Annotated in this window: 98 protein-coding genes and 2 tRNA genes (2 of these 100 running past the window's edge); 47 read left to right on the top strand and 53 right to left on the bottom strand. The window is 69.4% G+C overall.

Annotation, left to right across the window (positions count from 1 at the left end):
* On the bottom strand, nt 1-744 hold the 5' portion of the coding sequence (locus tag ASF45_RS36290; RefSeq protein WP_056658671.1) for a tripartite tricarboxylate transporter substrate binding protein BugE. It extends 219 nt beyond the left edge of the window; the window shows 744 of its 963 coding nt (coding positions 1-744); it begins with the start codon at nt 742-744; its stop codon lies beyond the left edge, outside the window.
* A gap of 162 nt (nt 745-906) precedes the next feature.
* Between ASF45_RS36290 and ASF45_RS06090 the strand changes: the two genes are divergently transcribed.
* Nucleotides 907-1,824, top strand: coding sequence for an AEC family transporter (locus tag ASF45_RS06090; protein WP_056658665.1), 918 nt, complete (start codon nt 907-909; stop codon nt 1,822-1,824).
* A 3-nt stretch (nt 1,825-1,827) separates the two neighbouring features.
* Here the strand turns inward: ASF45_RS06090 and ASF45_RS06085 are convergent, their stop codons facing one another.
* Nucleotides 1,828-3,483: an AMP-binding protein gene (locus tag ASF45_RS06085; RefSeq protein ID WP_235580831.1), complete on the bottom strand. Its 1,656-nt coding sequence runs from the start codon at nt 3,481-3,483 to the stop codon at nt 1,828-1,830.
* Between the two features lie 2 nt (nt 3,484-3,485).
* Entirely contained in the window at nt 3,486-4,667 is a 1,182-nt protein-coding gene (locus tag ASF45_RS06080) for an isovaleryl-CoA dehydrogenase (RefSeq protein WP_056658798.1), read from the bottom strand.
* Nucleotides 4,668-4,778: 111 nt separating this feature from the next.
* On the opposite strand from ASF45_RS06080, the gene ASF45_RS06075 reads away from it, so the two are divergent.
* Entirely contained in the window at nt 4,779-5,813 is a 1,035-nt protein-coding gene (locus ASF45_RS06075) for an AraC family transcriptional regulator (protein WP_056658657.1), read from the top strand.
* On the opposite strand, the gene queG is transcribed toward ASF45_RS06075, so the two are convergent.
* Nucleotides 5,804-6,877, bottom strand: coding sequence for a tRNA epoxyqueuosine(34) reductase QueG (queG, locus tag ASF45_RS06070; protein WP_056658795.1), 1,074 nt, complete (start codon nt 6,875-6,877; stop codon nt 5,804-5,806). The genes ASF45_RS06075 and queG overlap by 10 nt on opposite strands.
* Between queG and tsaE the strand changes: the two genes are divergently transcribed.
* The 3 genes from tsaE (at nt 6,878) to ASF45_RS06055 (ending at nt 9,201) form a co-directional block, all read left to right on the top strand.
* The gene (tsaE, locus tag ASF45_RS06065; RefSeq protein WP_369802103.1) at nt 6,878-7,432 is read left to right on the top strand and encodes a tRNA (adenosine(37)-N6)-threonylcarbamoyltransferase complex ATPase subunit type 1 TsaE; all 555 of its coding nucleotides are present in this window, start codon (nt 6,878-6,880) and stop codon (nt 7,430-7,432) included.
* Complete coding sequence (locus tag ASF45_RS06060; protein WP_056658654.1) at nt 7,429-8,856, top strand: N-acetylmuramoyl-L-alanine amidase; 1,428 nt, start codon at nt 7,429-7,431, stop codon at nt 8,854-8,856. The genes tsaE and ASF45_RS06060 overlap by 4 nt, the downstream gene beginning before the upstream one ends.
* Before the next feature lie 126 nt (nt 8,857-8,982).
* Nucleotides 8,983-9,201, top strand: a complete 219-nt coding sequence (locus ASF45_RS06055; RefSeq protein WP_056658652.1) for a glycine zipper 2TM domain-containing protein — start codon at nt 8,983-8,985, stop codon at nt 9,199-9,201.
* A 46-nt stretch (nt 9,202-9,247) separates the two neighbouring features.
* On the opposite strand, the gene ASF45_RS06050 is transcribed toward ASF45_RS06055, so the two are convergent.
* Together ASF45_RS06050 and ASF45_RS06045 are read right to left on the bottom strand one after the other, a co-directional pair.
* Nucleotides 9,248-9,517, bottom strand: a complete 270-nt coding sequence (locus ASF45_RS06050; RefSeq protein ID WP_056658647.1) for a hypothetical protein — start codon at nt 9,515-9,517, stop codon at nt 9,248-9,250.
* 68 nt (nt 9,518-9,585) lie between these two features.
* Nucleotides 9,586-10,254, bottom strand: coding sequence for a DedA family protein (locus tag ASF45_RS06045; RefSeq protein ID WP_056658644.1), 669 nt, complete (start codon nt 10,252-10,254; stop codon nt 9,586-9,588).
* Nucleotides 10,255-10,417: 163 nt separating this feature from the next.
* On the opposite strand from ASF45_RS06045, the gene ASF45_RS06040 reads away from it, so the two are divergent.
* The 9 genes from ASF45_RS06040 (at nt 10,418) to ASF45_RS06000 (ending at nt 22,281) form a co-directional block, all read left to right on the top strand.
* Entirely contained in the window at nt 10,418-11,380 is a 963-nt protein-coding gene (locus tag ASF45_RS06040; RefSeq protein WP_082550826.1) for a zinc ribbon domain-containing protein, read from the top strand.
* A gap of 38 nt (nt 11,381-11,418) precedes the next feature.
* Nucleotides 11,419-12,504 (top strand): zinc ribbon domain-containing protein, encoded by a 1,086-nt coding sequence (locus ASF45_RS06035; RefSeq protein ID WP_056658637.1) that lies wholly within the window; start codon nt 11,419-11,421, stop codon nt 12,502-12,504.
* Nucleotides 12,501-14,417, top strand: coding sequence for a DNA mismatch repair endonuclease MutL (gene mutL / locus ASF45_RS06030; protein WP_156472866.1), 1,917 nt, complete (start codon nt 12,501-12,503; stop codon nt 14,415-14,417). The genes ASF45_RS06035 and mutL overlap by 4 nt, the downstream gene beginning before the upstream one ends.
* An 81-nt stretch (nt 14,418-14,498) precedes the next feature.
* Nucleotides 14,499-15,389: an alpha/beta hydrolase gene (locus tag ASF45_RS06025; RefSeq protein ID WP_056658623.1), complete on the top strand. Its 891-nt coding sequence runs from the start codon at nt 14,499-14,501 to the stop codon at nt 15,387-15,389.
* Between the two features lie 200 nt (nt 15,390-15,589).
* Nucleotides 15,590-17,416 (top strand): methyl-accepting chemotaxis protein, encoded by a 1,827-nt coding sequence (locus ASF45_RS06020; RefSeq protein WP_056658620.1) that lies wholly within the window; start codon nt 15,590-15,592, stop codon nt 17,414-17,416.
* A gap of 207 nt (nt 17,417-17,623) precedes the next feature.
* A complete protein-coding gene (gene miaA / locus ASF45_RS06015; protein ID WP_056658618.1) occupies nt 17,624-18,565 on the top strand; it encodes a tRNA (adenosine(37)-N6)-dimethylallyltransferase MiaA in 942 nt (313 codons plus the stop codon).
* On the top strand, nt 18,562-19,227 hold the full coding sequence (locus ASF45_RS06010) for an ABC transporter ATP-binding protein (protein WP_056658616.1): 666 nt from the start codon (nt 18,562-18,564) through the stop codon (nt 19,225-19,227). The genes miaA and ASF45_RS06010 overlap by 4 nt, the downstream gene beginning before the upstream one ends.
* Nucleotides 19,214-21,778: an ABC transporter permease gene (locus ASF45_RS06005; protein ID WP_056658614.1), complete on the top strand. Its 2,565-nt coding sequence runs from the start codon at nt 19,214-19,216 to the stop codon at nt 21,776-21,778. Before ASF45_RS06010 ends, ASF45_RS06005 begins: the two co-directional genes overlap by 14 nt.
* On the top strand, nt 21,775-22,281 hold the full coding sequence (locus ASF45_RS06000) for a TIGR02281 family clan AA aspartic protease (protein ID WP_235580830.1): 507 nt from the start codon (nt 21,775-21,777) through the stop codon (nt 22,279-22,281). Before ASF45_RS06005 ends, ASF45_RS06000 begins: the two co-directional genes overlap by 4 nt.
* 80 nt (nt 22,282-22,361) lie before the next feature.
* Here ASF45_RS06000 and ASF45_RS05995 read toward each other — a convergent pair.
* The 5 genes from ASF45_RS05995 to ASF45_RS05975 form a co-directional block, all read right to left on the bottom strand.
* Nucleotides 22,362-22,436 (bottom strand) — tRNA-Glu (locus tag ASF45_RS05995).
* A gap of 200 nt (nt 22,437-22,636) precedes the next feature.
* Nucleotides 22,637-22,713: transfer RNA gene (locus tag ASF45_RS05990), tRNA-Val, on the bottom strand.
* Nucleotides 22,714-22,772: 59 nt separating this feature from the next.
* Nucleotides 22,773-25,067: a bifunctional (p)ppGpp synthetase/guanosine-3',5'-bis(diphosphate) 3'-pyrophosphohydrolase gene (locus ASF45_RS05985; RefSeq protein ID WP_082550825.1), complete on the bottom strand. Its 2,295-nt coding sequence runs from the start codon at nt 25,065-25,067 to the stop codon at nt 22,773-22,775.
* Nucleotides 25,030-25,947, bottom strand: coding sequence for an alpha/beta fold hydrolase (locus tag ASF45_RS05980; protein ID WP_056658599.1), 918 nt, complete (start codon nt 25,945-25,947; stop codon nt 25,030-25,032). The genes ASF45_RS05985 and ASF45_RS05980 overlap by 38 nt, the downstream gene beginning before the upstream one ends.
* Nucleotides 25,948-26,065: 118 nt before the next feature.
* Nucleotides 26,066-26,782 carry an SIMPL domain-containing protein gene (locus ASF45_RS05975; protein WP_156472865.1) on the bottom strand — a complete coding sequence of 239 codons (717 nt, stop codon included), beginning with the start codon at nt 26,780-26,782 and terminating at the stop codon, nt 26,066-26,068.
* A 199-nt stretch (nt 26,783-26,981) separates the two neighbouring features.
* Between ASF45_RS05975 and ompR the strand changes: the two genes are divergently transcribed.
* Complete coding sequence (gene ompR, locus ASF45_RS05970; protein ID WP_056658593.1) at nt 26,982-27,713, top strand: two-component system response regulator OmpR; 732 nt, start codon at nt 26,982-26,984, stop codon at nt 27,711-27,713.
* 20 nt (nt 27,714-27,733) lie between these two features.
* Nucleotides 27,734-29,155 (top strand): sensor histidine kinase, encoded by a 1,422-nt coding sequence (locus ASF45_RS05965; protein ID WP_056658590.1) that lies wholly within the window; start codon nt 27,734-27,736, stop codon nt 29,153-29,155.
* Here ASF45_RS05965 and ispF read toward each other — a convergent pair whose 3' ends face one another.
* Entirely contained in the window at nt 29,156-29,638 is a 483-nt protein-coding gene (gene ispF / locus ASF45_RS05960; RefSeq protein WP_056658582.1) for a 2-C-methyl-D-erythritol 2,4-cyclodiphosphate synthase, read from the bottom strand.
* Nucleotides 29,635-30,363: a 2-C-methyl-D-erythritol 4-phosphate cytidylyltransferase gene (gene ispD, locus ASF45_RS05955; RefSeq protein ID WP_056658579.1), complete on the bottom strand. Its 729-nt coding sequence runs from the start codon at nt 30,361-30,363 to the stop codon at nt 29,635-29,637. The genes ispF and ispD overlap by 4 nt, the downstream gene beginning before the upstream one ends.
* A gap of 104 nt (nt 30,364-30,467) precedes the next feature.
* Here ispD and mfd point away from each other — a divergent pair, with 104 nt between their 5' ends.
* The 12 genes from mfd (at nt 30,468) to ASF45_RS05895 (ending at nt 44,979) form a co-directional block, all read left to right on the top strand.
* On the top strand, nt 30,468-33,944 hold the full coding sequence (gene mfd, locus ASF45_RS05950) for a transcription-repair coupling factor (RefSeq protein WP_056658576.1): 3,477 nt from the start codon (nt 30,468-30,470) through the stop codon (nt 33,942-33,944).
* 19 nt (nt 33,945-33,963) lie between these two features.
* The gene (gene serB / locus ASF45_RS05945) at nt 33,964-34,677 is read left to right on the top strand and encodes a phosphoserine phosphatase SerB (RefSeq protein WP_056658570.1); all 714 of its coding nucleotides are present in this window, start codon (nt 33,964-33,966) and stop codon (nt 34,675-34,677) included.
* Nucleotides 34,678-34,876: 199 nt separating this feature from the next.
* A complete protein-coding gene (locus ASF45_RS05940) occupies nt 34,877-36,799 on the top strand; it encodes a PrkA family serine protein kinase (RefSeq protein WP_056658567.1) in 1,923 nt (640 codons plus the stop codon).
* Nucleotides 36,800-36,811: 12 nt separating this feature from the next.
* Nucleotides 36,812-38,083 carry a YeaH/YhbH family protein gene (locus ASF45_RS05935; protein ID WP_056658562.1) on the top strand — a complete coding sequence of 424 codons (1,272 nt, stop codon included), beginning with the start codon at nt 36,812-36,814 and terminating at the stop codon, nt 38,081-38,083.
* A 15-nt stretch (nt 38,084-38,098) separates the two neighbouring features.
* Nucleotides 38,099-39,631: a SpoVR family protein gene (locus tag ASF45_RS05930; protein ID WP_056658556.1), complete on the top strand. Its 1,533-nt coding sequence runs from the start codon at nt 38,099-38,101 to the stop codon at nt 39,629-39,631.
* Between the two features lie 91 nt (nt 39,632-39,722).
* A complete protein-coding gene (locus ASF45_RS05925; RefSeq protein ID WP_056658553.1) occupies nt 39,723-40,223 on the top strand; it encodes a (2Fe-2S)-binding protein in 501 nt (166 codons plus the stop codon).
* Entirely contained in the window at nt 40,220-42,403 is a 2,184-nt protein-coding gene (locus ASF45_RS05920) for a molybdopterin cofactor-binding domain-containing protein (RefSeq protein WP_056658550.1), read from the top strand. Before ASF45_RS05925 ends, ASF45_RS05920 begins: the two co-directional genes overlap by 4 nt.
* Nucleotides 42,403-42,831, top strand: coding sequence for a sulfur oxidation c-type cytochrome SoxX (gene soxX / locus ASF45_RS05915; protein ID WP_056658546.1), 429 nt, complete (start codon nt 42,403-42,405; stop codon nt 42,829-42,831). Before ASF45_RS05920 ends, soxX begins: the two co-directional genes overlap by 1 nt.
* A 4-nt stretch (nt 42,832-42,835) precedes the next feature.
* A complete protein-coding gene (locus tag ASF45_RS05910) occupies nt 42,836-43,285 on the top strand; it encodes a thiosulfate oxidation carrier protein SoxY (RefSeq protein WP_056658538.1) in 450 nt (149 codons plus the stop codon).
* 10 nt (nt 43,286-43,295) lie between these two features.
* Nucleotides 43,296-43,616 carry a thiosulfate oxidation carrier complex protein SoxZ gene (gene soxZ, locus ASF45_RS05905; RefSeq protein ID WP_056658531.1) on the top strand — a complete coding sequence of 107 codons (321 nt, stop codon included), beginning with the start codon at nt 43,296-43,298 and terminating at the stop codon, nt 43,614-43,616.
* Nucleotides 43,613-44,362, top strand: coding sequence for a sulfur oxidation c-type cytochrome SoxA (gene soxA, locus ASF45_RS05900; RefSeq protein WP_056658527.1), 750 nt, complete (start codon nt 43,613-43,615; stop codon nt 44,360-44,362). The genes soxZ and soxA overlap by 4 nt, the downstream gene beginning before the upstream one ends.
* Nucleotides 44,363-44,427: 65 nt before the next feature.
* A complete protein-coding gene (locus tag ASF45_RS05895) occupies nt 44,428-44,979 on the top strand; it encodes a hypothetical protein (protein ID WP_056658524.1) in 552 nt (183 codons plus the stop codon).
* A gap of 52 nt (nt 44,980-45,031) precedes the next feature.
* Here the strand turns inward: ASF45_RS05895 and lpdA are convergent, their stop codons facing one another.
* Genes lpdA through aceE form a run of 4 tightly spaced genes read right to left on the bottom strand, consistent with a single transcriptional unit; the run spans nt 45,032 to nt 51,883 of the window.
* Nucleotides 45,032-46,837 (bottom strand): dihydrolipoyl dehydrogenase, encoded by a 1,806-nt coding sequence (lpdA, locus tag ASF45_RS05890; RefSeq protein WP_056658519.1) that lies wholly within the window; start codon nt 46,835-46,837, stop codon nt 45,032-45,034.
* A gap of 24 nt (nt 46,838-46,861) precedes the next feature.
* Nucleotides 46,862-47,458: a hypothetical protein gene (locus ASF45_RS05885; protein ID WP_056658511.1), complete on the bottom strand. Its 597-nt coding sequence runs from the start codon at nt 47,456-47,458 to the stop codon at nt 46,862-46,864.
* A 13-nt stretch (nt 47,459-47,471) separates the two neighbouring features.
* Nucleotides 47,472-49,133: a dihydrolipoyllysine-residue acetyltransferase gene (gene aceF, locus ASF45_RS05880; protein WP_056658504.1), complete on the bottom strand. Its 1,662-nt coding sequence runs from the start codon at nt 49,131-49,133 to the stop codon at nt 47,472-47,474.
* A 29-nt stretch (nt 49,134-49,162) separates the two neighbouring features.
* Nucleotides 49,163-51,883 carry a pyruvate dehydrogenase (acetyl-transferring), homodimeric type gene (gene aceE, locus ASF45_RS05875; RefSeq protein ID WP_056658498.1) on the bottom strand — a complete coding sequence of 907 codons (2,721 nt, stop codon included), beginning with the start codon at nt 51,881-51,883 and terminating at the stop codon, nt 49,163-49,165.
* Nucleotides 51,884-52,084: 201 nt separating this feature from the next.
* On the opposite strand from aceE, the gene ASF45_RS05870 reads away from it, so the two are divergent.
* The 5 genes from ASF45_RS05870 (at nt 52,085) to ASF45_RS05850 (ending at nt 58,933) form a co-directional block, all read left to right on the top strand.
* Nucleotides 52,085-54,646 carry a PAS domain S-box protein gene (locus tag ASF45_RS05870; RefSeq protein WP_056658493.1) on the top strand — a complete coding sequence of 854 codons (2,562 nt, stop codon included), beginning with the start codon at nt 52,085-52,087 and terminating at the stop codon, nt 54,644-54,646.
* Nucleotides 54,643-55,266 (top strand): response regulator transcription factor, encoded by a 624-nt coding sequence (locus tag ASF45_RS05865; protein ID WP_056658486.1) that lies wholly within the window; start codon nt 54,643-54,645, stop codon nt 55,264-55,266. The genes ASF45_RS05870 and ASF45_RS05865 overlap by 4 nt, the downstream gene beginning before the upstream one ends.
* Before the next feature lie 64 nt (nt 55,267-55,330).
* Nucleotides 55,331-56,182 carry a bifunctional methylenetetrahydrofolate dehydrogenase/methenyltetrahydrofolate cyclohydrolase FolD gene (gene folD, locus ASF45_RS05860; protein WP_056658481.1) on the top strand — a complete coding sequence of 284 codons (852 nt, stop codon included), beginning with the start codon at nt 55,331-55,333 and terminating at the stop codon, nt 56,180-56,182.
* Between the two features lie 58 nt (nt 56,183-56,240).
* The gene (locus tag ASF45_RS05855) at nt 56,241-58,304 is read left to right on the top strand and encodes a M3 family metallopeptidase (RefSeq protein ID WP_056658786.1); all 2,064 of its coding nucleotides are present in this window, start codon (nt 56,241-56,243) and stop codon (nt 58,302-58,304) included.
* On the top strand, nt 58,304-58,933 hold the full coding sequence (locus tag ASF45_RS05850; protein WP_056658472.1) for a glutaredoxin family protein: 630 nt from the start codon (nt 58,304-58,306) through the stop codon (nt 58,931-58,933). The genes ASF45_RS05855 and ASF45_RS05850 overlap by 1 nt, the downstream gene beginning before the upstream one ends.
* Here ASF45_RS05850 and rpiA read toward each other — a convergent pair.
* A complete protein-coding gene (gene rpiA, locus ASF45_RS05845) occupies nt 58,930-59,625 on the bottom strand; it encodes a ribose-5-phosphate isomerase RpiA (RefSeq protein WP_056658463.1) in 696 nt (231 codons plus the stop codon). The genes ASF45_RS05850 and rpiA overlap by 4 nt on opposite strands.
* Nucleotides 59,626-59,670: 45 nt before the next feature.
* Between rpiA and ASF45_RS05840 the strand changes: the two genes are divergently transcribed.
* From ASF45_RS05840 to ASF45_RS05830, 3 genes are all read left to right on the top strand, one after another.
* Nucleotides 59,671-60,792 (top strand): quinone-dependent dihydroorotate dehydrogenase, encoded by a 1,122-nt coding sequence (locus ASF45_RS05840; protein ID WP_056658454.1) that lies wholly within the window; start codon nt 59,671-59,673, stop codon nt 60,790-60,792.
* A complete protein-coding gene (locus ASF45_RS05835) occupies nt 60,792-62,183 on the top strand; it encodes an MFS transporter (RefSeq protein WP_056658444.1) in 1,392 nt (463 codons plus the stop codon). The genes ASF45_RS05840 and ASF45_RS05835 overlap by 1 nt, the downstream gene beginning before the upstream one ends.
* 108 nt (nt 62,184-62,291) lie before the next feature.
* Nucleotides 62,292-62,681 carry a hypothetical protein gene (locus tag ASF45_RS05830; protein WP_156472863.1) on the top strand — a complete coding sequence of 130 codons (390 nt, stop codon included), beginning with the start codon at nt 62,292-62,294 and terminating at the stop codon, nt 62,679-62,681.
* Between the two features lie 12 nt (nt 62,682-62,693).
* Here the strand turns inward: ASF45_RS05830 and ASF45_RS05825 are convergent, their stop codons facing one another.
* Both ASF45_RS05825 and ASF45_RS05820 read right to left on the bottom strand, forming a co-directional pair.
* On the bottom strand, nt 62,694-63,809 hold the full coding sequence (locus ASF45_RS05825; RefSeq protein ID WP_200932118.1) for an NAD(P)/FAD-dependent oxidoreductase: 1,116 nt from the start codon (nt 63,807-63,809) through the stop codon (nt 62,694-62,696).
* Nucleotides 63,809-64,657 carry an N-formylglutamate amidohydrolase gene (locus ASF45_RS05820; protein WP_056658421.1) on the bottom strand — a complete coding sequence of 283 codons (849 nt, stop codon included), beginning with the start codon at nt 64,655-64,657 and terminating at the stop codon, nt 63,809-63,811. Before ASF45_RS05820 ends, ASF45_RS05825 begins: the two co-directional genes overlap by 1 nt.
* Nucleotides 64,658-64,812: 155 nt before the next feature.
* On the opposite strand from ASF45_RS05820, the gene ASF45_RS05815 reads away from it, so the two are divergent.
* Nucleotides 64,813-65,538 (top strand): glutathione binding-like protein, encoded by a 726-nt coding sequence (locus tag ASF45_RS05815; RefSeq protein WP_056658414.1) that lies wholly within the window; start codon nt 64,813-64,815, stop codon nt 65,536-65,538.
* Here ASF45_RS05815 and lolD read toward each other — a convergent pair.
* Nucleotides 65,535-66,239: a lipoprotein-releasing ABC transporter ATP-binding protein LolD gene (gene lolD / locus ASF45_RS05810; RefSeq protein ID WP_056658405.1), complete on the bottom strand. Its 705-nt coding sequence runs from the start codon at nt 66,237-66,239 to the stop codon at nt 65,535-65,537. The two genes, ASF45_RS05815 and lolD, sit on opposite strands and share 4 nt — an antisense overlap.
* The gene (locus tag ASF45_RS05805) at nt 66,232-67,488 is read right to left on the bottom strand and encodes a lipoprotein-releasing ABC transporter permease subunit (RefSeq protein ID WP_056658399.1); all 1,257 of its coding nucleotides are present in this window, start codon (nt 67,486-67,488) and stop codon (nt 66,232-66,234) included. Before ASF45_RS05805 ends, lolD begins: the two co-directional genes overlap by 8 nt.
* 60 nt (nt 67,489-67,548) lie before the next feature.
* Here ASF45_RS05805 and ASF45_RS05800 point away from each other — a divergent pair, with 60 nt between their 5' ends.
* Nucleotides 67,549-68,505 (top strand): phosphoglycerate mutase, encoded by a 957-nt coding sequence (locus ASF45_RS05800; protein ID WP_162243963.1) that lies wholly within the window; start codon nt 67,549-67,551, stop codon nt 68,503-68,505.
* Nucleotides 68,502-70,220: a single-stranded-DNA-specific exonuclease RecJ gene (recJ, locus tag ASF45_RS05795; protein WP_056658383.1), complete on the top strand. Its 1,719-nt coding sequence runs from the start codon at nt 68,502-68,504 to the stop codon at nt 70,218-70,220. Before ASF45_RS05800 ends, recJ begins: the two co-directional genes overlap by 4 nt.
* Before the next feature lie 19 nt (nt 70,221-70,239).
* On the opposite strand, the gene ASF45_RS05790 is transcribed toward recJ, so the two are convergent.
* The 3 genes from ASF45_RS05790 to ASF45_RS05780 all read right to left on the bottom strand — a co-directional run bounded on the left by ASF45_RS05790 (nt 70,240) and on the right by ASF45_RS05780 (nt 73,967).
* On the bottom strand, nt 70,240-72,051 hold the full coding sequence (locus ASF45_RS05790) for a methyl-accepting chemotaxis protein (protein WP_056658372.1): 1,812 nt from the start codon (nt 72,049-72,051) through the stop codon (nt 70,240-70,242).
* A 103-nt stretch (nt 72,052-72,154) separates the two neighbouring features.
* Nucleotides 72,155-72,895, bottom strand: a complete 741-nt coding sequence (locus tag ASF45_RS05785; protein WP_200932117.1) for a LytTR family DNA-binding domain-containing protein — start codon at nt 72,893-72,895, stop codon at nt 72,155-72,157.
* A gap of 25 nt (nt 72,896-72,920) precedes the next feature.
* On the bottom strand, nt 72,921-73,967 hold the full coding sequence (locus ASF45_RS05780; protein ID WP_056658366.1) for a sensor histidine kinase: 1,047 nt from the start codon (nt 73,965-73,967) through the stop codon (nt 72,921-72,923).
* A gap of 96 nt (nt 73,968-74,063) precedes the next feature.
* Here ASF45_RS05780 and argH point away from each other — a divergent pair, with 96 nt between their 5' ends.
* On the top strand, nt 74,064-75,461 hold the full coding sequence (gene argH / locus ASF45_RS05775; RefSeq protein ID WP_056658780.1) for an argininosuccinate lyase: 1,398 nt from the start codon (nt 74,064-74,066) through the stop codon (nt 75,459-75,461).
* Nucleotides 75,462-75,504: 43 nt separating this feature from the next.
* Here the strand turns inward: argH and ASF45_RS05770 are convergent, their stop codons facing one another.
* From ASF45_RS05770 to ASF45_RS05750, 5 genes are all read right to left on the bottom strand, one after another.
* Nucleotides 75,505-77,310 (bottom strand): alpha/beta hydrolase domain-containing protein, encoded by a 1,806-nt coding sequence (locus ASF45_RS05770; protein ID WP_056658359.1) that lies wholly within the window; start codon nt 77,308-77,310, stop codon nt 75,505-75,507.
* A gap of 64 nt (nt 77,311-77,374) precedes the next feature.
* Complete coding sequence (locus ASF45_RS05765) at nt 77,375-78,394, bottom strand: TRAP transporter substrate-binding protein (protein ID WP_056658357.1); 1,020 nt, start codon at nt 78,392-78,394, stop codon at nt 77,375-77,377.
* A gap of 37 nt (nt 78,395-78,431) precedes the next feature.
* The gene (locus tag ASF45_RS05760) at nt 78,432-79,724 is read right to left on the bottom strand and encodes a TRAP transporter large permease (RefSeq protein WP_056658353.1); all 1,293 of its coding nucleotides are present in this window, start codon (nt 79,722-79,724) and stop codon (nt 78,432-78,434) included.
* Nucleotides 79,721-80,170 (bottom strand): TRAP transporter small permease subunit, encoded by a 450-nt coding sequence (locus ASF45_RS05755; protein ID WP_369802102.1) that lies wholly within the window; start codon nt 80,168-80,170, stop codon nt 79,721-79,723. Before ASF45_RS05755 ends, ASF45_RS05760 begins: the two co-directional genes overlap by 4 nt.
* 47 nt (nt 80,171-80,217) lie before the next feature.
* Entirely contained in the window at nt 80,218-80,727 is a 510-nt protein-coding gene (locus ASF45_RS05750) for a gluconokinase (protein ID WP_056658345.1), read from the bottom strand.
* 174 nt (nt 80,728-80,901) lie between these two features.
* Between ASF45_RS05750 and ASF45_RS05745 the strand changes: the two genes are divergently transcribed.
* From ASF45_RS05745 to ASF45_RS05725, 5 genes are all read left to right on the top strand, one after another.
* Entirely contained in the window at nt 80,902-81,927 is a 1,026-nt protein-coding gene (locus tag ASF45_RS05745; protein ID WP_056658342.1) for a LacI family DNA-binding transcriptional regulator, read from the top strand.
* A 107-nt stretch (nt 81,928-82,034) separates the two neighbouring features.
* Nucleotides 82,035-83,960 (top strand): Cache 3/Cache 2 fusion domain-containing protein, encoded by a 1,926-nt coding sequence (locus tag ASF45_RS05740; protein ID WP_063887587.1) that lies wholly within the window; start codon nt 82,035-82,037, stop codon nt 83,958-83,960.
* A gap of 52 nt (nt 83,961-84,012) precedes the next feature.
* Nucleotides 84,013-85,146, top strand: a complete 1,134-nt coding sequence (locus ASF45_RS05735) for a 3-deoxy-7-phosphoheptulonate synthase (protein ID WP_056658339.1) — start codon at nt 84,013-84,015, stop codon at nt 85,144-85,146.
* A 42-nt stretch (nt 85,147-85,188) separates the two neighbouring features.
* Complete coding sequence (locus ASF45_RS05730) at nt 85,189-85,641, top strand: SH3 domain-containing protein (protein ID WP_056658336.1); 453 nt, start codon at nt 85,189-85,191, stop codon at nt 85,639-85,641.
* A gap of 31 nt (nt 85,642-85,672) precedes the next feature.
* Entirely contained in the window at nt 85,673-86,746 is a 1,074-nt protein-coding gene (locus ASF45_RS05725) for a lipocalin-like domain-containing protein (RefSeq protein WP_056658331.1), read from the top strand.
* A 10-nt stretch (nt 86,747-86,756) separates the two neighbouring features.
* Here ASF45_RS05725 and ASF45_RS05720 read toward each other — a convergent pair whose 3' ends face one another.
* The 10 genes from ASF45_RS05720 to ASF45_RS05675 form a co-directional block, all read right to left on the bottom strand.
* Nucleotides 86,757-87,734 (bottom strand): branched-chain amino acid ABC transporter permease, encoded by a 978-nt coding sequence (locus tag ASF45_RS05720; protein WP_056658328.1) that lies wholly within the window; start codon nt 87,732-87,734, stop codon nt 86,757-86,759.
* Entirely contained in the window at nt 87,731-88,606 is an 876-nt protein-coding gene (locus ASF45_RS05715) for a branched-chain amino acid ABC transporter permease (RefSeq protein ID WP_056658325.1), read from the bottom strand. The genes ASF45_RS05720 and ASF45_RS05715 overlap by 4 nt, the downstream gene beginning before the upstream one ends.
* 18 nt (nt 88,607-88,624) lie before the next feature.
* Nucleotides 88,625-89,818 (bottom strand): ABC transporter substrate-binding protein, encoded by a 1,194-nt coding sequence (locus ASF45_RS05710; RefSeq protein WP_056658322.1) that lies wholly within the window; start codon nt 89,816-89,818, stop codon nt 88,625-88,627.
* Nucleotides 89,819-89,858: 40 nt separating this feature from the next.
* Nucleotides 89,859-91,046 carry an ABC transporter substrate-binding protein gene (locus ASF45_RS05705; RefSeq protein WP_056658319.1) on the bottom strand — a complete coding sequence of 396 codons (1,188 nt, stop codon included), beginning with the start codon at nt 91,044-91,046 and terminating at the stop codon, nt 89,859-89,861.
* Nucleotides 91,047-91,080: 34 nt separating this feature from the next.
* Nucleotides 91,081-91,791, bottom strand: coding sequence for an ABC transporter ATP-binding protein (locus tag ASF45_RS05700; protein WP_056658316.1), 711 nt, complete (start codon nt 91,789-91,791; stop codon nt 91,081-91,083).
* A complete protein-coding gene (locus tag ASF45_RS05695; protein ID WP_056658313.1) occupies nt 91,791-92,561 on the bottom strand; it encodes an ABC transporter ATP-binding protein in 771 nt (256 codons plus the stop codon). Before ASF45_RS05695 ends, ASF45_RS05700 begins: the two co-directional genes overlap by 1 nt.
* Before the next feature lie 207 nt (nt 92,562-92,768).
* Nucleotides 92,769-94,337, bottom strand: coding sequence for a DHA2 family efflux MFS transporter permease subunit (locus tag ASF45_RS05690; protein WP_056658310.1), 1,569 nt, complete (start codon nt 94,335-94,337; stop codon nt 92,769-92,771).
* A 22-nt stretch (nt 94,338-94,359) separates the two neighbouring features.
* The gene (locus tag ASF45_RS05685) at nt 94,360-95,694 is read right to left on the bottom strand and encodes an HlyD family efflux transporter periplasmic adaptor subunit (RefSeq protein WP_200932116.1); all 1,335 of its coding nucleotides are present in this window, start codon (nt 95,692-95,694) and stop codon (nt 94,360-94,362) included.
* A 29-nt stretch (nt 95,695-95,723) separates the two neighbouring features.
* Entirely contained in the window at nt 95,724-97,172 is a 1,449-nt protein-coding gene (locus tag ASF45_RS05680) for an efflux transporter outer membrane subunit (protein WP_056658308.1), read from the bottom strand.
* Nucleotides 97,169-97,699, bottom strand: coding sequence for a MarR family winged helix-turn-helix transcriptional regulator (locus tag ASF45_RS05675; protein ID WP_056658306.1), 531 nt, complete (start codon nt 97,697-97,699; stop codon nt 97,169-97,171). The genes ASF45_RS05680 and ASF45_RS05675 overlap by 4 nt, the downstream gene beginning before the upstream one ends.
* Nucleotides 97,700-97,789: 90 nt before the next feature.
* Here ASF45_RS05675 and ASF45_RS05670 point away from each other — a divergent pair, with 90 nt between their 5' ends.
* Together ASF45_RS05670 and ASF45_RS05665 are read left to right on the top strand one after the other, a co-directional pair.
* Complete coding sequence (locus tag ASF45_RS05670; RefSeq protein ID WP_056658302.1) at nt 97,790-99,595, top strand: ABC transporter transmembrane domain-containing protein; 1,806 nt, start codon at nt 97,790-97,792, stop codon at nt 99,593-99,595.
* A 125-nt stretch (nt 99,596-99,720) separates the two neighbouring features.
* Complete coding sequence (locus tag ASF45_RS05665) at nt 99,721-101,028, top strand: Glu/Leu/Phe/Val dehydrogenase (protein ID WP_056658299.1); 1,308 nt, start codon at nt 99,721-99,723, stop codon at nt 101,026-101,028.
* Nucleotides 101,029-101,096: 68 nt separating this feature from the next.
* On the opposite strand, the gene ASF45_RS05660 is transcribed toward ASF45_RS05665, so the two are convergent.
* The 13 genes in view from ASF45_RS05660 to nuoE are tightly spaced (at most 24 nt apart) and all read right to left on the bottom strand, a layout consistent with a single transcriptional unit that may run on beyond the window.
* Nucleotides 101,097-101,537, bottom strand: a complete 441-nt coding sequence (locus ASF45_RS05660; RefSeq protein ID WP_056658774.1) for a DUF1178 family protein — start codon at nt 101,535-101,537, stop codon at nt 101,097-101,099.
* 8 nt (nt 101,538-101,545) lie between these two features.
* Nucleotides 101,546-102,145, bottom strand: coding sequence for an NUDIX domain-containing protein (locus ASF45_RS05655; protein ID WP_056658296.1), 600 nt, complete (start codon nt 102,143-102,145; stop codon nt 101,546-101,548).
* Between the two features lies 1 nt (nt 102,146).
* Nucleotides 102,147-102,449 carry a DUF2818 family protein gene (locus tag ASF45_RS05650; RefSeq protein ID WP_056658291.1) on the bottom strand — a complete coding sequence of 101 codons (303 nt, stop codon included), beginning with the start codon at nt 102,447-102,449 and terminating at the stop codon, nt 102,147-102,149.
* A gap of 1 nt (nt 102,450) precedes the next feature.
* A complete protein-coding gene (nuoN, locus tag ASF45_RS05645; RefSeq protein ID WP_056658287.1) occupies nt 102,451-103,935 on the bottom strand; it encodes an NADH-quinone oxidoreductase subunit NuoN in 1,485 nt (494 codons plus the stop codon).
* A gap of 22 nt (nt 103,936-103,957) precedes the next feature.
* On the bottom strand, nt 103,958-105,433 hold the full coding sequence (locus ASF45_RS05640; RefSeq protein ID WP_056658284.1) for an NADH-quinone oxidoreductase subunit M: 1,476 nt from the start codon (nt 105,431-105,433) through the stop codon (nt 103,958-103,960).
* Nucleotides 105,434-105,454: 21 nt separating this feature from the next.
* Nucleotides 105,455-107,479 (bottom strand): NADH-quinone oxidoreductase subunit L, encoded by a 2,025-nt coding sequence (nuoL, locus tag ASF45_RS05635; RefSeq protein WP_056658281.1) that lies wholly within the window; start codon nt 107,477-107,479, stop codon nt 105,455-105,457.
* A 10-nt stretch (nt 107,480-107,489) separates the two neighbouring features.
* Entirely contained in the window at nt 107,490-107,798 is a 309-nt protein-coding gene (gene nuoK, locus ASF45_RS05630) for an NADH-quinone oxidoreductase subunit NuoK (RefSeq protein WP_056175349.1), read from the bottom strand.
* Nucleotides 107,795-108,454, bottom strand: coding sequence for an NADH-quinone oxidoreductase subunit J (locus tag ASF45_RS05625; protein ID WP_056658278.1), 660 nt, complete (start codon nt 108,452-108,454; stop codon nt 107,795-107,797). Before ASF45_RS05625 ends, nuoK begins: the two co-directional genes overlap by 4 nt.
* A gap of 24 nt (nt 108,455-108,478) precedes the next feature.
* Nucleotides 108,479-108,991 carry an NADH-quinone oxidoreductase subunit NuoI gene (gene nuoI, locus ASF45_RS05620; protein WP_056658275.1) on the bottom strand — a complete coding sequence of 171 codons (513 nt, stop codon included), beginning with the start codon at nt 108,989-108,991 and terminating at the stop codon, nt 108,479-108,481.
* A gap of 15 nt (nt 108,992-109,006) precedes the next feature.
* Nucleotides 109,007-110,083 carry an NADH-quinone oxidoreductase subunit NuoH gene (gene nuoH, locus ASF45_RS05615; RefSeq protein ID WP_056658272.1) on the bottom strand — a complete coding sequence of 359 codons (1,077 nt, stop codon included), beginning with the start codon at nt 110,081-110,083 and terminating at the stop codon, nt 109,007-109,009.
* Nucleotides 110,080-112,224 carry an NADH-quinone oxidoreductase subunit NuoG gene (nuoG, locus tag ASF45_RS05610; protein ID WP_056658269.1) on the bottom strand — a complete coding sequence of 715 codons (2,145 nt, stop codon included), beginning with the start codon at nt 112,222-112,224 and terminating at the stop codon, nt 110,080-110,082. Before nuoG ends, nuoH begins: the two co-directional genes overlap by 4 nt.
* Nucleotides 112,225-112,240: 16 nt before the next feature.
* Nucleotides 112,241-113,584, bottom strand: coding sequence for an NADH-quinone oxidoreductase subunit NuoF (gene nuoF / locus ASF45_RS05605; RefSeq protein ID WP_056658267.1), 1,344 nt, complete (start codon nt 113,582-113,584; stop codon nt 112,241-112,243).
* Nucleotides 113,581-113,781, bottom strand: partial view of an NAD(P)H-dependent oxidoreductase subunit E gene (gene nuoE, locus ASF45_RS05600; protein ID WP_056658263.1) — the final stretch only. 336 nt of this gene lie beyond the right edge of the window; the window shows 201 of its 537 coding nt (coding positions 337-537); its start codon lies beyond the right edge, outside the window; it ends in the stop codon at nt 113,581-113,583. The genes nuoF and nuoE overlap by 4 nt, the downstream gene beginning before the upstream one ends.

Here is a 113,781-nt window from a genome sequence, read left to right as displayed (position 1 = left end):
GTAGGCCATGCGGTTCACGGGCTCCAGGCCGACTTCCTTGAAGGTCGGTACGTCGGGCAGCGCAGCGACGCGCTGCGGCGCGGCCACGACGATGGGCACCAGCCGCTTGCTCTGCACGAAGGGCAGCGTGGACGGCAGGTTGTCGAAGATCATGGGCACCTGGCCGGCCACCGTGTCGTTCAGCGCCGGACCCGCACCGCGGTAGGGGATGTGGGTGACGAACACGCCCGCCATGTTCTTGTACAGCTCCATCTGCAGGTGGCCGATGCCGCCCGTGCCAGAAGACGAGTACGAGTACTTGCCCGGCGACTTCTTGAGTTCGGCGACGAAGCTCTTGTAGTCCTTGCCCGCGAACGTGGGGTTCACCGCGATGATGTTGGGCGTGGCCGCGATGTTGATGATGGGCGTGAAGTCGGTCAGCGGGTTGTACGGCGTCTTGGGATTGATGGCCGGATTGGCAGCCGTGGTCGAGACCGTGGCCACGCCCAGCGAGTAGCCGTCGGCCGCCGAGCGCGCCGTCTCGGAAGCGCCGATGATGCCGCCGCCGCCGCTCTTGTTGTCCACCACCACGGGCTGGCCCAGGACCCTGCCCAGCGGCTCGGCGATGACACGCGCGATGATGTCCGTCGTGCCGCCCGGCGCGAACGGCACGACCAGCTTGACCGGCTTGTTCGGATAGGACTGGGCAAAGGCCGAGCTGGCAGCGGCCAACAGGGCCAGGGTGAAAACGGAACGGCGTTGCATCGGGGGAGTTCTCCGCTGAGGGTGGATCGGTGGCAGGTGGCCGGCTTGTGGCCAGGCCCCGAAAAATTATAGGAGTGGCCCCGGCCCGGCCGTCCCCGGGCATGCCCTTGTGCACCGCTGGTATTCTCGGGCGCCGACCTGCGCCGCTGTGCGTCCAGCCCCGTGAACTACGCGCAACTGCTGCTTCCCGATTTCTCGCTGATCCTGATCGGCTTCCTGTTGTGCCGCTACACGCCCATGAACCGCGAGGTCTGGGCCCAGGTCGAGAAGCTCGTCTACTACGTGCTGTTCCCGGTGCTGCTGTTCCAGTCGGTGCTGCGCTCGCGCATCGACCTGGCCGCCACCTCGGACCTGATCCTGGCCGGCCTGCTGCTTGCGGCCTGCGGCATCGCACTGTCCTACAGCCTGCCGCACTGGCCGGGCCTGGCGAAGCATGTGGATCGGCGCGAGCATGCGGGCGCCGCGCAGATCGCGTTCCGCTTCAACTCCTTCATCGCGCTGCCGCTGGCAGAGCGGCTGGCCGGCGCGCCGGGCGCGCTGACCATGGCCGTGCTGATCGCGGTCTGCGTGCCGATCTTCAACATCGCAGCCGTCTGGCCCATGGCGCGCGGCGCCAGCGCGAACTTCGGGCGAGAGCTGCTGCGCAACCCGTTGATCGTGGCCACGGCCACCGGCCTGGCGGCCAACCTCGCGGGCCTGCGCATCCCGGAGTGGATCGAACCCACGGCCACGCGCATCGGCGCCTCCTCGGTGGCCATGGGCCTGATGGCGGCCGGCGCCGGCATGCAGTTCGGGCCGCTCGCGCGGGCCAAGGCGCTGGGCGTGGGCCTGCTGGCCATCCGCCACCTGCTGCTGCCGCTCGTGGCGCTGGGGGTGGTGCTGCTGCTCCGGCTGCCGCCGGTGCAGGCCACGGTGCTGCTGATCTTCTCGGCCCTGCCCACGGCGTCCAGCTGCTACGTGCTGGCCGCGCGCATGGGCTACAACGGGCCTTACGTGGCGGGGCTCGTCACGCTGTCCACGCTGGCCGGCATGATGAGCCTGCCGTATGCGCTGGGCATCCTGCGGCCGCTGCTCCCTTGAGGCTCAGGCCGTCCTGTCGGCGCGCAGCTGCAGCTCGTCGCTCATGACCTCGCGGATCCGGAACTTCTGGATCTTGCCGGTCACCGTCATCGGGAACTCGGCGACGAAACGGATGTAGCGCGGCACCTTGTAGTGCGCGATCTTGCCCTTGCAGAATTCGCGCACGGACTCCTCGCTCAAGGCCTGGCCAGGCTTGGCGATGATCCAGGCGCACAGCTCCTCGCCGTAGCGCGCATCGGGCAGGCCGACCACCTGCACGTCCTGCACCTGCGGATGGCGGTACAGGAACTCCTCGATCTCGCGCGGGTAGATGTTTTCGCCGCCGCGGATCACCATGTCCTTGATGCGGCCGACGATGTTGACGTAGCCCTCCTCGTCCATGGTCGCGAGGTCGCCGGTGTGCATCCAGCCCTCGGCGTCGATGGCCTCGCGCGTCTTCTCCACGTCGCCCCAGTAGCCGTGCATGACGGAGTAACCGCGCGTGCAGAGCTCGCCCGACAGGCCTCGCGGCACCAGGGCGCCGCTGGCCGGGTCGACGATCTTGACCTCCAGGTGCGGCTGCACCTGGCCGACCGTGGACACGCGCTTGGCCAGCGGCGTGTCGGTCGAGCTTTGGCAGCTGACCGGGCTGGTCTCGGTCATGCCGTAGGCGATCGTGATCTCCGACAGGTGCATCTGCTCGACCACACGCTTCATGACCTCGATCGGACACGGCGAGCCGGCCATGATGCCGGTGCGCAGCGAGGACAGGTCGAACTCCGCGAAGCGCGGGTGGTCCAGCTCGGCGATGAACATGGTGGGCACGCCGTGCAGGCCCGTGCAGCGTTCGGCCTGCACGGCCTCGAGCACGGTGAGCGGATCGAAGCCGTCGTTCGGGTAGACGATGGCGCTGCCATGCGTGAGGCAAGCCAGGTTTCCGAGCACCATGCCGAAGCAGTGGTACAGCGGCACCGGGATGCACAGGCGGTCAGAGGGCGTGAGCCGCATGCACTCGCCGATGAAGAAGCCGTTGTTCAGGATGTTGCGGTGGGTCAGCGTCGCGCCCTTGGGAAATCCCGTGGTGCCGCTCGTGAACTGGATGTTGATCGGGTCGGTGTTCTTGAGACCGCGCTGCACCTCGGACACGCGCGGGTCCGCGGCATCGCCCGAGGCCAGCAGGCTTGAAAAGCGCGTCATGCCGGGCTCGTCCGCGCCCTCGCCGACACGGTCGATCCAGTAGGTGCGCTCGAGCTGCGGCAGCTTGCCGTCCAGTTCGCGCAGCATGCCCAGGTAGTCGCTGGTCTTGAAGCGCGCCATGGCCACGATGGCGCGGCAGCCGACCTTGTTCAGCGCGTATTCGAGCTCGGCCGTGCGGTAGGCCGGGTTGATGTTGACGAGCACCAGGCCGGCCTTGGCCGTGGCCAGCTGCATGAGCAGCCAGGCCGCGTTGTTGTGCGACCAGATGCCGATCCGGTCGCCCGGCACCAGGCCCGAGCGCAGCAGCGCGCTGGCCAGGCGGTGGGCCTCGGCCTGCAGTTCGCCATAGGTCTTGCGCACGCCCTCGTGGCGGCTGACCAGGGCCAGCGCACCGGGCTGGCGTGCGGCCATGGCGTCGAAGCAGTCGCCAATCGTCTGCTCGATCAGCGCGGGCGTGGTGGCGCCTTTCGCGTAGCTGTCCACGTTCAGACGGTCTCGGAGAACAGCTCGCGGCCGATCAGCATGCGGCGGATCTCGCTCGTGCCCGCACCGATCTCGTAGAGCTTGGCGTCGCGCCACAGGCGCTCGACCGGGAAGTCCTTGGTGTAGCCCACGCCACCCAGCGTCTGGATCGCCTCGCCGGCCATCCAGGTGGCCTTCTCGGCCGAGTACAGGATGGCGCCGGCCGCATCCTTGCGGAAGCTGCGCGCGTGGTCGTTGCGGTCGCAGGCCTTGCCCACGGCATAGACATAGGCGCGCGTGGCCTGCCAGGTGCTGTACATGTCGGCGATCTTGCCCTGCATGAGCTGGAACTCGCCGATGGCCTGGCCGAACTGCTTGCGCTCGTGCACGTAGGGGATCACCGCGTCCATGCAGGCGGCCATGATGCCCAGCGGGCCGCCGGACAGCACGGCACGCTCGTAGTCCAGCCCGCTCATGAGCACCTTGGCGCCCATGCCCTCGCCGCCCAGCACGTTGGCCTCGGGCACCTCGCAGTTGTCGAAGAACAGCGGGAAGGTGTTGGAGCCGCGCATGCCCAGCTTGTCGAGCTTGTTGCCGGCGGAAAAACCCTTGAAGCCCTTCTCGACGATGAAGGCCGTCATGCCGCGCGCGCCCATCTCGGGTTCGGTCTTCGCGTAGATGACCAGCGTGTCGGCGTCGCCGCCGTTGGTGATCCACATCTTGCCGCCGTTGAGCACGTAGTAGCCGTCCTTCTTCTCGGCCTTGAGCTTCATGCTGACCACGTCCGAACCGGCATTGGGCTCGCTCATGGCCAGCGCGCCCACGTGCTCGCCGCTGACGAGCTTGGGCAGGTACTTGGCCTTTTGCGCGGCGCTGCCGTTGCGGTGGATCTGGTTCACGCACAGGTTGGAGTGCGCGCCGTAGGACAGGCCCACCGACGCGGATGCGCGCGAGACCTCCTCCATGGCCACGATGTGGGCCAGGTAACCGAGCTCGGTGCCGCCGTACTCCTCCTTGACCGTCATGCCGTGCAGGCCCAGGCTGCCGAGCTTGGCCCACAGGTCTTTGGGGAACTGGTTCTCGCTGTCGATGGCGGCCGCGCGCGGGGCGATTTCGGCGGCGCAGAAGTCGGCGACGGCGTCGCGCAGCGCGTCGATGGTTTCGCCGAGATCGAAGTCGAGGCCGGGCAGTTGTGTGGCGGGCATGGGTGCAGTCTCCTGAAGGGGGTTGGGTCGCAGCGCGACAGCTTACGCCGGCCCGGCGGCCATTTGACGCCACAATGGTTGCAGATTGCGCCACGCCCCTCGCCTGCTGCCATGCCTTCCCCGCTCGCCCCGCCGCCCGCCCGCGCCGCCACGCCGATGGCCTTCGTCCAAGCCATCGTGCAGGCCTATGCACAGCGCGGGCTGGATCCGGCCGCGGCCCTGCGCGCGGCACAGATCGCGCCGCGCGATCTGCAGCAGAGCGGCGCGCGCGTGACAGCCGCGCAGTTCGAGGCGCTCAACGCGCACGCCATGCAGGAGCTCGACGACGAAGCCCTGGGCTGGTTCGGCCGGCGCCTGCCCTGGGGCAGCTACGGCATGCTGTGCCGCGCCTCGTTGACCTCCCCCAACCTGGGCGTGGCACTGGCGCGCTGGTGCCGGCACCACCGGCTGCTGGTGGACGACGTGCTGCTGCACCTGCAGGTCGAGGGCGGCAGCGCACGGCTGTGGATCGAGGAGCAGCGCGACCTGGGCGCCATGCGCGAGTTCTGTCTGGTCTCCTGCCTGCGCTTCGTGCACGGCTATGCGAGCTGGGCCATCGACTCGCGCGTCTCGCTGCAGGAGGCCAGCTTCCCGTTCCCCACGCCCGCGCATGCCGATGCCTATCCGCTGATGTTCGGCGGCGCCATCCGCTTCGGCGCGCGCGAGGCCGGCTACCGCTTCGACGCGGCCTACCTCGGCCTGCCGCTGGTGCGCGACGAGCGCGCGTTGCGCACCATGCTGCGGCGCGCCTTGCCGCTCACGGTGCTGCAGTACCGGCGCGACCGGCTGCTGGGCCAGCGCGTGCGCGAGCTGCTGCGCGCGCGCAGCGAGGCCGGCACGGCCGATGCGCTGGCCGGCCTGCTGCACGTGTCCACGCGCACGCTGCACCGCCAACTGCAGGCCGAGGGCCTGTCGCTGCAGGGGCTCAAGGACCAGGTACGGCACGAGCAGGCCGTGGAGCAGTTGCGCCGCACCCAGCGCTCGGTCAAACAGATCGCGCTCAGCGTGGGCTTTCGCAACGAGAAGAGCTTCGCGCGCGCGTTCCGGCAGTGGACCGGCATGGCGCCGGGCGCGTACCGGCAGGCGCACGCGCCGGCTCAGCCCTGAGCCAGGGCCCAGGCCACGTGTTCGCGCACCAGCGCGCTGGCGTGTCCGGCGCGCGCCTGCAACGCGGCGCGCAGCGGCGCCCGTTCGTCGGCCGGCGCCTGACGCAGCGCATTGCCGAGCGCCACCGCGATGTTGCGCAGCCAGCGCTCGTGGCCGATGCGGCGGATCGCGCTGCCCTCGGTGCGGCGCAGGAACTCATCCTCGCTCCAGCCGAACAACGCGGCCAGTGCGCTGCCGGCCAGGCCGTCGCGCGCATCGAAGTCGGGCAAGGCCGCGCGGCCCGCGAACTTGTTCCAGGGGCAGGCCAGCTGGCAGTCGTCGCAACCGTAGATGCGGTTGGCCAGCAAGGGGCGCAACGGCAACGGAATCGGGCCGGCGTGTTCGATGGTCAGGTAAGAGATGCAACGCCGCGCGTCCAGGCGCTGCGGGCCGACGATGGCGCCCGTGGGACACACGTCGATGCAGGCCTGGCACTCGCCGCAATGGGCCGTCACCGGCGCGCTGACCGGCAGCGCGATGTCCAGGTAGATCTCGCCCAGGAAGAACATGGAGCCGCCCGTGCGGTTCAGCACCAGCGTGTGCTTGCCGCGCCAGCCCTGGCCGCTGCGCGCGGCGAGTTCGGCCTCCAGCACGGGCGCCGAATCGGTGAACACGCGCGAGCCCAGGGGACCGACCTCTTGGGCGATGCGCTCGGCCAGCTTCTGCAGCCGCGTGCGCAGCACCTTGTGGTAGTCGCGGCCCCGCGCGTAGACCGAGACGATGGCCTCGCCGGGCCGCGCCAGCCGCGCGAATTCCGCGGCCTGCCAGTCGGGCGGCGTGTCCTGCGGCAAATAGTCCATGCGTGCGGTCAGCACGCTCAGCGTGCCCACGACCAGTTCGGCCGGGCGGGCTCGCTTCATGCCGTGGCGGGCCATGTAGTCCATCTCGCCATGGAAGCCGGCCGCGAGCCAGGCCGCAAAACCCGGTTCGGCCGACGACAAATCCACAGGGGCAATGCCGATTTGGGAGAATCCGAGCGCGCTGGCCCAGTCCCTGATGCGGGACACCAGCCGGAGAGCATCGATCTGAACCACAGCAGCCGTCACCCGCCGATTGTAGAAACCGCACCATCCCCGGCGGCTGGTGCGCAGGATGCGGCCTCCTCCTCCCTGGTGTTGCACTGGCCCGACGAAGCCGCGACGGCGGCGTTCGCCGCGCGCCTGGCCGCGCAGCCAGCGACCCAGGACGCCTTCGTCACGCTGCACGGCGACCTGGGCGCGGGCAAGACCACGCTGGTGCGGCACCTGCTGCGCGCCCTCGGCGTGCAGGGCCGCGTCAAGAGCCCGACCTACGCCGTGGTGGAGCCGCATGCCGTGGAGACCCGCCAGCCGCCGCTGGCGATCTGGCACTTCGACTTCTACCGCTTCGACGATCCGCGCGAGTGGGAGGACGCGGGCTTTCGCGACATCTTCGCGAGCCCCGGCCTGAAGCTCGCCGAGTGGCCCGAGAAGGCCGGCGCGCTGCTGCCGCCGGCCGACCTGGCCATCACGATCACGGCGCAGGCCGACGACGGCCGCGACGTGCAGGTCGCGGCCCGCACGCCGCGCGGGCTCGGACTCCTGGAGAACCTCAAGACATGAAACGCCGCCGCCTGCTCGGCCACGGCGCGCTGGTGCTGCTGCTGGGCGTGACCCATGCGGCGCGCGGCGCCGGCATCGTCGCCGTGCGCGTCTGGCCCGCGCCCGACTATTCGCGCGTGACCATCGAGTCCGACGTGCCCCTGACCACCAAGCAGATCTTCGTGGCCGACCCGCCACGCCTGGCGGTGGACATCGAGGGCATCGACCTGGATGCCGCGCTGCGCGAACTGGTGGGCCGCGTGCGGCCCGACGACCCCAACATCGAACGCATCCGCGTGGGCCAGAACCAGCCCGGTGTGGTGCGGCTCGTGATCGACCTGAAGCGTCCGGCCGTGCCGCAGGTGTTCACGCTCAAGCCGGTGGCGGCCTACCAGAACCGCCTGGTGCTGGACCTGTACCCCGCCGAGAAGGAAGACCCACTGCAGGCCCTGATCAGCGAGCGGCTGCGCGACGTGGATGCCGGCAAGGCGCCCGCGGCCGACCCACTGGACGACCTCATCGCGCGCCACACCGGCCCCGGCGCCACCACGGGCCCGGAACTGCGCGAGTCGCCTCCCCCCGGGCGGGTCTTGCCCCTGCCCGGCCCGGACAGCACGGCGCGCCCGCCCTCGCCGGAGCTGCCGCACGGCACGCTGGCCGCCGCGCCCGAGAAGGCGCCGCCGCGTCCGGCCAAGGCACCGGCCCCGGCACCGAGCCGCACCGACCGCCTGATCATCGTCGCGCTGGACCCCGGCCATGGCGGCGAGGACCCGGGCGCCATCGGCCCCAAGGGCACGCGCGAAAAGGACATCGTGCTGCGCGTGGCGCACAAGCTGCGCGAGCGCATCAACGCCTCCAGCGTCAACGGCAACCCGATGCGCGCCTTCCTCACGCGCGACGCCGATTTCTTCGTGCCGCTGCAGACGCGCGTGCAGAAGGCGCGCAACGTGCAGGCCGACCTGTTCATCAGCATCCATGCCGATGCCTTCACGACGCCGGCCGCGCGCGGCGCCAGCGTGTTCGCGCTGAGCCAGCGCGGCGCCACCAGCACGGCCGCGCGCTGGCTGGCCGACAAGGAGAACCAGGCCGACCTGATCGGCGGCGTGAACGTGCAGGCCAAGGACCAGCATGTGCAGCGCATGCTGCTGGACATGAGCACCACGGCGCAGATCAACGACAGCCTGAAGCTCGGCAGCGCCGTGCTCGGCGAGATCGGCGGCATGGCCCGCCTGCACAAGCCGCGCGTGGAGCAGGCCGGCTTTGCGGTGCTGAAGGCACCGGACATCCCGAGCGTTCTGGTGGAGACGGCCTTCATCAGCAATCCCGAAGAGGAATCGCGCCTGCGCACCGACGACTACCAGGACGACCTGGCGGACGCGATCATGCGCGGCATCCGCGGCTACTTCGCGAAGAACCCGCCGCTGGCGCGCAACCGCACCGTCTGATCTGGCGCGGCCCCACACGCCGCGCCGGCCGCCGCCTACAGGCCCCGGCCCCTCGCCCTCCTACAGTGCAGACACGGGCTCGTGAAGCGAAGCCTGGCATCGCAACAGCAAGAGACGAGGTATCCCATGATCAAGACCCTCCTGGCAGTCACCGCGGCATCGCTCATCGGCTTGACGGGCTGTGCATCCAACCCCACCAGTGCCCAGGTCGGCACCGGCGTCGGCGCCGTCGCCGGCGGTGTCGTCGGCAACGCCGTGTTCGGCAGCACGCTGGGCACCGTGGGCGGCGCGGCCGCCGGCGCGCTGGTCGGCAACGAGGTCGGCAAGCGCCGCGACAACCGCTGACGCCTGCCCGTCAGCAACCGAAGGGCCCTGCGGGGCCCTTTGGCGTTCAGGGGCCATCCTGCGGCAGCTTGGCCGATTGGCACTGGATCGCGCCGCCGCCCCCGCTCGCCAGGTGGCAGGCGATGGCCCGCCCGCTCGAGGGGTCATGGAACCAGGCCGTGCTGCCATTGCCGCTGGCCGACACGCCGACGGGCTGGTAGCTGGGGTTGGCGCGGATCTGCGACTGAGCGCTGGGCACCAGCGCCAGGCCCAGGGCGACCGCCGAGGCGCCGGCCAGCGCCATGGCGGGAATGCGGAAACGGGACAGCGAGGACATGCAAGGCTCCTTCGAACGAAACCCGCATCATGGCCCAGCGCCGGGGCGCCAGGCGTGACAAGCCGTGTTCAGGGCGTCGCAGCGGCGGCCGCGTCGCGCTCGGCCTGGCGCTTGGCCTTCCAGGCGCCGTAGATGGCGATCAGACCGGGGATGAAGATCATCGCCCAGATGATCTTGTCCAGGTTGGCCTTGACCCAGGGCAGGCCGCCCAGGAAATAGCCCGCCGTGCAGATGCCGAGCACCCAGATCAGCGCGCCGGCCACGTTGTAGGCCGTGAACTTGGTGCGGCTCATCTCGGCCACGCCGGCCACGAAGGGGGCGAAGGTGCGGATGAACGGCATGAAGCGCGCCAGGATGATGGTCACGCCGCCGTAGCGCTCGTAGAAGGCATGGGCCTGGTCGAAGGCCTTCTTGTTGAAGAAGCGCGAGTCTTCCCACTGGAACACCTTGGGCCCGAAATAGCGGCCGATGCTGTAGTTGCACTGGTCGCCCAGGATCGCGGCCACGACCAGCACCGCCATCGCGATGGGCAGGCTCATGAGCCCCAGGCCGCACAGCGCGCCCACCACGAACAGCAGCGAATCGCCGGGCAGGAAGGGCATGACCACCACGCCCGTCTCGACGAAGACGATCAGGAACAGCAGCGCATAGACCCAGGTGCCGTAGTTGCGCACGAAGGTCTCCAGGTGGGCGTCCACGTGCAGGATGAAGTCGATCAGAAAGCTCACCAGTTCCATGCGCCGGCATTATGGCGGCCCCTCCGTGCCCGGCGCATGACAGGCCCGCACGGCCGGGGAATTGCGCAGGCAGCGCATTTGCTAGCATCGGCCCGCCCTGGCGCAGGCCGGCCGCGGCCGGCGCCGCCGGTGCACCACGGTCCCGTCCACCCGCTGTTCTCCTTTGTCCAAGACCTGCCCCGCATGCGGCACCGGCAACCGGCCCATCGCCAGGTTCTGCAGGAAGTGCGCAACGCCACTGGATCCGGCCATGCCGGCCGCCGGGGCTGTTGCACGCGCGCAAGCGGCGCCTGCGCCGGCGCCCATGCCCCCCGGGTCGCCCGTGGCCTGCGCCGCCTGCGGCAAGCCGAACCGGGCCGGCGCGCGCTTTTGCCGCAGTTGCGGCAAACCATTGGCCACGCCGGCACAGCCTCCCGTGGCGCCCCGGCTGGTGCAGCCCGACCGGCAGCGCGACTCACCGCAGGAGACGGTGGCCAAGGCGGCGGCCAGGACTGCCGCCGTGCCCGCGCCGCCGCGGCACCGCCCCGTCCTGCCGCTGCTGCTGCTCGTGCTGGTGCTCGGGGCAGCGGTGCTGTGGTGGCAGCGCAGCAGTGCGCCACCGCCCGCCGCCGCGCCAGCGCCAGCGCCATCGCCAGCGCCGACGCCGGTGGTAGAGCCGGTCGAGGAGTTCCTGACCGATCCGCCGTCCGTGCCCCCCGAAACCCGGCCCGCCCCGGCCGAGACGCCCGGCGCCGCGCTGCCGCCGGCATCCGTGGCGTCCGGGCCCGAGCACGCTGGCGCGCCGGAACGCCGCCGGCCGCAGCCCGCAGCCGCCCAGCCGCCCCAGCCGGCGGCCAGCGCCGTTCCCGTCGTGCCCGCGCCGCCGGCCGAACCCGCCGCCGTCTACACTGCGCCCCCCGCGCCCAGCCCGCCGCCACCGCCGCCGCGCCAGGCCGCCGCCCCACCCGCTGCGCCCAGCCCGGAATCCGTGTGTGCCGACAGCAACAGCGGGCTCGCGCGCTCGCTGTGCATCGGCATGCAGTGCTTCAAGTCGGAGTTCCGCCGGCACCCGACCTGCGTCCGATTGGAAAATGAGGCCCGCGAGCAGCGTCGGCGCGAGATCGAACAAGGTCTGGTCGGCAGCTAGCCGGCCGCGCCGCAGCCAACTTCAGGAGTACCCAGCCCGTGCTTTCCCAACAGGTCAAGGACAGCAGCAGCCTCGTCGACAGCATCGACGCCATGCGCAACTGGCGCGCGCTCGTGCTGCTGCTGGTCACGCTGGTCGCGGGCGCCATGGTCATGGGCCTGGGCACGCTGCTGGCCGGCGTCAGCTACTTCTTCGTCGCGCTGTTCGCGGTGGCAGCCTATGCCGTGCTGTTCTACGGCGTGAATGCCGCCGGCGTGATGCTGATGGACGAAGCCCACGGCGTGCGCTCGCGCTCCATCGTCGAAGCCGTCTCGCATTCGCTCACGCATTCGCACCGCCTGTTGCTGGTCTACCTGTGGATCGCGGGCCTGTACCTGGCCGGCGTGCTGGTGCTCATGGTGGTGGTGTTCCTGTGCAAGCTGCCCCTGCTGGGGCCGCTGCTGTACGCCTTCGTGTTCCCGGTGGCCGTGGTGCTGACCGGCGTGGCGCTGTTCGCGCTGCCCATGGTGGTGTTTCCGCTGTCGGCACCCTCGGTGTGGAACGGCGCCACGGCCATGGAATGCGTGAGCCAGCTCATTGCCATCGCGCGGCGCCGGCTTGGCATGGTGCTGCTGCTGATGCTCGTGGTGTCGCTCATCGCCGCCCTCATCGGCCTGTTGATCGGCACCATCCTGTTCGGCGGCGTGGCCATCACGGCCGGCATTTCCGCGCCCATCCTGGGCAACATCGACATGGGCAGCTTCGGCATGGGCAGCGGCGGCGCGCACGCGGCGGCCGCCGGTTTCGGCAGCGGCGTTCTGTTCGCGGCCGCCTGCACGCTGCCGGGCCTGGTCTACCTGCGCGGCGTCAGCAGCGTCTACCTGCGCGCGCTGGACGGTCTGGACCTGGCGGCCGAGCAGGCCCATGTAGACGCCCACCTGGCCTACGCCGTCGACAGGGCGCGCGGCATGCAGGAGCAGGCCCAGGCGCGCGCCCAGCGCGTGGCCGAGCGCGCCCGCGCCGCGGCCGCCAATGCCGCGCAGCCGGCCGAACCGCCCAAGCCGCCGGCGACCTGCCCTGCCTGCGGCACCAACGTGCGCGCCAGCGACACCCAATGCGCCGCCTGCGGCCAGGCCCTGCAATGAGCAGCGAACGCCGCCAGATCCGCGAACTGCCCGACGAGCTGATCAGCCAGATCGCCGCCGGCGAGGTGGTCGAGCGACCGGCCTCGGTGGTGCGTGAACTCGTCGACAACGCGCTCGATGCCGGCGCGCGCCAGATCACGCTGCGCCTGCTGGCCGGCGGCGTGCGCCTGATCGCCGTGGAGGACGACGGCATCGGCATTCCCATGGCCGACCTGCCGCTGGCGCTCAAGCGCCACGCCACCAGCAAGATCGGCAACCTGCAGGAACTCGAGAGCGTGGCCACCATGGGCTTTCGCGGCGAGGCGCTGGCGGCGATCAATTCGGTCTCCGACATGGCGATCGCCTCGCGCACGGCCGAGCAGCCGCACGCCATGCTGCTGGACGGGCGCACCGGCGAGATGAAGCCCATTGCCCGCGCCGTCGGCACCACGGTGGAGGTCAAGGAGCTGTTCTTCAGCACACCGGCGCGGCGCAAGTTCCTCAAGACCGACGCGACCGAGCTGGCCCACTGCATCGAGGCCGTGCGCCGCCACGCCCTGGCGCGGCCCGACGTGGGTTTCGCCATCTGGCACGAGGGCAAGCTGGTGGAACAATGGCGCGCCGCAGCCGACAGCGAGGACGCCGGCATGGACCAGCGCCTGGCCGACGTGCTGGGCGAGGACTTCTGCGAACGCTCGGTGCTGGTGGACTACCGCAGCAGCGCGCAATCCGAAGGGGGCGGCCCGCTGATCCGTGTGCGCGGGCGCGCCGGCATCCCGGACGCGGCGCGCACGCGCGGCGACCACCAGTTCGCCTACGTCAACGGCCGCTTCGTGCGCGACAAGGTGCTCGCGCATGGCGCGCGCAGCGCCTACGAGGACGTGCTGCACGGCCAGCGCCAGCCGGTCTACGCGCTCTACGTGGACATGGACCCCACGCGCGTGGACGTGAACGTGCACCCGACCAAGATCGAGGTGCGCTTTCGTGACAGCCGCGAGGTGCACCAGGCCGTGCGCCGCGCCATCGACCAGGCGCTGGCCGCGCCGCGCGCCGCGCTGGCCCAACCGGCCCCGCAGCTTCCCCTGGCCCCGCGGGTGACGGTGGTGCCACCGTGGCAGCAGCCCTCCATGGTGTTCGCCGAGCGCGCGCCCGCGGCCGATTTCACCCCCTGGAGCCCGGCGCCGGCCGCCCGCGTGGCCGAACCCGCCCCGCGCTGGGCAGGCGAAGCTGCGGTGGACTCCGTTGCGGAGCTCGCCACCCTGCCCGAGGCAGACGCGCGCGATGCCGAGCGCAGGCCCACGCCCGGACGCGGGCCGGCACCGGCCCAGCCGGCACCGGCCGACACTCCCGCCTGGCCGCTCGGCCGTGCGCTGGCCCAGTTGCAAGGCATCTACATCCTGGCCGAGAACCAGCAGGGCCTGGTGGTCGTCGACATGCATGCCGCGCACGAACGCATCGTGTACGAGCGGCTCAAGGCGCAGGCGGACGACGCCGCCATGGCCAGCCAGCCGCTGCTGATCCCGGCCACCTTCGCGGCCACGCCGACCGAGCTGGCTGCGGCCGAGGCGCATGCCGACACGCTGCTCCAGCTCGGCTTGGACGTGGCGCCGTTTTCGGCGCGCACGCTGGCCGTGCGCGCCGTGCCGGCCAGCCTGGCCCAGGGCGACGCCGTGGCGCTGGCGCGCAGCGTGCTGGCCGAACTGGCCCAGCACGACGCCAGCGGCGTGGTGCAGCGCGCCCGCAACGAACTGCTGGCCACCATGGCCTGCCATGGCGCTGTGCGTGCCAACCGCCGGCTCACGCTGGAGGAGATGAACGGCCTGCTGCGCCAGATGGAGGCCACCGAGCGCTCCGACCAGTGCAACCACGGCCGGCCGACCTGGCGCCAGATCAGCGTGCGGGAACTCGACCAGCTGTTCCTGCGGGGGCGCTGAACGGTCGCCGGGCCTGGCCTCGATCGTGCTTGCGCTGCGTAGGATTGAACTTACGCCGCACAAACGAAGTCAGTGCCTGCCATGCGCCGCCTTTCCCTGATCGCCTTGCTGTGCTCGACCCTGTCACTGGGTGCGGTCACGGGTTGCAGCCTCCTCGACGAGCGCCAGCGCGACTGGATCTTCCAACCGGGCGACCGCGCCTGGGGCGGCAGCGCCGCCAGCGCCGAGGGCATGGAGGAGGTCTGGATCGGCTTCGATTCCAAGGTTTCCAAGGAAGCCGTGCGCCTGCACGGCCTGTGGCTGGAGAACGAATCGGCACTGCACGCAGACGGTGCGCAGGCGCCCATCCTGCTGTACCTGCATGGCGCGCGCTGGAACGTGCAGGGCTCGGCACCACGCATGCGCGCCATGCAGCAACTGGGCTTCTCGGTGCTGGCGATCGACTACCGCGGCTTCGGAAAAAGCACCTCGGAGCTGCCCTCCGAGGACCGCGCCTTCGAGGACGCCCGCGCCGCCTGGGACTGGCTGGCCGCCCGCTACCCCGACCGGCCGCGCTACATCTTCGGCCACTCGCTGGGCGGCGCCATCGCGATCGACCTGGCCTCCAAGGTCAAGGACGAGCGCGGCGTGCTCGTCGAAGGCACCTTCACCTCCATCCCCGAGGTGGCGGCCAGCATGAAATGGGGCTGGCTGCCGATCGGCTGGCTCATCACGCAGCGCATGGAGTCCATCCGCAAGGTGCCCCACATCGGAGCGCCCCTGCTGGTGGTGCACGGCTCCAACGACAGCCTGATCAAGCCCGACCTCGGCCGGCGCCTGTACGAGGCCGCGCAGGAACCCAAGGCCTTCGTCGTGGTCGATGGCGGCACGCACCACAACACCATCGTGCGCGGCCAGGCGCAGTACCGCACCGCCCTGCAGCAGCTGTTCGGCTGGCCCCCGGCCGGCACGCTGGCTCAGGCCGGCGAATAGGGGCAAGCTTCCCGAGTGTTGTTCTTCCGCTCAGTTCCTGCGCAGTTGGGGCAAGCGAGTACATCGATAAGCGCGCGAATGCCCATAATCGGCGCACTCTAGGCTCTCGGGAGGCTTGTTGTGCACCAAGACGAAGTACATGTCCGGACCGGTTCTGCGCTGCCTGGCGGCGTACACGCCACGGCCCACGGGAGCGCAGCATGAGTGGCCTGCGTCAACTGCGCATTGGCGCCCGGCTGACGCTGGCCTTCAGCATCCTGCTGCTGGTCATTGCCGTCAGCGCCGCTGTCGGCTACTGGCGGCTGCAGCAGACCGCCGCCGACGCCCAGCGGCTGGGCACCCTGGACAGCGAGAAGCTGCGCCTGGCCGAACGCTGGCGCCAGAACATCGAGATGAACTGGGTGCGCACCCAATCCACGCTGCTCGAGGCCGATGTGAGCCGCATCCCGTCATGGATCGCGCAGATGGACCGCACCTCCAAGCGCATCTCCGAGGTCAGCGAGCGCATCGGCCAGCTGGCCGTGACGGAGGAGGAAAAGGCCCAGATCGCCGAGATCAACGCCCGGCGCGAGGCCTACCGCAGCCCCCGTGCCCAACTGATCAAGCGGCGCCAGGCCGGCGAGGATGTGGCGGCACTGCTGGGCACCCAGTTGCGCCCGCTGGCCGACCAATACGACGCCGCCCTGCAGCGCTTCGAGGAAGGCCAGCACAAGATCTACGAGGGCTCGCTGCGCGCGACCGCAGACCAGGCGGCGCTGGGGCAGTCCATCCTGGTCGGCTTCGCCGTCGTGGCACTGGGGCTGGTGGCCCTGTTCGCCTGGTTGCTCACGCGCAGCATCACCGGCCCGCTGGCGCAGGCCGGCAGCGCGGCGCGCCGGGTGGCGGCCGGCGACCTGACCGAAGACATCCAGGTGCATGGCCGCGACGAGGCCACTGCCTTGCTGGCCGCGCTGAAGGAGATGCAGCAACAACTGGCCACGGTGGTCTCGGGCGTGCGCAGCAGCGCCGAGGGCGTGTCCACGGCCAGCAGCGAGATCGCGGCGGGCAACAACGACCTGTCCGGCCGCACCGAGCAGCAGGCCTCGGCGCTGGAGGAGACGGCCGCCTCCATGGAGGAACTCAGCTCCACCGTGCGCCAGAACGCCGACAACGCGCGCCAGGCGAATGCGCTTGCGGCCAATGCCTCGTCCGTCGCGAGCAAGGGCGGCGAGGTGGTCTCGCGCGTGGTGGCGACCATGAAGGGCATCCACGAAAGCTCGGACCGCATCGCCGACATCATCGGCGTGATCGACTCCATCGCCTTCCAGACCAACATCCTGGCGCTGAACGCGGCCGTGGAGGCGGCACGCGCCGGCGAGCAGGGCCGCGGCTTCGCCGTGGTGGCCACCGAGGTGCGCAGCCTGGCCGGCCGCTCGGCCGAGGCGGCGCGCGAGATCAAGACGCTGATCGGCGCCAGCGTGGAACGCGTGCAACAGGGCACCACGCTGGTGGACCAGGCCGGCAGCACCATGGAGGAAGTCGTCGCCGCGATCCGTCGCGTCACCGACATCGTGGGCGAGATCAGCGCGGCCAGCAGCGAGCAGAGTTCGGGCGTCGAGCAGATCGGCCAGGCCATCACCGAGATGGACCAGACCACGCAGAAGAACGCGGCCCTGGTCGAGCAGTCCGCCGCCGCCGCCGACAGCCTGCGCCACCAGGCCCAGCAACTGGTGCAGGCCATGGCGGTGTTCCAGCTGCGCGACGGTGCGGCGATGGCACCGCCTGCAGCCCCGGCGCCAGCCCGCGCCGCGGCCCCGGTCCGCGCCCCGGTGCCGGGCCGCGCCCCTGTCTCGGCCCGCGCCCCTATCTCGGCCCGCGCCCCGACGTTGGCAACCCGCCCCGCCACCACCCCGGCACCGCGTGTGGCCGCGAAGCCCGCCCCCGCGCCAGCCGGCGTGCGGGCCCAGCCTGCCGCCGCGGCACCCAGGGCACTGCCGGCCGCCAAGGCTCCTGCCAAGAACGAAGAAGGCGAGTGGGAGAGCTTCTGAGCGGGTGAGCGCGCCGACACATGCGGCGCGCGTACGGAAATGGGCAGGGTGCAGCGTGGCTTTGCCACAATCGCGGGCCCGGCATGCCACGGCGTGCCGCCCGTCCGCCCCGCCTCGACACCATGCGCCCGCCCCGCCTTCTCCTGACCATCGCCCTGCCCTGCCTGCTGCCCACCGCCGCAGCGCGGCGCTGAGGCCGCCACCACCGTGGACATCCACTGGATCGGCCTGGCCGGCCCCACCGCCTCCGGCAAGACCGCAGCCGCGCTGGCCATCGCCGCGCGCCGGCCGGTGGAGATCGTCAGCGTGGATTCGGCCCTGGTCTACCGCGGCATGGACATCGGCACGGCCAAGCCCACGCCCGCCGAGCGCGCGGCCGTGCCGCACCACCTGATCGACATCCTCGACCCGTCCGAGGCCTACAGCGCAGCGCGCTTCGTCGCCGACGCCACACGCCTTTCGGCCGAGATCCGCGCGCGCGGCGCGCTGCCCCTGCTGGTGGGCGGCACCATGCTCTACTTCAAGGCGCTCATCGAGGGGCTGGACGCGATGCCGCCGGCCGACCCCGCGCAGCGCGCCGCGCTCGAGGCCGAGGCCACCGCGCGCGGCTGGCCCGCCATGCATGCCGAGCTGGCCCTGCACGATCCCGCCACCGCGGCCCGGCTCGCCCCCAACGATTCCCAGCGCATCCAGCGCGCGCTCGAAGTCTGGCGGGTGACGGGCCGGCCGCTGTCGTCCTTCCACGGCGTGCGCGACCCCCAGGCCGCGCCGCGCCACCTCCTCGTCACGCTGGAGCCGCGCGAGCGCGGCTGGCTGCACGCCCGCATCGCCGAGCGCTTCGACGCCATGTTGGCCGGCGGCTTCCTCGACGAGGTGCGCGCCCTGCGCGCGCGCGGCGACCTGCATGCCGAACTGCCGTCCATGCGCTGCGTGGGCTACCGCCAGGCCTGGCAGGCGCTGGACGCCCTGCCCGCGCCCGACGCCCCGCTGCCACCGGCCGCGCTGACCGCACTGCGCGAGCAGGGCATCGCCGCCACGCGCCAGCTGGCCAAGCGGCAGATCACCTGGCTGCGCGCCATGCCGGCGCGCGAGGCCGTGGCCTGCGACGCGCCCGACGCGCTGGCCCAGGTGCTGGAGCGCATCGCATGACGCCGGCCCTGGCGGTGGACGGGCTGGCCAAGCGCTACGGCGAGGCCACGGTGTTCGCCGATGTCACGCTGCGCGTGGCACCGGGTGAGTTCGTCGCCATCGTCGGCGAATCCGGCGTGGGCAAGTCCACTCTGCTCAACTGCATGGCCGGGCTGGACCACTGGGATGCCGGCCGCGTGCTGCTGGCAGGCAAAGACCTCGCGGCGCTGGACGACGACGCGCGCGCGCGGCTGCGCCGGCAGGCGCTGGGCTTCGTGTTCCAGGCCTTCCACGTGTTGCCGCACCTGGACGTGGCGCAGAACGTGGCGCTGCCGCTGATGCTGCTGGGCCGGCACGACGCGGCCGCCGCGGTCGATGCCATGCTGGACGCCGTCGGCTTGCAGGGCCTCGCCGCGCGGCTGCCCCAGCAGCTCAGCGGCGGCCAGCTGCAGCGCGTGGCGATCGCGCGCGCGCTGGTGCACCGCCCGGCCCTGCTGCTGGCCGACGAGCCTACCGGCAACCTGGATCCGGGCACGGCCGCGCGCGTGATGGACCTGCTGATCGCTCAGGTGCGTGCCCACGGCGCCGCGCTCGTGCTCGTGACGCATTCGGAGGCCGCGGCCGCACGCGCCGACCGCGTGCTGCACCTGACGGCGCAGGGCATCGCCGATGCCCGGGGCTGAAGCGCCCGCCAGCGTGCTGCGCACGCTGCTGGCCAGCTACTCCTGGCAGGAGCTGCGCCAGCACCCCTGGCGCAACGCGGCCGCCGTGCTGGCCGTGATGCTGGGCGTGGCGCTGGCCTTCTCGGTGCACCTGATCAACGCCTCGGCACTGGACGAGTTCGCCAGCGCCGTGCGCAGCGTCAATGGCCAGCCCGACCTGGAACTGCGCGCTGCGCAGGGCGGGTTCGACGAAGACCTGTACGCGCGCGTGGCCGCCCATCCGCAGGTCCGCCACGCCAGCCCCGTGCTGGAGCTGCAGACGCTGGCCGGCTCCGACCGCGCCACCCAGCGCGTGCCGCTGCGCGTGCTGGGCCTGGACGCGTTGCGCGTGGCGGCCTTCGCGCCGCAGCTGCTGCCTGCGCCCACGCCGGGCCTGGCCGGCGCGCGCGAAGCCTGGTTCGCGCCGGCCACGGTGTTCCTCAACCCGGCCGCCCAGCAGGCGCTGGGCATGGATGGCGTGCAGCTGCAACAGGGCCTGGCGCTGCGACCCGTGCGCGTGGCCGGCACCGTCGCGGCCGGCGGCCCGCCGCTGGCGGTGATGGACATCGGCGCCGCGCAGGATTTGTTCGAGCGCCTCGGCGAAATCTCGCGCATCGACGTGCAGCTGGCGCCCGGCACCGCGCGCGACGCCGTGCTGGCCGCGCTGGCCCTGCCGCCCGAGGTGCGCGCGCAGACGCCAGGCCAGGATGCGCAGCGCGTCAGCAACCTCTCGCGCGCCTACCGCGTGAACCTGACGGTGCTGGCGCTGGTGGCGCTGTTCACGGGCGCCTTCCTGGTGTTCTCGGTGCTGTCGCTGTCGGTCGCGCGGCGCACGCAACAGTTCGCACTGCTGGGCGTGCTGGGCCTCACGGGCCGCGAGCGCCAGCACCTGGTGCTGGCCGAGTCCGCGGTGCTCGGCTTGGTCGGCAGCCTGTCCGGGCTGGCGCTGGGCACGGCACTGGCGGCCGCGGCCCTGCGGCTGCTCGGGGGCGACCTGGGCGGCGGCTACTTCAATCAGGCGGCCCCGCCGCTGCAGTGGAGCCCGGCGGCCGCCGCGGTCTACGGCCTGCTGGGCATCGCCGCCACACTGGCCGGCGGCTGGTGGCCGGCCCGTGCCGCACAGAACCTGCCGCCTGCCCAGGCGCTCAAGGGCCTGGGCCATGCGCCGCCAGGCCGCCGCCGGCAGCTGTGGAGCCTCGTGCTGCTGGCGCTGGGCGGCCTGCTCGCGCTGGCGCCGCCGGTGGGTGGCATCGCGCTGGGCGCCTATGTCTCGGTCGCCCTGTTGCTGGTCGGCGGCATCACGGCACTGCCGCTGCTGATCCAGGCCCTGTACGACCGGCTGCAGCCGCGCGTGGCCCAGCGGCTGCTGCCGCTGCTCGCGGTGGAGCGCGCGCGGCGCGTGCGCGAGAGCGCGGCCGTGGCCGTCAGCGGGGTGGTCGCGGCGCTGAGCCTGGCGGTCGCGCTGACGGTGATGGTGGCGAGCTTTCGCGAATCCATGATCGACTGGCTGGACCAGGTGCTGCCGGCCGACCTGTACCTGCGCCCCGCCGTGGCCGCCGGCGATGCGCTGTTCTTCTCTCCAGAGACCGTGGCCGCGGTGGCCGCCAGCGAAGGCGTGGCCCGCGTGGCCACCACGCGCCAGCGCGCCGTGCAACTCAACCCCGAGCGGCCGGCCGTGCAGCTGCTGGCGCGCAGCATCGCCGACCCGGCCAGCAGCCTGCCGCTGGTGGGCGCGGCGCTGCCGGTGCCGCCCGGCATGTTGGGCGTGTACGTCAGCGAGCCCATGGTCGACCTGTACGGCGCCACGCCGGGCAGCCGGCTGGACGCGCTGGCCGCCGCGGCGTTCCCCCAGGCGACCGCGCCGCCACTGTTCGTGGCTGGCGTGTGGCGCGACTACGTGCGCCAGTTCGGCACGGTGGTGGTGCCGCAGCAGGCCTACCAGCAGCTCTCGGGCGACCTGCGCATCAACGACATCGCGCTGTGGCTGGCGCCCGGCACCGATGCCGCGGCCCTGCAGCAGCGCCTGCGGGCGCTGGTCGAGGCGCAGGCCCCCGGCGCCGGCGCACTGCTGGAGTTCACCTCGGTCGGCGCCCTGCGCGCCAACTCGCTGCGCATCTTCGACCGCAGCTTCGCCGTGACCTACTGGCTGCAGGCCGTGGCCATCGGCATCGGCCTGTTCGGCGTGGCAGCCAGCTTCAGCGCCCAGGTGCTGGCGCGGCGCAAGGAGTTCGGCCTGCTCGCCCACCTGGGCCTGACGCGCCGGCAGATCCTGGCCGTGGTGGCCGGCGAAGGCGCGGCCTGGACGCTGATCGGCGCCATCGCCGGCCTGGCGCTCGGCCTGGCGGTGGCGGTGGTGCTGGTGCACGTTGTCAATCCGCAGAGCTTCCACTGGACCATGGACCTGCACGCCCCCTGGGGTCGGCTGCTGGCGCTGTGCGCGGCCGTCGTCGCTGCGGGCACGTTGACGGCCTGGCTGGCCGGCCGCGCGGCCGCGGGGCGCGACGCGGTGCTGGCCGTCAAGGAGGACTGGTGAACCGGCAGCGCGGCCTGGTGCTGCGCGGCGCGGTTGCCATGGTGGCCTTCTGGCTTGCCGTGATGGGGCTGTTGTACTGGGCCATGGACCGCTGGCAACAGCCGCGTGCGGCACGCGTGATGGCCACGGGCGAGCTGGTGATCCCGCGGCATGCCGACGGCCACTTCCGCATCGCTGGCAGCATCAATGGCGAGCCGGTGCTGTTCCTGGTCGACACCGGCGCCAGCGTGGTCAGCGTCAGCGAAGCCCTGGCACGCCGTGCGGGCCTGGAGGGTGGCGAGCCTGCGAGCTTTCGCACCGCCAATGGCGTGCGCGCAGGCCGCATGGTGCGGGCCGGCAAGATCGCTCTGCAAGGGGGCGCGGCCGTGACCGGCTTGCGTGTCGGGGTCGGTCTGCAGATCGGCGCCGACGATGCCCAGGCGCTGCTGGGCCAGAACTTCCTGCAGCACTTCGAGGTCCACATGGACCGCGACACCATGCAGCTGCGCGCGCGGGCAGACTGAACTCGGCCAAGAGGCCAATGGTTTATGGAGAGGGGGCACCGAAGTGCCAATGACGCGCCCTGCGAAGAGCGGAAGAATCCTGGAGGAGCTACGGGGAATCGAACCCCGCTTCTCAGAATGAAAATCTGATGTCCTAACCGATAGACGATAGCTCCGGAAGCTAGTATTCTAGCCCAGAAATTTGGCACTTCTGGCGCAGGGGCTGAAAATTACACAAAGAATTTGCAGCAGCAAAACGGTACTTGCAAAGCAAAAAGCCGCCTCGGTGAGGCGGCTTTGCGTTGCCAGAGGAACTGTATGTTCCCCGTCAAGCTTTCCGAAAACCCGAACGCTGGTTCCGTTCAGAAGGAAAACTTGGTAGGCGCGATTGGACTCGAACCAACGACCCCCACCATGTCAAGGTGGTGCTCTAACCAGCTGAGCTACGCGCCTGTCGTAAGCCCACGATTATAGCCACGGTTTTGGGACTCTGTCACCTACCGCGCAAAAAATTATCGCCGGCGCGCGGAGCGCACGCCCTGCACCTCGGCCACCACGCCCAGCACGCGCGCCAGGCGGGCCGCATCGGCCACCTCGACCGTGAAGGTCATCCAGGCCGTGCCCTTGACGGACTGGGTCTGCACGCCGATCACGTTCATGCGCTCCTTGGTGAAGACATCGGAGATGTCGCGCAGCAGGCCCTGCCGGTCGGCCGCCTCCACTGCGACATCGACCGGGTACACGGCCTTGGTCTCCTGGCGTTGCTGGCCCCACTCGACCTCGATCACGCGCTCGGCATTGCGCGCGGCCATCTCGCGCAGGTTGCTGCAGTCGGCGCGGTGGATGCTGACGCCCTTGCCGCGCGTGACGAAGCCGACGATGCCGTCCGGCGGCGCCGGCTTGCAACACTTGGCCAGCTGGGTCATCAGCGAATCGATGCCCACCACCAGCACGCCGCCCTTGCTTGCGCTGCGTGCCTTCTTGAGCAGCGGCACGTCGTCCTGCGGCGGCGCGGCGGGGCGCAGCAGCAGCTCGATATTGCGCAGCGAATACTCGTCCTTGCCGACGACCTCGAACAGCCCGTCGGCCGACTTGAAGCCCAACTGCGTGGCGATGTCGTCCAGCTTGAGCGCGGTCTTGCCCTCGCGCTGCAGCAGCTTCTCGACGGCCTCGCGCCCGCGCGCCACGGTGGCGTGCAGTGCCGCCGCGTTGAACCAGGCCCGCGCCTTGGCGCGCGCGCGGTGGCTGGCCAGGTAGCCCAGCTCGGCATTGAGCCAGTCACGCGAGGGCCCGCCCTCCTTGGCCGCCGTGATCTCCACGGTCTGCCCGTTCTGCAGCGGCGTGTTGAGCGGCACCATCACGCCGTCCACGCGCGCGCCGCGGCAGCGGTGGCCCAGGTTGGTGTGCAGCGAATAGGCGAAATCCAGCGGCGTGGCGCCGGCCGGCAGTTCCACCACGGCCGCATCGGGCGTCAGCACGTAGATGCGGTCGCTGAGCAGGTCCGTGGCGCCGCTGGCCGGCAGCCCCTCGGGCCGCATGGCGCCCGACAGGTCGCGCTCCCAGGCCAGCAGTTGGCGCAGCACGGCGATCTTGGCGTCGTAGGTACCGCCGGCCGAGACGCCGGCATAGCCCTTGGCACCGGCCTCCTTGTAGGCCCAGTGGGCCGCCACGCCATGCTCGGCATGGTCGTGCATGGCCTGCGTGCGAATCTGGATTTCGATGGGCTGGCCCAGCGCGTCGCCTTCCAGACGCGGCCGCACCACGGTGTGCAGCGACTGGTAGCCGTTGCCCTTGGGCTTGGCGATGTAGTCGTCGAACTCGCCCGGCACGGGCTGGAAGTGCGCATGCACCCAGGCCAGCACGGCGTAGCAATCGGCCACGGCGGGCACGATCACGCGCAGCGCGCGCACGTCGAAGACCTGGGTGAAATCCAGCGACTTGCCACGCATCTTCTTGACGATGCTGTAGATGTGCTTGGGCCGGCCTTGCACGGTGGCGGCCAGACCCAGGGCGCGCAGCTCGGCCTCGACCGCCGCGCGCAGCTCGGCCATGCCGGCCTCGCGCTCGACGCGCTTCTCGTCCAGCAGCCGCGCTACCTCCTTGTAGGTGACAGGCTCCAGGAAGCGGAAGGCCAGGTCCTCCATCTCCCACTTGATCTGCCAGATGCCCAGGCGGTTGGCCAGCGGTGCGAACACCTGCAGTGACTCGCGCGCCATGGCCTCGGCCACCGGCGTCTTGCTGGCGGCATGCCAGCGCAGCGTCTGCAGCCGCGAGGCCAGGCGCAGCATGACCACGCGCAGGTCGCGCGAGAAGGCCAGCAGCATCTTGCGCACGGTCTCGGTCTGCACACCGGCGTCGTCGACCAGGTGCCCGGACGACAGCGCGCCACGCGACAGCCGCTGCACGCGCATGAGCTGGGTGGTCTCCACAGCCAGGGTGGCGAAGTTCTCGCCGAAGGCCTTGGCGATGACCTCGTGCGGCCGGTTCAGGTGCACACAGGCATGCACCAGGTAGCTGGCCGCCTGCATGGCCTCGGAACCGCCGACGTCGCGCAGGATGGCGGCCACGGCGTCGGCGTGGGACAGCGTGTTCTCGCCCGAATCCAGCGTCTCGTCGGCGATCAGCGGTTCGGCGAAGGCGCGCGCACGCGCCAGCGCATGGACCTGGTCGGCCAGCAGGCGTTCGCTGGCCGCGATCAGGTCATTGACGGGAACGGGCGTGGTCAGGGGCCCGGTGGGCTGCGCACTGGAAACCTTCACATGCAGCTCTTCACTTGAGGAACGCCACGACCGCCTGGCGCTGGTCATCGGCCACCAGCGTAGGCGCATGGCCGACGCCGGCGAACTCCAGCAGCCGCGCGCGCGGGCCGCGCAGCACCATCTGCTCGGCCGTGGCGCGCGTGAGCAGGTCGGAATCGGCCCCGCGCAGCAGCAGCGTGTCGGCCTCGATCCGGTCGTACAGCTGCCACAGCATGGCCTCGCCCTGCTCGGCCACCTGCTGCGTCAGCGCGCCGAAGGGCTCGGCGATGCGCGGGTCGTAGTGCAGCACGAGCGGGCCGTCCGGCGCGCCCGCCACGGCCGGCCGCACCATGTGGCGCGACAGGTCGAGCCACTGCTGCGGGCTGTGCGGGCCGAAGCCGGTGGAAACGGCCCACATGGCCGCTGCCGCCTGCTCGAGCGAGGCGTAGGTTCCGCTCTTGCCCAGGTAGGTGCCGATGCGCTGCAGCGCATCCCACTGCACCACCGGGCCGACATCGTTGAGCACCAGCCGGCGCACGGGCGCCGGCAGCGGCAGACCGGCCTGCCCGGCCACCACCAGTCCGATCAGGCCACCCATGCTGGTGCCGACCCAGTCCAGCTGCGTGATGGGCGACTGCGCCTGCAGCTGCGCCAGCATGGCCAGCATGTCGGCCGCGTAGACCGGCATCTGGTAGTGCGCCGGGTCGGCCAGCCAGTCGCTGCGGCCACGGCCCACCACGTCGGGACAGACCACGCGCATGTACGGCGCCAGCACGCGCGCCAGCGCGTCGAAGTCGCGGCCCTGGCGCGACAGCCCGTGCACGCAAACCACCACGTGCGGATTGCCGGTGTCGCCCCACTGCCAATAGGCCATGCGGTGGCCGTCCGCGCCGCCCGGTGCGGCCGCAGGGCCAGGACAGACGACATGGTGCAAAACAGGAGCAGTCATGGTGCGGGATTCGTTAAATTTGCGGCCAGCTGGCCCATCCTAAAGGATAGGCGCTGGCGCTGCAGTGCGGGCCGGCCCGCGGGTCCGCCGAATGGCGTACGCGGGCGGCCGTTCGGACTCAGCGCAGTTGCACGCCGCCCGAAACCGTCACCGTCACCATGCTTTTGCCGGCCTCCACCGGCACCGGGGCCGAGTCGGCGTACGAGGCCTTGGCCTGCATGGGCATCATGCGCGGACGCGGCATGCCGCCCTCGTCGGCCATCACGGACACCTCGCGCAAGCCGTAGTCGGCAAAGCCGAAGCTCTTGGCGATGTCGGCCGCCTTGGCCTTGAACTGCGCGATGGCCTGGGCCTGGGCCTGGCCTTCCACGCGCGCGCGCTCCTCGCGGCTCAGGCTGAACGCGACCTGGCCCACCGTGAGCCCCTGCACGCGCCCGGCCGCGCTGCTGATGCGGCCGAAGTCGCGGCCCTCTAGCACGATCTCGGCCGTGCCCTGCCAGGTGCTGATGCGGCCTTCCTTGGTGTAGCGCGGCGATAGGCTGAAGGCCCCGCTGCGCACGTCCATCTGGCCGGGCTGGGCGGACTTGCGCGCCTCGGCCAGCGCGGCGTCGATGGCGGTCTTGAGCTGGCTCTGCACGGCGGCGGCGTCGGCCGCCTCGCGCGTCGTGCTGAGCGTCATGGTCAGGAAGTCCTGCGGCACCTCCACCACGCCGGAGGCAGACAGCTGCACCACGTTCTGCGGCACCGGCTGCACGCCCTGGGCATGCGCGGGCAACAGGACGGCGGCGCCCAGGCAGACGGCCAGCAGCGAAGAATGCAGACGGAAAACGGACATGGAGGATGGGCCTTTCATCAAAAAAACGGACCGTAGCACAGCACCTGCCGGGCCACGCATCCATGGTCGACGCAAATCGCATACACCTTATGAAGCCTGCGCGCGTACTTGTAACAGTGTGTGCCGGACGGGGCTTTTTGCCGGAATCGCGGCCGGACCGTTGCAGAATTGCCGCTGTTACACATTTATCAGCCAGCCCATGTCCCAGACTTCTTCCCGGCCCGACAAGATTTTGGTAGTGGATGACGACTCGCGCATCCGCGATCTGCTGCGCCGCTACCTCGTGCAGGAAGGCTTCGAAGTCATCCTCGCCGAAGACGGCAAGGCACTGAGCCGGTTGATGCTGCGCGAAACCGCCGACCTGATCGTGCTCGACCTCATGATGCCCGGCGAGGACGGCCTGTCGATCTGCCGGCGCCTGCGCGCCGCCAACGACCGCACGCCCATCATCATGCTGACCGCCAAGGGCGAGGACATCGACCGCATCGTCGGCCTGGAGGTCGGCGCCGACGACTATTTGGGCAAGCCTTTCAACCCGCGTGAGCTGCTGGCCCGCATCCACGCCGTGCTGCGCCGCCGCCCGGTCAAGGAGGCGCCAGGCGCACCGTCCACCGACAACGAGGTCACGAGCTTCGGCCCCTTCGCGTTCGACCTGGGTGCGCGCACGCTGCGCAAGAACGGCGACGAACTGCCGCTGACGACCGGCGAGTTCGCCATGCTCAAGGCCCTGGTGCGCCATCCGCGCCAGCCGCTGTCGCGCGAGAAGCTGGCCCTGCTGGCGCGCGGCCGCGAGTTCGAGCCCTTCGACCGCAGCCTGGACGTGCAGGTCTCGCGCCTGCGCAAGCTGGTGGAACAGGACGCCGCCGCGCCGCGCTACATCCAGACCGTCTGGGGCGTGGGCTACGTCTTCGTGCCGGACGGCGCCAACTAAAGGCAGCGCGTTCGCCCGTCGTGCCGTTCAGTCGCAGCACGCAGCCCCCGGATTTCCCGGACGCCACCAGTCCGGCGCCGCTGGAGCTGCTGCCCCCCAAGAAGAGCATGGTCCGGTCGCTGCTGGCGATCAACATGTTCTGGCGCACCTTCATCCTGCTCGCCATGCTGCTGCTGGGCAGCATGCTGGCCTGGCTCAAGACCATGCGCGAGCTCGAATTCGAGCCACGCGCGCTGCAGACGGCCCAGCAGATCGCGGCCCTCGTCAACCTCTCGCGTGCTGCGCTGCAGTACGCCGACCCGATCGCCCGCGTGTCCCTGCTCAAGGCCATGGCCGAGCAGGAGCGCGTGCGCATCGCGCCGCACGAACCCAGCGACCGCTATGTGCTGCTGGACGACGACGCGCTCGACCGGCGCATCGTCTCGGCGCTCGAGTCGCGCCTGGGCGCAGGCACCGTGGTCGCCAGTTCGGTCAACGGCGAGCCCGGCCTGTGGGTCGGCTTCACGATCAACGGCGACCCAAACTGGCTGCAGACCGACCGCGAGCGCTTCAACCCGGGCGGCGGCCGCACCTGGCTGGTCTGGCTGCTGACCACGGGCGGCGTCTCGCTGGCCGGGGCGGCGCTGATCGCCGGCCTCATCAACCGTCCGCTCAAGCGCCTGCTGGTGGCCACGAGCCGCGTGCGCGAGGGCGATTTCGACGCCGGTCAGCTCGACGAAGGCGGCGTGACGGGCGAGATCCGCGAGGTCAACATCGGCTTCAACCGCATGGCCCAGCGCCTGGCCAAGATCGAGCAGGACCGCGTGGTCATGCTGGCCGGCATCTCGCACGATCTGCGCACGCCGCTGGCCCGGCTGCGGCTGGAGACCGAGATGAGCGTGGTCGACGCCGATGCGCGCGCCCACATGGTGGCCGACATCGAGCAGCTGGACCGCATCATCGACAAGTTCCTCGACTACGCGCGGCCGGACCACATGGACCTCAAGCCCGTGTCGCTGAACAAGATCGTCGACGCCTGCTGCTACGCCGTGCGCGACCACGAGGACATGCGCATCAATGTGCAACTGCCCGAGCCACTGATGGTGATGTCGGACGCCACCGAACTCGCGCGCGTGCTCTCCAACCTGCTGGAGAACGCGCGCCGCTACGGCAAGACGCCCGGCTCGGACGTGGCCGACATCGACATCGTGGCCAAGGGCCGCGACGAGTGGGTGCTGATCAAGGTGCGCGACCGCGGCCCCGGCGTCAGCGAGTCGCAGCTGGCCGACCTGGCCAAGCCCTTCTTCCGCGGCGACACGGCGCGCACAGCGGCCACCGGCGCGGGCCTGGGCCTGTCCATCGTGGACACCGCCATCCTGCGCATGGGCGGCGTGTTCCAGCTGGCCAACACGCGCTCGGGCGGGCTGGCTGCCCACATCAAGCTGCGCCGCGCGCTGCGCTGATCAGGCAGAACGCTCGAGCAGCACGGCGGCGCGCGCCTCCATGCTCTGGCCCTGGCCCACGGGGCCGAGCTTTTCGGCCGTCTTGGCCTTCACGTTGACCTGGTCGACGTCCAGTCCCAGTGCCTGCGCGATGCCGGCGCGCATGGCCGGGATGTGCGGCATGAGCTTGGGCGCCTGGGCGACCACAGTGCTGTCGATGTTGCCGATGCGCCAGCCCTTGGCCGCCACGCGGCGTGCGGCTTCGACCAACAGCTTCATCGAGTCGGCACCCGCGAACTGCGGGTCGGTGTCGGAGAAGTGCGTGCCGATGTCGCCCAGCGCGGCCGCGCCCAGCAGCGCATCGGTGATGGCGTGCAGCAGCACGTCGGCGTCCGAATGGCCCAACAGGCCCAGGTGGTAAGGGATGGCGACGCCACCGATGGTGAGTTGGCGACCGGGCACGAGCGCGTGCACGTCCCAGCCTTCGCCGATGCGGAAGTTCATGTCTTGCCCCTGGCCCGGCCGCGCAGCACCTGCTCGGCCAGGGCGAAATCCTCGGGATAGGTGACCTTGAAGTTGAGCGCGCCGCCGGGCACCAGGCGTGGCGCCAGGCCCAGCGCCTCGATGGCGCTGGCCTCGTCGGTCACGGCGTCGGGGTCGCTTGCCAGCGCCGCGTCCAGCGCACGGCTCAACAGACCGATGCGGAACATCTGCGGCGTCTGCGCCAGCCACTTGTCGGCGCGTGCCAGCGTCGCGGCTACGCGGCCGCTGCCGTCTTCCTGCTTGAGCGTGTCGGGCAGCCGGTGCGCGAGCAGGCCGCCGACGGAGTCGTCCCGGCAGGCGGCGATCAGCGCCTCGATCTGGGCTGGCGTGACCAGGCAGCGTGCCGCGTCGTGCACGAGCACCCAGTCGTCGCCGCGCGCGCCCTGCTCGAACAGGTCGTGCAGGCCGTTGCGCACGCTGCGTGCACGCGCGGGCCCGCCACAGTCGCGTACCACACAGGGCGCGCTGTGGCGCTCGAAGAAGTCGTCGCCGGGCGCCACCACCACGAGCACGTCGCGGATGGTGGGCACGGCCGCGAACGCCGCCAGCGTGTGCATCACCATGGGCTGGCCGGCGACGCTCTGGTATTGCTTGGCCAGGGTCGCACCCGGCGCCTGCGCGCGGCTGCCACTGCCCGCGCAGGGAATCAGCGCATAGAACCGCGCCGAGGCTTGGGAATCAGTCATTGCCGCGATTCTAGAAAGCCGGGCGCCCTGCCTAAAATGCGGCCAGCACCCCCCGCCCTCACCCGGCGGGGGGCTTTTGCGTTTTGCGTCCCGTCTGTCGCCCCATGGATCTTCCCAAGCTCATCCCCGGCAAGCGCTTCACCTTGCCCCGTCCGCCCGGCTCGGCCGACGCATTGCTGCTGGCCCGCCTCGCCGAGCGCGAGAAGGCCGGCCGCAAGGTCGTCGCCATCGTCACCTCGGACGCCACCGACGCCCAGCGCCTGCTCGATGAAATTCCGTTCTTCGCGCCTACGTTGCGCTGCGCGCTGTTCCCGGACTGGGAGACCCTGCCCTACGACACCTTTTCGCCACACCAGGACCTGATCAGCGAGCGCCTGGCCACGCTGTGGCGCCTGTACGCGGGCGCAGCCCAGGGCGACCCCGAGGCTGGCGTGGACGTGGTGCTGGTGCCCGCCACCACGGCGCTGTACCGCGTGGCGCCGCCCGGCTTCCTGGCCGGCACCACCTTCCAGTTCAAGGCCAAGCAGCGGCTGGACGAGGCGCGGCTCAAGTCGCAGCTGACGCTGGCCGGCTACAACCACGTGACCCAGGTCGTGAGCCCGGGCGAGTACGCGGTGCGCGGCGGGCTGATCGACCTGTTCCCCATGGGCTCGCCCGTGCCCTTCCGCGTCGACCTGTTCGACGACGAGATCGACTCGATCCGCACCTTCGATCCCGACAGCCAGCGCAGCCTGTACCCCGTGCCCGAGGTGCGGCTGCTGCCCGGCCGCGAGTTCCCGATGGACGACGCCGGCCGCGCACGCTTTCGCAGCCGCTGGCGCGAGCTGCTGGAGGGCGACCCCACGCGCAGCCGCATCTACAAGGACATGGGCAACGGCGTGGCCACGGCCGGCATCGAGTACTACCTGCCGCTGTTCTTCGAGGAAACGGCCACCGTCTTCGACTACCTGGGCGCCGGCGCCACCGTGGTGCTGCACGGCGACCTCGAGGCCGCGTTCCAGCGCTTCTGGCAGGACACGCGCGAGCGCCACCGCGTGCTGGTCGGGGACCCAGACCGGCCGGTGCTGCCGCCCGAGGCGCTGTTCCTGTCCAGCGAGCAGTTCTACGGCCAGGCCAATGCCCACAGCCAGCTGGCGCTGCGGCCAGTGCAGGCCGAGGCCGCCGACGCCACGCCCTATGCTGAGTTCGCGCCGCTGCCCGCGCTGTCCGTGGTGCGCGGCGCCGACGAGCCGCTCGCACGCCTGAACAGCCACCTGCGCAACACCCAGCAGCGGCTGCTGCTGCTGGCCGAGTCCGACGGCCGGCGCGAGAGCCTGCTGGACTTCGTGCGCGCCAGCCAGCTGCAGCCCCCCGTGTTCGACAGCCTGGCCGAGTTCCAGGCCAGCGACGAGCGCCTGGGCATGGCGACGGGCGCGCTGGGCGTCGGCTTCTCCTGGCTCGAAGGCGGCATCGACCTCGTCACCGAGACCGAGCTGTTCGCGGCCGGCCCGACCGCGCGCCGCCGGCGCAAGCAGGAACAGGTCAGCGACGTCGAAGCGCTGATCAAGGACCTGGCCGAGCTCAACGTGGGCGACCCCGTGGTGCACGCCGCGCACGGCATCGGCCGCTACCTGGGCCTCGTGAACCTGGACCTGGGCCAGGGCAGCACCGAGTTCCTGCACCTCGAATACGCCGACAAGGCCGCGCTCTACGTGCCGGTCAGCCAGCTGCACCTGATCAGCCGCTACACGGGCGTCAGCGCGGCCGAGGCGCCGCTGCACAAGCTCGGCTCTGGCCAGTGGGACAAGGCACGCCGCCGCGCCGCCGAGCAGGTGCGCGACGCCGCGGCCGAGCTGCTCAACATCTACGCGCGCCGCGCCGCGCGCGAGGGCCATGCCTTCCGCTACTCGCCGCAGGACTACGAAGCCTTCGCCAACGACTTCGGCTTCGACGAGACGGCCGACCAGAAGGCCGCCATCCACGCCGTGATCCAGGACATGATCTCGCCCCAGCCCATGGACCGCCTGGTCTGCGGCGACGTGGGCTTCGGCAAGACCGAGGTGGCGCTGCGCGCGGCCTTCGTTGCCGTCACGGGTGGCAAGCAGGTGGCCTTCCTCGCGCCGACCACGCTGCTGGCCGAGCAGCACTACCAGACGCTGGTGGACCGTTTCTCCAAGTGGCCCGTGAAGATCGTCGAGATGAGCCGCTTCCGCTCGGCCAAGGAGATCGCGGCCGCGGGCAAGGGCCTGGAAGACGGCAGCGTGGACATCGTCGTCGGCACGCACAAGCTGCTCAGCGCCTCGGTCAAGTTCAAGAACCTGGGCCTGCTCATCATCGACGAGGAGCACCGTTTCGGCGTGCGCCACAAGGAGGCCATGAAGGCCATGCGCGCCGAGGTCGACGTGCTCACGCTGACGGCCACGCCGATCCCGCGCACACTGGGCATGGCGCTCGAAGGCCTGCGCGACCTGTCGGTCATCGCCACCGCGCCGCAGCGCCGCCTGGCCATCAAGACCTTCGTGCGCAGCGAGAACAACGGCGTGATCCGCGAAGCCGTGTTGCGCGAGCTCAAGCGCGGTGGCCAGGTCTACTTCCTGCACAACGAGGTCGAGACCATCGAGAACCGGCGCGCCAAGCTGGAGGAACTGCTGCCCGAGGCGCGCATCGCGGTCGCCCACGGCCAGATGCCCGAACGCCAGTTGGAAGCCGTGATGCGCGACTTCACGGCCCAGCGCAGCAACCTCCTGCTGTGCTCGACCATCATCGAGACCGGCATCGACGTGCCGACCGCCAACACCATCGTCATGAGCCGCGCCGACAAGTTCGGCCTGGCGCAGCTGCACCAGCTGCGCGGCCGCGTGGGCCGCAGCCACCACCAGGCCTATGCCTACCTCATGGTGCCGGACATCGAGGGCCTGACCAAGCAGGCATCTCAGCGGCTCGAGGCCATCCAGCAGATGGAGGAGTTGGGCTCGGGCTTCTACCTGGCCATGCACGACCTGGAGATCCGCGGCGCCGGCGAGGTGCTGGGCGAAAACCAGAGCGGCAACATGCTGGAGGTGGGCTTCCAGCTCTACAACGAGATGCTGTCCGAGGCCGTGCGCAGCCTCAAGGAAGGCAAGGAGCCCGACCTGCTGTCGCCGCTGTCGGTCACGACCGAGATCAACCTGCACGCCCCCGCCCTGCTACCCGACGACTACTGCGGCGACGTGCACCTGCGCCTGTCGTTCTACAAGAAGCTGGCGACGGCCAAGACCGCCGACCAGGTCGACATCCTGCTGGAAGAGATCGTCGACCGCTTCGGCAAGCTGCCGACGCAGGCCCAGACGCTGATCGACGTGCACCGGCTGCGCGTGCTCGCGCGGCCCTACGGCGTGGTCAAGGTCGATGCGGCGCCCGGCGTGATCCACATCACGTTCAAGCCCGACGCACCGATCGAGCCCATGCGCATCATCGAGCTGATCCAGAAGAACAAGCACATCAAGCTCGTGGGCAACGAGAAGCTGCGCATCGAGCGCGAACTGCCCGAACCCAAGGACCGCGCCCAGATGGTGCGCGACGTGCTGCGCCACCTGGGCAAGCCCGTCGCGCAAGCGGCCTGAACCCTTCACAAAGAACTGCATGACTGCATCCACCTTCGCGCCCGGCCTCGTGGTCCGCGGCTTCACGCCACCGCTCGCACTGTCCGACTTCAAGCTCATCGCGTTCGACATGGACTCGACGCTGATCAACATCGAGTGCATCGACGAGATCGCCGACGCGGTCGGCAAGAAGGCCGAGGTCGCGGCCATCACCGAGGCCACGATGCGTGGCGAGATCAAGGACTTCAAAGAAAGCCTCACGCGCCGCGTGGCGCTGCTGCAAGGCGTGCCGGTGGCCGCGCTGCAGCAGGTCTACGACGAACGCCTGCGCCTGAACCCCGGCGCCAGCGAACTCGTGGCCGCCTGCAAGGCGGCCGGCCTCAAGGTGTTGCTGGTCTCGGGCGGCTTCACCTTCTTCGCCAACCGCGTGCGTGACCGTCTGGGCATCGACTTCACGCGCTCCAACCTGCTGGACGAGGCCGACGGCGCGCTGACCGGCCGCGTCGTGCCGCAGGCCTGGGGCGACATCTGCGATGGTGCCGAGAAGCGCCGCACCTTGCTGGAGGTGGCCTCTCTGCTGGGCGCTGCGCCGCAGCAATGCATCGCGGTCGGCGATGGCGCCAACGACCTGCCGATGATGGGAGAGGCTGGCCTGTCGGTGGCCTACCACGCCAAGCCCAAGGTCCGCGAGCAGGCCATGGTCTCCATCGAAGCCGGCGGCCTGGACCGGCTGCTCGAACTGCTGCGCGGCTGAGGGCGCGCCCCGCACGGCGGGCGCGGGGACACCATTCTGCAGGCCCATCGACGCCCGTGTCGAAAGGGTTTTGGAAGTCCCGCAACACCACGCTTATTTGTTTTCTTGTGCCTGGCGGGGAAGGACTATGATGGTTCGAACCTTCTTGCCAAACGCCCCTCAAAGCGTTGACAGCTGTTCCCAATCCACAGGAGAAACGATGTCGATCTTTGCCCGTTACCAGGACCGATTCGAAGCCGCCCAGGAAGAGGAAATGTCGGTCCAGGAATACCTGGAGTTGTGCAAGCGCGATCCGACCGCGTATGCGAGCGTTGCCGAGCGCATGCTGCTCGCGATCGGCGAATCGGAGCTGGTAGACACGCGTTCCGACCCCCGCATGTCGCGCATCTTCGCCAACAAGATGATCCGCGTGTACCCCGCCTTCCGCGACCTGTACGGCATGGAAGAGGTGATCGAGAGCATCGTCTCGTACTTTCGCCACGCGGCCCAGGGTCTGGAAGAAAAGAAGCAGGTGCTGTACCTGCTGGGCCCGGTGGGCGGCGGCAAGTCGTCCCTCGCCGAGCGACTCAAGTACCTCATCGAGAAGGTGCCGTTCTACGCGATCAAGGGCTCGCCGGTGCACGAGTCGCCGCTGGGCCTGTTCGATGCGAACGAAGACGCCGGCATCCTCGAAGGCGACTACGGCATCCCGCGCCGCTACCTGTCCACCATCATGAGCCCCTGGGCGGTCAAGCGGCTGCAGGAGTTCGGCGGCGACATCACCAAGTTCCGCGTGGTCAAGATCCGACCCTCGGTGCTCAAGCAGATCGCCGTGTCCAAGACCGAGCCCGGCGACGAGAACAACCAGGACATCTCGGCACTGGTCGGCAAGATCGACATCCGCAAGCTCGAGACCTATTCGCAGGACGACCCGGACGCCTACTCCTACTCGGGCGGCCTGTGCCTGTCCAACCGTGGCGTGCTCGAGTTCGTGGAGATGTTCAAGGCGCCGATCAAGGTGCTGCACCCGCTGCTGACCGCCACGCAGGAAGGCAACTACAAGGGGACGGAAGGCTTCGGCGCGATCCCGTTCGACGGCCTGATCCTGGCCCACTCGAACGAGGCCGAGTGGCAGGCCTTCCGCAACAACCGCAACAACGAGGCCTTCCTCGACCGGATCTACATCGTCAAGGTGCCCTACTGCCTGCGCGTGGCCGACGAGATCAAGATCTACGAGAAGCTGGTCGTCAACTCCTCGCTGGCGCAGGCGCCTTGCGCGCCCGACACGCTGCGCATGCTGGCCCAGTTCTCGGTGCTGTCGCGGCTGAAGGAACCTGAGAACTCGAGCATCTTCTCCAAAATGCGCGTGTACGACGGCGAGAACCTCAAGGACACCGACCCGCGCGCCAAGAGCTTCCAGGAGTACCGCGACTTCGCCGGTGTCGACGAAGGCATGACCGGCCTGTCCACGCGCTTCGCGTTCAAGATCCTGTCGCGCGTGTTCAACTTCGACCACCGCGAAGTGGCGGCCAACCCCGTGCACCTGATGTACGTGCTGGAGCAGCAGATCGAGCAGGAGCAGTTCCCGCCAGAGGTCGGCGAGAAGTACCTGCGCTACATCAAGGAGTTCCTGTCGCCGCGCTACGCGGAGTTCATCGGCAAGGAGATCCAGACCTCCTACCTGGAGAGCTACTCCGAGTACGGCCAGAACATCTTCGACCGCTATGTGGTGTATGCCGACTTCTGGATCCAGGACCAGGAGTACCGCGACCCGAACACGGGCGAGATCCTGGACCGTGGCGCGCTCAACGACGAACTCGAGAAGATCGAGAAGCCCGCCGGCATCTCCAATCCCAAGGACTTCCGCAACGAGGTCGTCAACTTCGTGCTGCGCGCACGGGCCCGGCAGGACGGCAAGAATCCGGCCTGGACTTCGTACGAGAAGCTGCGCGCCGTGATCGAGAAGAAGATGTTCTCGAACACCGAGGAGCTGCTGCCCGTGATCTCCTTCAATGCCAAGGCCAGCGGCGAGGAGCAGAAGAAGCATGCGGACTTCGTGAACCGCATGATCACCAAGGGCTACACCGAAAAGCAGGTGCGCCTGCTCTGCGAGTGGTATCTGCGCGTACGCAAGTCCTCGTGAGAAAGGCCTTAGATGACCGTGCGCATCGTCGACCGGCGTAACGACAGCAAGAACAAGAGTTCGGTCAACCGCAGCCGTTTCATCCGGCGCTTCAAGGGCCAGATCCGCAAGGCCGTGTCCGACGCGATCAACAAGCGCGGCCTCAAGGACCTGGACGAAGGCGAGAAGATCGGCATCCCCGGCAAGGACATCGACGAGCCCCAGTTCGAGCACGGGCGCGGCGGCGTCTGGGACGCGGTGCGGCCCGGCAACGACCGCTTCAACGCGGGCGACCAGGTCGACCGGCCCAAGGGCGGGGGCGGCGGGGGCGGCGGCAAGGGCCAGGCCAGCAACGAGGGCGAAGGCCTCGACGAGTTCGTCTTCACGCTGACCAAGGACGAGTTCCTGGACATCTTCTTCGACGAGATGGCCCTGCCCAACCTCGTCAAGCAGCAGCTGGCCCAGATCGAGCAGTTCAAGCGCACGCGTGCGGGCTTCGTGCAGACCGGCGTGCCGACCAACGTGAACCTCACGCGCACCATGCGCGGCGCGGCCGGCCGGCGCGTGGCCATCGGCGGGCCCTACCTGAGCCAGCTGCGCGCGCTCGAGAAGGAACTGGCCGAGCTGCGCGAGAAGTTGCCCGAGGACGATCCCGAGGTCGAACGCGTGCGCAAGGAGATCACCAAGCTGCGCGCCAAGATCGACCAGATCCCTTTCGTCGACACCTTCGACCTGCGCTACAACAACCGTGTGAAGACGCCCAAGCCGTCCACGCAGGCCGTGATGTTCTGCCTGCTCGACGTGTCGGGCTCCATGGACGAGGGCCGCAAGAACGTGGCCAAGCGCTTCTTCATGCTGCTGTACCTGTTCCTCAACCGGAACTACGAGCACATCGAGGTGGTCTTCATCCGCCACCACACGGTGGCCAGCGAGGTCAGCGAGGAGGATTTCTTCACCTCGCGCGAGTCCGGCGGCACGGTGGTCTCCAGCGCGCTGACGCTCATGCATGAGATCATCGCGGCGCGCTACCCCAGCAGCCTGTGGAACATCTACGGCGCCCAGGCCTCGGACGGCGACAACTGGCACGACGACTCGCCGCGCTGCCGCGAGATCCTCGGAAACCAGATCCTCGAACTGACGCAGTACTTCGCCTACATCGAGATCACCGACGGCCCGCCGCAAAATCTCTGGGAGGAGTACCTCAAGCTCCAGGAAGCCCATGCCGGCCGCTTCGCGATGCAACGCATCGCCAATCTGGCCGACATCTACCCCGTGTTCCGAGAACTCTTCAAGCGTCGCGCTTGATCGTCAGGGAGTGACATGACCCCGGCCCAGTTCAAACCCCTTCCCGCCGGCTCGGAGTGGACCTTCGAGGCGATCGAGGAGTACGACGAAGCCATCGCGCGCGTGGCGCGCGACTACGGGCTGGACACCTATCCGCACCAGATCGAGGTGATCAGCGCCGAGCAGATGATGGACGCCTATGCCTCCATCGGCATGCCGGTCTACTACCACCACTGGTCGTTCGGCAAGCATTTCCTGGCCACCGAGAACCGCTACAAGCGCGGGCAGATGGGTTTGGCGTACGAGATCGTCATCAACTCCAACCCCTGCATCGCCTACCTGATGGACGAGAACACGCTGCCCATGCAGGCACTCGTGATCGCCCACGCGGCCTATGGCCACAACTCGTTCTTCAAGGGCAACCACCTGTTCCGGCAATGGACCAGTGCCGACGCCATCGTCGACTACCTGGTGTTCGCCAAGAACTACATCGCGCAGTGCGAGGAGCGCCATGGCGTGGAGGCCGTGGAGCGGCTGGTGGATGCCTGCCATGCACTGACCAACGTGGGCGTGGACCGCTACAAGCGCTCGCCGCGCCTGTCGCTCGAGAAGGAAACGCTGCGCCAGAAGGAGCGCGAGGAGTACCTGCAGGCCCAGGTCAACGACCTGTGGCGCACGCTGCCGCCGCGGCACGAGGCCGAGCAGCAGGCCAAGGAGGAGCGCTTCCCCAAGGAGCCTGAAGAGAACCTGCTGTACTTCATCGAGAAGCACGCGCCGCTGCTGGAGCCCTGGCAGCGCGAGGTGGTGCGCATCGTGCGCAAGATCGGCCAGTACTTCTATCCGCAGCGCCAGACCCAGGTCATGAACGAAGGCTGGGCCACCTACTGGCACTACACCATCCTGAACACGCTGTACGACCAGGGGCAGCTGTCGGACGGCTTCATGATGGAGTTCCTGCAGTCCCACACCAACGTGGTCTACCAGCCGCCCTACAACAGCCAGCACTTCTCGGGCATCAACGTCTACGCGCTGGGCTTTGCGATGTGGCGCGACATCCGCCGCATCTGCGAGGAGCCGACCGCCGAAGACCGCGCCTGGTTCCCCGACTTCGCCGGCTCGGACTGGCGCAAGACCTTCGACTTCGCGATGCAGAACTTCAAGGACGAAAGCTTCGTCGCGCAGTTCCTGTCGCCCAAGGTCATGCGCGACTTCCGCCTGTTCTCGGTGCTCGACGACGACAGCCGCAGCAAGCTGGAGATCCAGGCCATCCACGACGAGAACGGCTACCGCGCACTGCGACGCCAGTTGGCCGAGCAGTACGACCTGGGCAGCCGCGAGCCCAACATCCAGGTCTGGAACGTCGACCTGCGCGGCGACCGTTCGCTGACGCTGCGCCACTTCGCGCACCAGCGCCGCCCGCTCGGCGATTCGGCCGCCACCATGCTCTCGCACCTGGGCACCCTGTGGGGCTTCAACGTGCGGCTCGAACGCCAGAACGCCGACGGCTCGGTCGAGCCTGTGGCCGAGCACCGCCAGGACCGCCGCAGGCGCGCATCCGACCCGGCCTGAAGCCCCCGCTGCCCCGTCCGGCCGGTTCCGTGGAACTTCGGCCGCGCGCGCTCGTCTACTTGCAGTTCTCAGCCAACAGCCAGGAGCCCCGATGCGACGATTGAACGTGAACGGAGTGCAACGCGAGGTCGATGTCGAAGACGACACCCCTCTCCTATGGGTGCTGCGCGAGCAGCTCGGCCTGACCGGCACCAAGTACGGCTGCGGCATCGCGGCTTGCGGGGCCTGCACCGTGCACCTGGACGGCGTGCCCACGCGCAGTTGCGTGCGGCCGGTCTCCACCATCGAGCCGACCGAGAAGATCGTGACCATCGAGGGCCTGTCGCCCGATGGCTCCCACCCGGTGCAAAAGGCCTGGGTGGCGCTGGACGTGCCGCAGTGCGGCTTCTGCCAGTGCGGCATGGTCATGGCCGCGAGCGCATTGCTCAAGACCAAGCCCAACCCCAGCGACCAGGACATCGACGAGGCCATCACCAACATCTGCCGCTGCGGCACCTACAACCGGGTGCGCGCCGCGATCAAGGCCGTCGCCCAGGGCAGCACCAAGTCGGCCGGCCTGTCGATCCGGCATGTGGACGGGAGCGTGACATGAACGTCGCCACCCTCACCCCCGCCCCCACCCGCCGCCGTTTCATCGGCGGTACCGCCGCGACGGCCGGCGCGCTGGTCGTCGGTTTCCACATCCCCCGCAAGAGCCTGGCGCAGACGCCACTGCCCGACGAGGTCAACGCCTGGGTCGTCGTGAAGCCCGACGACACCGTGGTCGTTCGCATCGCGCGCTCCGAGATGGGCCAGGGCACGCTGACGGGCCTGGCGCAGCTGGTGGCCGACGAGCTGGACTGCGACTGGGCCAAGGTCACGACCGAATACCCCACGCCGGGCCAGAACCTCGCGCGCCAGCGCGCCTGGGGCAACTTCTCCACGGGCGGCAGCCGCGGCATCCGCGAGTCGCACGACTACGTGCGCAAGGGCGGCGCCGTCGCGCGCGTGATGCTGGTTCAGGCCGCGGCCGACGGCTGGAAGGTGCCGGCAGCCGAATGCCGCGCGGCCAAAAGCGTGATCACGCACCAGCCCACGGGCCGCACGACCACCTACGGCAAGGTGGCCGCTGCCGCCGGCAAGCTCAAGCCGCCGGCCGACGTGCCGCTCAAGGATCCCAAGGACTGGCAGCTCATCGGCAAGCGGCTGGCGCGGCTGGACACGGTGGAGAAGGTCACGGGCAAGCAGGTCTACGGCATGGACCTCAAGATGCCCGGCCTGCTGAATGCCGCGATCAAGGCCTGCCCCGTGTTCGGCGGCACGCTCAAGTCCTTCGACGCGGCGGCCGTGGAGAAGCGGCGTGGCGTGCAGAAGGTCGTGCGCGTGGGCGACAACGCCGTGGCCGTCGTGGCCGACACCTGGTGGCGCGCCAAGACCGCGCTGGACGCCCTGCCCGTCGAATGGGACTTCGGCCAACACGCCCAGGCCTCCAGCGCCGGCTTCGCCGAGGTGCTGAGGGCTGGCCTCACGGCCGAGCAAGCGGTCGTGGGCAACAGCAACGGCGACGCCAAGGCCGCGCTGGCCGGCGCCGCGCGCCGCATCGAGGCCACCTACAGCTACCCGCACCAGAACCACGCGACCATGGAGACCATGAACGCGACGGCGCGCTGGACGCCGGAGCGCTGCGAGGTCTGGACGCCCACGCAGAACGGCGAGGCCGCGCTGGCCGCCGCAGCCGAAGCCGCCGGCCTGCCACCGGCGCAGTGCGAGGTCTACAAGATCCACCTGGGGGGCGGCTTCGGCCGCCGCGGCGCCGTGCACGACTGGGTGCGCCAGTCCGTGGCGATTGCCAGGCAGATGCCCGGCGTGCCGGTCAAGCTGATCTGGTCGCGCGAGGAGGACATGCAGCACGGCCTGTACCACCCGGTCACGCAGTGCCGCTTGGTGGCAGGGCTGGACGCCAAGGGCGAACTGCAGGCCTTGCACATGCGCATTTCGGGCCAGTCCATCGTGGCCGGCATCTTTCCTCAGAACATCAAGGACGGCCGCGATCCCGTGGTGTTCCAGGGCCTCAATGCGCCGGGGCCCGAGGCCTCGATCGGCTACAGCGTGCCGCACTTGCTGGTCGACCACGCCATGCGCAACCCGCATGTGCCGCCGGGCTTCTGGCGCGGCGTGAACCTGAACCAGAACGCGATCTACCTGGAGTCCTTCATCGACGAGATCGCGCACGCGACGAAGCAGGACCCCCTGGCGCTGCGGCGCAAGCTCATGGCCCAGCACCCCAAGCACCTGGCCGTGCTCAATGCCGTGGCCGAGCGCGTGGGCTGGGACAAGCCGGCGCCGGCCGGGCGCTTCCGCGGCCTGGCGCAGACCATGGGCTTCGGCAGCTACGTGGCGGCCTGCGCCGAGGTCTCGGTCAGCGACGACGGCAAGCTCAAGGTGCACCGCATCGTCGCGGCCACCGACCCGGGCTACGCCGTCAACCCGCAGCAGATCGAGGCCCAGGTCGAGGGCTCCTTCGCCTACGGCCTGTCGGCCGCGCTGTACGGCGAGTGCACGGTCAAGGACGGCCGCATCGAGCAGGACAACTTCGCCACCTACCCTGTTCTGAAGATGGACGAGATGCCGGCCGTGGAGACCGTGATCGTGCCCTCGGGTGGCTTCTGGGGCGGGGTCGGCGAGCCGACCATCGCGGTGGCGGCGCCGGCCGTGCTCAACGCCATCTTCGCGGCCACGGGCAAGCGCATCCGCACGCTGCCGCTCAAGAACCACGATCTCAAGAAGGCCTGATGCGCGGGCTCCTGCCGCTGCTGCTGGCAGGCGCGGCGGTCGCCCAGCCGCTGGCGCCCTACACCATCGAAGGCGATGCCATCGCGGCGCCGCTCGCGGGCCTGGCCGGCGATGCCGCACGCGGCCGCGCCATCGTGGCCAACCGGCAGCTGGGCCTGTGCCTGCTGTGCCATGGTGCGCCGATCCCGGAGGAGCGCTTCCAGGGCGACCTGGCGCCGAACCTGGCGGGAGCCGGCACCCGCTGGCGCCCTGGCCAGCTGCGGCTGCGGCTGGTGGAGCCGCAGCGCCTGGTGCCCGGCACCATCATGCCAGCCTACCACCGCACCGAGGGCCTGCAGCAGGTGGGCGCGGCCTGGCGCGGCAAGCCGCTGCTGGACGCGCAGCAGATCGAGGACGTGGTGGCCTACCTGTCCAGCCTCAAGGAGTGATGTCTTGACCGTCTTCGACCCGCAACGCCGCCACGCCCTGGCGCTGGGCACGGGCCTGGCCGCCAGCCTGGTCGTGCGCCCAGGCATGGCCGCCACGGGCGACCTGGCGGCTGCCATCGCCACCTTCACCGGCGGCCGCACACCCGAGCCCGGCCGCGTGCGGCTGGACATCTCCACGCTGGTGGAGAACGGCAACGCCGTGCCCGTCACGCTGTCGGTCGACGGGGGCATCGCGCTGCCGCAGCTGCGCAGCCTGGCACTGTTCAACGAGCGCAACCCGCAGCGCGACGTGGCGCGCTTTCGCTTCGGCCCGGCTTCGGGCCGGGCCTGGGCCGCGACACGCATCCGCCTGGCCACCTCGCAGAAACTCGTGGCGGTGGCCCTGCTGGAGGACGGCTCGGCCTTCTCGCACACCGTGGACGTGGTGGTCACGTTGGCCGCCTGCATCGAATAGAGGAATTCGCATGGCCCGTACCCTGATCCACGTCCCGCCCAGCGTGCGCCGCGGCGAGCCCTTCGAGGTGCGCACCACGATCGCCCACCCGATGGAAACCGGCTACCGCCCCGACGAGAACGGCCGCGTGCTGCCGCGCGACATCGTCACACGCTTGCAGTGCACGCTGGACGGCGCGCTGGTCTTCAGCGCCGACCTGTACCCCGCCATCGCGGCCAACCCCTACATGGCCTTCCAGGTGCGCGCCGAGCGCAGCGGAGAGTTGCGCATCACCTGGGAGGGCGACAAGGGCTTCTCGCAGACCGAGACCGTCGCCGTGCGCGTCGAATGAGGGCCTGGCTCGCACTGCTGCTGGTGTGCACATCCGCCGGCGCGCAGCAGGCGCGTTCGGGGCTGGACTTCATGGGCCCGACGACGCAGGCCATGCAGCGTGACGACAGCCAGAACCCCGCCATGCTGTGGCTGCACGAAGGCCAGGCGCTCTGGCACAGGCCCGAGGGCCGCGACCAGCGCAGCTGCATGTCCTGCCATGGCGACGCCAGCCAGTCCATGCGCGGCGTGGCCACACGCTACCCGGCCTTCGACCAGGCCAGCCAGGGCCCGCTCAACCTGTCCCAGCGCATCCTGCAGTGCCGGGTGCGGTACCAGCAGGCCGCGCCCTGGGCACCCGAGAGCGAACTGCTGCTGAGCCTGGAGACCTATGTCGCGCAGCAGTCGCGCGGCTTGCCGATCGCGCCCAACGAAGACCCGCGGCTGGCGCCGTTCACGGCGCGCGGCCAGGCCGCGTACACCCGCCGCATCGGCCAGCTCGACATGTCCTGTGCCCAATGCCATGACGGCGCCTGGGACCGCAAGCTGGCCGGCAACCCCATCACCCAGGGCCAGGCAACGGGCTATCCAATCTACCGGCTCGAATGGCAGGGCATGGGCTCGCTGCAGCGCCGGCTGCGCAACTGCATGACGGGCGTGCGGGCGCAGGCCCCCCTGTTCGGCGCGGCCGAACTGGTGGAGTTGGAGCTGTATCTGGCGCAGCGCGCGCGGGGCTTGCCGCTGGAGACGCCGGCCGTGCGGCCCTGACGATGAAGCCACGCGACGCGGTGGTTTTGGCCGCGCAACGCTGCCCGCCGACCACAATAGCTGCCATGCCCCTGCACCGTCGCCGCTGCCTGTTCCTCACCTTCGCCGCGCTCCCGGCCATCGGCCAAGCGGGCTTCAACTTCTTCACGGGCGAGTACACCGCCAGCCATGCCGAGCTGCAAGCGCTCGTGGAGAAGCAGTTCCCGCTCGAGCAGCGCTATGCCGAGATCTTCCGCGTGCGCCTGCAGGACCCGCGCCTGGGCCTGAATGCGCCGGTCCAGCGCACAGGCCTCACGGCCGCGCTGACCATCGCCAGCCCCTGGCTGCGCGGCGGCCAGGTCGGCGGCACCGTGGCCCTGAGCAGCGCGCTGCGCTGGGACGCCGCCGCGCGCGCATTGCGGCTGGACCGGCCCAGCGTGGAGCACCTGGAATTGCAGGGCCTGGCCGGCGGCGATGCCGAGCGGCTGCGCCGCATCGCCGCCGTGGTCGCGCAGGAGTTGCTGCACGACCATGTGCTGCGCAGCTTCACCAGGGAAGAGATGACCGTGGGCCTGAAAACCTACGAGGTCGGCGCGATCACGGTGCTGGACGAGGGCATCAAGATCCAGCTGGAATGACCGCATGAAAAGGGGCCGCACGTGGCGGCCCTCGCACATGCGCGCGAACGCGTCACTTCCTGACCGGCGGCAGGTCCGTGCAGGTGCCGTGCGCCACCTCGGCCGCCATGCCGATGCTCTCGCCCAGCGTGGGGTGCGGATGGATGGTCTTGCCGATGTCGATTTCGTCGGCGCCCATCTCGATGGCCAGCGCAATCTCGCCAACCATGTCGCCCGCGTGCGTGCCGACGATGCCGCCACCCAGGATGCGGTGCGTCTCGGCGTCGAACAGCAACTTGGTAAAGCCTTCGTCGCGCGTGTTGGCAATCGCCCGGCCCGAGGCCGTCCACGGGAAATGGCCCTTCTTGACCTTGATGCCCTCGGCCTTGGCCTGGTCCTCGGTCAGGCCGACCCAGGCGACCTCGGGGTCGGTGTAGGCCACGCTGGGGATCACGCGGGCGTTGAAGGCCGCGCTCAGCAGTTCCTTGTCGCCCTTTTGCTCGCCGGCGATGACCTCGGCCGCCACATGCGCCTCGTGCACGGCCTTGTGTGCCAGCATGGGCTGCCCCACGATGTCGCCGATCGCGAAGATGTGCGGCACGTTGGTGCGCATCTGGATGTCGACCGGGATGAAGCCGCGATCGCTCACCGCGACGCCAGCCTTCTCGGCGCCGATCTTCTTGCCGTTGGGCGTGCGGCCCACGGCCTGCAGCACGAGGTCGTAGACCTGCGGCTCCTTGGGTGCGTTGGCGCCTTCGAACATGACCTTGATGCCCTCCTTGGTCGCCTCGGCGCCCACGGTCTTGGTGGAGGTCATGATGTTGTCGAAGCGCGGCGCGTTCATCTTCTGCCAGACCTTGACGAGGTCGCGGTCGGCGCCCTGCATGAGGCCGTCCAGCATTTCCACCACGTCCAGGCGCGCGCCCAGCGTGGAGTAGACCGTGCCCATCTCCAGGCCGATGATGCCGCCGCCCAGGATCAGCATGCGCTTGGGATCGGTCGCCAGGTCCAGCGCGCCGGTGGAGTCGACCACGCGCGGATCGCCCTTGGGCATGAACGGCAGGTGCACGGCCTGCGAGCCGGCCGCGATGATGCAGTGGCGGAACCTGATGACCTGCTTCTTGCCCGAGAGCTCCTGGCCGCTGCCGGAGGTCTCCTGCACTTCCAGGTGGTGCGGGTCGATGAAGCTGCCGACGCCACGCACGGTGGTCACCTTGCGCATCTTGGCCATGGCCGTGAGGCCACCCGTCAGCTTGCCGACCACCTTGTTCTTGTGCGCGAGCAGCTTGGCGCGGTCGACCTTGGGGGCGCCGTAGTCGATGCCCAGATCGGCGAAGTGCTTGACCTCGTCCATCACGGCGGCCACGTGCAGCAGCGCCTTGGACGGGATGCAGCCCACGTTCAGGCAGACACCGCCCAGCGTCGCGTAGCGCTCCACGAGCACGGTCTTCATGCCGAGGTCGGCGCTGCGGAAGGCGGCTGAGTAGCCGCCGGGGCCGGCGCCCAGGACCAGCGTGTCGCACTCCAGGTCGACGCCGCCGCCGTAGCTGCCGGCAGCTTGCGGGGCAGGCGTCGGTGCGGCGGCCGGGGCCGCCGGTGCAGCAGCAGGTGCCGGCGCGGGTGCGGCAGCAGTGGCTTCGCCTTCGGCTTCCAGCGTCAGCACGACCGAGCCTTCGGCGACCTTGTCGCCCACGGCCACCTTGAGCGCGGTGACCTTGCCACCGTGGCTGGACGGAATCTCCATCGAGGCCTTGTCGCTCTCCACCGTGATCAGCGACTGCTCGGGCTTGATGGTGTCGCCCACCTTGACCAGCAGTTCGATGACGGCGACCTCGCTGAAGTCGCCGATGTCCGGAACCTTGATGTCGATGCTTGCCATGAATCTCTCTCCAATGCCGCGCGCTCAGGCGGCGGCTGATTTCTTCATCTTGACCGTGAAGACCTCGACCGGACCGGCCGAGTTCTTGTCGAATTCGCAGCCGGTCTGCACACCGATCAGCGCGAGCTCACGTGCCGTCTTGGTGTGCGTGGACGCCGCATGCATGGCCCCGAGCGCGAAGCTGCGGCCCGAACCGATGCCCCAGAACTCCTTGAACTCGAACACCTCGCGGTAGCTGTACAGCCCGTAGATGCCACTGGCGTTGGCCAGCAGCACACTGAACTGGCTGGACTCGTACGGGTCGCCGTCGTCTTCCTTGGTCTGCAGGAAGAACTTCTCCTTGAGGACCGGGTGCAGCCGCGTGAAGGTCTCGAACACCTCGTCCTTGCTCGACAGCCGCAACTCCTCGCGCGGCAGGCCCGCCAGGGCCTTGCGCAGCACGGGGAAGTGCGCCACGGTGCCGGCCATGCCCACGTAGGTGGGCCCGGCTGGCGTGTCGAGCTGGAAGATCTTGCTGTTGTCCTCGAAGCGGTGCGTCAGGCGCGTGTCACCGAAGGTGACCAGCGTGTCGGCCGCGATCGCGACCTGACCCGCCTTCTTCGCGACAACGACGGTCGTCATGCCTGCCGGCGCTTCAAAGAATGATGCGGCGGAAGTCCGCGAGCACCTGGCCCAGGTACGCGTTGAAACGCGCGGCCGCGGCACCGTCGATGACGCGGTGGTCATAGGACAGCGACAGCGGCAGCGTCAGGCGCGGCACGAACTGCTTGCCGTCCCAGACCGGCTTCATCGCGCTCTTGGACAGGCCGAGGATCGCCACCTCGGGCGCGTTCACGATGGGCGTGAAGTGCGTGCCGCCGATGCCGCCCAGGGAGCTGATCGAGAAGCAGCCGCCGGTCATGTCGGCCGGGCCCATCTTGCCGTCGCGCGCCTTCTTGGCGAGTTCGCCCATCTCCTGGCTGATCTGCATGACGCCCTTCTTGTCGGCGTCGCGCAGCACGGGAACGACCAGGCCGTTCGGCGTGTCGGCCGCGAAGCCGATGTGGAAGTACTTCTTGTAGACCAGCGCGTCGCCGTCCAGGCTGGCGTTGAACTCGGGGTACTTCTTGAGCGCCGCGACCACCGCCTTGATCACGAAGGCCAGCATGGTCACCTTGATGCCGGACTTCTCATTCTCTTTGTTGGTGGAGACGCGGAAGGCTTCCAGCTCGGTGATGTCGGCGTCGTCGTTGTTGGTGACGTGCGGGATCATCACCCAGTTGCGGTGCAGGTTCGCGCCCGAGATCTTCTTGATGCGCGACAGGTCCTTGCGCTCGACGGGGCCGAACTTGGCGAAGTCGACCTTGGGCCAGGGCAGCAGATCCAGGCCGGCACCGCCGCCACCGCCAGCCGGGGCCTTGGCGGCCTGGGCCTTGGTCTGCACGGCACCGCTCATCACCGACCTGGTGAAGCCCTGCACGTCGTCCTGCGTGATGCGGCCCTTGGGGCCCGAGCCCTTGACCTCGGCCAGCGGCACGCCCAGCTCACGGGCGAACTTGCGCACCGAGGGTGAGGCATGCGGCAGCGCGCCGGTGGGCGCGACGGTCGGGTTGTGCGCGGCAGCGGGTGCAGCGGCCGCAGCAGGTGCAGCAGCGGGGGCCGGCGCGGCCGCCTCGCTCTTGGCGGCGGTAGGTGCGGCGGCGGCAGCCGCCGGCGCGGGGCTGGCAGCAACCGGAGCACCAGCGGATTCCACCGTGCCCAGCAGGTCACCGATGTTCACGGTGTCGCCGACCTTGACCTTGAGCTCCTTGAGCACGCCGGCCGCGGACGACGGGATCTCCATCGAGGCCTTGTCGCTCTCCACCGTGATCAGCGATTGCTCGAGTTTGATGCTGTCGCCTGGCTTGACCATGATCTCGATGACGGCCACGTCCTTGAAGTCGCCGATGTCGGGCACGCGGATCTCGACCGTGCCGCCGCCTTGCGCAGGGGCCTGCGGCGCGGCAGCCGGCGCCGCAGCAGCGGGCGCAGGTGCGGCAGCAGGCGCAGGTGCTGCAGCTGCCGGGGCGGCCGCCTCGCCAGCGCCTTCCAGCACCAGCACCAGCGAGCCCTGCTTGACCTTGTCGCCCACGGCGACCTTGATCTCCTTGACCACGCCGGCGGCGCTGGACGGGATCTCCATCGAGGCCTTGTCCGATTCGACCGTGATCAGAGACTGCTCGGCCTTGACCGTGTCGCCCGGCTTGACCATGACCTCGATCACGCTCACTTCATCGAAATCCCCGATGTCGGGGACTTGCACTTCCACCAATGCCATGTTGTTCGTCTCGCTCGTGTGTTGTGGAATCAGGCGTACAGCGGGTTGACCTTGTCGGTCTTGATGCCGTACTTGGCGATCGCTTCTGCCACCTTGGCGACCGGCACGGTGCCATCTTCGCTCAAGGCCTTCAGCGCGGCCACGACGATGTAGTGGCGGTTGATCTCGAAGTGCTCGCGCAGCTTGCTGCGGAAGTCGCTGCGGCCGAAGCCGTCGGTGCCCAGCACCTTGTAGTTGCGTCCGGGCGGCACGAACGGGCGGATCTGCTCGGCATACGACTTCATGTAGTCGGTCGAGGCAACCACCGGGCCCACCGAGCCCGACAGCTGCTGCGCCACGAAGCTCTGGCGCGGCGTTTCGGTCGGGTGCAGCAGGTTCCAGCGCTCGGCGTCCTGGCCGTCGCGGCCCAGCTCGTTGAAGCTCGGGCAGCTCCAGACACCGGCGGCAACGCCCCAGTCCTTCTCGAGCAGTTCCTGGGCGAAGAAGGATTCGCGCAGGATGGTGCCGCTGCCCAGCAGTTGCACGGTGGGCGCACCGGCTGCCAGCGCAGGCGCCTGCTTGGCCAGGTACATGCCCTTGATGATCTGCTCTTCCGTGCCGGGCTGCAGGCCGGGCATGGGGTAGTTCTCGTTGAGCAGCGTGATGTAGTAGTAGACGTTGTCCTGGCGCTCGACCATGCGCTTGAGGCCATGGTGCAGGATCACGCCGACTTCGTGCGCGAAGGTCGGGTCGTAGCTCACGCAGTTCGGGATGGTGCCGGCCAGGATGTGGCTGTGGCCGTCTTCGTGCTGCAGGCCTTCGCCGTTCAGCGTGGTGCGGCCCGAGGTGCCGCCCAGCAGGAACCCGCGCGCCTGCATGTCGCCGGCCGCCCAGGCCAGGTCGCCGATGCGCTGGAAGCCGAACATCGAGTAGTACACGTAGAACGGCACCATGATGCGGTTGCTGGTGCTGTAGCTCGTGGCGGCAGCGATCCAGCTGGCCATGCCGCCGGCTTCGTTGATGCCTTCCTGCAGGATCTGGCCGGCCTTGTCTTCCTTGTAGTACATGACCTGGTCCTTGTCGACCGGGGTGTACTGCTGACCGTGCGGGTTGTAGATGCCGACCTGGCGGAACAGGCCTTCCATGCCGAAGGTGCGGGCCTCGTCCACGAGGATGGGCACCACGCGCGGCCCCAGCGCCTGGTCGCGCAGCAGCTGCGTCAGGAAGCGCACATAGGCCTGCGTGGTCGAGATCTCGCGGCCTTCGGCCGTGGGCTCGATGACCGACTTGAAGGTCTCCAGCGCCGGCACGGTGAAGCTCTCGTCGGCCTTGGTGCGGCGGTGCGGCAGGTAGCCGCCCAGGGCCTTGCGGCGCTCGTGCAGGTACTTCATCTCCGGCGTGTCGTCAGCCGGCTTGTAGAACGGCAGTTCGGCGATCTGGCTGTCCGGGATCGGGATGTTGAAGCGGTCGCGGAAGGACTTGATGTCCTCGTCGCTGAGCTTCTTGGTCTGGTGGACAGTGTTCTTGCCCTCGCCGATCTTGCCCATGCCGAAGCCCTTGACGGTCTTCACCAGCAGCACGGTGGGCTGGCCGCTGTGGTTCTGCGCGGCGTGGAAGGCGGCGTAGACCTTCTGCGAGTCGTGGCCACCACGCTGCAGGTTCCAGATCTCGTCGTCCGTCATGTTCTCGACCATCTTGGCCGTGCGCGGGTCACGGCCGAAGAAGTGCTTGCGCACGTAGGCACCGTCGTTGGCCTTCATGGCCTGGTAGTCGCCGTCGTTGGTCTTCATCATGAGCTCGCGCAGCGCGCCGTCATGGTCCTTGGCCAAGAGTGCGTCCCAGCCCTTGCCCCAGATCAGCTTGACGACGTTCCAGCCCGAGCCGCGGAACTCGCCCTCGAGCTCCTGGATGATCTTGCCGTTGCCGCGCACCGGGCCGTCCAGGCGCTGCAGGTTGCAGTTGATGACGAAGATCAGGTTGTCCAGATTCTCACGGGCGGCCAGGCCGATCGCGCCCAGCGATTCGACCTCGTCCATCTCGCCGTCGCCGCAGAACACCCAGACCTTGCGGTTGGCGGTGTCGGCGATGCCGCGGGCATGCAGGTACTTCAGGAAGCGCGCCTGGTAGATCGCCATCAGCGGGCCCAGGCCCATGGACACGGTGGGGAACTGCCAGAACTCGGGCATGAGCTTGGGGTGCGGGTAGCTCGACAGGCCCTTGCCGTCCACTTCCTGGCGGAAGTTGAGCAGTTGGTCTTCGGTCAGCCGGCCCTCCAGGTAGGCGCGCGCATAGACGCCTGGCGAGACGTGGCCCTGGATGTAGATGCAATCGCCGCCGTGCTTTTCGCTCTCGGCATGCCAGAAGTGGTTGAAGCCGGCGCCGAACATGCTGGCCAGCGAGGCGAAGGAGCCGATGTGCCCCCCCAGGTCACCGCCTTCGGCCGGATGGTGGCGGTTGGCCTTGACCACCATGGCCATGGCGTTCCAGCGCATGTAGGCGCGCAGGCGCTGTTCGATCTCCAGATTGCCCGGGCTGCGGGCCTCTTCGCCGGGCTCGATGGTGTTCACGTAGCCGGTGTTGGCCGAGAACGGCATGTCCACCGTGTTCTGGCGCGCGTGTTCCAGCAGTTGCTCAAGCAGGTAATGGGCACGTCCGGGACCGTCGCTGGCGATGACGGCGGACAGCGCGTCCATCCACTCGCGTGTCTCCTGGCGGTCGGTGTCCTGGGGGTCGTTGGCGGCGCCAGACGGGTTCTGGGGTTGGGCTGACATGCGGTCTCCTCGAAATAGATGGACGGTATCTAGGGGCCGACTCTCGGCCGCGCGGCGAAGTGTCGCACACGCCCTTCAGTTTTCAAATAGCAATTTACAATTCTACATTGTGAAATATCGAAGTGGTGGACGTCCCGGCCATTCGACACACCATGCCCGTTGATGGGCAACTGCTGCAAACCCTCACATACACTGCCGCCCATGCGCGTTCCCCCCCCTGATCAGACGCCGGCGACGAGGCCCGCCGCAGCCCCGCTGCGCAAGCCCTGGCGCGCCTGGTGGGTGCGTCAGGCGCCGCACCGGCAGGACCGTTTCGCGGCGCTCGCGCCGCTGGTCGCCGTGGTGCTGTTCCTGGCGGCGATCGCCTCCTCCTTTCTCTATCTGCGACTGGAAGAGATCGACCGCGAGCAGGAGGCCGTCAAGCGCGATGTCGAGTACGCGCAACAGCAGATCCGCCTGCGCCTGCTGGAGCGCCAGGAGCAGCTCATGCGCGTGGCGCGCGATGTCGCCAACGAGGAAATCGATGTCGAGGAGTTCGTCAGCCGTTCGCAGTCGCTGATCTCGCAGTACCCCGAGCTGCAGGCGGTCAGCTGGATCGACGAGCGCCGCCGCATCAAGACCAGCTACGCCGCGCCCAGCCTGCACACGCCGCTCATGCGCATGGTGGACGACGTGCTGCGCCCGGGCGAGACCGAGACCAACTTCAGCCTGGCGCGCGACCTGCACCAGCCGGTCTACGGCCAGCCGCTGGGCACGTCCGGCGACCCGACGCCGCTGCTGCAACTGCACATCCCGCTGACCGACCGCGGCCGCTTCGCCGGCGTGGTGCTGGCCGAGTACGGCACCGACGCGCTGCTGCGCCACGGCGTGCCGGCCGAGGTGCTGAACAAGTACGCCGTGGCCCTGGTGGCCAGCGACGGGCGCATGCTGGCCGGCACGGTCATGCCGCAGCCCAGTTCCGGTTCGCGCCTGCTGCCCTGGTCCAGCCAGGCCGAGCCCTACGAAATCCCGGTCTCGCCGGTCGGAAACGGCCTGGTGCTGCGCGCCCAGGCCTACCGCACTTCGCAGGGCGTGGTCGGCAGCGGGCTGTTCTGGCTGGTCGGCGCACTGTCGGTGCTGACGGCCTGGATGCTGATCGGCAGCTGGAGCCACACGCGCAAGCGCCAACAGGCCCAGCAGGCGCTGATGGCCGAGACCAACTTCCGCCGCGCCATGGAGAACTCCATGCTGACCGGCATGCGCGCCATGGACCTGCAAGGCCGCATCACCTATGTGAATGCGGCCTTCTGCCAGATGACGGGCTGGAGCGAAGGCGAACTGGTGGGCCGCACCGCGCCCTTCCCCTACTGGCCCGAGGAAGACCTGGAGTACCTGATCGCGCGGCTCGAGGACGAGCTCAACGGCCGCAGCACGCCCTCGGGCTTTCAGTTGCGCATCAAGCGGCGCGACGGCTCCATCTTCGACGCGCGCCTGTACATCTCGCCGCTGATCGATGCCGTGGGCAAGCAGACCGGCTGGATGGCCTCGATCACCGACATCACCGAGCCCAACCGCATCCGCGAGCAGCTGTCGGCCTCCTACGAACGCTTCACCACCGTGCTGGAAGCGCTGGACGCTGCGGTGTCGGTGGCGCCGCTGGGCAGCCCCGAACTGCTGTTCGCCAACAAGCTCTACCGGCAATGGTTCGGCGCGCAGACCCACGGCCACGAGAGCCTGGTGGTGCGCGCCGGCATGCCGACCACCCCGCCCAACGACGAGCACCTGGACGATGTGGATGCCTACGCCGGCCTGCCCACCGATTCGCTGACGACCAGCGACGCCGAAAGCGCCGAGATCCAAGTGCCCGAACTCGGCAAGTGGCTGGAAGTGCGGGCGCGCTACCTGAGCTGGGTCGACGGCCGGCTCGTGCAGATGGTGATCGCCACCGACATCACCCAGCGCCGCCAGGCCGAGGAACAGGCCGCGCACCATGCCGAGCGCGCCCAGACCTCCAGCCGCCTGATCACCATGGGCGAGATGGCCTCCAGCGTTGCACACGAACTGAACCAGCCACTGGCGGCCATCACCAACTACTGCAACGGCATGGTGTCGCGCATCAAGGGCAACGGCATCGCGCACGAGGATCTGCTGGCTGCGCTGGAGAAGACCTCGCGCCAGGCCCAGCGCGCCGGCCAGATCATCCACCGCATCCAGTCCTTCGTGAAGCGCAGCGAGCCGCAGCGCAGCCTCAGCAACGTGCAGGACATCGTGCAGGAATCCGTCGAGCTGGCCGGCATCGAACTGCGCCGGCGCAACGTGCGCCTGAGCCACTACGTCGCCGCGCGCCTGCCCCCGCTGATGGTCGACCCCATCCTGATCGAGCAGGTGCTGGTCAACCTGCTGCGCAACGCGGCCGAGGCCATCGACTCGGCCGAGCGGCCGCCCGCACGGCGCAACATCGAGATGCGCGTGCTGCCGCGCCAGGAGTCCGAGGTGCCCGGCATCGAGTTCATCGTCACCGACACCGGCACGGGCCTGGCGCCCGAGGTCATGGAGCACCTGTTCGAAGCCTTCTTCTCCACCAAGGCGCATGGCATGGGCATCGGCCTCAATCTGTGCCGCTCCATCGTCGAATCGCACCTGGGCCGGATGCAGGCCGAGAATATCTACAATGGCCCCGAGTGCATGGGGTGCCGGTTTTCCTTCTGGATCCCGTTGGCGAAAGCTGCCAACGCCCTGCCAAATCCAGCCAATACAGCCAAGAACCCCGGAGTACCCGCATGAGCCTGATCCCCAAGAAAGGCACGGTCTATGTTGTCGACGACGACGAAGCCGTGCGCGATTCGCTCCAGTGGCTGCTGGAGGGCAAGGACTACCGCGTCCGTTGTTTCGAATCGGCCGAGGCCTTCCTGTCGCGCTACGACGCACGCGAAGTGGCCTGCCTGCTGGTCGACATCCGCATGGGCGGCATGACCGGCCTGGAACTGCAGGACAAGCTCATCGAACGCAAGTCGCCGCTGCCCATCGTCTTCATCACCGGCCACGGCGACGTGCCCATGGCGGTGGACACGATGAAGAAGGGCGCCATGGACTTCATCCAGAAGCCGTTCAAGGAAGAGGAACTCGTGGCCCTGGTCGAGCGCATGCTGGACCACGCCAAGGATGCCTTCACCGACCACCAGCAGGCCGCCAGCCGCGGTGCGCTGCTGTCCAAGCTGACCTCGCGTGAATCGCAGGTGCTCGAACGCATCGTCGCCGGCCGGCTCAACAAGCAGATCGCCGACGACCTGGGCATCAGCATCAAGACCGTGGAGGCGCACCGCGCCAACATCATGGAAAAGCTGAACGCCAACACCGTGGCCGACCTGCTCAAGATCGCACTGGGCCAGGCCGCCAAAGCCTGACCCACCCCACCCCGCAGCGCCCGTCCACCGTCCGGTTGGCGGGCGTTGTTCTTGGAGATTCCCCATGACAGCCCAACTGATCGACGGCAATGCCCTCGCCCGCCAGATCCGTGCCGACGTGGCCGGCCGCACCGCCGCCCTGAAGGCCCGCGGCGTCCAGCCGCACCTGGCCATCGTGCTGGTCGGCGACGACCCGGCCAGCCAGGTCTACGTCAAGCACAAGGTCAACGACAGCAGCGAGACCGGCCTGAAGGCCACGCTGGAACGCCACCCGGCCGACCTGGCCGAGGCCGACCTGCTGGCGCGCATCCACGCGCTCAACGCCGACCCTGCCGTGCACGGCATCCTGGTGCAGCTGCCGCTGCCCAAGCACATGGACGCGAACAAGGTCATCGAGGCGATCTCGCCGGCCAAGGACGTGGACGGCTTCCACGTCGCCAGCGCCGGCGCGCTGATGGTCGGCCAGCCGGGCTTTTGGCCCTGCACGCCGCACGGCTGCCTGCGCATGCTGGAATCCATCGGCTACGGCCTGCGCGGCAAGCACGCCGTGGTGATCGGCCGCAGCAACATCGTCGGCAAGCCCATGGCCATGATGCTGCTGGCGCAGAGCGCCACGGTCACCGTCTGCCACAGCGCCACGCCGGATCTCGCGGCCTTCACGCGCCAGGCCGACGTGGTCGTCGCCGCGGTCGGCAAGCAGAACCTGCTCACGGCCGACATGGTCAAGCCCGGCGCCGTCGTCATCGACGTGGGCATGAACCGCAATGCCGAAGGCAAACTCTGCGGCGACGTGGACTTCGAGGGCGTCAAGCAGATCGCCGGCTGGATCACGCCCGTGCCGGGCGGCGTCGGCCCGATGACGCGCGCGATGCTGCTGGTCAACACGCTGGAAGCAGCCGAGCGCGCTGCAGCCTAAGGACGCGATAGCCGCATCCAGGGCTTGTGATTGCCGGGGCTGGCGCAAAATGCCCTGCATGCAGTCCAACCCCCTCCTCTCGTTCTCCGACCTCCCGCTGTTCGACCAGATCCGGCCCGAGCACGTGGCGCCCGCCATCGACCAGTTGCTGGACGAAGCCAGCGCGGCGCTGGAGCAGGCCACGGCGCCGGACTTCCCGGCCGACTGGAGCGCCATCTCGCGCGTGCTGGACACCGCCACCGAGCGCCTCGGCCGGGCCTGGGGCGCCGTGAGCCATTTGAATGCCGTGGCCGACACGCCCGAGCTGCGCGCCGCCTACAACGAGGCGCTGCCGCGCGTCACCGAGTTCTGGACCCGTTTGGGCGCAGACGAACGCCTGTACGCCAAGTACAAGGCCATCGACGCCAAGGCGCTGACGCCGGCCCAGCAACAGGCGCTGCGCAACGCGGTGCGCAACTTCGTGCTGAGCGGCGCCGAGCTGACCGGCGCGGCCAAGGAGCGCTTCGCAGCGATCCAGGAACGCCAGGCCGAGCTGTCGCAGAAGTTCAGCGAGAACGCGCTGGACGCCACCGACGCCTATGCCTACTACGCCACCGCCGAGGAACTCGACGGCGTGCCCGAGGACGTGCGCCAGGCCGCGCGCGCCGCCGCCGAAGCCGAGGGCCAGGCCGGCTTCAAGCTCACGCTCAAGCTGCCCTGCTACCTGCCCGTGATGCAGTTCGCCAAGAGCGGCGCGCTGCGCGAACGCCTGTACCGTGCCTACGCCACGCGCGCTTCCGACCAAGCCGAGGGTGACGCGACCAAATTCGACAACACTGCACTGATCCGCGAGATTTTGGCGCTGCGCCAGGAAGAGGCGCAGCTGCTGGGCTACGCCAACTTCGGCGAGGTCTCGGTCGTGCCCAAGATGGCCGATTCGCCGGCGCAGGTGACGGGCTTCCTGCGCGACCTGGCGCAGCGCGCCCGGCCCTATGCCGAGAAGGACGTGGCCGACCTGCGCGCCTTCGCCGCCGAGAAGCTCGGCCTGGCCGACCCGCAGCCCTGGGACTGGAGCTACATCGGCGAGCAGCTCAAGGAAGCCCGCTACGCCTTCAGCGAGCAGGAGGTCAAACAGTACTTCCCGGCACCCAAGGTGCTGGCCGGGCTGTTCAAGATCATCGAGACGCTGTTCGAGGTCAGCATCCGGCGCGACGACGCGCCCGTGTGGCACCCCACCGTGGAGTTCTACCGCATCGAGCGTGCGGCAGCCCAGGCCGGCCGGAACGACGCAGGGCCGCAACTGGTCGGCCAGTTCTACCTCGACCCCTCGGTGCGCAGCGGCAAGCGCGGGGGCGCCTGGATGGATGACGTGCGCGCACGCTGGCTGCGTCCGGACGACGGCCGCCTGCAGACCCCGGTGGCGCAGTTGGTCTGCAACTTCGCGGCCGGCGTGGACGGCAAGCCCCCGCTGCTCACGCACGACGACGTGACCACGCTGTTCCACGAGTTCGGCCACGGCCTGCACCACATGCTGACTCAGGTGGACGAGCGCGACGTGTCCGGCATCAGCGGCGTGGAGTGGGACGCCGTGGAACTGCCCAGCCAGTTCATGGAGAACTTCTGCTGGGAGTGGGACGTGCTGCGCCACATGACGGCCCACGTGGACACGGGCGAGCCGCTGCCGCGCGCGCTGTACGACAAGATGCTGGCTGCCAAGAACTACCAGAGCGGCATGCAGACGCTGCGCCAGATCGAGTTCTCGCTGTTCGACATGCTGCTGCACACCGAGCACGCGCCCGATGCCGACTTCATGGCGCTGCTGGCTCGCGTGCGCGCCGAGGTGGCCGTGCTGCCCTCGCCCGCGTTCAGCCGCACGCCCAACACCTTCAGCCACATCTTCGCGGGTGGCTACGCGGCCGGCTACTACAGCTACAAGTGGGCCGAAGTGCTGAGCGCCGACGCCTACGCCGCCTTCGAGGAGACCGCGGGCCCGGACGGCCTGCCCAGCATCGAGACCGGCCGGCGCTACCGTGAGGCCATCCTCGAGGCCGGCGGCAGCCGGCCCGCGATGGAGTCGTTCAAGGCCTTCCGCGGCCGCGAACCCACGCTGGACGCGCTGCTGCGCCACCAGGGCATGGCCTGATGTCGGGCGCCGCGCCCGCCGGCAAGCACGCCGTGGCCACGGCGCTGCTGCTGGCCGCGGGCCTGTGTTCGGCCCAGGCCGTGTACCGCAGCGTGGGACCGGATGGCCGCGTCACCTTCTCCGACCGGCCCATCACCAGCGACACCCAAGCCGCGACGACGGCCAGCCGCGGCGGCATTCCGCCCGCCCCCACCGCATTGCCCTACGAATTGCGGCAGACCGCGGGCCGCTTTCCGGTGACGCTGTACACCGGCAGCGACTGCGCGCCCTGCGACAGCGCGCGCCAACTGCTGGCCGCACGCGGCGTGCCGTTCAGCGAACGCACGGTGCAGAGCAACGAGGACATCGAGGCCCTGCGCCGCCTGTCGGGCGACAACAGCCTGCCCGTGGTCACGATCGGCGGCCAGCGGCTCAAGGGCTTCGCGCCCGGCGAATGGACGCAGTACCTGGACAGCGCGGGCTACCCGCGCAGCTCGCAGTTGCCGGCCGGCTACCGGATGCCGCCCGCGCAGCCGCTGGTGGCCGTGCGCACGGCCGAACCCACGGAAGCGGCGCCCCCCCGCACGGCCGCGGCGCCGGCGCCCGCACCGGCGCGGGCTCCGTCCAACCCGGCCGGCATCGTCTTTTAGAACGTCAGCGTCTGCACGCCCTCGGGCGTGCCGAGCAGGCAGACCTGGGCGCGCTGGTGCGCGAACACGCCCACTGTGACCACGCCGGGCCACTGGCTGACCTGGGTCTCGAAGCCCAGCGGGTCGGCGATGGCCAGGCCGGCCACGTCCAGGATGTGCTGACCGTTGTCGGTCACGAGCGGGCCGCTGCCATCCTTGGCCTGGCGCAGCGTCGCCTGGCCGCCCATCGCGGCGAACCGGCGCACCAGTTGCTGCGCCGACATCGGCACCACCTCCACCGGGATCGGGAAGCGGCCCAGCACCGGCACCTTCTTGGACGCATCGGCGATGCAGACGAAGCGGCGCGACTGGGCCGCCACGATCTTCTCGCGCGTGAGCGCGGCGCCGCCGCCCTTGACCATGTGGCCTTGCCCGTCGATCTCGTCGGCACCGTCCACATAGACGGCGAGTTCGCCGACGGCGTTGGCGTCGAACACCGGGATGCCCAGCGCCTTCAGCCGCGCCGTGCTGGCCTCCGAGCTCGACACCGCGCCCGGGATCTGGTCTCGCATTTCGGCCAGCGCATCGATGAAGCAATTGACGGTGGAGCCCGTGCCCACCCCCAGGATCTCGCCCGGCACCACGTAAGCGAGGGCGGCGCGGCCCACCAGGGCCTTGAGTTGGTCTTGCGACAGCGAAGCGTTGGAGGTCATCTGGGAGAATCCGGCGTTTGTTGAGAACTGGCCGAGAATTATCCGATGCCCTTGCTACCGACCCGGCTCACCTATGCCCTGGCCCGGCCCCTGCTGTTCGGCCTGGATGCCGAAGCCGCCCACGACGCCACCATGTCCGCCCTGGCCCGCACCCATGGCACACCGCTGTCCTGGGCCTGGTGCGACCGCCGCGTCGATGACCCCGTCACCGTCGCCGGCCTGCACTTCCCCAACCGTGTGGGCCTGGCCGCCGGCCTGGACAAGAACGCCCGCTGCATCGATGCGCTGGGCGCGCTGGGCTTCGGCTTCGTCGAGGTCGGCACGGTCACGCCGCTGGGCCAACCCGGCAACCCCAAGCCGCGCATGTTCCGGCTGCCGCAGGCGCAGGCGCTGATCAACCGGCTGGGCTTCAACAACGACGGGCTGGACGCCTTCATCGCCAACGTGCAGCGGGCCAAGTTCCGCCAGCAGGCCGGCAAGCCCATGCTGCTGGGCCTGAACATCGGCAAGAACGCCGCCACGCCCACCGAACGCGCCACCGACGACTACCTCGCGGGCCTGTCGGGCGTCTACCCGCACGCCGACTACGTCACGATCAACATCTCCAGCCCGAACACGCAGAACCTGCGCACGCTGCAGGCCGACGCCGCGCTGGACGCCCTGCTCGGCGCGCTGGCCGAGCGCCGCGCCCTGCTTGCGCGCGAACATGCGAGCACCAGCGCTGATGGCCGCACGCAGCTGCGCCGCGTGCCGCTGTTCGTGAAGATCGCGCCCGACCTGGATGAAGCCCAGGTCGCCGTGATCGCCGCCACGCTCAAGCGCTACGCGGACGCCGACAACGCCGCCGACCAGTTGGGCTGGGGCCTGATCGCCACCAACACCACGCTGGCGCGCGACCGCGTGCAGGGCCTGCCGCATGCCGAAGAAACCGGTGGCCTGTCCGGCGCGCCGCTGCTGGCCGCCAGCAACCGCGTGATCGCCCAGCTGCGCCAGGCACTGGGCCCGGCCTTTCCCATCATCGGCGTGGGCGGCGTGCTGTCGGCGCGCGATGCGCTGACCAAGATCGAGGCCGGCGCCGACCTCGTGCAGATCTACACCGGCCTGATCTACCAGGGCCCGGCGCTGGTGCGCGAGGCCGCCCAGGCGATCCGCGACCGCAAGGCCTGATGTCCACGGCAGAGCCCGGGGACGGCCTGCCGACGCCGGCCCGCTACTGGTCGATGGCGGTGATCCTGCTCGGCATCGGCATCTCGGTGCTGGACGCCACCATCGTCAACCTCGCGCTGCCCGGCATCGCGCGCGACCTGAACCGCCCGGCCTCCGATGCGATCTGGATCGTCAACGCCTACCAGCTCGGCGTGCTGGTGCTGTTGCTGCCCTGCGCCAAGTTGGGCGACCTGCTGGGCTACCGCCGCATCTACCTCGCCGGCGTGGCCGTGCTGCTGCTGGGTTCGCTGGGCTGCGTGCTCGCGCGCGACCTGCCCACGCTGGTGGCGGCGCGTGCGCTGCAGGGCATGGGCGCGGCCGGCGTCATGGGCGTCAACTCGGCGCTGGTGCGGCTGACCTACCCGCGCGCGCTGCTGGGCCGCGGCATCGCCATCAATTCCATGACCGTGGCCGTGGCCTCGGTGGCCGGCCCCAGCGTGGCCGCGGCTGTGCTCTCGGTCGCCAGCTGGCCCTGGCTGTTCGCGATCAACCTGCCGGTTGCGGCCGCGCTGCTGCTGCTGGGCCTGCGTGCGCTGCCGGCCAACCCGCTGCCGCTGGCCAAGGGCGGGCTGTCTCTGCTGGACGTGGGGCTCAACGCCGCCATGTTCGCGCTGGTCTTCCTGGGCGTGGACCAGCTCGGCACGCGCGCCCGCCAACCCGGCGTGGCACTGCAGTCGGTGCTGCTCATCGCGGTGGGCCTGGCGGTGGGCGTGGTCTACGTGCGGCGCCAGCTTGGCCAGGCCGTGCCGCTGTTCCCGGTCGACCTGCTGCGCATCCGCGTGTTCGCGCTGTCCATGGGCAGCTCGGTCACGGCCTTCGCCGCGCAGATGCTGTCCAACATCGCGCTGCCCTTCCTGCTGCTGGACGGCTACGGCCGCTCGCATGTGGACACCGGCCTCCTGATCACGGCCTGGCCGCTCGGCAGCATCGTCGCAGCGCCGATCGCCGGCCGCTTGATCGGCCGCGTGCAGCCCGGCCTGCTGGGCTGCGCTGGCATGTGGACCATGGCCACCGGGCTGGCGCTGCTGGCGCTGCTGCCCGCACAACCGCACAACGCCGACATCGCCTGGCGCATGGCGCTGTGCGGCATCGGCTTCGCCCTGTTCCAGTCGCCCAACAACTACCTGATCGTGACCTCGGCGCCGCCGCACCGTGCCGGCGGCGCCAGCGGCATGCTGGGCACGGCGCGGCTCACGGGCCAGAGCATCGGCGCGGTGCTGCTGGCCGTGCTGTTCAGCCTGGCCGCGCCACGGGCCGGCCATGCCGACGGCGCCAAGCTGGCGCTGGGCCTGGCCGCCGCACTGGCCGCCGGGGCCGGCCTGTTCAGCCTGCTGCGCACCAGGCGGACCTGAAGTGCACCGGTGGCGGCCGTCGCCGCCCGGCTGCCGTCCGTCCGTGCAGTGCACCGCCGCCACCGGGAAGCGGCCTAGACTGGCTGCGGCTCCACTCCCTGCCCGCACATGCAGCACCCCGCCCGCCCCACCGCGCCTGCGCCCAGGGTGCTGGTCGTGCCGCGCTACAAGCGCAGCGGCCACGGCGCGCTGGACGACTCCCTGCAACGCCTCACCGTGCTGTGGATGAAAAGCCTGCCCGAAGCCCTGCGGCCGCAGCAGTGTGCGCGCCGCCATCCGCGGGTGCTCAACCACATCGCCGCGCTGTGGGCCCTGCCGATGCGCTGCATCGATTACCTGGACGAACTGCAGACCGACCGCCGCGGCAACCGCCAGGGCTTCGGCCCCGGCGTGGCCCTGGAACTGCAGCGCCTGCGCGCGCGCCGCGCGGCACTGGCCGCGACGGCGCGGCAGATGGCGGCCGGCGACTTCCCAGTCACGCAGCCGATGGCGCTGTGAGCGCCGAGCGGCTCAAGCCGGCTGCAGCAACTGCGCGACCTGCTCGCCGATGGCCAGCGAACTCGTGAGCCCCGGCGACTCGATGCCGAACAGGTTCACCAGCCCCGGCACGCCGTGCACGGCCGGGCCCTGCAGCACGAAATCGCGCGCCGGCTCGTGCGGCGCCTGGATCTTGGGGCGCATGCCGGCGTAGCCCGGCTGCAGCGCACCATCGGGCAGGCCGGGCCAGTACTTGCGCACCTCGGCATAGAAGCCATCGCCACGGCGTGGGTCGACCACCAGGTCTTCGGGGTCGTCCACCCATTGCACGTCGGGGCCGAACTTGGCCTGCCCACCCAGGTCCAGCGTCAGGTGCACGCCCAGGCCAGCGGCCTCGGGCGCCGGATAGATCAGCCGCCTGAACGGCGCGCGGCCAGCCAGCGTGAAGTAGTTGCCCTTGGCGAAATGGCTGGGCGGCACATGGGCCGGATCCAGCCCGTCGAAGCGCCGTGCCAGCAGCTGGGCCGACAGGCCGGCCGCATTGACCACGGCGCCGGCCAGCAGCTCGGTGCCGTCGGCCATGGTCAGCACGATGCCGTCTGCCGTGCAGTGCGCCTGCGCCAGCGCGCTGTTCAGGGCCACCAGGCCGCCGGCGTTCTCGAAATCGCCCTGCAGCGCCAACATCAGCCCATGGCTGTCGACGATGCCGGTGGACGGCGAGTGGATGGCTGCCGTGCAGCGCAGCTGCGGCTCCAGCGCGCGCGCCTGCTCGGCCGAGAGCAGCACCAGGTCGTCCACGCCGTTGGCCGCGGCCTTGGCGACGATGCCCTGCAGCTGGGCGACCTGGGCCTCGTCGGTGGCCACGATGAGCTTGCCGCAGCGGCTGTGGGCAATGCCGCGCTCGGCGCAGTAGGCGTACAGCAGCGCCTTGCCGCGCACGCACAGCTGCGCCTTGAGCGAACCGGCTGCGTAGTAGATGCCGGCATGGATCACCTCGCTGTTGCGCGAGCTGGTGCCGGTGCCGATGGCGTCGGCCGACTCCAGCACCATGCACTCGCGCCCCGCAAAGGCCGGTGACAGCGCCAGCGCACGGGCCACGGCCAGGCCCACGACCCCGGCGCCGATGACGACGCAATCGACGCGGTCCATCACAGGCTCCGCGGATCGGTGGCCAACAGCAGCGCGACCAGCGAACGCAGGTGGGCCTTCAGGGCGTCGGCGCCCGCATGCAGGGCCAGCGTGTTCTCATCCATGTAGAGCCTGCGGTTGATTTCCAGCTGCACGCTGTGGCGCTGCTGCGCGGGGTCGCCGTAGCGGCGCACCAGTTCGACGCCCTTGTAGGGGTGGTTGTGGGCCACGTCGTAGCCCAGGCTGCGCAGGTGCTCGACGATGCGGGCGGACACCGCCGCGCCCGCCGTGCTGCCGTCGCGGTCGCCGACCACGAAATCGGCATGGGCCAGACCCGGAAAATCGGTCGCGAAGCGCGAGGCCACGGCCGGCATGGAGTGGCAGTTCAGATGCAGGCTGTAGCCGTGGCGCGCGTGCGCGGCGTCGATGGCGGACTTCACGGCCGCGTGGTAGGGCTGCCAGCAACGCGCGATGCGCGCCTGCACCTCGGCCACCGTGAGCTTGCGTGCATACAGCGGCGTGCCCTCGTCGGTGGTGCGCCAGATCAGCCCCTTGCCCAGGCGCACCTTGGACAGCACGCGCGCATCGGTGGCGACCGGGCCGGGCCAGGGCGCGTCCAGCAGCGCCTGGTCGATCTCGGTCACGTCGCGGTTGGCGTCCAGGTAGCTGCGCGGAAACAGCGCCTCGATCCAGGCCACGCCCAGCGCCGGCGCGAAGTCGTAGAGCTTTTCGACATGGGTGTCCTCGGCGCGGCGCAGCACCAGCGGGTCGCAAGCATGGTCGAAGTCGGCCGGATAGACCGTGCCGCTGTGTGGGGAATCGAGAACCAGCGGGGTGGTCCCCGCGGTGGTGAGGATGGCGGCGGACATGGGGCGGGATTGTGCAGCACGCCCGAGGCGCAGTCGCGCATCGCCCCCGCCTCCGCCTGCCGTCCTACGGGGGGCGGAACCAAACATGGAATACTCGTATCCGTCATGCGGGGCCCACGCCGGGATGTCCTGTCGTACACATTGGTGAAGGTTCCATGATCGAGTTGCACTACTGGCCCACGCCCAACGGATGGACATGCTCCATCATGTTGGAGGAGTGCGGCCTGCCCTACCGCATGGTGCCGGTGAACATCGGCCGCGGCGAACAGTTCACGCCCGAGTTCGTGGCCTTGATCAATCCGCACCACAAGATGCCGGCCATCATCGATCCGGCGCCGCTGGACGGTGGCCCGCCCATGCAGGTCGGCGAGGCCGGCGCCATCCTGGTCTACCTGGCCGGCAAGACCGGCCGCTTTTTGCCGGTGGACACCGTGGGGCGGCTGCAGGTGCTGCAGTGGCTGATGTGGCAAGTCGGCGGTCTCGGCCCCATGACCGGCCAGAACAGCCACTTCCTGCAGTACGCGAGCGAGAAGGTTCCCTATGCGATCACGCGCTACGGCAACGAGCTGCGCCGCCTGTACGGCGTGCTGGACCAGCAGCTGGGCCAGACCGGCGCCCACGTGGCCGGGGCGGAGTTCTCCATCGCCGACATCGCCATCCTGCCCTGGATCCGCATGCACAACGCCCAGCGCATCGACCTGTCGGCATTCGCCCACATCGGCCGCTGGTACGAAACGGTGCTGGCGCGCCCGGGCGTGCAGCGCGGACTGGCCCTGGGCCGCGAGCTGCGTGCGCCGGTGCTCAGCGAAGCCGCCCGCGAGGCATTGTTCGGCAGCGGTTCCGGCGCGCAGGGCGTGGCGCGCCAGCGCTGGGGCGACTAGCCGCCCAGCACCCCGCGGTTGAGCCGCAGCAGCCGGCCGCAGCGCGCGGCCAGCGATTCGTCGTGCGTGACCACGATGAAGGCCGTGCCGTGCTCGCGCGCCAGCCGCAGCATCATGCCGAACACGGCCTCGGCCGTGCCGCGGTCCAGGTTGCCCGTGGGTTCGTCGGCCAGCACGCAGCGCGGCGCGCCGACCAGGGCCCGCGCGATCGCCACGCGCTGGCGCTCGCCGCCCGACAGCTCGGCCGGCCGGTGCGCCATGCGCTCGGCCAGGCCGACCTCGGCCAGGATGGCTGCCGCGGCCTGGGCAGCCGCCTCGCGCGACTGGCGCCGGATCCACAGCGGCATGGCCACGTTGTCCTGTGCGCTGAACTCGGGCAGCAGGTGGTGGAACTGGTAGACGAAGCCCAGCTCGCGGTTGCGCAGTTCACCCTGGGCGGCCGGGCTCAGCGTGGCCAGGTCCTGGCCGGCCAGCTGCACGCGGCCCGTGGTCGGCGCGTCCAGCCCACCCAGCAGATGCAGCAGCGTGCTCTTGCCCGAGCCCGAGGCGCCGACGATGGCCACGGTCTCGCCGGCGTGCACCGCGAGGTCCACGCCCTGCAGCACCGTGAGGTCGATGCGGCCCTCATGGAAGCGCTTGGACAGGCCCTGGGCCTGCAACACGGGCTGGCCGGCGGCGGCAGATTTGATCGCATCACTCATAGCGCAGCGCCTCGGCGGGGTTCACGCGGCTGGCCCGCCAGCTGGGGTAAATGGTGGCCAGGAAAGCCAAAATCAGGGAGATGACGGCGATCGGCAGGATGTCGGCCTGCTGCGGGTCACTGGGCATGCGGTTGATCAAATACACCTCACGCGGCAGGAAACTCGCGTGGAACAGCTTTTCCAGCGCCGGCACGATCACGTCGATGTTGTAGGCCACGCCCAGACCCAGCGCGAGGCCGGCCAGGGTGCCGATCACGCCGACCATGGCGCCCTGCACCATGAAGATGGTCATGATGCTGCGCGGGCTGGCGCCCAGCGTGCGCAGGATGGCGATGTCGGCGCGCTTGTCGGTCACGGTCATCACCAGCGTGCTGACCAGGTTGAACGCGGCCACCGCCACGATCAGCGTGAGGATGATGAACATCATGCGTTTTTCGAGCTGGACGGCGGCGAACCAGGTCTGGTTCTGGCGCGTCCAGTCGCGGATCAGCAGGTCGCCGGAGAGGCTGCGGGCCAGCTCGAAGGCCACCTCGCGCGCCTGGTGCAGGTCGCGCAGCTTGAGCCGCACGCCGCTCGGCCCCTCCAGCCGGAACAGCCGGGCCGCGTCCTCGATGTGCACCATGGCCAGCGCCGAGTCGTACTCGTAGTGGCCGGAGCTGAACAGGCCCACCACCGTCATCTGCTTGAGCCGCGGCACCACGCCGGCCGGCGTGACCTGGCCCGAGGGCGCGACCAGCGTGACCGGGTCGCCCTCGCGCACGCCCAGGCTGCGCGCCAGGTCCGTGCCCAGCACGATGCCGAACTGCCCCGGCACCAGCCGCGCGATGGCTTCGGCGCCTGCACCGCCCGCCACGTCGGTGACCTGGCTCTCGGTGGCCGGGTCGATGCCGCGCACCAGCGCGCCCTTCATGTCCTCGCCGCGCGCGATCAGCGCCTGGCTGGCGATGAAGGGGGCGGCACCGATGACCGCGGGGTTGCGTTTGGCCTCCTCCATGGTCTTGGCCGGATCGGGGATGGCCTGGCCTTGCGGCGCGTAGATCTCGATGTGCGAGACCACGCCCAGCATGCGGTCGCGCACTTCCTTCTGGAAGCCGTTCATGACCGACAGCACGATGATGAGCGCCGCCACGCCGAGCGCGATGCCCAGCATGGAAACGCCAGAGATGAAGGAGATGAAGCCGTTGCGGCGCGTCGCGCGGCCGGCGCGGGTGTAGCGCCAGCCGACGGCCAGTTCGTAGGGAAGGTGCATCGCGCGCGGGCCTGGGCTCCGCAAAAATCGGGGATTGTGGCATCCCGGACAATCCCCCCGATGTCTCTGCCCATGCCTCCGGACAACCCGGCCCACCTGCTGATCCTCGACGCCGCCTGCGATGCGCCCGCCTGCCGCAGCGCGCTGGCGGCATTGCCATTGCGTTCCCTGTCCGCCCTGCTGGCCGGACTGACCCCCGCCCCGCTGGAGCGCCTGCCCGACGAAGCGCTGGACACGCCCGCCGAACGCGCGCTGGCCCGGGCTGCGGGCCTGGCCGGCGACGACGGCCGCCTGCCCTGGGCCGCCGCCGCGGCCATGGCCGCCGGCCTGCCGCCCACGCAGGACTGGGCCTTCCTCACGCCCTGCCACCTCGAGGTCGGCATGAACCAGGTGCGCCTGACCGATCCGGCCACGCTGGCGTTGCCCGCCGACGAGGCCGAGGCCCTGATGGCCAGCATGGCGCCCTACCTGGCAGAGGACGGCATCGTGGTCGAGCGCTGGCAGGACGGCCGCTGGCTCGCCCATGGCGCGCCGTTCGCCGGCCTGGCCACGGCGTCGCCCGAGCGCGTGCTGGACGAGGACAACCTCAACGCCTGGCTGCCCGCCAGCCCGCTGCTGCGCCGCCTGCAGAACGAGATGCAGATGCTGCTCTACACCCACCCCGTCAACGACGCGCGCGAGGCCCGGCGCCAGGTGACCGTCAACGCGCTGTGGATCAGCGGCTGCGGCAGCTGGCCGGCCACGCCACCCCGCCCGTCCGCCGTGCAGGTCGTGGACGCGCTGCGCAGCACTGCGCGCCAGGGCGACTGGGCCAGCTGGTCCGCCACCTGGCAGCAGATCGACCAGACGCACTGCGCGGCGCTGCTGCAGCGCCTGCGCGCTGGCGAGCCCGTCGCGCTGACGCTCTGCGGCCCGCAGGGCAGCCGCCGTTTCGACGGCCAGCCCCGCGGCGCGCTGGCGCGCTGGCTCGCCAGCTGGCGCAAGCCGCAGCCGGTCCAGCTGCTGGAGGGCCTGTGAAGATCCGCGCCCGCGATGTGCCGCCACGCGCGGCCTGGGCACTCGAACAGGCCGGCGTGCACCCGCTGCTGGCACGGCTGTTCGCCGCGCGCGGCGTGCAGGCCTTCGACGAACTCGACGATGGCCTGGCCAAACTGCTGCCGCCGACCGGCCCCCAAGGCCTGCTCGGCGCCGACGCCGCGGCGCGGCTGCTGGCCGACGCGATCGCGCGCGACGCGCGCATCTGCATCGTGGCCGACTACGACTGCGACGGCGCCACCGCCTGCGCCGTGGCCGTGCGCGGGCTCCGCCTGCTGGGCGCGCGCCAGGTGGACTACCTGGTGCCCGACCGCGTGGTCGATGGCTACGGCCTGACCGCCCCCATCGCCGAGCGTGTGCACGCGCGCGGCGCCGACCTGCTGGTCACGGTGGACAACGGCATCGCCAGCATCGAGGGCGTGGCCCATGCCCGCGCGCTCGGACTTGCGGTGCTCGTGACCGACCACCACCTGCCCGCGCCCGCGCTGCCCGCGGCCGATGTGATCGTCAACCCGAACCAGCCCGCCTGCGGCTTCACGAGCAAGTGCATGGCCGGGGTCGGCGTGATGTTCTACGTGCTGCTGGCGCTGCGCGCCGAACTGCGCGCGCGCGGGGCCTTCGCCGACCGCCCCCAGCCCAAGCTCGATGCGCTGTTGCCGCTGGTCGCGCTCGGCACGGTGGCCGATGTGGTCAAGCTGGACGCCAACAACCGCCGCCTCGTGGCCCAGGGCCTGCGCCGCATCCGCGCCGGCCAGATGCCGGCCGGCGTGGCTGCGCTGTTCGACGCGGCAGGCCGCAAGAGCAGCCAGGCCACGGGCTTCGACTTCGGCTTCGCGCTGGGCCCGCGCATCAACGCCGCCGGCCGGCTGGCCGACATGACGCTGGGCATCGAATGCCTGCTGACCGACGACGCCGGCCGCGCGGGCGAACTCGCCCGCACGCTGGACGCGATCAACCGCGAGCGCCGCAGCATCGAGACCGACATGCGCGAGCAAGCCGAGCTCGTCGCCGAATCGCTCTTCGGCGACGGCGAGGAACCGCCGCCGGCCATCAGCGTCTACGACCCGGCTTTCCACGAGGGCGTGGTCGGCATCGTGGCCTCGCGCCTGAAGGACCGGCTGCACCGGCCCTGCTTCGTCTTCGCCGCCTCGCGCGCCCCCGGCCACGAGGGCGAGATCAAGGGCTCGGGCCGCTCGATCCCGGGCTTCCACCTGCGCGATGCGCTGGACCTGCTGGCCAAGCGCCACCCCGGCGTGCTGCTGCGCTTCGGCGGCCACGCCATGGCGGCCGGCTGCACGGTGGCGGCCGAGCGCTGGCCCGAATTCGAGGCCGGGCTGCGCGCCATCGCGCGCGAGTGGCTGGACGAGGCCGCGCTGACGCGCCGGCTCGACACCGACGGCCCGCTGGCACCCGAGTACCGTCGCGCCGACATGGTCGACACGCTGCACCGCGAGGTCTGGGGCCAGGGCTTTGCCGCGCCGACCTTCAGCGAAGAGGTGGAGATCGTCTCGCAGCGCCTGGTCGGCGAGCGCCACCTGGCGCTCAAGCTGCGGCACCAGGGCCAGCCCGTGGACGGCATCTGGTTCGGCCGCGTGGAGCCCCTGCCCAACCGCGCCGTGCTGGCTTTCCGGCTCGACGCCGACGAGTGGCAGGGTCAGCGGCGCGTGCGCTTCCTGGTGGAAGGCATGGCCGGCTGAGGTCGGCCGGCCGTCGACCTCAGAAGCTCTCCCACTCGCCTTCTTCGGCGGGCCCGGGCTTGGGCTTGGCGGCCGGCGCCGTGCGTACGGAGGCGGCCAGTGTCTTGGGCGCCACCGGCCGGGCGGGTGGCTTGGACACGGCCTTGGGCGCAAGCTTGGGCGCTGCAGGCGCGGCCGCCCCCAGGCGCTTGGCGGCGGGCGCCGCCACCGCCGGCGCTGGCCGCTTGGCGGGGATGGGTGCCGCGGGCGCGGCCACCACGGCCGCGCGCGGCGCCAGCGCCGGCACCGCACCGCTGCCGACGTTGAACACGGCCACCACCTCGGACAGCCGCTGTGCCTGCTCCTTGAGGCCGGACGCCGCGGCGGCCGACTCTTCCACCAGGGCCGCGTTCTGCTGCGTCATCTGGTCCAGCTGTGTGACCGCCTGGTTGACCTGCGCGATGCCGTCGCGCTGCTCGGTGGACGAGGCGCTGATCTCGCCGATCAGGTCGCTCACGCGGCGCACGCTGGCCACGATCTCCTGCATCGACGAGCCGGCATGCTCGACCTGGGCCGAGCCGGTCTCCACGGTCTGCACCGAGGCGTTGATCAGCGCCTTGATTTCCTTGGCCGCCTCGGCCGAGCGCCCGGCCAGCGCGCGCACCTCGGAGGCCACGACCGCGAAGCCCCGGCCCTGCTCGCCGGCACGCGCGGCTTCCACCGCCGCGTTCAGGGCCAGGATGTTGGTCTGGAAGGCGATCGCATCGATGGTGCCGATGATGTCGGCGATCTTGCGCGAGGCCTCGCTGATGTCCTGCATGCTGCGCACCACCTGGCCCACGACCTCGCCACCCTGGATGGCGGCCTGGGCCGCCGTGCTGGCCAGCTGGTTGGCCTGGCGTGCGGTGTCGGCCGACTGCGTGACGGTGCTGGTCAACTCCTCCATGCTGGCTGCCGTCTGCTGCAGGTTGGAGGCGGTCTGTTCGGTGCGTGCCGACAAATCGTGGTTGCCGCTGGCGATCTCCGTCGAGGCGGTGGACACCGACTCCACGCCGCTGCGCACCTCGCCGACCAGGCCGCGCAGCCGCTCGGTCATGGAAGAGAGCGCCCGCAGCAGCCGGCCGAACTCATCGCGGCGCGCATCGTCCAGGCGCTGCGTGAGGTCGCCGCCGGCGATGGCGTCGGCCGCTTGCAGCGCGCGCTCCAGCGGCCGCACGATGGAACGCACCAGCGCCACGGTCAGGCCGATGCCGACCAGGAACACCAGGACGATGGCGGCCAGGCCCGTGAACGAACCCGTGCGGCGCGCATCCTCGGCCGCCGCGCGGGCCTGGTCGCGCAGCCCTTCCTGCACGGTCACGAAGTTCTCCAGCGCCTTGAGGTACAGGTCGATGGCCGGACGGAAGTCGCGTTCGACGAAGGCCTGCACATCGGCGCCGCTGTTGCGCACCTCGGCGACGCGGGCGGTCAAGGCCAGCACACGCGTGCGCTGGTCGGCAATCGCCTGCAGCGCGGCCTTGCTCTCCTCGGTGGTGGACGCCTTGGTGATGCGCTCCTGCACCGTCGAGATCTGCGCAATCAAGGCCTTCACCCGGCCGTCGTAGAGCTTGGCGATCGCCGGATCGGCGGTCAACGCGTTGCCTTCGACCATGGTCGTGGCGGTCTCCGTCATGCCGCGCCAGCGGATGGCGTCGGAGATCCGGCCTTCGTAGGCCATCACCGAGCGCAGGGCGCTGTCCATCACGTTGGCTGAATTGATCTGGGCCCAGGCCGCGATCGCCAGCATGGCGACCAGCAGTCCCAGCACCACCAGCCACAGCCGGCGCCCCACTCCGATGTCGTTCCACTTCATGTCGTCTTCCCTCGTCCGCACTCAATTGGCGCGGCCTACGCGCTAATCCACACGCAGTTTAGGGGGAAGGAACGCGCGAAACAGCACCTTCCATCGCGCTGGATCAGCCGGCCAGCACCTCGCGCACGGCAGCCAGCTGCCGGCGCGAGACGGCCAGCGGTTCGTCCAGGCCGTGCAGCCGCACCGCCCAGCCCTCGCCCTCCTCCGGGTCGTGGTGTTTTTCGAGCGCCCGCAGCGCCTTGCGTGCCACCAGGGCGTTGCGGTGCACGCGCACGAAGTGCAGGCGGTGGCGCGTCTCCAGTTCGTTCAGGGCGCCGTCCAGGATGTAGCTGCGCGCCAAGGTGCGCACCGTCACGTACTTGAGTTCGGCCTTGAGGTACAGGATCTGGGCCAGCGGCACGCGTTCGGTGCGGCCGCGATCCTGGATCAGGATGAAGGCCTCGGCATCCGCCTCCGCCGGCTGCCCGGCCAGGCCGCGCAGGCGCTCGACCTTCTGCAGCGCATGCTGCAGCCGCTGCAGGCGCACGGGCTTGGTCAGGTAGTCGATGGCCTCCACGTCGAAGGCCTGCAGCGCATGCTGGGCATAGGCCGTCACGAACACCACGGCCGGCGGCGCCGGCAGCGCGCGCAACGTGTTGGCCAGCACCAGGCCGTCGCTGCCCGGCATGTGGATGTCCAGCAGCGCCAGGTCGAAGCGCTCGCGCTGCAGCAGCACCATGGCCTCGCTGGCGTTGCCTGCCTCGCCGCAGACCATCGCCGCGGGCGCATGGCAGTCACCCAGCAGCGTGCGCAGCCGGGTGCGCGCCAGGGGTTCGTCGTCGACGATCAACACACGCAAGGCCATGGCTTGCTCCGTTCCTCGTTGTTGTTCATGCCGGCACCTCGATGCGCACACGGAAGACGCCGTAGCGCAGTCCGGCCCGGAAGCTGCCGCGCACGTCGTGCAGCAGCCCGAGCCGGGTGCGCACATTGTCCAGCGCCACGCCGTGGCCGCTGGCGCCCTGCCCGGCCGGCACCGTGTTGACCACCGTGATGCGCACGGTGTCGCCGCGCCGCTCGCTGGCGATGCGGATGTCCGCGCCCCTGTCGCTGGGCTCCACGCCGTGCTTGACGGCGTTCTCCACCAGCGGCTGCAGCAGCAGCGGCGGCAGCCGCACCTGGTCGGCCGCGGGATCCAGCGACCACTGCACGCGCAGCCGGCTGCCGAACCGCACCTGCTCGATGGCCAGGTAGCGCTCGGCCAGCGCGATCTCCTCGCCCAGCGTGACCGACTCGCCCGGGTCCTTCAGCACGTGGTGGAACAGGTCCGAGAGGTCTTCCAGCAGCGCCTCGGCCTTGGCCGGCTCCTCGCGCACCAGGGCGATGGCGCTGTTGAGCGTGTTGAACAGGAAGTGGGGCCGGATGCGGGCCTGCAGTTCCGCCAGCCGCGCCGCCGTGGCGGCCGGCGTGCGTGCCCGCGCGCGCAGGCCCAGGCCGATCACGAGCAGCACCGACAGCAGCAGCCCCGTCACCGCGCTGGCCAGCCAGGGCGGATCGCCGGTCACGCCCAGGCCGGTGAGCACGGCGCAGGCCACCAGCCCGGCCAGTGCGCCCAGCACCACGCCCACCGGGTAGTGCGCCTGCCGGCCGAGCCGGCCCAGCCGGTGCTTGAGGCTGCAGGCCACCAGCAGCCAGAGCAGCGCGGCCGGCATGGCGCCGGCCGTCAGCAAGGCCAGGCGCTCGGCCCACTGCAACAGGTTGTTGCTGCCGAACATGGCGCCCACGGCCATCACGGTCTCCACGAACAGCACGGCGCGCAGCACCACACCAGGCTGGCACGCATCGAACACCAGAACCGCGTTTGCGCGCCCGCGCGCGCGGCGGCGTGGCGTCGGCGCGGTCGGGTCCTGGAAGGTCGATAAAATTTGCGGCTTCATGCGCAGGCTGCGGGGGTGCGTCCGATTATGGTGCACCACCCCGCACCCGACGCCGCACCGGCGCCCGCGCCCTTCTTCTCCAGCCAACGGCATTCCATGTCCCACAACCAACTCGACCAGAAGTCCCAGGCCTGGTCCGCGCTGTTCTCCGAGCCCATGAGCGACCTGGTCAAGCGCTACACCTCCAGCGTCTTCTTCGACAAGCGCCTGTGGCAGGCCGACATCGCCGGCAGCCTGGCGCATGCCGAGATGCTGGCCGCGCAGAAGGTGATCTCCGATGCCGACCTGGCGTCCATCCAGAAGGGCATGGCGCAGATCACGGCCGAGATCGAGGCCGGCCAGTTCGATTGGAAGCTCGACCTGGAAGACGTGCACCTGAACATCGAGGCCCGCCTCACGCAACTGGTCGGCGACGCCGGCAAGCGCCTGCACACGGGCCGCAGCCGCAACGACCAGGTCGCCACCGACGTGCGCCTGTGGCTGCGCGGCGAGATCGACCTGATCGCCGGCCTGCTGACAGACCTGCAGAAGGCCCTGGTCGGCATCGCCGAGCAGAACGTGGATGTGATCCTGCCCGGCTTCACCCACCTGCAGGTGGCCCAGCCCGTGAGCTTCGGCCACCACATGCTGGCCTACGTGGAGATGTTCGCGCGCGATGCCGAGCGCATGGCCGACGTGCGCCGCCGCACCAATCGCCTGCCGCTGGGCGCGGCCGCGCTGGCCGGCACCAGCTACCCGCTGGACCGCGAGCGCGTGGCGAAGACGCTGGGCATGGAGGGTGTCTGCCAGAACAGCCTGGACGCCGTGAGCGACCGCGACTTCGCGATCGAGTTCGCCGCCGCGGCCAGCCTGGCCATGGTGCACATCAGCCGCTTCAGCGAGGAACTGATCCTGTGGATGAGCCAGAACTTCGGCTTCATCCGGATCGCCGACCGCTTCACGACCGGCAGTTCCATCATGCCGCAGAAGAAGAACCCGGACGTGCCGGAACTGGCGCGCGGCAAGACCGGCCGCGTGGTCGGCCACCTGATGGGCCTGATCACGCTCATGAAAGGCCAGCCACTGGCCTACAACAAGGACAACCAGGAAGACAAGGAGCCGCTGTTCGACACGGTGGACACCTTGAAGGACACGCTGCGCATCTTCGCCGAGATGGTGGGCGGCATCACCGTGGTGCCCGCGGCCATGGAACAGGCCGCCGCGCGCGGCTATGCCACGGCCACCGACCTGGCCGACTACCTGGTCAAGAAGGGCCTGCCCTTCCGCGACGCGCACGAGACCGTGGCGCACGCGGTGAAGGCCGCGCAGTCGCACGCCTGCGACCTGTCAGAGCTGCCGCTCACGGTACTGCAGGGCTTTCACCCGGCCATCGAGAAGGACGTGTTCGACGTGATGAGCCTGCGCGGTTCGCTGGAGGCCCGCAGCACGCTGGGCGGCACGGCACCCAGCCAGGTCAAGGCCCAGATCGCGCGGCACCGCGCACGGCTGGGCTGACCGGCAAGGACGGGCCGCCGACGCAGCGGCCCGCCCGGCCCACTCACAGGGCCTCGGCAGCCCGCACGATGGTGTTGGCCTGCGACACCAGCAGTTCGCCCGCCGTGGCCGTCACGCGGCCCTCGGCCTGGGCTGCCCGCACCAGTTCGATGTATTGCTGCAGCGACGCGATCGCGAAATTGAAGTGGTAGCGCGCCGCGCTGCCGCTGCTGGAATAGCCCGAAGCCATCCAGTAGTGGGCCGCGTCGATGGCCTGCTGGATGCGCTCACCGTCCCGGATGGCGTAGTAGGCGGTGTTCTCGCGCAGCAGGCCGGTGGACGAGAAGTCGGCACGAAAGTGGCCGGCCGCCTGGCACAGCAGTCCGCATTGCAGGCCGCGGCCGATCACCGAGGTCTGGGCTTCGGCGATGGTCCTGGCGCCGTCCTCGGCACGCACGAAACCGGCCGCCACGGATGCGCCCACCGCGGCCGTGACCTTGGCCACGTAGTCTGCCTGCGAGGGGTACAGCGTGGCCAGCTGGGCCGTGTCGAACGGCACCCAGGCGCCCACGTTGCCGCACTGCACGCCGTCGGCGCGCGCGGTCGGCACCTCCATGTGCGCCAGCCGCACCCCGCCCAGCGCGTTGCCGTTGGCGTCGCGCGCGATGCTCTGGCCATCGGCCGCCAGTGTCAGGGCCGGGGCCGAGGGCGGCGTCGCGCCGGTTTCCACCTGCTGCTTGAGGTGGTGCACGGCCGCGCCCACCACATGGCCCAGCGGTGTGCGCGTGCGCGTGGCCACCGTGCCGCCGAGGCAGGCATCGTTGCCGGTGTTCTGCGGGCCCAGGTCGCGCAGGCGCACCCCCGTGCGGCCCATGCGCTGCACCACGTCGCCGTGCGAGGAGCCGGCCACCCAGTAGGTCTTGCGCGTGGCGGTGTCGGGCTGGCTCGCAGCGAGCCGGCCACCCGTGGCCTCGGACTCGCTGAGCACCTTGATCACCGGTGTCTTGAGGTCGTCGCGCAGCACCGGCGTGGCCACCTGCACGAGGATGGCGTCGTAGATCGGCGCGCGCGTGTGGATGTAGTTGGCATACGGCCCCATGCGCCAGCCCGACTGCGACATGCCGGCGGCGATGACGTTCTTGACCGGCAGGCCGTCGAGCACCGCGGGCACGGCGCGCGCGGCCTTGGCAGTCTGCGAGTAGATGTCGTAGGACAGCTTGTCCTGCGTGACGCTGCCGCCGGCCGTGACGTCCAGGCTGCCGTAGCGCGTGGGGCTGAACCACTTGAGGCCCAGGTTCGGGTTGGCGATGCCGTTGTTCTGCGCACTGACGCCGATGTAGGCATAGCCGGCGCGCAGCAGTTCGTCCTTGGCCTGCACCCAGAAGTACTCACCGTCGAAGTTGTCGGTGACGTTGAACCACTCGACGACCACGGTGCCGTTGAACTTGGCCGGGTCGGTCGGGCGCCGCACGACGATGCGGGTCTTGTAGGGCACGCCCTCGGCCACGACCGCGGCATCGCCGCTGAAGGCCGGCAGCGTGGTGGCGGCGTAGTCGACCGCCGGTTCGTTGTAGACCTTGGCCTTGCCTTCCAGGAAGAACTCCTGCTCGACATAGCCACGGCTGGCCAGCGCGACGTCGGTCGCGTAGAAGGTGTAGTTCCTGGTCGCGCTCAGGAAGCCTTCGCTCGCGACCGGGCCGGTCACGGTCGGCGTGGCGACCAGCGGGTAGGCATCGACCGGCGGCGTGCCGGCATTCGCATCGCCGTCGCCACCCCCGCCGCAAGCGGCCATCAGCGCGGCGGCGGCCAGTACCGCCAGGGCGCCGTGGCGGCGCGTTGCATGGGTTCCAGGGAATCGTTCGTTCTGCATCGTTGTCTCCTCTTCCACCGCGGCAAACGCGCCGCAACGCTCTGTCCGGCCGGCGCTCAGCGCCCTACTTCTTGGCGCGCAGGGCAACCAGCGCCGCCTGGGTTTCGTTCCACAGGTCCATGCCCACCGTGGTGGCGATGCCGGCATTGACCTGCGTCAGCTTGTCGCGCATGCGCGCGGCCTCGCTGGCCGGCAGCTCGTTGATTTGCATGCCCTTGGCCTTGAGGTCGGACAAGGCCCGGGCGCCCTCGCTGCGCGTGTCGATGCGCTCGGCGTCGCGGCTGGCGATGGCGGCGTCGCGCAGTACCTTCCGCTCGTCCTTGGACAGTTGGTCCCACCACTTCTTGCTGACCAGCATGATCCAGGGGCTGTAGACGTGGTTGGTCACGCTGAGGTACTTCTGCACCTCGTAGAACTTGCTGGACAGGATGGTGTTGTAGGGGTTCTCCTGGCCGTCGACGGTCTTGGTCTCGAGCGCGCTGAAGAGTTCGGAGAACGGCAGCGGCACGGCGTTGGCGCCGAGTTGCTTGAAGCTGTCCAGGTAGACGTTGTTCTGCATCACGCGCAGCTTGATGCCGCTGAGGTCTTCGAGCTTGGCGACCGGGCGCGTGCTGTTGGTCAGGTTGCGAAAGCCGTTCTCCCAGTAGGCCAGGCCGACCAGGCCCTTGGCCTGCAGCTGGTCCATCACCTTCTGGCCGATCGGGCCGTCCAGCACGGCGTCGGCCTCCCTGGTGTTGTTGAACAGGAAGGGCGTGTCCCACAACGCCATTTCCTTGGTGATGCCAACCAGCGTGGCGGTGGAGCCGACCATCATCTCCTGTGCGCCGCCGACCAGCGCCTGCTGCATCTGCGTGTCCGGGCCGAGCGCGGCGGCGCCGATGGCGCGCACGCGCATCTTGCCGCCAGAGGCCTTCTCGACGGCCTGGGCGAACACCTTGGCGGCGCGGCCCTGGTTGCTGTCTTCGTTCAGGCCGTAGCCGAAGCGGATGATGCGCGGCTTGATGTCCTGGGCCGAGGCGATGCCGCCAACGGCCACGGCTGCGGCGGCGGCCGCCAATACCAGCGTGCGACGCACGAACTTCATGGGGAGTCTCCTTGGATGGATGAACGGGAAAAGCCGGTCAGCGGAACCACGCGATGGGCGCGATGACAAGCTGGGGGAACAGCACGAACGTGAACAGGATCAGCGTGTACGTGAGGAGGAAGGGGTTGACGCCGCGGATCACGTCGACGAGCGACATGCGTCCCACACCGGCCACCACGTTGAGCACGGTGCCCACCGGCGGCGTGATCAGGCCGATGGTGCCGTTCAGCACGAACATGAGGCCGAAGTACACCGGGTCGATGCCGGCCTTCACGGCGATGGGCAGCATCACGGGCGCCAGGATCAGGATGGTGGGCGTGAGATCCAGCGCCGTGCCGATCAGGATCAGCACCAGCATCATCACGAGCATCAGCGTGCGCGGGTGCTCCACCAGCGGGCCGAGCCAGTTGCCCAGCACGCCGGGCAGGTCGGCCAGCGTGATCATGTAGCTGGCCACCTGGGCGCCGGCACACAGGAACATGACGATGGCGGTGGTCTTGGCGGCGCGCACCAGCACGCCCTCGATCTGGCGCAGGCGCATCTCGCGGTGCACCACGAGCGCGACGAACAGCGCGTAGAACGCGGCCACCACGGCGGCCTCGGTCGGCGTGAACACGCCGGTCTTCATGCCGCCGATGATGATGATCGGCATCAGCAGCGCCCAGAACGCGCGGCCCGTGGCACGCAGGCGTTCGCGCAGGGGCAGGGCCTGGCCCGCGGGCAGGTCCAGCTTGCGCATCGTGAGCTTCCACGCAACGATCAGGCCCAGGCCCATGATGAGGCCCGGCACGATGCCCGCCAGGAACAGCGAGGAGATCGAGGTGTTGGTCGTGACGCCGTAGATGATCAGCGGCATCGACGGCGGGATGATGGGGGCGATGATGCCGCCCGAGGCGATCAGGCCCGCCGAGGTCGGCATCGGGTAGCCCTGCCTGCGCATCATCGGCAGCAGGATGGTGGCCAGCGCCGCCGTGTCGGCCAGCGCCGAGCCGCTCATGCTGGCCATCAGCACGGCCGCGCCGATGGCCACGAAGCCCAGCCCGCCGCGGATGTGGCCGACCCAGGCCTGCGCCATGTCGATGATGCGCCGGCTGATGCCGCCGGCGTTCATGAGCTCGCCGGCCAGGATGAAGAAGGGCACGGCCAGCAGCGGGAAGCTGTCGACGCCGGCCACCAGGTTCTGCGCCAGCAGCTGGGTGTCCCAGAAGTCCAGCGCCCAAGCCATGCCGGCGCCGGTCAGCACCAGGGCCAGGCCCATGTTCATGCCGATGCCCATCAGCACCAGCATGCCGACGGTGAAGACCACGAAGGCGAGTGCTTCCGGGCTCATTCGACCTCCGCGCCGTGGCCCAGCTGCAGCGGCGTGCCGCGCAGCAGTTCCATGCAGGCCATCGCGCCGATGGCCACCGCGCACAGCAGCGCCGGCAGCGGCTGCAGGGCCGTGGGATAGCCGAGCACGACGGAATGGCTGCCCAGCCCCACCAGCACCTGCTGCCAGGCGCCGCGTGCGAGCAGCACGCAGGCCAGCAGCACCAGCAGGCGGATCACGATGGTGGCGGCACGGAAGGCCGCCGGCCGCGTGCGCAGCAGGCCCACCAGGCCCGTGAAGGCCATGTGCTCGCCGCTGCGGTAGGCGAGCGTGGCGCCGATGAACACCACCCAGATGAACAGCAGGCGCGACAGCTCCTCGCTGGCGGCCACGCCGCCGCCGAAGCCGTAGCGCAGCACCACGTTCAGGAACACTGCCAGCGCCATCACGCCCAGGCAGGCCGCCATCACGCGGTAGAACAGGCGCTCGATGCCGTTCGCGGGAGCGTCGGCGGTCAGCGCTTCAGGGGTTGGCTCAGCCATGCGTGGATCTCTTGTTGAAGTTGTGCGAGCGGCGCGGTGGCATCCAGGCGCAGCACGCCGGGCTCGCCGGTCGGCACCTCCAGGGTGGCGAACTGGCTGTCCACCAGCGAGGAGGAGAAAAAGTGCGTGGCCGCGCGCGCCTGCACGCGGGCCAGCGCTTCGTCGCGCGCGATGTCCAGGTAGGCGAAGCGCAGGCCGGGCAAGGCCTGGCGCAGCCGCTCGCGGTAGGCCCGCCGCAGCGCCGAGCAGGTCAGCACCACGCCGCCGTGGGCATGGGCCGCCAGTTGCTCGCCCAGCGTGGCCAGCCAGCCCTGGCGGTCGGCATCGGTCAGCGCGATGCCCTGGCTCATCTTGTGGCGGCTGGCTTCGCTGTGGAAGCTGTCGCCCTCGATCAACACCGCCCGCTCGGATTGCGCGACCAGCGCCCCCAGGCTGGATTTGCCGCAACCGGCCACCCCCATCACCACCAAGCCGTCAACCATTTGGATAGCGCTATCCCATCAAATCAAAAAATAAAGACATGGGCGCAGTCTGATTTGTCACAAATGCGACAAGAGCCTATCCACGTCTTTGGACAGCGCTATCCTATCGAAAATCGGTCCGGCACCAGCTCCGGGATAACCCGAGGGTCGGCCTTCGCGTATGCTCCGCGGCCCATGGCCAGTTCCGTTCCGCGCGCGCGCTCCACAGGTCGGGTGACCCTGGACGATGTCGCCCATGCGGCGGGCGTGAGCCCGATCACCGTGTCGCGCGCGCTGCGCGGCGAGCGCGCGGTGGCGCCCGAGCTGGTCGAGCGCGTGCGCGCCGCGGCCCTCAAGCTGGGCTATGTGCCCGACCCCGCGGCCCGCGCGTTGGCCTCGCGGCGCAGCACCCATGTGGCGGTGCTGATCCCCATGCTGTCCAACGCCTTGTTCGTGGACATGGTCGAGGCGATCCAGCGGCGGCTGCGCCCGGCCGGCTACCAGACGCTGATCGGCATCACCCACTACGACGCCAACGAAGAGGAGCAGCTGCTGCGCGAGCACCTGCTGCACCGCCCCGCCGGCCTGATGGTGACGGGCCTGGAGCGCACGCCGGCCACACGCGCGCTGATCGCCCACAGCGGCGTGCCCTGCGTGCACCTCATGGAGCTGTCGACCGAGCCCGAGGTCTACAGCGTGGGCTTTGGCCAGGCCGATGCCGCCGCGGCGATGACCCGCCACCTGCTCGACAGCGGGCGGCGGCGCATCGCGTTCGCGGCGGCGCAGCTCGATGCGCGCACGCTGCAGCGCCTGTCGGGCTGGCGCGCGGCGCTCACGCAGGCCGGCCTGTACGACCCGGTGCTGGAGTGGCGCAACCCCGCGCCCTCCTCGCTGGCACTGGGAGCCTTGCTGTTCGAGCAGATCGCCGCGCACCGGCCTGCCGTGGACGCGGTCTTCTTCTGCAACGACGACCTGGCCCAGGGCGCACTGCTGGCCGCCATGCGGCTGCGCGTCGCGGTACCCAGAAAGGTGGCCATCGCCGGCTTCAACGACCTGACCGGCAACGAGCAGATGCTGCCGCCGCTGAGCTCTGTGCGCACGCCGCGCGCGGAGATCGGCAACGCCGGTGCCGGCATGCTGCTGACGCTGATGCAGGGCGGCCGCCCGCCCAGCCACACCGTGGACCTGGGCTTCGAGCTGGTGGTGCGCGCCAGCACCTGAGGCCGTTCGGCCGAGCACCTGCTCGCCGTACGGGTTTGCGCCGCGGCTGGCCAGCAAGGCTCCTACACTGGGTGGCCCCGCGCGGGGCCACAACCAAGGGGGCAGCCATGTCGACGACATCTTCCCGCACCACGATTGCGCGCCGTGTCTCCCTGCTGGCCAGCAGTGCCATCGCGGCCATGCTGATCGCGATCTGCGGCGTGCTGTCCTGGGTGCTGACCCAGCAGGCCTACCAGCGCACGCTGGACTACATGGCCAGCGAGGCCGGTGCCGTGGCCCACATCGCCGATGCGCTGGACCGCACCGCACGCGATTCGGCGCAGAAGCTGTACGAGGTGCTGGGCAACGAGTACCGCGGCAACTTCACGCTGCAGGGGCCAGGCCAGCTGATGCTGGACGGCAAGCCGCTGGCCGGCGACTTCGAACGGGTCGATCGTTTCGCCCGCACCACCGGCGGCGTGGCCACCGTCTTCGCGCGCCAGGGCGACGACTTCCTGCGCGTGGCCACCTCACTGACCAAGCAGGACGGCACGCGCGCCATCGATACGCGGCTGGGCCTGCAGCACCCGGCCTACGCCCGCATGGTGGCCGGCGAAAGCTACGTGGGCATGGCTGTGCTGTTCGGCGTGCCCTACATGTCGCGCTACCAGCCCGTGCGCGATGCCACCGGCCAGGTGGTGGGCATCCTGTTCATCGGTTTCAACATGCAGGGCCTGCGCCAGGAACTGGTGTCGCTCACCGAGGACAAGCGCTTCCTGGGCGGCGGTGGCCTGTACCTGCTGGACCCCGGGCGCACGCCGGCCGAAGCCCTGCTGCTGGCGCATCCGAGCGCCAAGGGCCGCAAGCTGGCCGAACTGCTGCCACCGCCGCAGGCCGAAGCCCTGCTCACGGCCCTGGCCGCGGCGCCAGGTGGCGTGCTGCAGGGACAGGCGGCCGTGCAGGACCCGGCGCGCACCGATCCCATCGCCGTCAGCGCGCGCAGCCAGGCCACCGGCTGGTGGGTGGTGGCCGAGGCCTCGCGCGCGCAGGCCCTCGCCGCGCACAACGCCACGCTGGCCTGGCTCTGGGGCCTGATGCTGGCGGCCGTGGTGTTGATGGGCCTGGGCATCACGCTGCTGCTGCGCCGCATGGTCGGCCAGCCGCTGCTACAGCTCAACGCACAGGTGGCGGCCATCGCGGACGGCGACCTCTCGCAGCCCATGGCCAGCGTGCGGCGCGACGACCTGGGTCTGCTGGCCAGCGGCGTGGACACCATGCGCCAGCAGCTGGCCCGCACCATCACCGAGGTGCGCGCCGTCAGCGAGGGCGTGGGTACGGCCAGCGCCGAGGTCAGCTCGGGCAGCCGCGATCTGGCCCAGCGCACCGAGCAGTCCGCCAGCCAGCTGCAGGAGACCGCCGGCGCGCTGGAACAACTCACGGCCTCGATGCACCAGAGCGCCGACGCCGCGGCCCAGGGCAGCCAGCTCGTGCAGTCCTCCAACCAGGCCGTGCAGCAGGGCCACGCCACGGTGCAGCAGGTCGTCGGGACGATGGCGCAGATCCGCGAGGCCAGCGGCGCCATCGGCGACATCACCAACACCATCGACTCGATCGCGTTCCAGACCAACATCCTGGCGCTCAACGCCGCGGTCGAGGCGGCGCGCGCTGGCGAGCAAGGCCGTGGCTTCGCCGTCGTGGCCAGCGAAGTGCGCCAGCTGGCGCAGCGCAGCGCCGACGCGGCCAAGCAGATCAAGGTCTTGATCACGCGCAGCCGCGAACAGGTGGAGGACGGAGCAACCCGGGCCGAACAGGCCGGCCAGGCGATGGGCGAGATCCTGGGCAGCGTGGGGCGCGTGTCCGGCCTGATCGGCGACATCGCCACCGCGGCGCGCGAGCAGGCCGAGGGCGTGCGGCAGATCAACAGCGCCGTGGCGCAACTCGACCAGAACACGCAGCAAAATGCGGCCCTCGTGGAGCAGAGTACCGCCGCGGCCGAGAGCCTGCGCGACCAGGCCGAGCGCCTGGTCCAGCAGGTCGCCAACTTCAGGCTGTGAGTGGCGGCGTGCCTGTGCTCCTGATCGACCACCCCGCACACAGGCCTGCCCCATGACACGCATCGACGACCCCACCCACGACCAGGAAGCCGGCGCGCGCGACAGCACGCAGGACACCACGCGCATCGACGACGTGCGCATCTCGGCCGTGCGCCCGCTGATCTCGCCGGCACTGCTGCTCGATGAGCTGCCCGTGCCGCCGGCCGTGCAGACACTGGTCGAGCAAAGCCGGCTGGCCATCGCCGACATCCTGCACGGGCGCGACGACCGGCTCGTCGTGGTCACCGGCCCCTGCTCCATCCACGACCACGGCCAGGCCATGGCCTATGCCCAGCACCTGAAGGCGCTGCAGCCCAAGGTCGAGAAGGAGCTGCTGCTGGTCATGCGCGTGTACTTCGAGAAACCGCGCACCACGGTCGGCTGGAAGGGCTACATCAACGACCCGCGGCTGGACGGGAGCTTTCGCATCAACGAGGGCCTGCGCAAGGCGCGTGAACTGCTGCTGGAGGTCGGTGCCCTGGGCCTGCCCACGGGCAACGAGTTCCTGGACCTGCTGAGCCCGCAGTACATCGCCGACCTGATCGCCTGGGGCGCCATCGGCGCACGCACCACCGAGAGCCAGAGCCACCGCCAGCTGGCCTCGGGTTCAAGCTGCCCGATCGGCTTCAAGAACGGCACCGATGGCGGCGTGCAGATCGCGGCCGACGCCATGGTCGCGGCACGCGCGCCGCACGCCTTCATGGGCATGACCAAGATGGGCCAGGCCGCGATCTTCGAGACGCGCGGCAATCCCGATTGCCATGCCATCCTGCGCGGCGGCAACAAGGGCCCGAACTACGAGGCCGAGCACGTGGACGCGGCCTGCGCCGTGCTCAAGAAGGCCGGCCTGCGCGAGCAGCTCATGGTGGACTGCTCGCACGCCAACTCGTCCAAGCAGCACGCGCGCCAGATCGTCGTGGCCGAGGACGTGGCGCGCCGCATCGCGGCCGGCGAGCGCCGCATCACCGGCCTCATGATCGAAAGCCACCTGGAGGAAGGCCGGCAGGACCTGAAGCCCGGCGAGCCGCTGCGCTACGGCGTGTCGATCACGGATGCCTGCATCGGCTGGGCGCAGACGGAGCCGGTGCTGCGGCAGCTGGCAGAGGCGGTGCGGCAGCGGCGATCCGGTGGCGCGGCGAAGATGTAACAGCCGGGAACTTTGGTGTGCACAGGCTCCTCCCCCTATGCCATGTCCTTTGCATTCCCCACCGTTCTCCGCATCTTCGTCGCAGTCCTCGCGCTGCACTCCTTCGGCGCCTGGGCGCAGCAGTACGTGAGCATCACGGCGCGCGAGGCCAACATGCGCTCGGGCCCCGGCACGCAGCACGGCGTGCAATGGTCGCTGAGCCGCGGCTACCCCTTGCAGGTGGTGGCGCGCCGCGGCGAGTGGCTGCAGGTCCGTGACTTCGAACGCGACACCGGCTGGGTGCACCGCAGCCTCACGGGCAAGAGCACGCACAAGGTTGTGCGTGCGTCCGTGGCCAACCTGCGGGCGCAGCCGCGTGCGGGTGGCAAGCTCTTGGGCAAGATCGAACGCGGCGAGATCGTGAAGCGCCTCGCGCGCCGTGGCGACTGGGTGCAGGTGCAGCGCGAGGGCGGCCAGCGTGGCTGGGTCGCCAGCCGCCTGCTGTGGGGCGGATAGCGCGCGCCCCGCGCTTGTGTATCGTGCGGTGATGCATCGCCGCACCCTTTTGCTCGCCGCACTGGCAGCCGCCCACCAGGCCCATGCGCTACCGCCGCTCGCGCTGCAGTTCCCGCGCGACCTGGGCAGCCATCCCGAGCTGCGCACCGAGTGGTGGTACATCACGGGCCAGGCCACGGGCAGCAGGCGCGTGTTCGGCTTCCAGCTGACCTTCTTCCGCTCGCGCGTAGACGCCGCGCAGCCGCTGCGCTCGCGCTTCGCGGCCCGGCAGCTGCTGTTCGCGCATGCCGCCATCACCGACCTGGAAGGCCGCAAGCTCTGGCACGACCAGCGCATTGCGCGGGCAGGCTTCGGCATCGCCGAGGCCAGCGAGACCGACACCGGCGTGCGGCTGCAGGACTGGCACCTGCTGCGCGCGCCCGACGGCACGCTCAGGGCCGAATTGCCCGCGCAGGATTTCGGCCTGCACCTGCGCTTCGCCGAGACCCAGCCACTGCTGCTGCAAGGCCAAAGCGGCCTGTCGCGCAAGGGGCCCGACGCGGCGCAGGCCAGCTACTACTACAGCGTGCCGCAGCTGGCGGTGACCGGAGCCCTGGTGCTGCGAGGCCAGCACTTTGCCATCGACGCCGAGCCCGCCGACGCCAGCCTGCGCAGCCGCGCCTGGCTGGACCATGAATGGAGCGAGGCGCTGATGCACCCCGAGGCCGTGGGCTGGGACTGGATCGGCATGAACCTCTTCGACGGCAGTGCGCTGACGGCCTTCCACCTGCGCCGTGCCGACGGCTCGGGCCTGTGGGACGGCGGTTCGTTCCGCGCGTCCGGCCAGGCCGCGCGCATCTTCCGCCAGGGCGAGGTCCGCTTTACGCCGATGCGCTGGTGGACCAGCCCGGCCAACCAGGCCCGCTACCCCGTGGAATGGCAGGTGGACACGCCAAGCGGCAGCTTCACCGTGCGCGCCCTGCTCGACGCACAGGAGCTCGACAGCCGCGGCTCCACGGGTGCGGTGTACTGGGAGGGGCTGTCCGAGCTGCTCGATGCGCAGGGCCGCGTGGTCGGCCGCGGCTACCTGGAGATGACGGGCTACGCGCAACGGCTGCGCCTGTAGCCCGCCCTGCTCAAGCCTTTCGGGTGCGCTGCAGGAAGGCGATGATCTCGCCCATGATGCCGCGGCGGAACGCCAGCACGCAGACCACGAAGATCAGGCCGGTCACCATGGTCACCGACTCGCCCAGCGTGGTGAACCACTCGATGCCGGTCAGCGAGGCCAGACCATGGCCCATCTCGCCGATCTTGTTCTCCAGCAGGATCACCACGGCCGCGCCGACCAGCGGGCCGGACAAAGTGCCCAGGCCACCGACCAGCGTCATCAGGATCACGCCGCCCGAGGCCGTCCAGTGCACATCGGTCAGCGTGGCGAAGCCCAGCACCAGCGTCTTGAGCGAGCCCGCCAGGCCGGCCAGCGCGGCCGATAGCACGAAGGCCAGCAGCTTGAAGCGGTGCGTGTCGTAGCCCAGCGAGATCGCGCGCGGCTCGTTCTCCTTGATGCCCTTCAGGACCTGGCCGAACGGCGAGTGGATGGTGCGCACGATCAGCGCGAACGCCGCCACCACGATGACCAGCGTCACGAAATACATGGTCAGATCGCTCTGCAAGGGCAGTACGCCGAACAGGCTGCCGCGCGGCACGCCCTGCAGGCCATCCTCGCCGCCCGTGAACTTGGCCTGCAGTGCGACGAAGAACACCATCTGCGCCAGCGCCAGCGTGATCATGGCGAAGTAGATGCCCTGGCGCCGGATCGCCAGCAGGCCGAACAGCCAGCCCAGCAGCGCGCCCGTGGCGGTGCCCAGCACCAGGCCGACCTCGGGCGTGAAGCCCCAGACCTTCATGGCATGGCCGGCGATGTAGGCCGAACCACCCAAGAAGGCCGCATGGCCGAACGACAGCAGGCCGGTGTAGCCCAGCAGCAGATTGAAGGCCGAGGCGAACAGCGCGAAGCACAGCAGCTTCATCATGAAGACCGGATAGGCCCCCACGAAGGGCGCGGCGACCAGCGCCAGCAACAACAGGAGATAGCCCCAGGAGCTCTTGCTCATTTCTCTTTCCCGAACAGGCCCGCAGGGCGGATCAGCAGCACGACGGCCATGATGATGAAGACCACGGTCGACGAGGCCTCGGGATAGAACACCTTGGTCAGGCCCTCGATCACGCCCAGCCCCAGCCCCGTGATGATGGAGCCCATGATGGAACCCATGCCGCCGATCACGACGACGGCAAACACCACGATGATGAGGTTCTGCCCCATCAGCGGCGAGACCTGGATCACGGGCGCGGCCAGCACGCCGGCCAGCGCCGCGAGTGCCACGCCGAAGCCGTAGGTCAGCGTGATCATGAGCGGCACGTTGACGCCGAAGGCCTCCACCAGGCGCGGGTTCTCGGTGCCCGCGCGCAGGTAGGCACCGATGCGCGTCTTCTCGATCAGGAACCAGGTCGCGAAGCACACCACGAGCGAGGCCACGACGACCCAGGCCCGGTAGTTGGGCAGCATCATGAAGCCCATGTCGGTCGCACCCGTGAGTGCGTCCGGCGTGTCGTAGGACAGGCCCGAGACACCGTAGGCCGAGCGGAACGCGCCTTCGATGAGGAGCGTGAGGCCCAGCGTGAGCAACAGGCCGTAGAGGTGGTCGAGCTTGTAGATCCAACGCAGCAGCAGCCGCTCGATCAGCACGCCGAACACGCCGACGATGAGCGGCGCGGCGACCAGCATGACCCAGTAGCTGATGTCCCAGTAGTTCATCGCCATCCAGGTCACGATGGCGCCCATCATGAACAGCGCGCCGTGCGCGAAGTTGATGACGTTGAGCAGGCCGAAGATCACCGCCAGGCCCAGGCTCAGGATCGCGTAGAACGAGCCGTTGACCAGGCCCAGCAGCAGCTGGCTCAGCAGGGCAGGCAGGGAGATCGTCATGACGGGATCAGGACCTCGTCACTTCCACAGCGCGCACTTGGACTCGGCCTTGGTCGTGAACACCTCCTCGCCCTTGAGCTTGGAGACCACCTTGTAGTAGTCCCAGGGCTGCTTGGACTCGGCCGGCGACTTGACCTGCATCAGGTACATGTCGTGCACGAAGCGGCCATCGGGGCGCACCACGCCCTTGGCGTAGAAGTCGTCGATCGGCGTCTTCTTGATGTACTCCATGACCTTGTCGGCATCCAGCGTCTTGGTGGCCTGCACCGCCTTCAGGTAGGTCATGGTGGCGGAGTAGTCGGCCGCCTGGATGTCGGTCGGCATGCGCTTGACCTTCTCGAAGAAGCGCTTGCCGAAGGCGCGGCTCGCGTCGTCCAGGTTCCAGTCCCAGCTGGTGGTCAAGAGCAGGCCTTCGGTGTTCTTCAGGCCCAGGCTGTGCACGTCGGTCACGAACACCAGCAGGCCGGCCATCTTCATGGTCTTGTTGATGCCGAACTCGCGCGCCGCCTTGACGGCGCTGATGAAGTCCCCGCCGGCGTTGGCCAGACCCAGGATCTGCGCCTTGGAGTTCTGCGCCTGCAGCAGGAAGGACGAGAAGTCCGAAGCGTTCAGCGGATGCTTGACGCTGCCCGCCACCGTGCCGCCTTTGCTCTGCACGACCTTGGCGGTGTCGGCCTCCAGTGCGGCGCCGAAGGCGTAGTCGGCCGTCAGGAAGTACCAGCTCTTGCCGCCCTGGGCGACGACGGCACCGCCCGTGCCCTTGGCCAGCGCCACGGTGTCGTAGGCGTAGTGCACGGTGTAGGGGCTGCACTGCTCGTTGGTCAGCGCCGAGCTGCCGGCGCCGTTGACGATGTAGACGCGCTTCTTCTCCTGCGCCACCTTGGCCATGGCCAGGCCTGCCGACGAGGTGGTGCCACCGACCAGCATGGACAGGCCCTGGGTGTCGATCCACTCGCGTGCCTTGCTGGCGGCGATGTCGGCCTTGTTCTGGTGGTCGGCCGACAGCAGCTCGATCGGCAGCCCGTTGACCTTGCCGCCGAAGTCGTCGATGGCCATCTGGATCGCCGTCGCCCCACCCTTGCCGTCCACGTCGGCGTACAGGCTGGACATGTCGGTGATGAAGCCGATGCGGACCTTGTCCTGGGCCTGTGCTGCGCCGGTGGCGAGCAAGGTGGCGAACATCAGGGCGGAGAGCGGGAACTTGGCGGTCATGGTCAATCTCGGAAACGGAAGAGAAAATGCAGAACGGCGCTCACTTCCACAGGGCGCACTTGGTCTCGGCCTTGGTCGTGAACACCTGGTCGCCCGGCAGGGTCTTGACGACCTTGAGGTAGTCCCAGGGCTTGGTGGATTCCTTAGAGGACTTCACCTCGACCAGGTACATGTCGTGCACGAAGCGGCCGTCGGCGCGGATCTGGCCCTTGCCGAAGAAGTCGTTGACGGGCATCTTCTTGAGCTGCTCCATGACCTTGTCGGCGTCCACGCTGCCGGCGGCCTGCACGGCCTTGAGGTAGGTCGTGGTGGCCGAGTAGTCGGCGGCTTGCACGTCGGTGGGCATGCGCTTGGCCTTGTCGAAGAACTTCTTGGCAAACGCGCGGGTCTGGTCGTTGAGGTCCCAGTACCAGCTCGTGGTGTGCAGCAGGCCCTCGGTGTTCTTCAGGCCCAGGCTGTGCACGTCCGACAGGAAGACCAGCAGGCCGGCGGTCTTCATGGTCTTGTTGATGCCGAACTCGCGCGACGCCTTGATCGAGTTGATGGTGTCGCCGCCAGCGTTGGCCAAGCCCAGGATCTGCGCCTTGGAGTTCTGCGCCTGCAGCAGGAAGGACGAGAAATCGGAGGCGTTGAGCGGCGTGCGCACGGCGCCCACCACGGTGCCGCCCTTTTCCTTGACGACCTTGGTGGTGTCGGCCTCCAGCGCGTGGCCGAAGGCGTAGTCGGCGGTCAGGAAGAACCAGCTCTTGCCGCCGGCATCGACCACGGCCGCGCCCGTGCCCTTGGCCAGCGCCACGGTGTCGTAGGCGTAGTGCACGGTGTAGGGGCTGCACGCCTCGTTGGTCAGCGCCGAGGAGGCTGCGCCATTGTTGAAGTAGACGCGCTTCTTCTCCTGCGCCACCTTGGCCATGGCGATGGCGGCGCCCGAGTTGGTGCCGCCGAACACCATGGTCAGGCCCGCGGTGTCGATCCACTCGCGCGCCTTGCTGGCCGCGATGTCGGCCTTGTTCTGGTGGTCGGCCGTCATGAGCTCGATGGACTGGCCCAGCACCTTGCCGCCGAAGTCGTCGATGGCCATCTGGATCGCCATCGCGCCGTTCTTGCCCTCCACGTCGGAGTACAGGCTGGACATGTCGGTGATCAGGCCGATCTTGACCTGGGCGGCAGCGCCGGTGGCGAAGCCTGCGGCGGCGAGCGACAGGCAGAGCGTGGTCAGGGAACGTTGCATGGCGGTCTCCTCAGGTGGTGGTCGGAAAAGCGGTTCAGACGCCCAGCAGCTCGTTGAGCACAGGCATCTTCTGCTGGAGTTCTGCGGCGGCGAAGTGCTCGACCATGCGGCCGTGCTCCATCACGTAGAAACGGTCCGCCAGCGGCGCGGCGAAGCGGAAGTTCTGTTCCACCATGACCACCGTGTAGCCCTTGGCGCGCAGCGTGGCGATCATGCGCGCGAGGGCCTGCACGATCACGGGCGCCAGGCCCTCGGAGATCTCGTCGAGCAGCAGCAGCTTGGCGCCGGTGCGCAGGATGCGCGCCACGGCCAGCATCTGCTGCTCGCCGCCCGACAGCCGCGTGCCCGGGCTGTTGCGGCGCTCGGCGAGGTTGGGGAACATGGTGTAGATCTCGTCCAGCGACATGCCCGCGCCCATGCCCTTGAGCGGTGGCGGCAGCAACAGGTTCTCCTCGCACGAGAGGCTGGCGAAGATGCCGCGCTCCTCGGGACAGTAGCCCACGCCCAGGTGGGCGATGCGGTGCGTCGGCCGGCCGATGGTCTCGGTGCTGTGGATGCGCACCGAGCCCTCGCGCCGACCCGTGAGGCCCAGCACGGCGCGCATGGTGGAGGTACGGCCTGCGCCGTTGCGACCCAGCAGTGTCACGACCTCGCCGGGCTGCACAACCATGTCCACGCCGTGCAGCACGTGGGACTCTCCGTACCAGGCCTGCAGGCCCTTGATTTCGAGCGCCGGAGCAGACATCAATGCGCTCCCTGCAGTTCGCCGTCCACGGTGCCCATGTAGGCCTCCATGACCTGGCGGTTGCGCGAGACCTCGGCGTACGGACCCTCGGCCAGCACGGCGCCGCGCTGCAGCACCGTGATGGTGTCGGCGATGGTGGAGACCACGCCCATGTTGTGTTCGACCATGAGGATGGTGCGGCCCTGGCTGACCTTCTTGATGAGCTGCGCCACGCGGTCCACGTCCTCGTGGCCCATGCCCTGCGTGGGCTCGTCCAGCAGCATGAGCTCAGGCTCCATGGCCAGCGTGGTGGCGATCTCCAGCGCGCGCTTGCGGCCGTAGGGCAGATTGACCGTGACCTCGTCCGCCATGTCGGCCAGGCCGACCTGGTCGAGCAAGGCCACAGCCTCGCCGTTCAGGCGGTCGAGCTGCCTCTCGCTCTTCCAGAAGTGGAACGACCAGCCGAGCTTGCGCTGCAGGCCCAGGCGCACGTTCTCCATCAAGGTGAGGTGCGGAAAGACGGCCGAGATCTGGAACGAGCGGATCACGCCGCGCCGCGCGATCTGCGCCGGCTGCTCACGCGTGATGTCGTGGCCGTTGAAGGTGATGGTCCCCGTGGTGGGTTCGAGGAACTTGGTGAGCAGGTTAAAGCAGGTGGTTTTGCCGGCGCCGTTGGGGCCGATCAGCGCGTGGATGCTGCCGCGCTGCACCGCCAAGTTGACCTTGCTGACCGCAGTGAAGCCCTTGAACTCTTTGGTGAGGTCCCTGGTCTGCAGAATGATGTCCGCCAATTTCGCCTAGCCTTCCGCCGTTGCCGCGTGGGATCGTTCGCGCGGCCGTTGCCGGCCTTGCACTGCGGCGCACTGTACGGGGCGACCCCTGTGCAAAACACTAGGACAAACGCCAATGCTGCACTGCGATATTGCTGAATTCTTAAGCAAAACGGCCGGGCACTGTCGCCCGGCCGGCAAGCTTGACGCGAAGCTGACAAACCGCGCTCAGTGCGCGCCCGCCGCGGCCTCCGCACCGCCCGCACCGCCCGCACCGCCGCGTTGCGGACGCGTGAGCCAGACCAGCGGGATCAGCAACATGAACAGCGCCGCCGAGGCGTAGAACACGTCGTTGGCCGCGAGCATGAACGCCTGCTGGTCGACCACGCGGTTGAGCTGCGCGAGCGCTTGGTCGGCGTTCATGCCCGCGTTGCGGTAGACCTGCAGCGCCTGCTGCGTGGCCTCGCTGCCACGCTGCACATACTCCACCAGCTGCGCGTGGTGCAGCGCCGCGCGGTTCTCCCAGACCGTGGTGACGATCGAGGTGCCCATCGCGCCGGCCGTGATGCGCGCGAAGTTCGTCAGGCCGGATGCCGCGGGAATGCGGTCGGGCGCGATGCCCGACAGCGTGATCGTCGTCAGCGGGATGAAGAAAAACGCCATCGCGATGCCCTGGATCACGGTGGGCACGAGGATGGTGAACATGTCGGCCTGCGTGGAAAAACGCGAGCGCAGCCACAGCACCAGGCCGAAGGTCAGGAACGCGAAGGTCACGTAGCGCCGCGGGTCGACCTTGTGCACCGTCTTGCCGACGATGGGCGACAGGACGATGGCCATGAGGCCCACGGGCGCGGTGACCAGGCCGGCGTCGGTGGCGGTGTAGCCCATGTACTGCTGCAGCCACAGCGGCAGCAGCACCACGTTGCCGAAGAACAGGCCGTAGGCCACCGAGGTCGCCAGCGTGCCGCCCCAGAAGTTGCGCCGCGCGAACAGGCGCAGGTCCACCACCGGGTGGTCGGCCGTGAGCTCCCAGACCAGGAACACCGCGAAGGCGATCACGAACACCACGCCCAGCCCGACGATCAGGTCGGAGTGGAACCAGTCGTACTCCTTGCCCAGGTCCAGCATCATCTGCAGCGAGGCGATCCAGACCACCAGCAGGGCCAGGCCCATGGCGTCGATGGGCAGCTTGCGCACCTGGCTCTCGCGACTGGCGTAGATGCGCCAGGCCCCGAACGCGGCCAGCAGGCCGACCGGCACGTTGATGTAGAAGATCCAGGGCCAGGACATGTTGTCCGTGATCCAACCGCCCAGGAGCGGCCCCATCACGGGCGCGACCAGCGTGGTCATGGCCCACATCGCCATGGCGGTGCCGGCCAGGGCCGGCGGATAGCTGGACAGCAGCAACGCCTGCGACAACGGGATCATCGGCCCGGCGACGAAGCCCTGCAGCGCGCGCAGCGCGATCAGCGTGGGCATGCTGGGCGCCAGGCCGCAGGCCCAGGACGCCAGCACGAACAGCAGCACGCTGGCCACGAACAGGCGCACCTGGCCGAAGCGCTGCGACAGCCAGCCCGTGAGCGGCACGGCGATGGCGTTGGCCACGGCGAAGCTGGTGATGACCCAGGTGCCCTGGTTGGGGCTGACGCCCAGGTCGCCGGCGATGGCCGGCAACGAGACGTTGGCGATGGACGTGTCCAGCACGTTCATGAAGGTGGCCGCCGACAGGGCGATCGTGCCCCACATGCGGGCGCTGCCCTGCAGCGGCTCGGGGCGGACGAAGGTGGCAGTGCTCATGGAGCTGCGGGCTTGCCGTCCTTCAGTGCGCGGCCTGGGCCGTCTGCGTGGTGGCGGCACGCGCCGGTGCACGGGCCACCGGCGACTGCGCGCCGCGCAAGGCCGGGCCGACGTTGGCCGCGATCACGCGGCGCACCTGTTCGTCCGCACCGCGGGCATCGGCCGCGTAGACCGCCGTGGCGGCCAGTGGCGCACTGCGTGGCGCCTCGGCCAGCGTGCGACCGTCCTTGTGCGTGACGTCCACCGTCACGTCCATGGACAGGCCCACGCGCAAGGGGTTGGCCAGCACCTGCTGCGGGTCGAGCGCGATGCGCACGGGCACGCGCTGCACCACCTTGATCCAGTTGCCGGTGGCGTTCTGCGCCGGCAGCAGCGCGAAGGCCGCACCCGTGCCGATGCCCAGGCCCGAGACCTCGCCCTTGTATTCGACCTTCTTGCCGTACACGTCGGCCGTGAGCTTGACGGGCTGGCCGATCCGGATGTTGCGCAGCTGCACTTCCTTGAAGTTGGCATCGACCCACAGCTGGTCCAGCGGCACCACCGACATCAGCGGCGTGCCGGCGGCCACGCGCTGGCCCAGCTGCACGCTGCGCTTGGCGACATAGCCCGAGACCGGCGCCGGCAATGCGGCGCGCTGCGTGGCCAGCCAGGCTTCGCGCACCTTGGCCGCGGCGGCCAGCACGCTGGGGTGCTGCTCCACGCTGGTGCCTTCGGTCATCGACTGGTTGCTGGCCAGTTGCTCGCGCGCGGCTGCAGCGGCGGCCTGGGCCGACTGCACGCCGGCCTCGGCCGCAGCCAGCGCGCTCTTGGTGTTGGCCAGCGTGGTCTGGGCGTGGTTCAGTTCCTCCCGCGAGACCGCGCCGTTGCCCGACAGCGCCTGGCGCCGGTTCAGGTCGTCGTTGGCGCGGGCCACCTCGCTCTGGGCGCGGCCGATCTCGGTGCGGGCGCGCACCACGTCGGCATCGCGCAGCGCAACCTGGGCACCCAGCGCGCCATTGTTGGCGTACAGCGTGCGCACCTGGCGCACGGTCTGCGCGAGCTGGGCCTCGGCCTGCTCGAGCGCGACGCGGCCGTCGGCCGGGTCCAGCTGCACCAGCGGCTGGCCGGCCTGCACCCGGTCGGTGTCGTCGGCCAGGATGGCCATCACGGTGCCGCCGATCTGCGGCGTGATCTGCACCAGGTTGCCCTGCACGTAGGCGTTGTCGGTTTCCTCGTAGTGGCTGGCGACCAGCCATTCGTAGGCGGCCAGGCCCAGGCCGGCGACGACGACGACGGCGGCGATGGCGGTCAGGGCCTTCTTGCGCTTGCCCGAGGCAGCGGGTTCGGAAGGAGCGGCGGATGTTGTGGTGGTGTTCATGGTGATCGGATCCGAAAGGGGAAGACGGTTCAGCGCGCGGTGTTCTGCGCCAGCGGCGTGCCATCGACCGCGACGCCGCCGCCCAGCGCATGGGCCAGCTGCGCCTGCGCGTCGAGCGCGCGGGCGGCCAGGTCGACCTGCTGGCGGCGCTGGGCCAGCACGTTGGATTCGGCGGTCAACACCTGCAGGTAGTTGCCCAGGCCGGCGCCGTAGCGCTGCCGGGCGATGGCGTAGGCGCCCTCGGCGGCCTCCTGGGCGGCACGCTGTTCCTGCTGCTGCACGGCGACCGAGCGCACCGAGACCAGCTGGTCGGCCACCTCGCGCACGGCGCCGACGATGGCACCGTTGTAGCTTTCCACGGCAGCATCCACATCGGCGGCCTTGCCGCGCAGGTTGGCGCGCAGCCGGCCCGCGTCGAACAGCGGCAGGCGCAGCGCCGGGCCGATGCCCCATTGCAGGCTGCCGGCCTGCACCAGGTTGCCCAGGCCGATGCTGGACAGGCCGGCGAAGCCCGTCAGGCTGATGTTGGGATAGAACTGGGCACGTGCCGAATCCACGTCGCGCGTGGCGGCCTCGACGCGCCAGCGCGCGGCCTGCACGTCGGCGCGGCGGCCCAGCAGGTCAGCCGGCAACACGGTCGGCAGGCTGGGGATCTGCAGCCGTGCCAGCGAGGGCGCGGCGTCCTGTAGCGCAGCGGGCGGCTGGGCCGCGAGCGCGGCCAGTGCATGGCGCGACAGCTGGATCTGCTCGCGCAACGCTTCGATCTGCTGGCGCGCCTCGGGCAGTCCGCCTTCGGCCTGGCGCAGTTCGAGCCGCGTGTCCAGGCCGGCGTCGAGGCGGTCCTTCACCAGGGCCAGTTGCTCGCCGCGCTGGGCCAGCGTGCGTTCGGCCACGGTCAGCTGGTCCTGCGCGCGGGCCAGCTGCAGCCAGCCGCGCACGATCTGCTGGGCCAGCAGCGCACGCGCGGCCTGGGCATCGGCCGCGGCGGCGCGCGCGCTGCCCAGGGCGGCGTCGAGCGCAGCGCGGTTCTTGCCGAAGAAGTCGAGCTCCCAGCTGCTGGACAGCTGCAGCAGCCCGTTGTTGCGCACCGAACCGGCCAGCGGCGCGGGCACGGCCCCGTTCTCGGTGTAGCGCTGGCGCGTGAGGTCTACGCCCAGGCCCAGCTGCGGCAGCAGGGCGGCGTCGGCCACCTCGACCACGGCCATGGCACGCGCGAGCCGCGCCTGCGCCAGGCCCAGGCTGGGGCTGCCGGCCAGGGCCTGGTCGACCAACTGGTCGAGCGCGGGATCGCCGTAGGCCCGCCACCAGGCGGTTTCGACGGCGGGCACCGTGGCCGCGGTGGCTGCAGTTGGCACACCGACCGAGGCAGCCTCGCGCAACTGGGCCTGCGGCGCGATGCCGGAGGGGTTGGCGCAGGCCGCCAGGGCCAGCACCAGAGCCGCACCCAAAGTCAGGCGCAGGGTTGAAGCGGGAGTCATGCGTTCTTCTTTCCAGCGCAGCCTTGCTGCGCGTTGTCCAGGATGCGGGAGAGGAAGCTCTTGAGCAGCAGCCATTCCTCGCGCGAGAAACCGGCGAGATAGGCGTTCTGCACGCGGCTCAGCGCCACGGGAATCTGTTCGGCCACGGCCTTGCCCTGCTCCGTCAGCGCCAGGCGCACGACGCGGCGGTCTTCCGAGGAGCGCTCGCGCAGGCACAAACCCTTGGCCTCGAGCCGGTCGAGCAGGCGCGTCATCGCGCCGGCATCGAGCTCGCAGAGCCGCGCGAGCTCGGCCACGGTGGCGCCGCCCGGGTGCGCGGCCAGCTTGAACAGCGGGATCCATTGCGCATGCGTGAGGCCGGTGGATTCCAGCTCGCGCTCCACCGCCAGGGCCACCAGGGACATGATGCGGCGCATCAGGTAGCCCACGCTGTCGCTCGGGTTGTAGCTCGTCGGCGCGTAGAAATCGGCCGGCGGCGGGCGACCGGCAGCGGCCGGCATGGGTTTGCGCGAGGGTCTTTCGTCCATGTCCAGAAATTTAATTGCCTAGGCAAATATTGTCAAGGCTGTTTTTGTCATGACAATTTTCACAGTTGTGGCTGGATACACTCTCGCCCCATGCCTTCTTCTGCACATTCGGCGGCCGAGCCGGCCAAGGGTTCGCCGCGGTCGCTGCGTGGCCTGCTGCCGTTCCTCGCGCCCTACCGCGGCCACATCGCGCTGGCCGCCCTGTTCCTGGTGCTGGCCGCCTGCGCCACGCTGGTGTTCCCGCTCGCGCTGCGCAGCCTGATCGACAACGGCCTGGTCAGCGGCGGCACCACACCCGCGGACACGGGCGCGCGCCTGCTCGCGCTGCGCACGCACTTCTTCGAGCTGTTCGCCGTGGCGGCCGCGCTGGGCCTGTTCTCGGCCGGCCGCTACTACGTGGTCAGCTGGCTCGGCGAGCGCGTGACCTCGGACCTGCGCAACGCCGTCTACGCCCATGTGGTGCGGCAAAGCCCCGAGTTCTTCGAGACCACGCAGACCGGCGAGGTGCTGTCGCGCCTGACCGGCGACACCACGTTGGTGCAGACCGTCGTGGGCTCCTCGCTGTCGGTGGGCCTGCGCAATGCCGTGATGGGCGCAGGCGCCCTGGGCATGCTGGTCTGGTCCAACCCCTATGTGATGACGCAGGTGCTGGGCATCCTGGTGCTCGTGGTGCTGCCGACCATGTGGTTCGGCCGGCGCGTGCGCAAGCTCTCGCGCGCGAGCCAGGACCGCGTGGCCGATTCGAGCGCGATCGCGGCCGAGGTCTTGAACGCCATCCCCGTGGTGCAGAGCTACACGGCCGAGGCGCGCGAGGCCGCGCGTTTCACGCAGTCCACGCAGAACGCCTTCCATACCGCCGTGCGGCGCACCCGCGCACGCGCCGTGCTGGTGGCCTTCATCATCACGGCCACCTCGGCCGCACTGCTGTGGGGCCTGTACCAGGGCACGCAGGCCGTCATGCGGGGCGACATCTCGGCCGGGCATCTGGGCCAGACCGTGGTCTACGTGATCATCCTGGCGGGCGCCTTCGGCGCGCTCAGCGAGGTCTACGGCGACCTGCTGCGTGCGGCGGGCGCGACCGAGCGCTTGATGGAGCTGCTGCACATGCGCTCGCCGATCGCCTCGCCGGACCAGCCGGCGCTGGCGCCCGCACGCAACGGCGGCAGCCGCGTGGAATTGGCCGACGTCACCTTCCACTACCCCTCGCGCCCGGCCCAGGCCGCGCTCAGCGACTTCAGCCTGGCCGTGGCGCCAGGCGAGACCGTCGCCCTGGTGGGCGCCAGCGGGGCCGGCAAGAGCACGGTGTTCCAGCTGCTGCTGCGCTTTTACGACCAGGAACGCGGCAGCATCGCGCTGGACGGCGTGGCCACGCGCGAGATGGCGCTGGACGAACTGCGCGGCCGCATCGGCATCGTGCCGCAGGACCCGGTGCTGTTCTCCACCAGCGCGCGCGAGAACATCCGCTACGGCCGGCCTTCGGCCAGCGATGCCGAGGTCGAGGCGGCAGCCCGCGCGGCCTTCGCGCACGACTTCATCGCCGCCCTCCCCCAGGGCTACGACAGTTTCCTGGGCGAGCGCGGCGTGCGCCTGTCGGGTGGCCAGCGCCAGCGCATCGCGATCGCGCGTGCCATGCTCAAGAACGCGCCCCTGCTGCTGCTCGACGAGGCCACCAGCGCGCTCGATGCCGAGAGCGAGCGCATGGTGCAGGCCGCGCTGGAATCGGCCATGCAGGGCCGCACCACGCTGGTCATCGCGCACCGGCTGGCCACTGTGCAGCAGGCCGACCGCATCGTGGTGCTGGAACACGGCCGCATCGTTGAACAGGGCACGCACGCCGCGCTGGTGGCGGCCGGTGGCACCTATGCGCGCCTTGCGGCGCTGCAGTTCACACAATAGACGTTCATCGCCCCGGCAGCCTATGCATGATATGCATAAGGCACGAACCGGCTGCTGGCGGGCTTGGACAAGCCCGGTAGCCCACGCCTAAGCTTGCGCTCCTCGACAACAACAGGAGCCAGTCCATGGCAACCTCCTCCTCCAACCCGGCGCCCACCGCGCACCCCCTGCCCTCCTACCTGCAGGCCGACCACCTCGGCCCCTGGGGCATCTTCCTGCAGCAGGTCGACCGCGTGGAGCCCTACCTGGGCAACCTGGCGCGCTGGGTGGAGACGCTCAAGCGGCCCAAGCGCATCCTGGTCGTGGACGTACCCATCCACCTGGACGACGGCCGCATCGCCCACTTCGAGGGCTACCGCGTGCAGCACAACACCTCGCGCGGCCCGGGCAAGGGCGGCGTGCGCTTCCACCAGGACGTGACGCTGTCCGAGGTGATGGCGCTGTCGGCCTGGATGTCGATCAAGAACGCAGCTGTGAACGTGCCCTACGGCGGCGCCAAGGGCGGCATCCGCGTCGACCCCAAGACGCTGTCGCGCGGCGAGCTGGAGCGCATGACGCGCCGCTACACCAGCGAGATCGGCATCATCATCGGCCCGACCAAGGACATCCCGGCACCGGACGTCAACACCAACGAACAGGTCATGGCCTGGATGATGGACACCTACTCCATGAACCAGGGCTCGACCGCCACCGGCGTGGTGACCGGCAAGCCGGTCGACCTGGGTGGCTCGCTCGGTCGGCGCGAGGCCACCGGCCGTGGCGTGTTCACGGTGGGCGTGGAAGCGGCCAAGCGCATCGGCCTGGACGTGGCCAAGGCGGCCGTGGCCGTTCAGGGCTTCGGCAACGTGGGCGGCATCGCCGGCAAGCTGTTCGCCGAAGCCGGCGCGCGCGTGGTGGCCGTGCAGGACCACGGCGGCGCGATCTACCGCGAGGCCGGGCTCGACGTGCCCTCGCTGCTCAAGCACGTGGCCGACAAGGGCACGGTGGCGGGCTTCGAGCATGCCGAGGTGCTGGCGGCCGACAAGTTCTGGGACGTGCCCTGCGACATCATGATCCCCGCCGCGCTGGAGCAGCAGATCACCAAGGCCAACGCGCACCGCATCCAGGCCCGCATGGTCATCGAAGGCGCGAACGGCCCGACCACGCCCGAGGCCGACGACATCCTGCACGAACGCAACGTGCTGGTGCTGCCCGACGTGATCGCCAACGCCGGCGGCGTGACGGTCAGCTACTTCGAGTGGGTGCAGGACTTCAGCAGCTTCTTCTGGGACGAGGACGAGATCAACAAGCGCCTGGTGCGCGTGATGCAGCAGGCCTTCGCCGGTGTCTGGGCAGTGGCCGAGCAGCACAAGGTGAGCCTGCGCACCGCCACCTTCATCGTGGCCTGCGAGCGCATCCTGCACACACGCGAGCTGCGCGGACTGTACCCCTGACTGCAGCCCGGCCGCCCGAAGGCGGTCGCATCCTGTGCCCAACGGGCACAGGGTTCCAAGCCACTGGGCTACTGCAGAGGCTCTTTGAGAGCCTTGGGGATCGGCAAGGGCATCACGGCGATGCCCTCCTCCAGCAAGGATTCGGTTTCCTCGCGCGAGGCCTGGCCGCGGATGTTGCGTTCCGTGGTCTCGCCGTAGTGGATGCGGCGCGCCTCCTCGGCGAACCTGCCGCCCACATCTTCGGTGTTGGCCAGCACATGGCGCACCATCTTCATCCAGGCCGCCTGCAGTTGCGGGTCCACCGCTGCCACCTCGCGCTTCGGACTCTCGGCCGGCGCGCTGGCGCCCAGGTTCAGGCGCGGTGCCGACAGCTTCTTGGCCACGGCCGTGTCGCCACAGACCGGGCATTCCACGAGGCCGCGCGTCAGCTGCGACTGGAAATCGTCTTCCGAGCCGAACCAGCCTTCGAAGCCGTGGCCGTGGGCGCACTGCAGATCCAGGACTTTCATGGCCACGATTATCCGGCGCCGGTCCCATCCGGGTTCGGCTGCCAGGACAAGTCCCAGGCGCCCGCACGCCAATTCTGCAGCCACAGCGCGGCGCTCAGGGTCTTGGCGTCGGTCACCGTGCCATCGCGGCACCAGGCCAGCAACTCGTCCACGCTGGCGCTGAAGACGTCGAGGAACTCGCCTGCATCGAGATGGCGCTGCTGCAGCGCAAGGCCACGCGCAAACCAGATCTCGATGAATTCGGTGGAGTAGGAAATGACGGGGTGCAGCACACCGGCTTTGGCCCATTCACGCGCCGTGTAGCCCGTCTCTTCCAGCAGTTCGCGCCGGCCGCAGGTCCAGGTGTCCTCGCCGACGTCGAGCTTGCCGGCCGGGAACTCGACCATCACCCGGCCCATGGGGTGGCGGTACTGGCGCTCCAGCACGACACGGCCGTCGTCGAGCAAGGGCACGACCATCACGGCGCCCGGGTGCACGATGTATTCGCGCGTGTCGCTGCCGCCATCGGGCAGGCGCACGGTGTCGCGCAGCACCTGCAGGAAGCGGCCGCGCAGCAGCTCCTCGCGCTGCACGGTCTCCTCGGTCAGATGGGCGTCGCCGCTGGCCATGTCAGTGCCTATGCTTGAGCAGGTAGCGCCAGACGAAGCCGGGGAATGCCAGCGTCACGAACAATGCGGCGGTCACGGCATAGAACTCCCAGCCCTGGGGCGCGATGCGGCCCACGTTGCGCTCGAGCAGCAGGCCCAGCGCTCCGACCACCAGGTAATACACCAGCAGTTCCAGCAGGCGCCAGGCCAGGCCCTTGCCCTGCGCGAGGCGCAGCGCCAGAAACAGGCGCTGCGTGAGGAATGGCAGGTTGGCGGCCACCACGGCCGCCAGGATCACGAGCCAGACCGCCGCATCGGGCGCCAACTCAGGTGCCCAGCGTCAGGGTGATGGCCTGCACGCACAGCGCCATCAGCCCGCCCGGGACCACGCCCAGCAGCAGCACCAGGGCGCCGTTGACCGACAGCACGGCGCGCACATCCAGCGGCGCGGAGACGGTGCTGGCCGTGATTGGTGCGTCGAAGTACATGACCTTGACCACGCGCAGGTAGTAGAAGGCGCCGATCAGCGACATGATCACGGCAAAGATCGCCAGGCCGATCAGGAAGGTCTCGCCCGAGGCCACCAGGGTCTGCAGCACCGACAGCTTGGCGTAGAAGCCCACCATCGGCGGAATGCCGGCCAGCGAGAACATGCAGATCGCCATCACGGCCGCGTACAGCGGGCTGCGCTGGTTCAGGCCGGCCAGGTCGGCCACCTCGTCGCTCTCGAAGCCTTCGCGCGCCAGCAGCAGCAGCACGCCGAAGCTCGCCAGCGTGGTCAGCACATAGGTGATGACGTAGAACATGGCCGAGCTGTAGGCGTTGGCGGCCGACAGCGTGTTGCCGTTGACCACGCCGGCCAGCAGGCCCAGCAGCACGAAGCCCATCTGCGAGATGGTCGAATAGGCCAGCATGCGCTTGAGGTTGCTCTGCATCACCGCGGCCAGGTTGCCGATCAGCAGCGATGCCACGGCCAGCACGACCAGCATCTGCTGCCAGTCGATGGCGAGCGGCAGCAGGCCTTCGACCAGCAGGCGGATCACGATGGCGAAGGCGGCGAGCTTGGGCGCGCCCGCGATCATCAGCGTGACGGCCGTGGGCGCGCCGTGGTAGACGTCGGGCACCCACATGTGGAAGGGCACCACGCCGAGCTTGAAGGCCAGGCCGGACACGATGAACACCAGGCCGAACACCAGCACCTGGTGCTGCACCTGGCCCGAGGCCACGGCCTTGAACACCTCATTGATGTCCAGCGAACCGGTGGCGCCATACATCATCGACAGGCCGTACAGCAGGAAGCCCGAGGCCAGTGCGCCCAGCACGAAGTACTTCATCGCAGCCTCGCTGGCGACCGCGTTGTCGCGGCGCAGCGCCACGAGCGCGTAGCTCGACAGCGTGAGCAGTTCCAGGCCCATGTAGATGACCAGGAAGTTGCCGCCCGAGATCATCACCGACATGCCCAGCAGCGCGAACATCGACAGCGTGAACAGCTCTCCGCCGCGCAGCATGCCGCGGTCGGCCGAGTAGGGGCGACCATAGACCAGCGTGACCATCACGGCCACGGTGGCAAAGCACTTGAGCCAGTTGCCCATGGGGTCGCTGACCACCATGCCGCCGAAGCCGTACAGGGTGGTGTTACCCGACGCGTAGGTGCCGTGCAGCACGGCGACGACGGCCAGGCTCAGCAGCGTGAGCACGTAGGTGGCGGTGCGGCGCGGGCTCTTGACCGCGAGGTCGACCAGCGCGATCACGCAGGCCATGACCAGCAGCACGATTTCCGGGTAAACGGTGATCCAGCTGATTTTGTCCATAACTTTTCTTCTCTCGCCCCGCTCAGTTCAGCTTGGACACAGCCACGTGCTTGAGCAGCTCGGCCACCGACACGTCCATCACGTCGGTGAAGGGCTTGGGATAGATGCCCATGGCCAGCACCGCGATCGCCAGCAGCGCCAGCATCAGGAATTCGCGCGCGTTGATGTCTTCGAGTTCCTTGACGTGGTCGTTGCCCACCGGTCCCAGGTAGACGCGCTTGTACATCCACAGCGTGTAGGCCGCGCCAAAGATCAGTGCCGTGGCCGCCAGCAGGCCGAGCCAGAAATTGGCCTTGACCGCCCCCAGGATCACCATCCACTCGCCCACGAAACCGGCCGTGGCCGGCAGGCCGCAGTTGGCCATGGCGAACAGCAGCGCGAAGGCCGCGAACTTGGGCATGGTGTTGACAACGCCGCCGTAGGCCGCGATCTCACGCGAATGCACGCGGTCGTACAGCACGCCGATGCACAGGAACATCGCGCCCGACACGAAGCCGTGCGCGATCATCTGGACCAGGCCGCCGGAGACGCCCAGGTCGTTGAAGATGAAGAAGCCCAGCGTGACGAAGCCCATGTGGGCCACCGACGAGTACGCCACCAGCTTCTTCATGTCCTGCTGCACCATCGCGACCAGGCCGACGTAGACCACGGCGATCAGCGACAGCGCCACCATGAGCCAGGCCCATTCGTGCGCGGCGTCGGGCGCGATCGGCATCGAGAAGCGCAGGAAGCCGTAGGCACCCAGCTTCAGCATGATCGCCGCCAGCACGGCCGAGCCGCCGGTGGGCGCTTCCACGTGCACGTCGGGCAGCCAGGTGTGGACCGGCCACATCGGCACCTTGACGGCGAAGGCCGCGAAGAAGCCGAAGAACAGCAGCGTCTGCGCATTGCGCGCCAGCGGCAGGTCGTGCCAGGTCTGGATGTCGAAGCTGCCGCCCGAGTGCACGTACAGGTAGATCAGCGCAATCAGCAGCAGCAGCGAGCCCAGCAGCGTGTACAGGAAGAACTTGAAGGCCGCGTAGATCTTGTTCGGGCCGCCCCAGATGCCGATGATCAGGTACATCGGGATCAGCGTGGCCTCGAAGAACACGTAGAACAGCAGGCCGTCCAGCGCCGAGAACACGCCGATCATGAGACCGGACAGGATCAGGAACGCGCCCATGTACTGGTTCACACGTGTGGTGATGGCTTCCCAGCCGGCGATCACGACGATCACCGTGATGAAGGCCGTCAGCGGCACGAACCAGAACGAGATGCCGTCCAGGCCCAGGTGGTAGTGCACATTGAAGCGCGCAATCCAGGGCGCCTTCTCGACGAACTGCATGGCAGCCGTCGCGTTGTCGAAACCGCTGTACAGCGGCAGCGTGACCAGCAGGCTGATGATGGCGCCCAGCAGCGCCAACCAGCGCACGGCGCGCGCGTGCTCATCCCTGCCCAGGGCCAGCAGCACGGCGCCGAAGAAGATCGGCGTCCAGATCGCAAGGCTCAACAAACCCATTTTTGTTCTTCTCCCTCAGCCTTATTTGTTGAACCAGACGAAGTACGTCATCAGCACGAAGATGCCGAGGATCATGACCAGCGCGTAGTGGTAGATGAAGCCGGTCTGCACGCGGCGCACGACGCCGGCAACCCAGCCCACGAGCTTCCACGAGCCGTTCACCACGGCGCCATCGATGATGGCCTGGTCGCCGCCCTTCCACAGGCCGTAGCCCAGGGCACGGGCGCCGCGCGCCAGGATGTTCTCGTTGATCCAGTCCAGGTAGTACTTGTTTTCCAGCAGCGTGTAGATCGGCATGCAGGCACGCTTGATGGCCGCCGGCAGTGCCGGGTTGACCATGTACATGTAGTAGGACAGCGCGACACCGGCCAGCGCCAGCCAGAATGGCGCGGTCTGCAGGCCGTGCAGGGCCATGGCGACGGGGCCGTGGTACTCCTCGGCCAATTCGGCCATGGCGTGGTGGATCTGGCCGTTGACGAAGATCGAATCCTTGAAGAACTCGCCGAACAGCATCGGGCCGATGGTCAGGTAGCCGATGATGACCGAAGGGATGGCCAGCAGCACCAGCGGCGCCGTGACGACCCAGGGCGACTCGTGCGGACCGTGGCCGTGGCCATGGTCGTCGTGCCCGTGGTGGTCGTCATGGTGCGCGTCGGGGTTCTGGTCGTAGCGCTCCTTGCCGTGGAAGACCAGGAAGTACATGCGGAACGAGTAGAACGCCGTGACGAACACGCCGGCCATGACCGCGAACTGCGCGAAACCGGCACCGGGCAGGTGGCTGGCGTGCGTGGCGATGATGATGCTGTCCTTGGAATAGAAACCCGAGAACAGCGGCGTGCCGATCAGTGCCAGCGAGCCCAGCAGCGAGGTGATCCAGGTGATGGGCATGTACTTGCGCACGCCGCCCATCCAACGGATGTCCTGGTTGTGGTGCATGCCCATGATGACCGAGCCGGCACCGAGGAACAGCAGCGCCTTGAAGAAGGCGTGCGTCATCAGGTGGAACACCGCGACCGAGTAGGCCGAGGCGCCCAGCGCCACCGTCATGTAGCCCAGCTGCGACAGCGTGGAATAGGCCACCACACGCTTGATGTCGTTCTGGATGATGCCCAGGAAACCCATGAACAGCGCCGTGATGGAACCGATCACGAGGATGAAGTTCAGCGCGGTGTCCGACAGTTCGAACAGCGGCGACATGCGCGCGACCATGAAGATGCCGGCCGTCACCATGGTGGCGGCGTGGATCAGCGCGGAGATCGGCGTGGGACCTTCCATCGAGTCGGGCAGCCAGACGTGCAGCGGGAACTGCGCGCTCTTGCCCATGGCGCCGATGAACAGGCAGATGCAGATGACGGTGACCAGCATCCAGTCGGTGCCGGGGAAGCCCAGCTTGCCGATGGCGTCGGCCTGGCCAAAGATCTCGGTGTAGTTCAGCGTACCGGCGTAGGCGGCGATCAGGCCGATGCCCAGGATGAAGCCGAAGTCGCCGACCCGGTTGACCAGGAAGGCCTTCATGTTGGCGAAGATGGCCGTCGGCTTGTTGAACCAGAAACCGATCAGCAGGTAGGACACCAGGCCCACGGCTTCCCAGCCGAAGAACAGCTGCAGCATGTTGTTGCTCATCACGAGCATCAGCATGGAGAAGGTGAACAGCGAGATGTAGGCGAAGAAGCGGTTGTAGCCGGCGTCCTCTTCCATGTAGCCGATGGTGTAGATGTGCACCATCAGCGAGACGAAGGTCACGACGACCATCATCATGGCCGTGAGGCCGTCGACCAGGAAGCCGACTTCCATCTTGAGCTGGCCGACCACCATCCAGGTGTAGAGGGTCTCGTTGAAGCGGGCACCGTCCAGCGCGACGCTCTTGAGCGTCATCGCCGCGATCACGAAGGCGACGAAGACGCCGAGGATGGTCAACGAGTGCGACAGGCGGCGGCCGATCTTGTTACCACCGAAGGCGGTGCCGAAGATGCCGGCCAGCGCGGAGCCGACCAGCGGCGCCAAGGGGACGGCCAATAGCGTGGAGGCCGAGAGTGTTTGGCTCATGTTGTTGTTCTCAGCCCTTGAGCGTGTTGAGTTCGTCCACGTTGATGCTGGAGCGGTTGCGGAACAACAGCACCAGGATCGCCAAGCCGATGGCGGACTCGGCGGCCGCCACGGTCAGGATGAAGAACACGAAGATCTGCCCATGCATGTCGTTCAGGTAGTACGAGAACGCCACGAAGTTCATGTTGACCGCCAGCAGCATCAGCTCGATGGCCATCAGCAGCACGATCAGGTTCTTGCGGTTCAGGAAGATGCCGATCACCGACAGCGCGAACAGCATCGCGCCCAGCGACAGGAAGTGTCCAAGACTGAGCGTCATGCCTTCTTCTCCTCGGCTGCAGCCGGTGCGGGCGGTGGGGGCGCGGGGCGCGTGGCGTCGACCTTGACCAGCGCAACACGCTCGGCGGCACGCACGCGGACCTGGTCTTCAGGACGGACGTTGCGGGTGTCCTTGCGGCCGCGCAGCGTCAGCGCGATGGCGGCGATCATGGCCACCAGCAAAATGCAGGCCGCCACCTGGACCGGGTACAGGTACTCGGTGTACAGCAGGATGCCGAGCGCCTTGGTGTTGGACATCTGCGTGGCGGCCTGGGCGGCGGCACCGGCCAGGTTGCGCGATTCGTCGGTGGCGCGGAAGCCGCCCATCAGGATCCACGCCATTTCGAGCGCGATGACCAGGCCGAACAGCATGGCGAACCAGAAGTGCCTGCGCAGCGTTCTACCGAGTGAGGCGACGTCCACGTCCAGCATCATCACGACGAACAGGAACAGCACGAGCACCGCTCCCAGGTAGACCAGCACCAGCACGATGGCCAGGAACTCGGCCTGCAGCAGCAGCCAGATCGCAGAAGCCTGCGAGAACGCGAGGATCAGGTACAGCACGGCGTGTACCGGATTGCGCGCTGTGATCACCCGGAATGCCGCGAACAGCAGCACGAGCGAAAACAGATAGAAGAAGCCTGTCTTGACGTCCATTTTTTTCTTCGGGGCGCCTGGCCGTTAACGGTACGGGGCGTCGGCTGCCTTGGCGGCCGAGATTTCTTTTTCGTAGCGGTCGCCCACGGCCAGCAGCATGTCCTTGGTGAAGTACAGGTCGCCGCGCTTTTCGCCGTGGTATTCGAGGATGTGGGTCTCGACGATGGAATCGACCGGGCAGCTCTCTTCGCAGAAGCCGCAGAAGATGCACTTGGTCAGGTCGATGTCGTAGCGCGTGGTGCGGCGCGAACCGTCGTCGCGCACGTCGGACTCGATCGTGATCGCCATGGCGGGGCACACGGCCTCGCACAGCTTGCAGGCGATGCAGCGCTCTTCGCCGTTCTCGTAGCGGCGCAGTGCGTGCAGGCCGCGGAAGCGCGGCGACAGCGGGGTCTTCTCCTCGGGGAACTGCACGGTCACCTTGCGCTTGAACGCGTAGCGGCCGGTCAGCACCATGCCCTTGAAGAGCTCGGCGAGCATGAAGCTCTTGAGGAAATCCTTGACCGAGAAGCCAGAGGAAGCGGTAGCGGTGGTCATCGTGGGGTCTCCGCCTTATTTCCAGATGTTCCAGGACGTCTGCATCCAGCCACCGACCAGCAGCAGCCACACCAGCGTGACGGGAATGAAGATCTTCCAGCCCAGACGCATGATCTGGTCGTAGCGGAAGCGCGGGAAGGTGCCGCGGATCCAGATGAACAGCGAGAGCACGAAGAAGGTCTTCAGGCCCAGCCAGATCCAGCCCGGAATGAAGTCCAGGAAGCCGATGGGCGACAGCCAGCCGCCCAGGAACATCAGCACCGCGAGGATGGAGACCAGCCACATGCTGGCGTACTCGGCCAGGAAGAAGATGGCGAAGCCCATGCCCGAGTACTCGACCATGTGGCCGGCCACGATCTCGGCCTCGCCTTCGACCACGTCGAAGGGGTGGCGGTTGGTTTCGGCCACGCCAGAGATCAGGTAGACCACGAACACCGGCAGCAGCGGCAGCCAGTTCCAGGACAAAAAGCCCAGGCCCATGTTGGCGCCCATGCCCTTGGCCTGCGCGGCAACGATCTCGCCCAGGTGCAGGCTGCCCGACACCATGATCACGATCACGAGGCAAAAGCCCATCGCGATTTCATAGCTCACCATCTGGGCCGAGGCGCGCAGCGCGCCCAGGAAGGCGTACTTCGAGTTCGAGGCCCAGCCCGCGATGATCACGCCATAGACCTCGATCGAGGTGATGGCCATGATCAGCAGCAGACCGGCGTTGACGTTGGCGATCACGGCCTCGGGGCCGAAGGGCACGGCCACCCAGGCCGCCAGCGCCGGCATGATGGCCATGATGGGGCCGAGACGGAACAGGCCCGAGCTCGCGGCGGACGGGTTGATCAGTTCCTTGGTCAGCAGCTTGAGCGCGTCGGCGATCGGCTGCAGCAGGCCCAGCGGGCCCACGCGGTTGGGACCGTGGCGGACCTGGATCCAGCCCAGGAACTTGCGCTCCCACAGCGTGGCATAGGCGACCGCGCCCAGCAGGGGCAGCAGCACGCAGAGGATCTTGATCATGCCCCAGACCACGGGCCAGATGCCGCCGGTCCACCAGCTGGCTGCGACCAGGCCTTGGCCGAAACCGTAGATGCTGTCGATCATGCTGCGCTCGCTCCCTGGGCTTGCCGCGCATCCGCGGTCAACTGCAAGGACGTGGCCCGGCGCACCAGGCTGTCCAACTGGTAAATGCTGGCGACCGCGGGCGCCGCGACGGCAGCCACGGGGGCCACGGCAGCGCGGGTCGCGTTCGACAGGCGGTCGGCCGGCACGTGGGTGCCACCGTCGGCCTGCACCAGGCCCAGGCTGGCCAGCACGTCCTGCGAGGACTCCTGGGCAAAGCCCGGCAGGCCCAGCATGTTGCCGAGCACGCGGATCACCTTCCAGGCCGGACGCGTCTCGCCGAGCGGGCGCACGACGGCGTGGAAGCTCTGCACGCGGCCTTCGGCGTTGGCGAAGCTGCCCGAGGTCTCGGTGAATGGGGCGATCGGCAGCAGCACGTCGGAGAAGGCCATGTTGGCCTTGAACGGGCTCAGCGTGACGACCATCTCGGCCGCGTCGAGTGCCGCGGCGGCGCTGGCGCCAGCCGCGGAATCGAACTCGGGCTCGTTGTTGAGCAGCAGCACGGCCTTGAGGCCACCGGCCAGCATCTGGGCGGCGTTGCGGCCATCGGCCTTGGGCTGGGCGCCGACGAACTGGGCACCCACGGTGTTGGCCGCTTCGGTCAGGTAGCCGAAGCTGGCACCGGTCTGCTCGGCGATCCACTGCGCCAGCGCCAGCAGGCTGGCGGCCTGGGCGTGGTGCGCAGCGGCATTGCCCAGCAGCACGGCCTTGCGGTCACCGGACAGCAGCGACTTGGCGACGGTCTGTGCGGCTTCGTGCGCCTGGCCTGCGGCAGGGGCGGCGACGCCCTTCTCGGCGCCGATGGCAGTGGCCACATCGGCCAAAGCCTGCAGCCAGTCGCCGGCTTCGGCCTTGAGCGTGGCGCCCAGCGTCATGGCCCAGGCGTCGGCATCGGCCAGCTGGCTGCACGAGGCGATGGCGTGCACCTTGGCGCCCTTGCGCGCGGCTTGGCGGATGCGCTGCGCGAACAGCGGGTGGTCCTTGCGCAGGTTGGAACCCACGACCAGCACGCGCTGCAGCGTGGACAGCGCCGTGATCGGCATGCCCAGCCAGCGCACGCCTTCGGCAGGCGCGAATTCGGCATGGCGCAGACGGTGGTCGATGTTGTCGCTGCCCAGGCCGCGCACCAGGGCGCCGGCCAGGCTCAGCTCTTCCAGCGTGCTGTGCGGGCTGGCCAGCAGGCCGATGCTGGACGCACCATGGTCGGCCTTGATCTGCTTCAGGCCATTCGCCACGTATTCCAGCGCGGTCTGCCAGTCCACGGTCTGCCACTGGCCGCCCTGCTTGAGCATGGGCTGGGTCAGGCGCTCGTCGCTGTTCAGCGATTCGTAGGAAAAGCGGTCGCGGTCGGCGATCCAACACTCGTTGACGGCCTCGTTCTCGAGCGGCACGACACGCATGACCTTGTGGTTCTTGACCTGCACGATCAGATTGGCACCGGTGGAATCGTGCGGGCTCACGCTCTTGCGGCGCGACAGCTCCCAGGTGCGGGCGCTGTAGCGGAAGGGCTTGCTCGTGAGCGCACCGACCGGGCAGATGTCGATCATGTTGCCCGACAGCTCGGAGTCCACGGTCTCGCCCGTGATGGTCGTGATCTCGGAGTGCTCGCCCCGGTGGATCATGCCCAGTTCCATGATGCCGGCCACTTCCTGGCCGAAGCGCACGCAGCGCGTGCAATGGATGCAGCGGCTCATCTCCTCCATGGAGATCAGCGGGCCCACGTCCTTGTGGAACACCACGCGCTTTTCTTCGACGTAGCGCGAAGACGAACCGCCGTAGCCCACGGCCAGATCCTGCAGCTGGCACTCGCCGCCCTGGTCGCAGATCGGGCAATCCAGCGGGTGGTTGATGAGCAGGAACTCCATGACCGACTTCTGCGCCTTCAGCGCCTTGTCGCTCTTGGTGTGGACGATCATGCCCTGCGTGACCGGGGTGGCGCAGGCCGGCATGGGCTTGGGCGCCTTCTCCACGTCCACCAGGCACATGCGGCAGTTGGCCGCGATGGACAGTTTCTTGTGGTAGCAGAAGTGCGGGATGTAGGTCCCGGCCTTGTCGGCCGCATGCATGACCATGCTGCCTTCGGCGATCTCGACCTTCTTGCCGTCGACTTGGATTTCAACCATATCGGGTGCTTCTCGTTCAGGCCTGCGCCGTCGCGGGTTTCTTGCACATGGCCTCGAATTCGTGGCGGAAGTGCTTGATCATGGCGCGCACGGGCATGGCCGCGGCGTCACCGAGCGCGCAGATCGTGCGGCCCTGGATGTTGTCTGCGATGGAGTTGAGCAGGTCCATGTCGCTGGACTGCCCTGCCCCACGGTGCACCTTGTCCACCAGGCGCCAGAGCCAGCCCGTGCCTTCACGGCAGGGCGTGCACTGGCCGCAGGACTCGTGCATGTAGAAGTACGACAGGCGCTTGAGCGACTCGACCATGCAGCGCGTGTCGTCCATCACGATCAGTGCGCCCGAGCCCAGCATGGAGCCGGCCTTGGCGATGGAGTCGTAGTCCATCGTGCACTCGTTCATGATCGCGGCCGGCAGCACCGGCGAGGACGATCCGCCCGGGATCACGGCCTTGAGCGTGCGGCCTTTGCGCACGCCACCGGCCAGCTCCAACAGCTTGGTGAACGGCGTGCCCATCGGAATCTCGTAGTTGCCCGGCAGCTCGACGTCGCCCGAGACCGAGAAGATCTTGGTGCCGCCGTTGTTGGGCTTGCCGCATTCGAGGTAGGCGGCCCCGCCATTGCGGATGATCCACGGCACCGCCGCGAAGGTCTCGGTGTTGTTGATCGTGGTCGGCTTGCCGTAGAGGCCGAAGCTGGCCGGGAACGGCGGCTTGAAGCGCGGCTGGCCCTTCTTGCCTTCCAGCGATTCGAGCAGCGCGGTTTCCTCGCCGCAGATGTAGGCGCCGAAACCGTGCGAGGCATGCAGCTGGAAGCTGTGCTTGCTGCCCAGGATCTCGTTGCCCAGGTAGCCGGCCGCGCGGGCTTCTTCCAGGGCTTCCTCGAAGCGTTCGTAGACCTGGAAGATCTCGCCGTGGATGTAGTTGTAGCCGACCGTGATGCCCATCGCGTAGGCCGCGATGATCATGCCCTCGATCACGATGTGCGGGTTGTACATCATGATGTCGCGGTCCTTGCAGGTCCCGGGTTCGCCCTCGTCCGAGTTGCAGACCAGGTACTTCTGCCCCGGGAACTGGCGCGGCATGAAGCTCCACTTCAGGCCGCTCGGGAAACCCGCGCCACCGCGGCCGCGCAGGGCCGATTCCTTCATGGTCGCAATGACCTGGTCCTGCGTGAGGCCCTCGCCACCGTCGGCGGCCAGGATCTTCTTCAGGGCCTGGTAGCCGCCGCGGGCTTCGTAGTCCTTCAGGCGCCAGTTGCTGCCGTTCAGATCGGCGTAGATCTGCGGGTTGATGTGGCGGCCGTGGAAGCAGGTCTGCACGCCGGTGGCGGCGAACTGCGCCAGAACTTGATCTGCGTTCATGCTTTGCCTTCCGCTGCACGCAGCCCGTCGATGAGCTGGTCGAGCTTCTCGTTGCTCATGAAGCTGCACATGGTGCGGTCGTTGACCAGCATCACGGGCGAGTCGGCGCAGGCGCCCAGGCACTCGCTCTGCTGCAGCGTGAACAGGCCGTCGGCCGTGGTCTCGCCCATCGTGATGCCGAGCTTGTGCTCCAGGTG

It is taken from the genome of Pseudorhodoferax sp. Leaf265, assembly GCF_001422365.1.
Classification (GTDB): domain Bacteria; phylum Pseudomonadota; class Gammaproteobacteria; order Burkholderiales; family Burkholderiaceae_C; genus Pseudorhodoferax.
The sequence above is the reverse complement of the archived record's forward strand: the minus strand, read 5'-3'. Positions and strand labels throughout refer to the sequence as shown.

Bases quoted from the DNA above. Each gene is read 5' to 3' on its own strand.
- ASF45_RS06080 (WP_056658798.1), bottom strand. From the start codon at position 4,667: ATGCCCGCCACACAACTGCCCGGCCTCGACTTCGATCTCGGCGAAACC.
- ASF45_RS06075 (WP_056658657.1), top strand. From the start codon at position 4,779: ATGCCTTCCCCGCTCGCCCCGCCGCCCGCCCGCGCCGCCACGCCGATG.
- ASF45_RS06060 (WP_056658654.1), top strand. From the start codon at position 7,429: ATGAAACGCCGCCGCCTGCTCGGCCACGGCGCGCTGGTGCTGCTGCTG.
- ASF45_RS06055 (WP_056658652.1), top strand. From the start codon at position 8,983: ATGATCAAGACCCTCCTGGCAGTCACCGCGGCATCGCTCATCGGCTTG.
- ASF45_RS06050 (WP_056658647.1), bottom strand. From the start codon at position 9,517: ATGTCCTCGCTGTCCCGTTTCCGCATTCCCGCCATGGCGCTGGCCGGC.
- ASF45_RS06045 (WP_056658644.1), bottom strand. From the start codon at position 10,254: ATGGAACTGGTGAGCTTTCTGATCGACTTCATCCTGCACGTGGACGCC.
- mutL (WP_156472866.1), top strand. From the start codon at position 12,501: ATGAGCAGCGAACGCCGCCAGATCCGCGAACTGCCCGACGAGCTGATC.
- ASF45_RS06025 (WP_056658623.1), top strand. From the start codon at position 14,499: ATGCGCCGCCTTTCCCTGATCGCCTTGCTGTGCTCGACCCTGTCACTG.
- ASF45_RS06020 (WP_056658620.1), top strand. From the start codon at position 15,590: ATGAGTGGCCTGCGTCAACTGCGCATTGGCGCCCGGCTGACGCTGGCC.
- ASF45_RS06010 (WP_056658616.1), top strand. From the start codon at position 18,562: ATGACGCCGGCCCTGGCGGTGGACGGGCTGGCCAAGCGCTACGGCGAG.
- ASF45_RS06005 (WP_056658614.1), top strand. From the start codon at position 19,214: ATGCCCGGGGCTGAAGCGCCCGCCAGCGTGCTGCGCACGCTGCTGGCC.
- ASF45_RS05985 (WP_082550825.1), bottom strand. From the start codon at position 25,067: ATGACCAGCGCCAGGCGGTCGTGGCGTTCCTCAAGTGAAGAGCTGCAT.
- ASF45_RS05980 (WP_056658599.1), bottom strand. From the start codon at position 25,947: ATGACTGCTCCTGTTTTGCACCATGTCGTCTGTCCTGGCCCTGCGGCC.
- ASF45_RS05975 (WP_156472865.1), bottom strand. From the start codon at position 26,782: ATGTCCGTTTTCCGTCTGCATTCTTCGCTGCTGGCCGTCTGCCTGGGC.
- ompR (WP_056658593.1), top strand. From the start codon at position 26,982: ATGTCCCAGACTTCTTCCCGGCCCGACAAGATTTTGGTAGTGGATGAC.
- ispF (WP_056658582.1), bottom strand. From the start codon at position 29,638: ATGAACTTCCGCATCGGCGAAGGCTGGGACGTGCACGCGCTCGTGCCC.
- ispD (WP_056658579.1), bottom strand. From the start codon at position 30,363: ATGACTGATTCCCAAGCCTCGGCGCGGTTCTATGCGCTGATTCCCTGC.
- mfd (WP_056658576.1), top strand. From the start codon at position 30,468: ATGGATCTTCCCAAGCTCATCCCCGGCAAGCGCTTCACCTTGCCCCGT.
- serB (WP_056658570.1), top strand. From the start codon at position 33,964: ATGACTGCATCCACCTTCGCGCCCGGCCTCGTGGTCCGCGGCTTCACG.
- ASF45_RS05940 (WP_056658567.1), top strand. From the start codon at position 34,877: ATGTCGATCTTTGCCCGTTACCAGGACCGATTCGAAGCCGCCCAGGAA.
- ASF45_RS05935 (WP_056658562.1), top strand. From the start codon at position 36,812: ATGACCGTGCGCATCGTCGACCGGCGTAACGACAGCAAGAACAAGAGT.
- ASF45_RS05930 (WP_056658556.1), top strand. From the start codon at position 38,099: ATGACCCCGGCCCAGTTCAAACCCCTTCCCGCCGGCTCGGAGTGGACC.
- ASF45_RS05925 (WP_056658553.1), top strand. From the start codon at position 39,723: ATGCGACGATTGAACGTGAACGGAGTGCAACGCGAGGTCGATGTCGAA.
- ASF45_RS05920 (WP_056658550.1), top strand. From the start codon at position 40,220: ATGAACGTCGCCACCCTCACCCCCGCCCCCACCCGCCGCCGTTTCATC.
- soxX (WP_056658546.1), top strand. From the start codon at position 42,403: ATGCGCGGGCTCCTGCCGCTGCTGCTGGCAGGCGCGGCGGTCGCCCAG.
- soxZ (WP_056658531.1), top strand. From the start codon at position 43,296: ATGGCCCGTACCCTGATCCACGTCCCGCCCAGCGTGCGCCGCGGCGAG.
- soxA (WP_056658527.1), top strand. From the start codon at position 43,613: ATGAGGGCCTGGCTCGCACTGCTGCTGGTGTGCACATCCGCCGGCGCG.
- ASF45_RS05895 (WP_056658524.1), top strand. From the start codon at position 44,428: ATGCCCCTGCACCGTCGCCGCTGCCTGTTCCTCACCTTCGCCGCGCTC.
- lpdA (WP_056658519.1), bottom strand. From the start codon at position 46,837: ATGGCAAGCATCGACATCAAGGTTCCGGACATCGGCGACTTCAGCGAG.
- ASF45_RS05885 (WP_056658511.1), bottom strand. From the start codon at position 47,458: ATGACGACCGTCGTTGTCGCGAAGAAGGCGGGTCAGGTCGCGATCGCG.
- aceF (WP_056658504.1), bottom strand. From the start codon at position 49,133: ATGGCATTGGTGGAAGTGCAAGTCCCCGACATCGGGGATTTCGATGAA.
- aceE (WP_056658498.1), bottom strand. From the start codon at position 51,883: ATGTCAGCCCAACCCCAGAACCCGTCTGGCGCCGCCAACGACCCCCAG.
- ASF45_RS05870 (WP_056658493.1), top strand. From the start codon at position 52,085: ATGCGCGTTCCCCCCCCTGATCAGACGCCGGCGACGAGGCCCGCCGCA.
- ASF45_RS05865 (WP_056658486.1), top strand. From the start codon at position 54,643: ATGAGCCTGATCCCCAAGAAAGGCACGGTCTATGTTGTCGACGACGAC.
- folD (WP_056658481.1), top strand. From the start codon at position 55,331: ATGACAGCCCAACTGATCGACGGCAATGCCCTCGCCCGCCAGATCCGT.
- ASF45_RS05855 (WP_056658786.1), top strand. From the start codon at position 56,241: ATGCAGTCCAACCCCCTCCTCTCGTTCTCCGACCTCCCGCTGTTCGAC.
- ASF45_RS05850 (WP_056658472.1), top strand. From the start codon at position 58,304: ATGTCGGGCGCCGCGCCCGCCGGCAAGCACGCCGTGGCCACGGCGCTG.
- rpiA (WP_056658463.1), bottom strand. From the start codon at position 59,625: ATGACCTCCAACGCTTCGCTGTCGCAAGACCAACTCAAGGCCCTGGTG.
- ASF45_RS05840 (WP_056658454.1), top strand. From the start codon at position 59,671: ATGCCCTTGCTACCGACCCGGCTCACCTATGCCCTGGCCCGGCCCCTG.
- ASF45_RS05835 (WP_056658444.1), top strand. From the start codon at position 60,792: ATGTCCACGGCAGAGCCCGGGGACGGCCTGCCGACGCCGGCCCGCTAC.
- ASF45_RS05830 (WP_156472863.1), top strand. From the start codon at position 62,292: ATGCAGCACCCCGCCCGCCCCACCGCGCCTGCGCCCAGGGTGCTGGTC.
- ASF45_RS05825 (WP_200932118.1), bottom strand. From the start codon at position 63,809: ATGGACCGCGTCGATTGCGTCGTCATCGGCGCCGGGGTCGTGGGCCTG.
- ASF45_RS05820 (WP_056658421.1), bottom strand. From the start codon at position 64,657: ATGTCCGCCGCCATCCTCACCACCGCGGGGACCACCCCGCTGGTTCTC.
- ASF45_RS05815 (WP_056658414.1), top strand. From the start codon at position 64,813: ATGATCGAGTTGCACTACTGGCCCACGCCCAACGGATGGACATGCTCC.
- lolD (WP_056658405.1), bottom strand. From the start codon at position 66,239: ATGAGTGATGCGATCAAATCTGCCGCCGCCGGCCAGCCCGTGTTGCAG.
- ASF45_RS05805 (WP_056658399.1), bottom strand. From the start codon at position 67,488: ATGCACCTTCCCTACGAACTGGCCGTCGGCTGGCGCTACACCCGCGCC.
- ASF45_RS05800 (WP_162243963.1), top strand. From the start codon at position 67,549: ATGTCTCTGCCCATGCCTCCGGACAACCCGGCCCACCTGCTGATCCTC.
- ASF45_RS05790 (WP_056658372.1), bottom strand. From the start codon at position 72,051: ATGAAGTGGAACGACATCGGAGTGGGGCGCCGGCTGTGGCTGGTGGTG.
- ASF45_RS05785 (WP_200932117.1), bottom strand. From the start codon at position 72,895: ATGGCCTTGCGTGTGTTGATCGTCGACGACGAACCCCTGGCGCGCACC.
- ASF45_RS05780 (WP_056658366.1), bottom strand. From the start codon at position 73,967: ATGAAGCCGCAAATTTTATCGACCTTCCAGGACCCGACCGCGCCGACG.
- argH (WP_056658780.1), top strand. From the start codon at position 74,064: ATGTCCCACAACCAACTCGACCAGAAGTCCCAGGCCTGGTCCGCGCTG.
- ASF45_RS05770 (WP_056658359.1), bottom strand. From the start codon at position 77,310: ATGCAGAACGAACGATTCCCTGGAACCCATGCAACGCGCCGCCACGGC.
- ASF45_RS05765 (WP_056658357.1), bottom strand. From the start codon at position 78,394: ATGAAGTTCGTGCGTCGCACGCTGGTATTGGCGGCCGCCGCCGCAGCC.
- ASF45_RS05760 (WP_056658353.1), bottom strand. From the start codon at position 79,724: ATGAGCCCGGAAGCACTCGCCTTCGTGGTCTTCACCGTCGGCATGCTG.
- ASF45_RS05755 (WP_369802102.1), bottom strand. From the start codon at position 80,170: ATGGCGGCCTGCCTGGGCGTGATGGCGCTGGCAGTGTTCCTGAACGTG.
- ASF45_RS05750 (WP_056658345.1), bottom strand. From the start codon at position 80,727: ATGGTTGACGGCTTGGTGGTGATGGGGGTGGCCGGTTGCGGCAAATCC.
- ASF45_RS05745 (WP_056658342.1), top strand. From the start codon at position 80,902: ATGGCCAGTTCCGTTCCGCGCGCGCGCTCCACAGGTCGGGTGACCCTG.
- ASF45_RS05740 (WP_063887587.1), top strand. From the start codon at position 82,035: ATGTCGACGACATCTTCCCGCACCACGATTGCGCGCCGTGTCTCCCTG.
- ASF45_RS05735 (WP_056658339.1), top strand. From the start codon at position 84,013: ATGACACGCATCGACGACCCCACCCACGACCAGGAAGCCGGCGCGCGC.
- ASF45_RS05730 (WP_056658336.1), top strand. From the start codon at position 85,189: ATGTCCTTTGCATTCCCCACCGTTCTCCGCATCTTCGTCGCAGTCCTC.
- ASF45_RS05725 (WP_056658331.1), top strand. From the start codon at position 85,673: ATGCATCGCCGCACCCTTTTGCTCGCCGCACTGGCAGCCGCCCACCAG.
- ASF45_RS05720 (WP_056658328.1), bottom strand. From the start codon at position 87,734: ATGAGCAAGAGCTCCTGGGGCTATCTCCTGTTGTTGCTGGCGCTGGTC.
- ASF45_RS05715 (WP_056658325.1), bottom strand. From the start codon at position 88,606: ATGACGATCTCCCTGCCTGCCCTGCTGAGCCAGCTGCTGCTGGGCCTG.
- ASF45_RS05710 (WP_056658322.1), bottom strand. From the start codon at position 89,818: ATGACCGCCAAGTTCCCGCTCTCCGCCCTGATGTTCGCCACCTTGCTC.
- ASF45_RS05705 (WP_056658319.1), bottom strand. From the start codon at position 91,046: ATGCAACGTTCCCTGACCACGCTCTGCCTGTCGCTCGCCGCCGCAGGC.
- ASF45_RS05700 (WP_056658316.1), bottom strand. From the start codon at position 91,791: ATGTCTGCTCCGGCGCTCGAAATCAAGGGCCTGCAGGCCTGGTACGGA.
- ASF45_RS05690 (WP_056658310.1), bottom strand. From the start codon at position 94,337: ATGAGCACTGCCACCTTCGTCCGCCCCGAGCCGCTGCAGGGCAGCGCC.
- ASF45_RS05685 (WP_200932116.1), bottom strand. From the start codon at position 95,694: ATGAACACCACCACAACATCCGCCGCTCCTTCCGAACCCGCTGCCTCG.
- ASF45_RS05680 (WP_056658308.1), bottom strand. From the start codon at position 97,172: ATGACTCCCGCTTCAACCCTGCGCCTGACTTTGGGTGCGGCTCTGGTG.
- ASF45_RS05675 (WP_056658306.1), bottom strand. From the start codon at position 97,699: ATGGACGAAAGACCCTCGCGCAAACCCATGCCGGCCGCTGCCGGTCGC.
- ASF45_RS05670 (WP_056658302.1), top strand. From the start codon at position 97,790: ATGCCTTCTTCTGCACATTCGGCGGCCGAGCCGGCCAAGGGTTCGCCG.
- ASF45_RS05665 (WP_056658299.1), top strand. From the start codon at position 99,721: ATGGCAACCTCCTCCTCCAACCCGGCGCCCACCGCGCACCCCCTGCCC.
- ASF45_RS05660 (WP_056658774.1), bottom strand. From the start codon at position 101,537: ATGAAAGTCCTGGATCTGCAGTGCGCCCACGGCCACGGCTTCGAAGGC.
- ASF45_RS05655 (WP_056658296.1), bottom strand. From the start codon at position 102,145: ATGGCCAGCGGCGACGCCCATCTGACCGAGGAGACCGTGCAGCGCGAG.
- nuoN (WP_056658287.1), bottom strand. From the start codon at position 103,935: ATGGACAAAATCAGCTGGATCACCGTTTACCCGGAAATCGTGCTGCTG.
- ASF45_RS05640 (WP_056658284.1), bottom strand. From the start codon at position 105,433: ATGGGTTTGTTGAGCCTTGCGATCTGGACGCCGATCTTCTTCGGCGCC.
- nuoL (WP_056658281.1), bottom strand. From the start codon at position 107,479: ATGAGCCAAACACTCTCGGCCTCCACGCTATTGGCCGTCCCCTTGGCG.
- nuoK (WP_056175349.1), bottom strand. From the start codon at position 107,798: ATGACGCTCAGTCTTGGACACTTCCTGTCGCTGGGCGCGATGCTGTTC.
- ASF45_RS05625 (WP_056658278.1), bottom strand. From the start codon at position 108,454: ATGGACGTCAAGACAGGCTTCTTCTATCTGTTTTCGCTCGTGCTGCTG.
- nuoI (WP_056658275.1), bottom strand. From the start codon at position 108,991: ATGACCACCGCTACCGCTTCCTCTGGCTTCTCGGTCAAGGATTTCCTC.
- nuoH (WP_056658272.1), bottom strand. From the start codon at position 110,083: ATGATCGACAGCATCTACGGTTTCGGCCAAGGCCTGGTCGCAGCCAGC.
- nuoG (WP_056658269.1), bottom strand. From the start codon at position 112,224: ATGGTTGAAATCCAAGTCGACGGCAAGAAGGTCGAGATCGCCGAAGGC.
- nuoF (WP_056658267.1), bottom strand. From the start codon at position 113,584: ATGAACGCAGATCAAGTTCTGGCGCAGTTCGCCGCCACCGGCGTGCAG.